Below are 113,728 nucleotides of genomic sequence, written 5' to 3' on the forward strand. Positions count from 1 at the left end.
CTGCGGGCCGGCGGCGCGAGCGCGGCGGGCCGGCGACGCGAGCACCGCGGGCCGACGGGGCCGAGCACCGCCCCGCTCAGCCCCGCTGCCCCCGCCGCCACGACAGCACCTGCCGCACCGTCACCTTCGACCCGTACTGCGCGACCGAGTGCCGGAACAGGTACTCGGCGAACCACAGCAGCAGCCCGGCGACGACGAACACCTCGACGATGCAGACCACCGACTCCGTCACGGTCAGGGCCCCGACGGCGTTCCGCACCATCGCGGTGATCGGCGTGAAGGTCGGGAAGTACGTGAAGAACTGCGCCACCGGCGACGTCGGCGTCGTCATCACGAAGAACGCCGCGTACAGGGGGATGATCAGCGCGAAGATCGCTGCCGACTGCAGGGCCGAGGCGTCCTTGATCGACGGCACCGCGGCCCCGACGGCGACGAACAGCCCCGATGCGAGCAGCACTCCGCCGACGAGCAACAGCGCCCCGGTCACCATCCGCCACGGGTCGATGGTCAGCCCGCCGAGCTGCGACGACAGCAGCGGCAGGGCGACGAGCAGTCCGACCAGTCCGGGCACGACGAACACGCTGACCTGCACGAAGCCGACGAGCAGCATCGCGATGACCTTGCCGCGGATCAGGTCGCCCGCGGTCACCGTGGTCAGGATCATCTCGGAGATCCGGTTCTCCTTCTCCTCGACCACGACGGTGACCATCCGGGCGGCGAGCAGGATGACGAGCCCGAAGAACGCGGCGACGAACAGGAACGGCGGCACGACGGACAACCAGCCCGGGGCGACCGTTCCGTCGGCGTAGGTGGTGACGTCGGTGGCGGGTGGGTTGCGGAGCAGCTGCACGGTCTCGGGGTCGTCGACCGATGCGGCGACGCTCTGCTCGAGCACCCGCTGGGCGAGCGACGAGTACACGCCGTTGGCGAAGAGCCCGCGGTCGGCGGCGTCGACCTGGATGGCCGTCGTGGACGGCGACGACGGGAACGCGATGAAGGCGTCGAGGTCGCCGGACTGCACGGCGGCGCGGTCTGCGGCGGCGCTGGTGGACGGTGTCCCGCCCCACTTCGCGGCGACGGACTCGGACACCAGGCCGGAATCGTCGACGTAGTGGAACGGTGTCTTCGTGGCCGACGACCCGGAAACCACCGAGTCCGTGCCGGCGGCCTGTCCGATGCCGACGAGCAGCGAGACCACCACGATGACGACCGGCAGCGCGAGGGTGCCGATCCAGAACGCGGGCTTCTTGACCGCACGGACGAACTCGAACCGGACGACCGTACCGAGGTTGCTCATGCCGCTGCCCCGTCGGTCGACGTCAAGGCCAGGGCGTCGTGCCCGTACACCTGCACGAAGATCTCGTCGAGCGGGATCCGGCGCATCTCGAACGCGGTGACGTGCACCCCGGCCGCGACGAGTTCCGCCAGGACGTCCGCACCGTCCGGGGCGGCGGCCTGCGTGGGGACGAGGTAGGCGACGTGCCCTTCGTGCCGGGCGAGCCGGTACAGCGGCGACTTCGGCACCGGGCCGTCGAGCCCGACGCGGGCGACCGCGCCGCCGAAGGCGTCCTGCACGTCGGGCACGGATCCGTAGGCGGCGGCCCGGCCGTCCTTGAGCAGCAGGATGCGGTCGCAGAGCCGCTCGACCTCGTCCATGTGGTGGGTCACGAGGACCACGGTCGCGCCGTCGGCCTTCCGTTCGTCGACCAGGTCGAGCAGGAGCCGCCGGTTCACCGGGTCGAGCCCCTTGGTCGGTTCGTCGAGGATGAGCAGCCGCGGCTGGTCCATGATCGTGATGCCGAGCTGCACCTTCTGCTGCTGCCCGCCGGACAGCTTGTCGACGCGCAGCTTCGCACGGTCGGCCAGCCCGACGCGCGCCAGGTAGTCCATGCTCCACGCGGTCGCTTCGGCGCCGCGCAGCCCGCGCAGACGCCCGAAGTAGGTCATCACGTCGATGACGGATTCCTTGCGGTACAGCCCGCGCTCTTCGGGCAGGTAGCCGATTCCGCCCGTGGCCGGCCGGTAGGGGCGACCGTCGATCGTCAGCGTCCCCGCCGTCGGCGTGGTGATGCCGAGCAGCGCACGGATCGTCGTGGTCTTGCCGGAGCCGTTGCTGCCGAGCAACCCGAACGTCTCACCGGGGGCGACGTCGAACGACAGCCCGTCGACCACGGTGCGGTCCCCGAACCGCATCACGAAGTCCTGCACGCCGATGCTCGCCCCGCTCATGCCGCGACCCTACCGGCAGCGGCTGACGTCTCGGATGCCGGTCGCGGCCCGAGATGGTGACCCCACGGCGGACGGGAGGCACGGTGCCTGCCTGCACCGCGCCTCCCGTCCGCCACCTGGTTCCGTCAGGAACGCAACCAGGCCGTCCCCACGCCCGACAGGGCGCCGTCGACCACCGGGGCCGAGGCGAGCAGCAGTTCCCCGGCCGGCAGCGCGAAGGGCTCGTCGCCGAAGACCGTCACGCTCGTCCATCCGTTCGGCCGACGGAACGCGAGCACGTCGTCGCGGCCGGTCTCGATCCACTCGAGCTGTTCCTCGGACTGCAGCTGGCCGCGCAGGCCGAGCGCCTTCCGGTACAGGTGCAGGGTGGAGTCGGGGTCGGCGTCCTCGGCCTCGACGCTGGAGTCGGCGAACCACGCCGGCTGTGGCAGGTGCGAGCCGCCCGGACCGAAGCCGAACGACGAGCCGGTGCGCGTCCACGGGATCGGCACGCGGCAGCCGTCACGGCCGACGTCGACGCCCGGGTTGCGGAAGAACGCCGGGTCCTGGCGGTCGGCGTCCGGGATGTCGCCGACCTCGTGCAGGCCGAGCTCCTCGCCCTGGTACAGGTAGGCGGAGCCGGGCAGGGCGAGTTCGAGCAGTGTGGCGGCCTGTGCGCGGCGCAGGCCGAGCGACCGGTCGAGCGCGTCCTGCGAGCCGCCGGCGAGCAGCCAGGCGCTGCCCTGCTTGTCGGTGCCGCCGGCGCGCGGCGGCAGGGCGTAGCGGGTGGCGTGCCGGACGACGTCGTGGTTGGAGAACACCCACGTGGTCGACGAGCCGGACTGCTCGGCGAGGCCGAGGTTGAACTCGATGATCGTGCGGAACTGGCCGGCGTCGAAGTCGGCCTCGAGCAGGTCGAAGTTGAACGCCTGACCGAGCCCCTCGGCGCTGGCGTAGCGGGCACGGCGGTGGGCGGGGACCCAGGCCTCGGCGACCGCGGTGCGGGCCGGCGTGTACTCGTTGAAGACCGTCCGCCACTCGGCGTAGATCTCGTGCACGTCGTCGCGGTCCCAGAGCGGGTGCGTGCCGTCCTTCGGCATCTCGGCGAGCTCGGCCCAGGTGGGCAGGGTCTCGCCCAGGTCCTTCGCCAGGCCGTGGGCCACGTCGATGCGGAACCCGTCGACGCCGCGGTCGGACCAGAAACGCAGGGTGTGCAGGAAGTCGTCGCGGACCTCGCGGTTCGCCCAGTTCAGGTCGGGCTGCTCCTTCGCGAAGCTGTGCAGGTACCACTGGCCGTCGCCGACGGCGGTCCAGGCCGGCCCGCCGAAGATCGAGATCCAGTCGGCGGGGGCGTCCTCGGCGGACGGTCCACTGCCGTCGCGGAACACGTAGCGGTCGCGGGCGGGGGAGCCCTTCGGCGCTGCGAGCGCCTCGCGGAACCACTCGTGCCGGTCGCTCGTGTGGTTCGGGACGACGTCGACGATCACCCGGATGCCCGCGGCGTGCAGTGCCTCGACCATCCGGTCGAAGTCGTCGAGGGTGCCGAGGCGCGGGTCGACGTCGCGGTAGTCGTCGACGTCGTAGCCGCCGTCGGCCAGGGCGGACGGGTAGAAGGGGCTGAGCCAGACGGCCTCGACGCCGAGTGAGGCCAGGTACGGCACCCGCTCGGTGATGCCGGGCAGGTCGCCGATGCCGTCGCCGTTCGCGTCGGCGAACGAGCGGGGGTAGATCTGGTAGACGCTGGCCTGGCGCCACCAGGTCTCGTCGTTCGTGGTGGCGGCGGGCTGGGCGAGGGTGTCGGTCACGTCGGGCCTTTCGTGGGTCGAGGGGTTCGTCGGGTTCGTGGGGTGTGTGTCGGTCACTTGATGGCGCCCTGCGTCACGCCCGCCATCACCCACCGCTGGGTGACGAGGTAGACGATGATCGCCGGGGCCATGGCCATCAGGTACGAGGCGAACGACACGTTGTAGTTGTTGCTGAACTGCGTCTGGAACATCTGCTGCAGCACCGGCAGGGTCTGCAAGCCCGGGTCGGAGGTGATCAAAGACGGCATCACGAAGTCGTTCCAGGACGCGAGGAACGCGAAGATGCCGACGGTGGCGCTCATCGGTGCCAGCAGCGGGAACACGAGTCGCCAGAACACCTGTCCCGTGCTCGCACCGTCGATGCGTGCACTCTCCTCCAGTTCCGCCGGGATCGAACGCAGGAAGGCCGTGAAGAGCAGCACGCTGAAGGACAGTTGGAACATGACGTGCAGGATCGCGACGCCGAGCGGGTTGTCCAGGTGCGCGAGCCCGGTGAGCTTCACCTGCGACAGCGCGAGCACCGGGAACGGCAGGAACATCGCGGCGAGCAGGTAGAAGAACGACCAGCGGAACAGCCGGCGGTCCCAGTTCCGGGCGATCGCGTAGGCCGTGAACGAGGCGAGCAGGATCGTGCCGACGACGGTGATCGCGGCGACGAACACCGAGACCCCGAACGCCCGGGGGAAGTCGGTCAGCTGCCACGCCTGCACGAAGCCGTCGACGCTGAACGGCGCCGGCAGCGAGAACGCGTTGCCGTCGACCGCCTGGCCGGTGGTCTTGAACGCCATCGTCAGGGTGACGTAGAGCGGCACGAGGACGGTCAGTGCGCAGAGGACGAGGACGACGGTGACGGGCCAGTTGGCGGTGCCGCCGCGCCGACCGGCGGATCGTCCGCCGGCGGATCGGTCGGCGTCGACGGACCGGATGCTGCCGGTCGCGGTGGTCCCCGGTCGCAGGGGTGCTTGCAGGGACATCAGAGCGCTGCCTTCCCGCGGGTCGCCCGCAGCTGGATCACGGCGATGACGACCGCGATGACGAAGAAGATCGTGGCGTTCGCCATCTGGTAGGCGTAGTCGCCGCCGTTGAAGCCCTTGAAGATCGACATCGCGACACTGGTGGTCGAGGTGCCGGGGCCGCCGTCGGTCAAGCCGACGATGATGTCGTACGAGTTCAGGAAGTTCTTGAACCCGATGACCAGGTTGATCAGGATGTAGCCCGCGGTCAGCGGTGCGGTGATCGAGACGAGTTGGCGCCAGGCACTGGCACCGTCGAGGGCCGCCGCCTCGTACACCTCGCCGGGGATCGAGAGCACCCCCGCGATGTAGATGAGGAGCGTCGAGGGGATCGCCTGCCACGCGGTGACGACCACGATCGCCAGCCAGGCCAGGTCGGGGTCCGCCAGGATGCTCTGCTCGAGCGGGCCGAACCCGATCGCCGTGGCGAAGGCCGGCAAGCTGTTCGCGAACAGGAACGAGAACACGTACGCGATGACGATGCCCGAGATCACCATGGGCAGCACGAAGACCGCGCGCAGGGCGATCTTGCCGCGGATCTTCGACGTCAGCGCGATGGCGAGCAGGAACGCGATCACGTTGACGACGATCACGGTGACGAGCGAGAACCCGAGCGTGAACAGGTACGCCTGCAGGATCGCCGGGTCGGAGAACACCGCGATGTAGTTGGTGAGCCCGGTGAAGCGGAACTCGCCGAAGCCGACGGAGTTCGTGAAGCTCAGCACGATGCCCATCACGGCCGGCAGCGTGATGGCGAGCGTGAAGAGCACCAGCGTGGGCAGCAGGAACGCCAGGAACAGTGGGTCGACGCGGGGCTTCCGGCGTCCGTCCCGCAGTCCCTTCCGTCGTCCGGCCTGGAGGCCCGGGGCGGCCCCGCCACGGCGGCGGCGGTCCGCCGTCGTGATCGATTCGGTGGTCGTGGTTGCCATTCGGACGTCTCCTTACGCGGCCGTGCGGAGCGCGAGACGCGCCCAGTCGGCGTCGAGGGTGCGGAGCTGGCGCTGCGGGTCGCCGCCGAAGGCGATCGACTGCGCGGAGTTCGCGACCGGGATCTCGGCGGGGATGAGCTGCGAGGCACCGAGGTAGAAGGCTGCGTCGTCGTAGTACGACTGCATGCCGCGCAGGGCGGGGTTCGACGCCGGGGGAGCGTCCTTGCGCACGCCGAAGCCGTTGTTGTCCGCGTTGTACTGGTCGTTGACCTTCGACTGCATCAGGAAGGTCAGGAACTCGCGGGCGGCCTCCTGCTTGCGCGACGCCTCCGGGATCCAGAGGGCCAGGTCGACGTTCACGCGCACCTTCCGGTCGGCCGGGTCGTCGGTGACGGGCAGCGGGAAGGTGCCGAGGTCCATGTCCTTGTTCGTCTTGGCGATCTCACCGAGCGCCCACGGTCCCTGCAGGTACATGCCCGCCTTGCCCTGGGCGAAGGCGAGGTTGCCGTCGCCGTACCCACGGCTCGCGGCGCCGTCCTGGTGCCAGGCGCGGAGTCGCACCATGCGCTCCATCGGCTCCCGCAGGTCGCGCTCGAACGAGACGGCCGATCCCGTGCCGACGTTCGTGCCCTCGCGCCGCAGGGCCTCGAAGGTCGCCGGGGTGTCGATCATGCCGCCGATCGAGTAGTCGAACATGCCCTGGGCGATCGTCCAGTTGTCCTTGAACGTGCCGTAGATCGGCGCGATGCCGGCCTTCGTCAGGCGCTCGCACACGTCGGCGAACTCGCTCCACGTCGTCGGGACCTCTATCCCCTGCTCCGCGAACAGTGCCTTGTTGTAGATCACCGACGCCGCGGTCACCGAGTAGGGCAGGGCGCTCTTCCGGCCGGGGTAGTCGGCGGTCTGCTCCATGAGCGGCCACAGGTCGGGGTTGATGGTGTCGGCCTGCGGCAGGTCGGACAGGTCCGTCAGCGCACCGTGCTCGACGAACGGCACGACCGAGAAGTTGTAGTTCCAGCAGCCGAGGTCCGGCGGTCGGTTCCGGACGAAGTTCGCGGACATGCTCGAGGTCGAGTCGCGGACGACCCGGATCTTCGACTGGGTCTGGTGGAACCGTGCGATGAGCTCGTCGAAGTAGCCGATGACCTCGGGCTTCGACACGTAGAACGTGATGGTCTCCGGCCTGGCGCTCGAGGACCCGATCGGGGCGCACCCGGCGAGCGCGAGGCCCGCCCCGATGCCGCCCGCTCCCAGCAGGAACCCGCGTCGGCTGACCGAGGCTGCGTTCCTGGCGGTGGCGTGTGCTTGCACGTCGTCTCCGTCCGGCCGGACCCGGCGTCCCTGCCGTTCCGTCCCGCGAGCGGCTCCGATGCTGCCCGCGTAACTAAATCTAGCGAGAAAATCTAATTCCGCAAGGAACTCGTCGCACGATAGGGTCACGGCATGCCGCCGCCCCGTGGAACGAGCGCAGAGACGCTGCTCGCGTACGCCTTCGACTCCGCGGCGTTCACCGCGACCGAGGCGATCGACGCCACCGGGCTGACCCGGTCGACCGTCCTGGGTGCGGCCGAGGAACTCGTCCGGCTCGGCTGGCTCCGCGAGCTCGACGACGCCCGTGCCGCGGGGGAGTACCGGATGGGACGCCCCGCCCGGCGCTACGAACTCGACACCGTCGCCGGGGTCGTCGTCGGCGTGGACGCCGGCCAGCACCGGGTCACCACCTTCGTCGCCGACCTGCGCGGCACCGTCCTGGGCCGTGCCGAGGGGGCGCTCGGTGCATCTGGCCTCGACGTGCCCGTGCGGCTCCGGGTCATCGCCGACACCGTGGCCGCTGCGCTCGCTTCGGCAGGCGTCGACCGCACCCGGGTCCTGGTCACCGTCGTGGGTGTCCCCGCACCGGTCGACGCCGCCGGTGCCTCGCCCGACGACGGCGGCTTCTGGGTCCGGATGAACCCGGGGTTCGACGGCACCGTGCCGGGCGGGCGGGTGCTCGTCGAGAACGATGCGAACCTCGCCGCGCTCGCCGAACGGCCGTCCTCGGGTGACGCGTCCTTCGCGGCGCTGCTGTCCGGCGAACGCTACGGCGCTGGCCTCGTCGTCGACGGGGTCCTGCTGCGCGGCGCCCACGGCGGAGCGGGGGAGATGCGGGTGCTCGAGCTCGTCGAGGGCGTCGGTTCGTCCGCCGGCATCGGCGCCGTCGCCCGAACCTTCGTGGCCGACGCCGTCGCCGCGGGGCGCATCCCCGCGGACGCCGCGCTCGCCGCGGACGCCGCACTGGTGTTCGCGGCCGCACGGAGCGGTGATCCGGTCGCGCGCACCATCGTCGACCGCCTGGGCGACCGCCTGGCCCGGGTCTGCGTCCTGCTCGCGAGCCTGCTCGACATCGACCGCGTGGTGGTCGCCGGCGCCATCGCCCAACCGGCGGTCGCCGTCATCGACCGCGCGCGCGACCTGCTCGCCGAGGGGCACTTCGACCCGGTGCCCGAACTCGTCGCGTCGTCGCTCGGCGCCGACGTCGTCGTGATCGGGGCCGTGGCCCACGCGGTCGACGCGGTGCGGGCCGACCCGCTGTCCTTTCCGCTGCTCAGCCGGGCAGCGGCACCTCGTGGTCCCGGTCCCACGGTTCCGTCCAACCGAGTCGGTCGAACAGTGCATCCAGCAGCATCGCGGTGAAGCCCCACACCAGGTGTTCGTCGCCGTCGGCCTCGATGGTGAACGCTGCTCCGCGCCACTCCTGACCACCGCGGCGGATCACTGTCACGCCGCGGTTCGCCGGGTCGAGCAGATCGGCAACCGGTACCCGGAACACCGCGGCCGACTCGTGCTCGTCGACGACGTGGATCGGTGACGGGTCCCGCCACCAGCCGATGACCGGCTGGACCAGGTGGTTCGAGAACGCCAGCGGTACGGCGGGCAGGGGGCCGAGCACCTCGACGCCAGCGGGATCGAGGCCCGTCTCCTCCTGCGCCTCGCGCAGTGCGGCGGCGACGGCGTCCACGTCGCCCGGGTCGATGCGCCCGCCGGGGAACGCGACCTCGCCGGCGTGGGCGCGCAGGGTCGTGGCCCGGGCGAGGAGCAGGACGTCGAGGTCGCGCGGGACCCCGGGTGCCGTCGCGGGTCGGTCGCTCGGGATGCGATCGAGGACGCCGAAGAGCATCAGGACGGCCGCCCGTCGCGGGGTGGACGTCCCGCCGGGTTCGCCGATCGGCCCGGCGTCGCCCCAGCCGTCCGCAGCGACCGCGGCGAGTGCTGCCCGTGCTGATCCGTCGTGCGTCACCCGTTCACCATAGATGCGGCCACCGGGAGCTCCGGTGGCGCTGGCGCGCCGGACCCTTCACTGGGGATTGTTCGGGCGTCTCCTGGGAGCGGGGCAGGTGGGAACTGTGGGAACCGGAAGCGCCTCGGTGCCCCGTTCGCAGCGGGCCACCGCCACGATGGCAACGTCCGCCGGGAGGCCCCATGTTCCACGATCTGCTCCGACCCCTGTTCCACATCGCCGTCGTCGCACCGTCCGTGCTCGTCCCGGTCGACGTCATCGCGGTGCTCCTCACCGTCGCCGCGCTCCTGCCCGCGTTCGGTCGTCGCTCCCGGCACCCGGTCCGGGGCCTGGTCTGGCGGCTCGGCGCCATGGCCGTCGGAGCCGTGCTCGGCTTGGTCGCGGTGTGGTGGTTCGGCGACGTGCAGGACCTGTACGGGGTGTCGTTCACGCCGGTCACCCGGATGTGGGTGGCCCTGGCCTTCGGCGGTGTCGGCCTGCTCGTCGTGGTCGTCGTCCAGGGCGGCTGGCTGCGCCGCGTCCTCGGCCTGCTCGCGGCGGTGGCGGTGGCGCTGGCCGCCGTCCTCGGCGTCAACGTCGACTTCGGCGCGTACCGCACGATCGAGCAGGCCGTGACGACGGATCCGTACCCATCCGGTCCGCTGGGACACGAGACGGGGGTGGGGCGCGCCTCCAGTCCGGTGGTGGACCCGGCCACCTGGCGGGCACCCGCCGGCATGCCGCGGCGTGGGAAGGTGCTCTCCGTCGACATCCCGTCGACCGTCTCCCACTTCCACGCACGGCCGGCGGTCGTGTACCTGCCGCCCGCAGCACTGACCGAACGACCGCCGACCCTGCCCGTCCTGATCAGCCTCGCCGGGCAACCCGGCCAGCCGAGCGACATGTTCCAGGCCGGCCGGCTCGGCGCGGTGATGGACGCCTTCGCTGCGGCACACCACGGGCTCGCCCCGATCGTCGTCGCACCCGACCAGCTCGGAGCGCCGGACCGCAACCCGATGTGCGTCGACTCGTCCCTCGGCCGCTCCGCGACGTACATCATGACCGACACCACGAACTGGATCCGGCAGCACCTGCGCGTCGGAGCGTCCCCCTCCGCCTGGGGCATCGTCGGGTTCTCGCAGGGCGCGACGTGCGCCATGCAGTTCTCCACCGCACACCCCGGCGTGTTCGGCACGACCTTCGCCATCTCGAGCGAGCTCGCACCCCTGAACGGCTCCGTCCAGCACAGCATCCAGTACGGGTTCGGCGGCTCGGCCTCGCGGTACGCCGCAGCGGCACCGCGGGCGATCATGCGTGCGCACGGTCCCTACCCCGGGCACCTGACGGTGTTCGCCTACGGCAGCGACGACGCCCCCTACGTCGCGTCGACCAGGGCACTCCGCGCCGCCGCGAACGCCGCCGGCATGCAGACCCGGCTGTTCGTGTCCGAGGGCTCCGCCCATGACTGGAACACCGTCCGCTACGCCCTGCGCGTCGGGATGCCCGGCGTCATCGCGCACCTGGGCCTCCGGTGAACGCGATGGCCGCGGCCTTCGCGTGGGCGAGACCGAAGCGTCTCGTGCCGGTGGCCCGTCGGTACCCGCTGACGAGCGTCGTCTCGGCCCTGACGGTCGTCGCCGGCATCGCCGCCGTGGTGCTCCGCTGCATCGGTGCGCACGACGGCCGGACGCCCGACTCCCTGGGCGGGACGATGGGTCCGCTCGGCGTGGTCGCGGTGACGAGCAGCGTCGTCGGGTTCCTCGTCACCTTCGTCGCCGTCGTGGTGTGCACCGGGGCGTCCGAACGGCTGCTCGGCTGGCGGCGCACCCTGCTCGCGATGGTCGTCACGACCGTCGTGGGGACCGGCCTCGGCGCCGTGCTGCAGCTGTTCGACGGCGCCCCGGCGAACCGCGGTTTCCTCGTGCACCTGGGGCACGTCGGACCCTGGACGTGGATCGTCGGCACCATCGTCACCGCGAGCGCGTTCGCCGGCGCCCTGTGGCGACGCCGGATCCGGGTCGTGTCGATCGCCGTCGTCGCGGCACTGCTGCTCTACGCCGGACACGCGTCCGACCTGCACACGGCGCTCGCCCTGGTCGTCGGCCTGGTGCTCGGTCGCGTGCTGCGACGGTCCCCGGTGCGGAGCGGCTGGACGCGGAGCTCCTCACGCGAGACCCGGGTGCTGCTGGTGGCCGCGGTGACGGTGTCGGCGGTCGGACCCGTGCTCGCGCTCGTCACCGGCGCACAGTTCGGACTGCTCGCCCCGCTCGCCGTGGTGCTCGACACCGGGCCGACCGGGAGGATGCCGCACTGCTCGGTGACCGGGGTGACCGCCAGCTGTGTCCGGGCGCTCGCCGCGGTGCACCCGCACGGCCCGTTCCAGTCACTGCTGGCCGTGATGCCGCTCGTGGTCCTGGCGGTCGGCGCCGTGGGACTCCGGCGTGGCAGCCGGTTCGCGCTGTGGCTCGTGGTGACCGTCGACCTGATCACCGGCATCGCGACCGCCGTGTCGTACGGGGTGCTGCCCGAGCGGCACCACGCCGTCGTGCAGCGTCTGGCATCGGACCACCTCGCGGTCTCGCTCTCGCTCGTCGCATCGGTGTTGGTGCCGATCGCCACCGCCGTGGTGCTCGTCCTGCGCCGCGCCGACTTCCCGGTCCGGACCGACCGGCGACGACTGCTGACCTTCGCGATCACGGTCGCCGGCTCGGCCCTGGTGCTCGCGGTCGTCGTCGTCGGCGTCGCCGTTGCCTCGGGCGACAGCGTGCGGGAGCCCCTGCACCTGGCGCTCGCCGTGCTCGGCCCGATCGCCCCCGTGACCCTGCCCACACACCTGGCACTGGCCGAGCCGGCGCTGCGGTTCGTCGTGGGCATCTCGGGCCCACTCCTGTGGCTCGCGGTGGCGATCGCCGCGGTCCGGCCGACCGGTGCCGGACGCTCGGACAGTGACCTCGACGGGCAGGACGCCGACCGGGTGGCCGCTCGTGCCCTGCTGGTCGCGGGCGGTGGCGACACCTTCGGGTGGATGACGACCTGGCCCGGCAACGAGTACTGGTTCACCGAGGACGGCCGCGCCGGGGTCGCGTACCACCGCACCGGCAGCGTCGCCGTGACGACCGGCGGCCCCTTCGGCCACGAGGACGCCCGGCTCGCAGCACTCGAGGGCTTCGCACGGGCTGCGGACGACCACGGTTGGACGCCCGTCTTCTACGGCATCGACGCCACCCTCGGTGCTGCACTCGCACGACTGGGCTGGACGACCCTTCCCGTGGCCGAGGACGCCGACCTCGACCCGCGCACCTGGACGACCACGGGCAAGCGCAAGCAAGACGTCCGCACGGCCGTCAACAAAGCCGCACGCTCCGGCACCACCGCGCTCTGGTCGGACTGGGCCTCGCTGCCCGGCTCGGTCACCCGCCAGATCGAGGCGATCTCGGAGGAGTGGGTCGCAGAGCGCGAACTGCCCGAGATGGGGTTCACCCTGGGCGGGATCGACGAGATGCGCGACCCCGCCGTCCGCACGCTCGTCGCACTGGGCGAGGACGGCACCGTGCTCGCCGTCACCAGCTGGCTGCCCGCCCACCGCGCCGGCCAGGTGGTCGGCTGGACGCTCGACGTGATGCGCCGCGCCCCGGACGCCCCGAACGGCGTCATGGAGTTCCTGGTCGCGAGTGCGGTCGACCGGATGCGCGCCGACGGGGCCGAGCGGCTCAGCCTGTCCGCGGCACCGCTCGCGTCCTCGGCGGAACCGCAGACCGGCGGCCGGAGCGGCGTCGAATCGGTCCTCGACGTCGTCGGCGGAGCCCTCGAACCGGTCTACGGGTTCCGCTCCCTGCTGCGCTTCAAGGCGAAGTTCGGCCCCGACCTGCACCCACTGGTGATGGCGTACCCGGACCCGGTGGCGCTGCCCACGATCGGCGTCGCCATCGTCCGCACCTACCTGCCGGGGCTGTCGCTCCGCCAGGCGGTGGCGATCATGCGCGAACGGCGTCCGGCGCCCGCAGCCCGGGCCGAGCAGCCAGCCGCGCGCGTCGGCTGAACCGGACGGCTCCCCAGCGCCGTCGGTACGTTCGGTGCATGGGAACCGAACGCGCCGACGGACCGGCGGTGGACGAGCACGATCCGTACGAACGTCGCCCCGGCTACGTCACGAGCGTCGACGGCCGGACCGACCGGATGACCACGGACATGTTCGCGGGCGTCGTGGTCGGGTTCGTCCTGCTGCTCGTCTTCGGGTTCTTCCAGCTCGTCGAGTGGATCGCGATCGGAGCGGCCGTCGTCATCGGTGCGGCGGTGTGGTTGGTCCTGCGCAGCCGTCGACGGCGTGCAGATCGTCGCGCGGGTCGGTCCCCCGACGCCGTCCCACGTGCACGTGACCGCGCCATCGCCGAGGCGAACGGTGGCCGCCACTTCTTCGTCGCCCAGAACCCGGTCGTCGTCATCGTGATGGGCGCGATCTTCATCGCTGTTGCGGTCGCCCCACTGCTGTTCGGCGGGTTCTCCGTCGGCCGGATCGTGACCGGGGTCATCGTCGTCGCGAGCGGCGTCCTGTGCATCGTGCAGGGGATCGGCACGCTGCGGGTGCGCCGCCGGGAGCGCAGCGGCGGCTGAACCGCGGTCGGCGGCCCGCCCGAAGTGGGCGCATCGGCGTGGCCCGAAGGCCAATAAGCTCACTTCCGTGACTGCAGTGCAGACCGGTCGACGCTTCGGCGCGACCCGAGGCGAATTCGCGCTCCTGATGACCGTGACCGTCGTCCTCGGACTCGTGTTCCCGGCAGGCGGGCTGCTCGCCGCCTTCGGCTCGCTGCTGACCGGCGTCCGCGACGACCGTCGCCGCGTCCGCGCCCTGTTCATCGTCGGCCTGGGCATGTTGGTGCTACAGGTGGCGTTCGTCGCCGTCGCACTCTGGGGCCCGGTGCAGGTGTGCAACTCGACGAACGGCAGCCCCGAGACCTGCCAGACGTACTGGCCCTGGGAAGGCTGACGCGTCTTCGACGCGACCACAGGGCGGCCGGGAGGCCCGGTGCCAGCTGGCACCGTCCCTCCAGGCACGGCCGTCGCCCCGCTGGCGCGGTGCGCCGGTACCGGCGGGTGGGGCCCACCTCCCGGCACGGCCGTCGCCCCGCTGGCGCGGTGCGCCGGTACCGGCTGACCCGGCCGACACCGTGTCAGGATCGGCCGTCGCACGACATCTCTCAGTGAGCGACCCTGCTCCCACCGAAGGTGAGAACCGATGAACACACGAACCCGCTTCAGCGTCACCGCGGTGGCTGCCTGCGTCGTGGTCGCCGCCCTCAGCGGTTGTGCTGCGAGCACCCCGACTCCGGCGCCGTCCGCCACCACGGCGATGACCGGGGACAAGACCCCGCTCCCGTCCCCGTCCCCGACCGCGACGGACGCCGCGACCACGGACGACCAGACTCCGTCGACGTCCCCGTCGAAGGAGCCCGGGACGTCGGCGCTCGCGCAGCACATCTACGACGAGTGCAGCAAGGGGGCCGCGGACGCGGGCGTCACCCTGACCTTCACGGACGACCCGTCGGGGTACCCGGGCAGCGACGGGACCTACCAGCTCGTCTACCCCTTCACCTTCGACGACGGGCACACCGATCCGTACGCCGTCTACAACTGCACGCTCACCGACGACACGGTGGACTCCTCGTACGTCAGCAGCGGGATGACCGACAGCCACTGACCTGCCAGGGTGCATACGTTGCCGGACCGTGGCCCGGTGGGGCGTTTCGGTGGGTCATGCTCGTCCTGTGCAGAAGCGCCTCGTCATCACCGCCGTCGGACTCGTGCTGGTCGTGCTTCCGCTCCTGTCGGGGTGCAGCCGGCAGCCGGCGGATCCCATCGCGTCGGCCAGAACCCTCGCCGACGCACCGGACTGGGTCAGCACGCCGACCGGCACAGATCGCGGCGAAGTGGAGCTCGAGACCGACGGCGCGCTCCCGGCCGAGAGTCTGCAGTGCCTGACGGACGCGAGCGGAGCCGGCGACGTGGCGTCACTCGCCTGGGTACGGCGGACGACCGAGGGCGATCCGACCCCGTACTTCGTCCAGACGGACGGGGCAGGGGCGACGATCGCGTCGACGGCGGCCTACGACACCTACGGCCAGGGCGGGTGGCACGAGTACGGGTGCCCGGACATCGCAGCGTTGCCGGGCTGCTCGGACGAGGCAGATCGGTAGCTGATCGGCTGCCCGGACAACGCCCGCTGGCCTGCCCGTCGAGTGCGCCGAGACGGTGCCCGCACAGTGGGTCCGACGAGCGGAGCGATCTGAACACCGTGTGAACGACCAAACCGGTCACCACGGTGGCCCCGAACGACTCCACGGTGGCCGAAGTCCGGCCGCCGACAGTCGACGAGGAGCTTCCCGTGAAGAAGAACACCCGCATCCTGAGCACCGCGACCATCGCCGTGGCGCTGACGCTCGGCGGTCTCGCAACGAACGCGACCGCTGCGAACGCCGCCGAGGACACCTCCACGAACGCGACGTCCCCGGCACTCATCCAGGGCCCCCTCGTCCAGGGCCCGCTCATCGACATCGGCGGGATCCTCGACTCGCTCCGCATCGGTCAGTTCCAGTAGCGCCCAGAGGAACCGGAACCAGCGGAACCGCGATCCGGCCCGGTAGCGGCCGCGTCCCGACAGGAAGAGTCTCTCTGTGACGAGCAAGCACCACCATGGCGACCGGGACGAGCAGGAGGCCGGCATCCGCGTCCCGTTGACCTCCGCGCAACGAGGCATCTGGTACGCCCAGCAGCTGGACCCGTCGAACGCGACGTACCAGATCGGGCAGTACCTCGACCTCCGGGGCGCGCTCGACCAGCGGCTCGTCCGGATCGCGCTGAACACGGTGGTCGCCGACCTCGACGCGCTGTCCATGCGCGTCCGGTCGGACGCGGACGGTCCCTACGGGGTCATCGTCCGTCCGCGTCCGACCGACGACGTCGTGCAGGTCGTCGATCTGCGTCACCTCGATCCGGAGGCGGCGCTCTCCGAGGCGATGGCGTCCATGGACCGGGCGATGGAGACCCCGCGCGATCTGCAGGGTGACGACCTGTTCGGCGCGGTCCTGTTCCAGATCACGGACACCCGGTCGCTGCTCTTCCAACGGGTGCACCACCTGCTGCTCGACGGCTACTCGGCGGTCATCGCGCTGCGGTACATGGCCGAGGTGTACACGCGTCTTTCTCAGCCCGCACCGTCGAGCCGGGGCCTCGACGTCGCTGCCGAGCCCCGCGCACACCTCGCCGCCCGGCAGCCGTCGGTGCTTCCCGGGTTGGACGACCTCCACCGTGACATCGCCGAGTACGAAGCATCCGCGCAGCGTGACGCCGACGAGGCCTACTGGCGCAGCGCACTGGACGACGACGCAACGGTCGCCGGCCTCGAGGGCACCGCGAGGTCGGCAGCGAGCTCCATCGTGCGGGTCGCCGTGCCCCTCGACGACGCGCGTGCTGCACGCCTCACGGCACTCGGCCGGGACCTCCCCAAGACCGTCGTCGCCATCGTCGCCCTGTACATGGCGAAGATCACGGGGGAGGAGCGTGTCGCGCTCGGCCTCCCGGTCACCGCCCGACGGGGAAGAGTGGCGAAGAGCACCCCGTCCATGCTCTCGAACATCCTGCCGCTGCGGATCGACGTCCCCGCGAACGCCGAGATCTCGGACGTCATCGCCCATGCTGGCGACGTCGTCCGGAGCGCGGTCGGACACCAGCGTTTCCGCGTCGAGTCCCTCGCCGGGGCACCTCGGCATGCTGGGCCTTCGGTGAACCTGTTGCCCGTCATCGACGAGATCCGCTTCGGCGACGCCGTCGGCGCGGTGAACATCCTCTCGACGGGTCCGGTCCACGACCTCTCCATCGTCCTGTCGGGGCTGTCGAGCGACGCTGCCACCGCAACCCTGCAGCTCGAAGGCGACGCCGAGCTCCACACGACGGCGAGTCTCGCCGAGCACGCGGACCGGTTTCTCGCGTTCGTCGACCGTGTGGTCGGCTGCCCCGAGGGTCTCACCGTCACGGGCGCGACGATCCTCGACGAGGACGAGGTCCCGCTCCTCCTCGGCCAAGGCGCCGGGGAGACCGTCACCCTCGACCCGGAACCGGTCATGGAGGCGTTCGCCGACGTCGCCCGTCGACGCCCGGACGACCTCGCCGTCGTCGCCGAGGACGGTACGACGACGTTCGCGGCGCTCGACGCCGACGCGACACGACTCGCGCACCACCTGATCCGCGAAGGCGTGGTTCCCGGGAGCCGGGTGGCCGTCCGCATCGAGCGCAGTGCTCTCCTGCCGATGCTCGTCCTCGCCGTGCTGCGCGCCGGCGCGGTCTACGTCCCGCTCGACCCGGAGTACCCGACCGACCGGGTCGCCGGGATGATCGAGGACGCGAGTCCGACGCTGGTCCTCACGAGCAGCGCGCAGCTCGTCCGTGACCGGGCCGCCGGCGCCTCCTGGCAGGTTCCCTCGCTCCCTGTCGACGCCGACACCACGGTGTGGCGACGCCGGACGGACGACCCGAGTGCTCTGCCAGCGATCGCCCCGGACGCGCTCGCCTACATCGTCTTCACCTCCGGGAGCACCGGGCGCCCGAAGGGCGTCGGCGTGAACCGGGCCGCCCTGCGGAACCTGTTCCAGCACCACCGGGCCGAGATGTTCGACCCGGCCGAAGCGCGGCTCGGCCGGCCGCTCCGCGTCGCGCACACCGCTGGCCTGTCGTTCGACGCGGCGTGGGATCCGCTGCTCTGGCTCTTCGCCGGACATGAGCTGCACGTCGTCGCCGACGACGTGCGTCGTGACCCCGAGCGACTCGTCGAGTACTTCGTCCGCCACCGGATCGACGCCATCGAGACCACCCCGTCCTTCGCGGAGGCACTGCTCGCCGCGGGCATGCTCGACGCCGATGTCCACCCCACGGAGATCGCCGTCGGCGGCGAAGCGGTCGGCCCGGCCCTGTGGGACGCACTGGCCCACCGCGACGACGTGCACGCCATCAACCTCTACGGCCCCACCGAGGCCACGGTGGACAGTCTCACCGCAGTGCTGGAACCGGGACGCCCGCCGCACATCGGCTCGTCAGTGCGGAACACGCGGCACTACATCCTCGACGCTGCCCTCACACCGGTACCCGACCGCGCCGTCGGCGAGCTCTACCTCGCCGGGGCGAACGTGGCAGAGGGCTACGTGGGACAGCCCGGGCTCAGCGCCGAGCGGTTCGTGGCTGATCCGTTCTCCGCCGACGGTTCCCGCATGTACCGCACGGGAGACGTGGTCCGTCGTCGCCGTGACGGGTCCCTGCGGTTCGTGGGACGCATCGACGACCAGGTCAAGATCCGTGGCTACCGCGTGGAGCTCGCCGAGGTCGAGGCCGCGATGATCCGCCACCCCGGGGTGGACCTCGCAGCGGCCGTCGTGCTGGGCGAGGGTCCTGCCAGTCGCATCGTCGGCTACGTCACCTCCGACGGCGACCTCGGGAACCTTCCGGCGGCGGTCCGGGAGGGCATGCGCTCCGACGTCCCCGACTACATGGTCCCCTCGGTCGTCGTCGCCCTCCGCGAGATGCCCGTGACGCCGAACGGCAAGCTCGATCGTCGCGCGCTGCCAGCGCCCGAGCTGTCGGGTTCCGGCACGGTGCTGCCGCCACGGAACGACGACGAGCGCGTCGCCGCTGCGGTGTTCGCCGAGGTCCTCGGGGTCTCCGCGGTCGGGATCGACGACGACTTCTTCGCAGCGGGCGGCCACTCCCTGCTGGCAACCCGGCTCGCCGCGCGTCTGTCGGAACAGTTCGACCGGACGATCACCGTGCGGGACGTGTTCGAACGGCCGACCGTGGCTGCTCTCGTCGGAGCACTCGACACGGGCACGCCGACCGATCGCGCAGCCCGCCTGGCACGGAGGACGCGCCCGGACACGATGCCGTTGTCGCTCACGCAGCGGCGACTGTGGTTCCTGAACCGCCTCGAACCGGACTCCGCCGCCTACAACATCCCCGTCGTGCTCCGCCTCGACGGTCCCTTGTCCGCCGAGGCCCTGCGCGCAGCGTTCGTGGACGTCGCGATGCGGCACGAGCCGCTCCGGACGATCGTCCCGTTCGTGGGCGACGGGCCGGTGCAGCAGGTCCTCGAGGGTGCTGCCGCCGAACCGCCGTTCCTGACGGTCACGGTCCCCGAGCACCGCATCGACGACGTCGTCCGCGCCGAGGCGACGCGTGGGTTCGACGTCACGAGCGAGACGCCACTCCGCGCGGTGCTGCTCCGCATCGACGACGACCACCACGTGCTCGTCGCGACGATGCACCACATCGCGTCGGACGGGTGGTCGCTCGCACCCTTCGCCCGCGACCTCGGGACCGCGTACGCGGCCCGTGTCGCCGGGACCGAACCAGCGTGGCTGCCGCTGCCGGTCGACTACGCCGACTTCACACTGTGGCAGCGGGAACAGCTCGGCGACGCCGAGGACCCCTCGAGCGAACTCGCCCAGCAGCTGGCGTTCTGGCGGATGGCACTCGCGGGCGCGCCGGACGAGATCACCCTGCCCCGGAACCGCGCACGTTCCGTCGACGACGGAACCGTTCGACAGACCGTCGGTGCGGTGGAGCTGACCCTCGACCCCGCGCGGCACGCCGAGCTCCGCCGCTTCGCCGGGGACCACCGCACCAGTCTGTTCATCGTGCTGCACGCAGCCGTCGCCGCCGTGCTCCAGCAGCACGGCGCGGGTGAGGACGTCGTCATCGGGACCCCGGTCGCCGGACGGACGGACGCGCAGCTCGACGACCTGGTCGGCTTCTTCGTCAACACCGTCGCGCTCCGCACCTCGCTCGACGGTGATCCGAGCGTCGAGGACCTGCTCGAACGGATCCGATCGGGCAACTCCGCGGCGTACGCCCACCAGGACGTCCCGTTCGATGCTGTCGTCGACGCCGTCCGGCCACCCCGGTCGGTCGGTCGTCACCCGGTGTTCCAGGTGATGCTGACACTGCAGAACACCCGGCCGGCGGCCCTCGATCTCGGCGACGTCGCGGTGACGGTTCCCGCCCAGTCCACCAGTGCCGGGGTGAAGACGGACCTGCTCCTCGACGTGACGACCCCCGGTGGTGACGACGGTGGACTCGTCGTCACGTTCGGGTACGACGCGACACTGTTCGACGAGACGACCGTCACGCGGCTCCGCGACGCGCTCGACCGCGTGCTCACCGCCTTCGTCGAGGGTCCGCACCGTCGCCTGTCCGACATCCCGAACGTGGACGCTGAGACCGCCCTCGAACTCGACCACCAGTCGCGTGGCCGGACGTTCGTCGTGACGGGGACCGTGCTCGACCGCCTCGACACCACGGTTGCGAGCTCGCCCGACGCAGACGCACTCGTCGACACCGCCGGGACGGTGTCCTTCGCCGACCTGGCAGCACAGACGACCGCGGTCGCGACCAATCTGGCGCGCCTCGGCGTGCGTCGGGGTGACCGCGTCGCCGTCGCGCTCCGGCGCAGTTCCGACGCGATCGCGGTGGTGCTCGGCGTCCTCCGGGCCGGTGCGGTGGCGGTGCCGATCGACGTCGCCTACCCGGACGCGCGCATCGGTCAGATCCTCGCCGGGGCGGAACCGACCGTCGTGGTCGCCCACGACGCGGAGGGCACCTGGTCGGTCGCCGACGAGGCAGGGGTGCCCGTGCAGGTCGTCGCGCCCTCGGCGCTCAACCGTGACGTCGGCGACGCCGCAGCTCCGGTCGCCCCTGCACCGGAGGACGTCGCCTACCTGGTCTACACGTCGGGGACCACCGGGACGCCGAAGGGCGTGCAGGTGTCCCACGCGGCACTCGCCAACGTGCTCGCGCAGCACGAGGACGCGATGATCCGTCCGGTCCGCGACCGCGTCGGTGGTCGAGCCCCGCGGATGCTGCACCTGTCCGGGCTCGGCTTCGACGCGGCGTGGGACCCGATCGTCTGGCTCGTCGCCGGCACGACGCTCGAGGTGGCCGACGACGCCACCCGGACGAACGCGGAGACGGTCGTTCGAGACGTGGTCGAGCACGGCATCGACGTGATCGAGACCACGCCGTCGTACGCCCGTCAGCTGGCCGCGGTCGGACTCTTCGACGCCGTCGCGGAGCACGACGGTCACCTGACCGTCGCGGTGGGCGGAGAAGCCGTCCCCGCGGACTTCTGGAACGAGGTCGCCGCAGCCGACCACATCGACGGTTGGAACCTCTACGGACCGAGCGAGAGCACGGTCGACGCCGTCGTCGCGCGGATCGAGCCCGGCGCCGTCACCATCGGACGGCCGATCGCGAACGTGACGGCCCGCGTCCTGGACGACTTCCTGCAGCCGGTGCCGCCCGGAGTCGAGGGAGAGCTCTACCTGTCGGGCAGCTCCCTCGCGCACGGCTACCGCGGACGGTCCGCCGAGACCGCCAGCCGCTTCGTCGCCGACCCCCAGGGAGACGGCACCCGTATGTACCGCACCGGCGACGTCGTGCGTCGCCGCGTCACCGGGGAACTCGACTTCCTCCGCCGTGACGACGACCAGGTCAAGCTCCGCGGGTACCGGATCGAGCTGGCCGACGTCACCCAGGCCCTCGAACGGATCGACGGCGTCGAGGCTGCCGTTGCTCGTGTCGTCGTGCCCGGCGGACCGGACACCGCACGGCTCGTCGCGTGGGTCGTCGGGACCGTCGACGAACAGGGTGTCCGCCGATCCGTCGCCGCCGATCTCCCCGACTACATGGTCCCCTCGGCCATCGCCGTCGTCGACGCGATCCCGCTGACCCCCAACGGCAAGGTGGACACCGCCGCGCTGCCCGAACCGACCTCGACCGGCGGCGACGGCCAGCCCGTGAGCGACGACGAGCGGACGATGTCGCGGGTGTTCGGCGAAGTGCTCGGTGTGCGCGACGTCGGCATGCACGACGACTTCTTCGCGCTCGGTGGACACTCGCTGCTCGCGGTCGGGCTGATCGGGCGCGTCCGGGACGAACTCGGTGCCACGCTGCCCCTCCGCAGCATCTTCGACGCCCCCACCCCGGCAGGTCTCCTCGCCGCGGTCGGATCCGCGGGAGCCGCCACCCAGCAGGGCGACCGGCAGACCGACCCGGCGCTCCGCGCGTGGGCCGCGCAGCACCCGCGACGGGAAGGCGAGCAGCTGCCGCTGTCGCCGAACCAGGCGCGGCTGTGGTTCCTCAACCGGCTCGACCCCACCTCCACCGACTACTCCGTGCTGTTGCAGGCGACGTTCCGCGGCGATCTCGACACGGACGCGTTCGCCGACGCCGTCGACGACGTGGTCGTCCGGCACGAGATCCTCCGGACGACGTACCCGGAAGTCGACGGTCAGCCGGTCCAGCGCATCCACGACGTGGTGCCGGGCATCGTCACCAGCGCCGCGGTCGACACCTCAGCGGGCTTCGATCTCACGGTGGACCTGCCTGTCCGGGCCGGGCTCGTGGCGACGGGAGACCAGCAGTGGCGTCTCGACCTGTTGATCCACCACATCGCCACGGACGGGGCCTCGCTCGGCCCGCTGGCGCGCGACATCGCCACCGCGTACGCCGCGCGGACCGGGAGCACGGCGCGTGCGCAGCGTCCGCTCGAGGTGCAGTACGCCGACTTCGCGCGGATGCAGCGCGCCCTCCTGGAATCCGACGGTGGACGGCACGACGCGTCGTTGTCGGCGTGGGTCGAGCAGCTCGCCGGCATCCCGGACGAGCTCGCCCTGCCTGCTGACGGACGTCGGCCGGAGTCGGCGACCCGAGCTGCCCGGCAACTGCGTTTCACACTGCCCGAGGACGTCGTCTCCGCGGTGCACGCCGCTGCCGGACAGGCGCAGGCCAGCAGCTTCCACGCGTGGCTCGCCGGGCTCGCCGGCTACCTGCACCGCATCGGTGCCGGTGACGACGTGGTGATCGGATCACCGTCCGCCGGGCGGTCCGACCCGGACACCGCTGACCTCGTGGGCTTCTTCGTGAACACGTTGCCGCTGCGCATCGGGATGACCGACGCACCGGACCTGGTCGCGACCATCGAACGGGCCCGAGCCGCAACACTCCACGCCATCGAGCACGAGTCGGTGCCGTTCGAGCGCATCGTCGAGGCGATGGCCCCCGAACGTCGACTCGGACGACACCCGCTCTTCCAGACCATGCTCTCGGTGGAGGAGGACAGCGGGGTCTCGATCTCGCTGCCCGGCGTGACGACCGACCGACTCGAGCCCGACAGCACCGGAGCAGCCAAGGTCGACCTGTCGTTCGTCCTGCGCCCGCGTTCCTCGGGAGAGGTCGACGGCGTCCTGGAGTACGACGCGTCGATGTTCAGCGATCGCGCGGCGCGAGGGTTCGTCGAACGGTGGACGGCGTTCCTGGCAGCAGCGGCCACCGCCCCCCGGCGGCCGCTCCTCGACGTCCCCGTGCAGGCCGGCACCGGGCGCCTCGATGCCTGGCCGGCCGCGACCGACCACCGGCAGCAGTCGATCCTCGAGGCGTTCGCCGACTCCGTCGCCGCCCGCCCGACCGCACCCGCCGTCGTGGCCGGAGGCGTCTCGCTCACCACGGCGGAACTCGACGCTCGCGTCGACGGGATCGCGGCCCGGATGATCGCCGCCGGGCTCCGACGCGGCGACGTCGTCGCGCTGCCCCTGGGCCGTGGCGTCGACACCGTCGCCGCGCTCCTCGCGGCGTGGCGCGCCGGCGCGGTCGCCGCTCCGATCGACGTCGAGCTGCCCCGCGACCGGATCGCCACGATGCTGCGGAGCGCCGACGTGCGTCTGGTGCTGCACCACGGCGTCGGCGGCGGGACGACGGACACCACACCTGCGGACGTGGCGACCCTCGCAGCGTCCGACGCGGGCGTGCCGTCGGACCGGCTGCTCCGGATCGACGACGATGCGGCATCGGGGCCCGCCGTGCCGGCGCGCGTCGAGCCGCCGCGGCTCGACGACCCCGCCTACCTGGTGTTCACGTCCGGTACGACGGGCGAGCCGAAGGCCGTGCAGGTGCCGCACCGCGCGCTGGCCGCGCTGTTGTCGAGCCACCGTGCGACGCTGCTGCCCGACCCCGAGGAACGACGCGTCCGCGTCGCGCACACCACCGGCGTCGGGTTCGACGCGGCGATGGACCCCGTGGTCTGGCTCGCGGCAGGCCACGAGGTGCACGTCGTCGACGACTCCACCCGGCGCGACCCCCAGGCCCTCGTCGCGCTCCTCGCCGAGCGTCGGATCAGCGCGTGGGAGACCACGCCGAGCTACGTCACCGCCCTCGCCGGCCAGACGGAGCTCGAAGCGCTGTTCGATGACCGCGACGAGGCCGACCCGTTCGTGCTCCTGCTCGGTGGCGAACCGCTCGACGCAGGTCTCTGGTCGTGGCTGCGCGACCGGCCGGCCGTCGCAGCGTGGAACCTGTACGGTCCGACCGAGGTCGGCGTCGACTCCATGGTGGCGAGGGTGGCCGACAGCCCCGCCCCGGTACTCGGCGCGACGACGGTCGACACCGTCGGGTACGTCCTCGACTCCCGCCTGCGCCCGACCCCGGTCGGCAGCGTCGGTGAGCTGTGGCTGGCGGGCGAGCAGCTGGCGCACGGCTACCGCGGCCGGCCCGGCTCGAGCGCCGAGCGGTTCGTGGCCGACCCCTTCGCCTCGGACGGATCGCGGATGTACCGGACCGGTGACCTCGTCGTCCGACGAGACGCCGACGGGGACGAGCGTCCCGGCGTCGTCTCCCTGGGCCGCAGTGACGGGCAGGTGAAGATCCGTGGACACCGTGTCGAACCCGGCGAGGTCGAGGCGGTCCTGCGCGGTGCCGGCGGCGTCACGCACGCCGTGGTCCGTCCGGTCGACACCGCACGCGGCACGGAACTCGGCGCCTGGGTCGTGACGGACGGAGTCGCCTCCGATGCGTTCCTCACCGCACTGTCCGACCGTCTCCGCTCCCGTGTACCCGACTACATGGTGCCCGCCGGGATCGCGGCGATCGACGCCGTCCCACTGACGCCGAACGGGAAGGTCGACGTGCGGGCACTCCCCGAGCTCCGGATCGGTGGCGGTGCAGGGGCGGCTCCGAGCGGACCCGCGGAACTCGCGATCGCCGCGGCGTTCGCCGCGACACTCGGTGTCGACGGCGTCCGCGCCGACGATTCCTTCTTCGCGCTGGGCGGTCACTCGTTCGTCGCGCAGCCGACGATCCAGGCGGTCAACGAAGCCCTCGACGCGGACCTGCCCGTGCAGGCGCTCTTCCAAGCGCCGACCGTGGCCGGACTCGCCGCCTTGGTCGAGTCCGGCGGTGCGGACGTGGCGGAGTCGCTCCGGACGATCCTGCCCCTCCGGCCCACCGGGCAGGGTGCCCCCGTGTTCGCGGTGCACCCTGCGAGCGGCGTCGCGTGGAAGTTCTCCACGTTCGTCGCTCGTCTGGCCACGACCCGACCGATCCTCGGCGTCCAGATGCCCGGGATCGCGCCGGACCGTCCGGAACCCGCGACGGCCGGATCGTTGGACGAGCTGCTCACCGAGTACGTCACCGCCATCCGCGGCGAGCAACCCCACGGCCCCTACCTGCTCACCGGGTACTCGTTCGGCGGCCGGCTTGCGCACCACATCGCGGCGCGGCTGCAGGCCGAGGGCGAAGAGGTGGCGCTCCTCGCGGTGCTCGACGCGTACCCGACGGAAGCATCAGCGTTCGACGGTGTGGCCGACACCGATGACATGTGGCGCGGTTTCCTCGACGCGAACGGTGTGACGCCTCCTGCTGGCCACCTCGACGGCGAACGGGTGCTCTCCCTCCTCGCTGAGGCTGGCAACCCGCTGGCCGACGTTCCGGGGCACGTCGTCGACCGCATGGTGCGGCGGTTCCGCCGGCTCGGGGAGCTCCTCGACGACGCTCCGGTCCCCGTCGTCCACGGTGATCTCCACGTGTTCGCCGCGACCGAGGACGTCCCCGCGAACCGTCCGGCGCCCGCGGTGTGGGAGCAGTTCGTCACCGGGACGGTGACGTCGAGTTCCGTGGGAGCCCGTCACCAGGACATGCTCACCGACCGGGCACTCGACGACGTCGCACCGGTGCTCGACCACCTCCTCGAGAACGTCCGACACACCGACGCACGCAGAGCGAACCGACTCGGCGCCGGCTCCGAAGACCCAGGTAGGAACACCCCTGCAGCTGACCCAGAGGAGCATCGACCGTGACGAACCCGTTCGACGATCAGGACGGCACCTTCCGGGTGCTCGTGAACGAAGCCGGACAGCACTCGCTCTGGCCCGAGTTCGCCGACGTTCCCCGAGGGTGGGTCGCCGTGTTCGGTCCCGCCGTCAAGACGGCGTGCACCGACTACGTGTCGGAGCACTGGCACGACATCACACCGTCCTTCGAGAGCACCCGCGTCGCGTCGTGATCTCCGTACGAGGGATCACGAAGCGGTTCGGGACCCACCAGGCGCTCGACGGCGTCGAACTCGAGGTGCCCGAGGGCACGGTGCAAGGGCTCCTCGGGCCCAACGGCGCCGGCAAGACGACGACCGTGCGCGTCCTCACGACGCTGCTGCAGCCCGACTCCGGCGACGCCTTCGTCGCCGGACGATCGGTGTTGACCGAAGGCCACGCCGTGCGACAACGTCTCGGCGTGTCCGGCCAGTACGCAGCGGTCGACGAGAAGCTCACCGGTTTCGAGAACCTGACGATGGTCGGCGAGCTGTACGGCATGCGTCGGAAGGACGCGAAGGCTCGAGCACGTGAGCTCCTCCGGGAGTTCCGCCTCGACGACGTCCCCGACGACAAACGTGCGGGCACGTACTCGGGGGGGATGCGCCGCCGGCTCGACCTGGCCGGGGCGATCGTCGCCCGGCCCCCGGTCGTCATCCTCGACGAACCGACCACCGGGCTGGACCCCCGCGGTCGTCGCGACACCTGGGACGCGATCGAGTCGCTGGCATCAGGTGGGACCACCGTGCTCCTCACCACCCAGTACCTCGAGGAAGCCGACCAGCTCGCTGACTCCATCGCGGTGATCGACGGAGGACGCATCATCGCAGAGGGCACGGCCGCGCAACTCAAGGCCCAGACCGGCGGAGCACGGCTCGACATCGTGCTCGCCCCCGGCAGCGACGTCGACCTTGCCGTGGACGCTGTCCGTCGGGTGGGTCACGAACCCGCCGTCGACAGGCGAGTGGGTCGCCTCACCGTCGGTGCCGGCGGAGGCAGCAGTGATCTCCTCGACGTCGTCGGCGCACTCCGAGCCGTCGGGCTCGAGACGTCCGAAGCGGCACTCCGGCAGCCGACGCTCGACGAGGTCTTCCTGCAGCTGACCGGGACGCCAGCTGATCCGGACGCGCCCGTCGCAGCGGTGGGGGCGAGGTCCTCCGAGCCCGACCCGGTGATCGCCGGGGGACCGACGGAGGCGAGCCGATGAGCATCGGGAGCGTCCTCCGCGACGGCCGGGTCATCGCCCGACGGAACATGCTCGGCGTCCGCCGAACGCCCGGGGCGCTGGTGACCGGTGTCGCGCAGCCCATCATCTTCGTGCTCATCCTCGGGTTCGTGTTCGCCGACGCACTCGGCGGAGACGACTACCGCGAGTTCCTCATCGGCGGTGTCCTCGCGCAGACGCTGACCTTCAACTCGTCCTTCACCGCCGTGTACCTGGCGAAGGACCTGCAGACGGGCCTCATCGACCGGTTCCGGGCCCTGCCGATGTCGCGGGTCGGGGTCATCCTCGGGCGCACGACCTCGGACCTCATGACGAACGCCATCTCGATCGTCGTCGTGATCGCGTGCGGCCTGGTGATCGGCTGGCGTGTGCACTCCGACATCGGGTCCGTGGTGCTGACGTTCGGGCTGCTGCTGCTCTTCGCGTTCGCGACGTCCTGGATCGGGGCGTTCATCGCGCTGACCGCTCGCAGCGTCGAGGTCGCACAGTCCCTCGGCCTGCTCTGGCTGTTCCCCGTGTGCTTCGTCTCCGGAGCGTTCGTGTCCGCCGACATGCTCCCCGGTCCGCTCCGGGTGGTCGCCGAGTGGAACCCCGTCACCGCCGTCGCCACCGCGGTGCGGCGGGGCTTCGGGAACGAACCGCCGTCCGGGTTCGCCGTCGGGCACGGATGGCCGGCCGACAACGCGCTGCTCTACGCGTCCTTGTGCTGCGTCGCCATCATCGCTGTCTTCGCACCCATCGCCGTCGTGCAGTACCGACGCATCAGCAAGCGGTGATCCATCTCCTGCTGACCACCGTCGACGACGTCCTCGCCACCGGGGATCGCCTGCTCGGATCGACGGGCGGCGCGGGTGCTGCCTCGCTCGTCAGCGCAGCCGATCGTGCCGCTGCCGACAGCAGGCGAGCAGACCTGGATCGACGGCGGACCCTCGCCGGGCGACTCGCGCTCCGGTTCCTGGCCTGCGCCGTGCAGGGCCGTTCGTGGTCCGACGCCGCGTCCGTCCCGGTGGACCGGACCTGCGAGCACTGCAGCGCCCCGCACGGTCGCCCTCGTCTCGCGGGGTCCTCCGCGTCCACCTCGACCTCTGGACGACTGGTGCTCGTCGCTGTCGGCGATGACGCGGCTCGGCTCGGGGTCGACGTCGAGGAGTACCCCGAGACCCTGTGGGACGGGTTCGACGACTACGCGCTGCACCCGTCAGAGCGGGCGGCGATGCCGACCGGACGCGATGGCCTCGTCCACCGGGTCCAGGTGTGGACCGACAAGGAGGCACTCCTCAAGTCAGTCGGTGTCGGCTTGCGCGGCGAACCGTCAGGGCTCCGCGTCGCCGCGGCATCGGCCGGCGTCACGACGGCAGCTCCCCTCCTCGGATGGCGCCCCGTGGCGCAGTCAGCCGACCCGCGGCTCGCGACGGCGTGGACCGTCACCATCAACGCCGGTCGCCGGGCGGCTGCCTCGATCGCGGCGGCGCACCCGACCCCGATCCGCCCCTGGAGGATGGACCGACAGGGGGCCGAACCGGTGCAGCCGGACGTCCGCCGCGACACGGCAGCCAGCGTCCCTGCAGCGACAGCGTGAGCAGCCGGGCCTGGAGGGACGGTGCAAGCTGGCACCGGTCCTCCCGTCCGCCTCCTGGCGCACTCCACGACGGCAGCCCGCGCGCTCGTCACGTCGAGAGCACGGAATGCAGTTGCGGCTCGACCGCTGCGGCGAGGGCGGCGTGGCCGTGGTCGTTCGGGTGCACGCCATCGGAGCAGAGCAGCGCGGGGCTGCGGTTGATCGCCGTGGCGAGCCCGGGAACGAGCGAGAGACCCACTCGTCGGGTCTCCTCGTCCAGGATCCTCCTGACCGCCCGCCACCCCGGCGGGTAGTCCGTCCCGTACGGCGAGTACAGGTCCAGAACCGCGAGCCGACCGCTGGGGAATCGCCCGTGGAGAGCTTCCAGGTCCCGGGCGATCGCCGCGCGCACGTCGTCCTCCCGACCGAGAACGATCACCGAGTCGTTCACGCCGAGCGCGACGACACACGCGTCCGCGCCGGAGGCCAGGACATCGGAGAGCAGCCCGAGCGTCGCTCCGTCGTCCGATCGGTCGATCCCGCGACGTCGCACGAAGCCGACACCGTCGATCGCGAAGTGCAGCGCACCCCACCCGAGACGCTTCGCGACGATCGTCGACCACCGGTTCTCCGTCCTGCTGATCCCGCGCCACCCCGTGACGATGGAGTCTCCGTAGAACGCGACTGTCGGCACGACTGCAGCGTAGAGCGCAGCGTCGACGCCACGCGGAAACGTGACACCGATGCAGGCCCGGACGTCCACCGAGGGTCGTGCGTGCCCTGCGCGAATAGCCCCCTGGTCGTCCTCTCATGGCGCGGGGCGTCGTACCGACCTACCGTCTACTTGTCAGACGATCGTCTGTCGAATAGGCCCTCTGGAAGGAACCTGCTCCATGCGTCACGCTCCTCGCCTCCGCCGGACCAACGCGCTGCTGATCACCAGCGGTGTCCTCACGGCGGCAGCGCTCGCTGTCGGGGCAGCCGGGCCCGTCTCCGCGGCCAACGCCGACGGCACGGCGCCCACCCAGTCCGTGGCCGCCGCCAGCGGTGGGAACTACGTGGCCCTCGGCGACTCGTACGCGGGCGGCTTCGGCGTCGCCCCCTACAGCTCGGGTCCGGCGGCCGGCTGCTTCCAGTCCACCACCGACTACCCGCACCAGGTCGCAGCATCGCTGGGACTCCAGCTCGACGACCGCGCCTGCGCCGGTGCCACCACCGGCAACATCTCCCGGGTCGCGCAGAAGACCGGAGCCGGAAGCGCCACTGCGCCCGTCCAGGCCGATGCGCTGTCCAAGAACACGGACGTCGTCACGGTGTCGATCGGCGGGAACGACCTGGGGTTCGCCGGAGTCATCGCGAACTGCGTCGCGCTGGACAAGGCTGGCCCGGTGTTCGCGGAGATCCACGGGAAGACCTACAACCACTGCAAGGACTACTACGCACCGGTCGTGCACGGGGTCGAGCGGGACCGTCTCGCAGCGCGCGTCCGCACCGTCGTGGCACCTCGGCTCGCGCAGACGTTCCGCGTGATCGCGCAGCGCGCGCCGCAGGCGAAGGTGTTCGTCGTCGGCTACCCGATGCTCGCGCCCGGCACGGCGCAGGCCCCGAAGGGATGCTTCTCGAGCCTCCTCGGTGACTCCGGACTCGAGCCGCCGTTCCCGCAGAACGCGTTCCCCTTCACCCCGACCGACACCGCTTACTTCCACCGCACCCAGAACGCGCTCGACGGAGCGGTCAAGGCTGCGGCGAAGGCTCGTGGGTTCACCTACGTCTCGACGCTCCAGGGCTCTGCTGCGCACACCCCCTGCGCTGCGTCGGGCTCGGCATGGATGTCGGGACTCACCCTGACCGATCGCGGTACCGCTGCGGACAGCACCCCGCTGGCCGGGACGAAGTACTCCATCCTGTTCGGCGCACTCCACCCGAACGCTGCCGGCATCGCGTACCTGCGTGACCAGACCAAGGCCGCGATCGTCGGATCGCGCTGACACTCCGACGGCGGATCTGGTCGCGTCGCTGACGCGACCACGAGACGGACGGGAGGAACGGTGCCAGCTGGCACCGGGCCTCCCGTCCGTCTGCTGGATGCAGCTTCCGTGCCCTCCTGACCGTCAGCACGGGTGGCGGTCGGTCTTCAGGCCGCCCGCGTGGCAGCGATCAGTCGGTGCGCTCGAAGAGCGCTCAGGCCGTCGCGGACACGGGTCTTGGCCGTCCCGACGGTGATGCCGAGCTGACTGGCGACTTCTGCGGTGCTCCGTTCGCCGAAGTACCGCAACACCACAGCGTCCCGCTGTTTGTCCGAGAGGTCAGCCAGAGCGATGCGCAGGGTGGGGCGGAGGAACAACGCGTCGCGCTGGTCGTCGTCGCGGTCGACGCTGTGGTGGTCACGAGTGCCGATGCGGAGCTCGCGTTTCCGCAGGGCTTCGAGACTGCGGATCCGGTCGATCGCCCGACGATGCGCCACGGTGCGCAACCACGACTGCAGATCGGCTCGGTCCGGATCGTACCGATCCGGGTGCTGCCAGAACTCGAGGAACGCTTCGTGCACGACGTCCTCCGCGAGGTGTCGGTCGACGATGACCGTCCCCACGAACCGTCGCAGTCCCGGAGCGTGCTGCTGGTACGCAGCGATGAAGGCGGCGGGTTCGGACTGATCGGCACTGTGTGTTCGACACATGTTGCCCCCTTGCGTTGCTTCAACGTAGATCGTTCTGGACGGATCCGTCTCCCCCCTTTCGGGGCGTGCGAGCAGGCGACGAAGCGCCGTGGGTGATCTGATCGTGGGGCGCGGGGGCGCGGGGGCGCGGGGGCGCGGGGGCGCGGGGGTGACGGCCGAGACGGGAGGCACGGTGCCAGCTGGCACCGTGCCTCCCGTCAGGTTCCGTGTGGACTTCCGGGCCTCGGACTGCCCGCGCTCAGGCGGACTGGCCGAGGAGGCCTCCGGTGAACTCGCGCAGGGCCCGGGTCGCACGCTGCGACAGGGTTGCCTCCGGCATCATGCTGGTCGACCCGTGGAACGCTCCCGGCCACACGTGCAGTTCCGCCTGGACACCAGCGGCCCAGAGCGCGCTGGCGTAGGCGACGGTCTCGTCGCGGAACACCTCGGTGCTGCCGCAGTCGACGTACGCGGGCGGGAGCCCGGCGAGGTCCCTCGCGCGGCCGGGGGCGGCGTAGATCGACACGTCCTCGCCACCCCGCCGGTCACCGAGGTAGGCGTCCCAGCCGAACCGTGTCATCTCCCGGTCGGCGACCCCGACACCGTCGAACTGCCGAGCCGACAGGGTCGCGTCGCGGTCGTCGAGCATGGGACTCACGAGCACCTGGCCGATCACGGTCGGCCCCTGTCGGTCGCGGGCGAGGAGGGCCGTGCCTGCGGTGAGACCGGCACCGGCGCTCTGCCCGACGAGGACGATGCGCTCCGGGTCGATGCCGAGTTCGTCGGCGTGCTCGGCAGCCCAGACGAGTCCGGCGTAGCAGTCCTCGACCGGGTAGGGGTCCGGGTGCTCCGGAGCCAGGCGGTAGTCGGGGCTGACCAGGACGACGTCGTGCACGAGCAGCCACTCGTCGTAGGAGTCGAGGTTGCCGAGGTGGTGGCCGAACATCATGCCGCCGCCGTGGATCGCGTAGGCCAGGGCGGCCGTGCCGGTGCGGCCGGTGCGCTGGATCACGGCGAGGTCGATCGGGTCGCCGCGGTGCCCCGGGACCGTGACGCTGCGGCGCTCGAGGCCGCGAGCACGCAGTCCTTCGTCGAGCTGCGCCTCGGTCATGTCCAGCTGTCGCATCTGCGGCAGCATCTGGGTCGTCAGGTGGAAGCGGCCGCGCGCGTCCATGGTGGTGAGGAAGGGGACGAACTCAGGATCGAACGGCGGGCGGGGGAGGGGGATGGTGTCAGACACGGGAGGGCTCCTCGGTGATGGTGGTCTGGTCGGTGTGTGCGGGGGTGGGGCCGGCAGGGTCGGCGCGGATCGTGCCTTCCCGGACGTCGCTCGTCCGGGCTCGGAGCATGCCGGCCACGACGAGCAGGGCTGCGATCACGGCGAGGCCGAGACCGGCGATGGTGAGAGCGTCCTGGAACCCCTCGAGCCGGGCGGCGGTCCAGGTGGTCGTGGTGATGCTCCCGGCGACGAAGGCTGCGACGATCGTCCCCGCCGTGGCGACCGCAACACCGCTCGCGAGCTCGCTCGAGGTGTCGACGAGCGCGGCCCCGACCGAGGTGCGGTCCGCGGGGAGACCGGTGAGGACGGAGGCGCCGGCGACGACGCCCACCACGCGCATGCCAGCAGCGACGAGCACGAGCGCGACGAGCACCCACGGGTACCCGTACCGGCTCAGGGTGCCGAAGACCACGAGCCCTGCGACGACCGAGACGGCGCTCGTCCAGGCGGCGCGGCCCAGGCCGACCCGCTGCACGAACGGTCCGACGAAGCGGCCTCCGACGAGCAGCACGACCACCTGCGGCAGCGTTCCGAGCGCGGCCAGGGCCGGCGGCCAGCCCCAGGCGAACTGCAGCTGCAGGGTCACGAGGTACGACAGCCCCGCGACGGCGAGACCCGACGCGGCCTTGAACGCCAGTCCGCTCGAGACCAGTGGACGAGCGAGCAGGTGCAGGTCGATCAGCGGGTGCCGGGCGGTCCGCTCCCGGACGACGAACCCCACCGCGCAGGCGACGGTCAGGGCGAGGGCGGCCCACCCCGACCAGTCCGCTGTTCCGGACTCGACCAGGATCGTCGGTGTCACGAGCGCCCCTGCGGTCGTCGCGGTGCCGAGCAGTGCCCCGATCACGTCGACCGGGTCGCGGCGGAGTCCTGCAGCCTCGTCGCGGACGACACCGGACCGGATGCCGACGAGCGCGAGGACCGCGATCGGCACGTCGGCCAGCAGCAGCACCTGCCACGGTGCGACGGCGAGCACGAACCCGCCGACGGTCGGCCCGATGGCAAGTCCCACGAGCCCGGCCGTCGAGATGACGGTGAGCGCCCGGACCCGGAGCCCTTCGTCGTCGAAGAGCCGGAACGCCAGCGCCATCGACCCGGGTGTCGTCATCGCCGCAGCGATGCCCATCGCGACCCGCACGGCGATCAGTTGCTCGGTCGACGTGACCACCGCCGTGGCGAGGCTCGCCAGGGCCAGCAGGACGAGCCCGGCGAGCATGACCCGGCGGCGACCGATGCGGTCGGCGACGGCGCCGAACAGGAGCATCAGCCCGCCGAAGGCGACCGAGTAGGCACCCGAGACCCACTGCAGGCCCGTCGTCGACGAGCCCAGGTCGCGACCGATCGTGGGCAGGGCGACGTTGAGCACGGAGTTGTCGAGCATCTCGAACAGGAACACCGCCGACAGTCCGGCGAGGGCGATCCATGCGTCGCGCAGACGAGGAGACCGGCCACCGGCGGGCACGTGCCCGGGGCTGCGAGGGGAACTGGGGGACACGATGGCGCACTCCTTCGAGGGAAGAAGTGGCGACTCGTTCGATGCCGCGTGCTGGTGCGTCGCAGATCGCGGCGCCTTTTACCTCAGTGATCCAGACCATACACGGACCGACCGGTCGACGGAAGTCCGCGCGCGGGAGCGGTCGCCGCAGGACCTACCCTGGACGGATGCTCTCCCGCCGCGAAGCCGCCGTCCGGCTCGACATCCCCCTCGAGATGGCGACCCGCCACGGCATCCCGTCGCGCCTGAGCGAAGCGGAGCTCGACGCGATCGAGCAGGACCCGCCCGCCTGGCTCGTGCAGTCCCGCGCCAACCGCACCGGCACCAAGAAGGTCTGGGCCCGTCTGGAGTGCGTGGTCTGCGGCTTCGACGAAGAGGCACGTCCGAAGAAGTGGTGGCCCGAGTGGGACTACCTGATGTGCGACTACCACGCCCCGTACCAGGCACCCGAGCCCACCGCCGGGCTGACGCGGCGCGAGGTCGAGGGCATCGGCAGCCGCTTCATCGCCCTCGTCGACGAGAAGCCCTAGCCCACAGGCCCCGCCGGGCGCGCTGCGGCAAGCAGACGCGACCACGCAGACGGACGGGAGGCCCGGTGCCAGCTGGCACCGGGCCTCCCGTCCGTCGTGGTGCGGCCTGCGGACGCTACTCGGTCGTCGAGACCCAGTCGATGAGCAGGTTGCCCTGCTCGCCCCAGTTGCCGACCTGGAACATGAAGCGGTGCGGGGTGGTCGGCACGTCGTCCGTGACGGTGTCGAGGACCGTGCCGTCGACGCTGTAGGTCACGGATTCACCGGGCACCCAGTCGACCTTGTACGTGTGCCACTCGCGCCACGAGACACCGGTGCCGACCTGGACCCGGTCGGACTCCTTGCCCGGGGTCATCGAGTGGTGGAACGCCGAGGGGCTGTCCTCGAAGTTGCCCTCGGGGAAGTCGATCTCGCCGTCGGACCACACGTTCGACGTCGGCCACAGCATGAAGGCCGCGCCGTTGCCGTCGCCGCCGGTCGCCTTCGCGCGCACCGAGAACGAGCCGCCGACGTGGTCCCAGGCGCCGTCGGAGGAACCGAAGGTGCCGGCCGCTCCGGCACCGGTGCCGAGGGCGACGTCCATCACGCCGTCGTGGACCGAGACGGTCTTGCTCGGCGCGTAGATGCCCGAGGTGCCGTCGGGGTACGGGTGCCACGACTGCGGGTAGAGCGACTGGACCAGGCCGGTGACGGCGTTCGTGGTGAAGTCCTCGACGAACGGGGCGTCGGGCGCGAGTGCGGACAGATCTGCGGGGGAGGCATCGGCGTCCGGGGCAGCGTCCACTCCGGGTTCCGCATCGGGCGCGGGCGCGGGCGCGGGTTCGGGTTCGACGACGGGCGCGGTGTCCTCGACCGGCGCGGAGTCCTGCGTGGGCTCCGCCTCCGGGGTCCACTCGTCGGTGGGGGCCGTGGGCTCCGTCTCGTCCGGGACCGGTGTCGGGGTGGGGTCCACCGGGGCGTGGTGCCGGTGGCGCTCCCCGTCCCAGCCCCACCAGGTGCGGGCGGAAGCGGCGGTCGGGACGCCGAGGACCAGGGCGCCGGCGGTCGCGGCCGCCAGGATCGCGCGGTGGCGGATCATCGGGTGCGCCCGTCGGTGGGCGCAGAGGCGGTCGTGGACCTGGGAGTGGACGGGTGTCGTGGGGTCGTGCCGCGCGGCGGCGTGCACGTGCTTCGGGTCGAGATGTCGGGCTCCTCGTGGATGCTCGGGCGCAGGATGCGGGGAGGGACGGACGCAGCAGCCGGCCGGGTGCCGAGGGTTTCGTTGACGCGTCCACGCACATCTTGCATCATCTGTGACCCGTTCGGGGGGTGTCACGGAAATCGACCGACGAACATCCGGTGGCCGCAGTCGAACGCGCGATCAGGCCCGGGGGATCGGCTGCAGGCGCTGCAGCTGCGTCACGTGTCCCGGCTCGAGCTCGTCGAGCGAGGCCACCCCGAGCAGCCGCATGGTCCGCTCGATCTGCTCGGACAGGATCTGGATCATCCGGTCCACCCCGGCCTCGCCGCCGGCCATCAGCCCGTACAGGTAGGCACGGCCGACCATCGTGAACGTCGCGCCGAGGGCCACGGCGGCGACGATGTCGGCGCCGGACATGATGCCCGTGTCGAGGTGCACCTCGGTGTCGTTGCCGACCTCCTTGACCACGGAGGGCAGCAGGTGGAACGGCACCGGTGCCCGGTCGAGCTGCCGACCGCCGTGGTTCGACAGCGTGATCCCGTCGACCCCCAGGTCGGCGAGGCGCTTCGCGTCCGCCAGGGACTGCACGCCCTTGACGACGACCTTGCCCTGCCACTGGTCGCGGATCCAGGCGAGGTCCTCGTAGGTGACCGTCGGGTCGAACATGTGGTCGAGCAGCTCCCCGACGGTGCCGGACCAGCGGTCGAGCGACGCGAACGCCAGCGGCTCGGTGGTCAGGAAGTCGAACCACCACCACGGCCGCGGGATGGCGTTCACCACGGTCCGAGCGCTCAACTGCGGCGGGATCGAGAACCCGTTCCGCTTGTCCCGCAGCCGCGCACCCGCGACGGGGACGTCCACGGTGACCAGGAGCGTGTCGAACCCGGCCTGCTGGGCGCGGGAGACCAGCGCCATCGACTTCTCGCGGTCCTTCCACATGTACAGCTGGAACCAGTTGCGGCCGTGCGGGTTGGCGTCGCGGACGTCCTCGATCGCGGTGGTGCCCATCGTGGACAGCGAGAACGGGATGCCCGCTCGCCCGGCCGCCCGGGCTCCGGCCCGCTCGCCCTCGGTCTGCATCATCCGCGTGAAGCCCGTCGGCGCGATGCCGAACGGGTACGACACCGGCGCCCCGAGCACCTGACGCGAGGTGTCCACCTTCGACACGTCCCGCAGGATCGCCGGGGTGAACTCGATGTCCTCGAACGCCTGCCGCGCACGGGCGAGCGAGATCTCCGCCTCGGCCGCGCCCTCGGTGTAGTCGAACGCGGCCTTCGGGGTACGGCGGGCGGCGATGTCCCGCAGGTCCCAGATCGTCAAGGCCTGTTCGAGGCGCTGACGCCGACCCGGCAGCGACGGCTTCTTGAACTGCATGAGCGGCGCGAGGTCCCGCACCGTCGGCAGCTGCCGCTTGACCCGCGTGCGAGCGGTGGACGCGGAGCCGGTCGCGGGGTCGATCCGGTGCTGGTCGTCCGTCGAGGTCATGCAGACATCCTACGTCTCCGGAGCGATCGAGGGCCGGGACGATCTGCCGTGGCCGCCGCACCGGACTGACGGGGGCCGTGGCTACCGTGGACGCATGCAGCCGCCAGCAGCCGGGACACTCCGCATCCTCCACCTCTCCGACACCCACCTGACCGGCGACGGCGCCCTGCACCAGGGGGCGGTCGACACCACGGTCGCGCTCGAACGGCTGCTCGCCCACGTCGACGACGTCCCCGGCATCGGGCTGGTGGTGGTCTCCGGCGACGTCTCCGAGGACGGCAGCCCCGAGTCCTACGCCACCGTGCGGGACCGCGTCGGCGGCTGGGCGCAACGGCACGGTGCAGCCCTCGTCGCGGTGCCCGGCAACCACGACCTGCGCGAGGGCTTCCGTCAGGTTCTGACCAACGGGCACGTCCTGGGCGAGGGCGGCGCGGCGCTCGTGCACACCATGGAGTACCTGCCGCCGACGGTCCCGGTCTCCGGGCAGTCGGTCGTGGCCGGTTGCCGGATCGTGACCGTCGACACGAGCGTGCCGGGTGCCGGGTACGGCGAGCTCAGCGACACGGCGCTCGAGCACCTGCGCACGGCCCTCGCCGACGCGGACGGCGCAACCGACGCCCCGCACGGCACCGTCGTCGTGCTGCACCACCCACCGCTGCCCGCCCCGACCGAGCTGCACGAGGCACTCCGCCTGCAGAACCCCGAGGCGCTCGCCGACGTCATCCGCGGTTCCGACGTCCGCGTCGTCCTCGGCGGCCACTACCACCACCACTTCGCCGGGTCGCTCGCCGGCGTCCCGGTCCTCGTCGCCCCCGGCGTCGCGAACGACACCGACGTCGTCGGCCCCTACGACGAAGAGTCCGCCGTCGTCGACAGCGGCGCACTCGTCGTCGACGTCGCCGCGGACGGCTCGGTCTGGTCCACACCGGTCCGCGTGCCGCGCGGCGCCGCCGACCCGCGGGCCTTCCACCTCGACGCCGAGACGGTGCGGTCCGTCATCGCGGCCGCCGGCAAGCACTGATCCGAGCGCCAGCGGGCGTCGCGCCCGGCCGTTGCGTGCGGTGCACGCGCGTCAGGACGGACGGGAGGCTCGTGGCGGGGCCGCCACGGGCCTCCCGTCCGTCGTCTGGTCGCGTCCACAGCCGCGGTACCCCGCGTCTTCGGGTTGCATGCGGGAACACCGAGTAGCACGGACGCACACCTGAGCGAAGGAGCACCCATGCGAGTCGGCAGTGCAGTGCAGTACGACCGGTACGGAGACTTCGACGTCGTCGAGCTCGTCCCCCAGGAGAAGCCCACGGCAGGTCCGGGCGAGATCGTCGTCGAGATCGTGGCCGCGGGCCTGAACCACATCGAGCGGTTCCTGCGCGAGGGGAAGCTCCGCGACCACGTCGACCTCGAGTTCCCCGCGCACCAGGGTGTCGACTTCGCCGGCATCGTCCGCGCGCGTGGCGACGGCGTGAAGGACCTGCGCATCGGCGACGAGGTGATGGGACACGCGCCGACCGGCGGCGCCCACGCCACCTGGATCGCGGTGCCGCGCGGCGCAGTCATCAAGAAGCCGGAGCACGTCGGGTGGGAGGTCGCCGGCGGCCTGTACCTGGCGGGCTGCACGGCGGTGTCGATCGTCCGGTCGCTGCGGCTCGGACCGAAGGACACCGTCGTCATCTCGGCCGCGGCGGGTGGTGTCGGGCACATCGAGTGCCAGTTGGCGCACGACGCCGGCGCGACCGTGATCGCCCTGGGCAGCCCGCGCAACCACGACTACCTGCGACAGATCGGGACGCTGCCCGTCGCGTACGGCGAGGGCGAGGAGGACCGCATCCGCGACATCGCCGACGGACGGCCCATCACCGCGTTCATCGACAACCACGGCGAGAGCAACGCCGAGCTGCTGGCCGAGCGCCTCGGCGTCGGGCAGGAGCGGTTCGTGTCGTCCGAGGAACGCCGGGACATCGAGGTCCGGTTCCTCCGCGCGCCCGCCGAGGACGAGGAGACCCGCGAGCTGCTGACCCTGCTGGCGAAGGCCGTGCAGGACCGTCGCGTGCAGGTCCTGATCTCGGGCTTCTACCCGTTCGAGTACATCGTCGAGGCGTACGAGGACCTGGCCGAGATGAAGTCCCGCGGCAAGGTCGTCATCGGGATGCAGACCGTGGAGACCGGGGCGCGGCTCGACTGGTACCGCTCCGAGAAGGCGCGTGACCTGCGCGACCGGTACGCCGACGCGCGGGGGACCGACACGGAGACGATGACCGGCGGATCGGCCTCGCCCGCGAGCTGAGCGAGCTGAGCGTTGCCGGGGCCCGGCACCTTCGTGCCGGGCCCCGTCCGCGTCAGCTCAGGATGTCCTTCGAGGCGAACCGGCTGTAGGCCAGCGCTCCGAACACCACGACGTACCCGAGCTGCAGCACCGCGTTCGATCCGAACGAGTCGAACGAGATCGGGTCGCGCAGCAGGTCGCCGAAGCCGAGCCACTGGTGCGAGAACAGGTACGGGTGCAGCCAGTCGAGCTGGGGGAGCTGGTCGAGCACCTGCGACGCCCCGGCGAGCACGACCGTCGCCGCCATCGCCCCGACCGGCACGTTCGTCAGGGTCGAGGCGAACATGCCGATCGCCACGAGCCCGAGCATCGACATCGCGACGTACAGCGCGAGCAGCAGGGCCCGGCCGGCGTACGACCAGCCGTCGACCTGCGTGCCGGACAGCAGCGTGACCGGCCCGATCGGGAACAGCACGGCACCGATCGCGGCGCCGACCAGCACGACCAGCAGCGTGGCGGCCAGGCAGAACGCGACGGCGCCGACGAACTTCACCAGGACGAACCGCACCCGGCCGGTCGGTGCGACGAGCAGGTACCGGATCGTGCCGTGGCTGGCCTCGCCCGCGACGGTGTCCCCGGCCACCACACCCACGGTGAGCGGCAGGAACAGCGGGATCGACACGGTCAGCGCGGTGAACGCCACGAACAGCCCGTTGTTGGTGATGTCGCCGAGGAACGCCGGCCCGCCGTCGTCGCCGTCGGTGGTCAGCCGCACGGCGACCGCGATCAGGATCGGCACGAGCGCCAGCGCTCCGAGCATCGCCCAGGTGCGGCGTCGCCGGAACACCAGCGCGAGCTCCGAACCGAGCAGTGCGAACGTGCGCTGCCGACGGCGGACGGGCACCTCGCGCACGGCCACGTCAGGCTGCGACATCGAATCCCTCTCCGGTGAGTGCGACGAACAGGTCCTCGAGGGTGCCACCGCCGACGTCCAGGCCACGGACCCGGACGTCGGCGCGCACGAGTTCGGCGGTGATGGTCTCGGGCAGCAGCTCGTTCGGCAGGTCGGCCACGAGCACGTCGGCCCCGCCGTCGTGCCGAGGAGTCAGCCCGAGCCGCGTGAGGACGGTGCCGGCCTGGCCGACGTCGGGCGTCCGCACGGTCACGGTCCGGGCGCCGGCTGCGCGCAGCTCGTCGAGGGGGCCCTGCGCGACGATCTTGCCCGTCCGCATGACGGCCGCGTGCGTGCAGACCTGTTCGATCTCGGCCAGCAGGTGGCTCGACACGAACACCGTCGTGCCGTCGTCGGCCAGGGACCGGATCAGGTTGCGGACCTCGCGCGTGCCCTGCGGGTCGAGGCCGTTGGTCGGCTCGTCGAGCACCAGCAGGTCACGCGGGGACAGCAGGGCGTTCGCCAGGCCGAGCCGCTGCTTCATACCGAGGGAGTACGCGTGCGCCTTCTTGTCGGCGGCGTGGGTCAGCCCGACGCGGTCGAGGGCACGGGCGACGCGGGCCTTGCGCGTTCGCGGGTCGGACGTGGGGTCGGCCGCATCGAAGCGCTGCAGGTTCGCCCGACCCGACAGGTACGGGTAGAAGGCCGGCCCCTCGACGAGCGCGCCGACGCGGGGCAGGACGTCGTGCAGCGCCTTCGGCATCGGTTCACCGAGCAGTTCGATGGTGCCGCCGCTCGCGCTCGACAGACCGAGCAGCATCCGGATGGTGGTGGTCTTGCCGGAACCGTTCGGCCCGAGGAACCCGAACACCGCGCCGCGCGGCACCGCCAGGTCGATGCCGTCGACCGCGCGCTGCTTGCGGAACACCTTCTGGAGGCCCGTGGTGCGGATCGCCAGGTCGGGCGCCGGCCCGGCCGTGCTCACCTGGTGGTCGGCCGTGCTCACTTCGCGGCGTCGACCAGGGAAGCCACCGGCACGGCGCCCGCGAAGACGCGGCCGTCGTCGGTCAGGTAGACCGACACGAGCGACGTCTGCACCGCGCGGCCGCCGTCGACGGGCTTCGTCAGCTGGTCGAGCAGGCCCGAGGCGTCTCCGTCGAGCCCGGACTGGTCGGCGGTGCCCGTGGGGAGCTCGGCGATGGTGCCCCAGCCCGTGCCCGTGAAGGTCGGCTCGTCACCGCTCGGGGTGCCACGGCGGTCGCCGTGCTCGCCCTTCGTGTGGGTGCCGGCGTCGGACAGGTCCTTCTCCGTCACCTTCGCGTTCGACGGCGGGGTGAAGTCGAAGAGCCGGGCTGCCGGGGCGCCGTAGTCGAGGCTGGTGAACCCGACCTGCACCGCGGGCTCGTCCGCGCCGGCGGCCTGGACGCTCGCACGGAGCGGGAGCCCGGTCTGCTGGTCGACGGCCAACCGGACGGCTCCGACGAGGGTGTCGGACGACTTCGGGGTCAGGGTGATCTGCCAGGCGTCGTGGCCGGCGACGCTGACCTGGGTCGGCTTCGACACGGTGGTGGTCGGGGTGATGGCGTCGATGGCCTGCTCCGCGATGTCGGCCGGGGTCGTCGTGCCGTCCTGCGGGTCCTTCGCGGTGTCGCTCGGCAGCGTCACGTGCGTGGCGGTGCGCTCCTTCGAGTCCCAGGTCCAGACGTCGGAGCCGTTGTGGACGACGTCCTGCTCGGCGAGCTGCTGCGTCAGCTGGACGCGCTGCTTGTCGGGGCCGTCGACGTAGACACGGGCGGTGTGCGACGCGGTGAGGAGTCCGAGCACGTCGGAGGCGTCGCCTTCCACCGAGGAGCCGCCGGACCCGGTGGGCAGTTCGGGGAGCCCGAGCGCGCTCGTCTGCGAGAGCTTGCCCGAGTACTGGGCATCCGACGACTTCGCGATGCTGGCGATGACGGCCGCCGCAGTGGGGTTCGTCCCCGCGATCGGGTCGTTCGCGGCGTTCGCGATCATCGGCGCGGCCACGGCGCCGGCGACGACGACCGGTGCGATGACGGCTGGCAGCCAGGCTGACTTCTTCATCGGGTTCCCCTCGTGGAGCATTCGAGTCGTGGGTACCGTACGTCCGGCCCCCGACAGGCAGCTGGGCGTCGCTCGTAGACTCGTGGGGCGACCGGCGGCGGTCGTGTGGCGGCGAAGGAGGCGGCATGCGCGCGGTGCTCGGTCTGGACATCGGGACGTCGAGCACGAAGGCCTTGCTGGCCCGGTTCGACGGCACCGTGCTCGCCGAGGTGAGCCGTCGCCACGAGGTCGACCGCCCCGAACAGGGCCTGGTCGAGATGGACTCCGACGTCTGGTGGGAGGAGTTCACGTCGCTCACCCGCTCCCTGCTCGACCGTGTGCCCGACGTCGAGGTGCAGGCGGTCGGCGTGAGCGGCATCGGACCGTGCGCGCTGCTGACCGACGTCGACGGTGCGCCGCTCGGTCCGGCGATCCTGTACGGCATCGACACCCGGACGGCGACGCTGCTCGACGACGTCACGGCGGAGCTCGGCGGCGAGGGCGCGATCCGCGCCCGCTGCGGGTCCGCCCTGAGCACGCAGGCCGCCGGCGTGAAGCTCGCCTGGCTCGCGCGGCACGAACCCGACGTCTGGGCGCGGGCCGTACGGTTCACGATGCCGTCGTCCCGCGTGGTCGAACGGCTGACGGGGGAGTACGTCCTCGACCACCACTCGGCCAGTCAGACGACACCCCTCTACGACGTGCACGCGAACGCCTGGATCCCGGAGTGGTGCGACCGACTGGCACCCGGTCTCGCGATGCCTCGCCTGCTGTGGTCCGGCGACCAGGCGGGCGTCGTGACGCCCGAGGCGGCCGCGGCCACGGGCCTCCCGGCCGGCATCCCCGTGACGGCCGGGACCATCGACGCCTGGGCCGAGGGCGTGAGCGTCGGCGAGTCCGTGCCGGGCCGGATGTTCCTGCAGTACGGCACCACGATGTTCATGATCGTGCCGACGGCCGAACCCACGTCGGTGCCGGGCATGTGGACGACCGTCGGCACGCACCCGGGGCAGCCGAGCGTGTCCGGTGGGATGGCGACCTCCGGGGCGATCACGGACTGGCTGCGACGGCTGGTCGACGGCGAGTGGTCGACCATGCTCGAGGAAGCGCGGTGCTCCGGCATCGGGGCGAACGGGCTGCTGATGCTGCCGTACTTCGCGGGGGAACGGACGCCGATCGCCGACCCGGACGCTCGCGGCGTGCTCGCGGGGTTGACAGTCCGGCACACGCGCGGCGACATCTACCGGGCGACGCTCGAGGCGACGGCGTACGCGGTACGGCACCACCTCGAGGCCCTCGGCGACGCGGGGGTCGAGGTCCGCGAACTCGTCGGGGCTGGCGGCGGGCTGCTCGGACGGCTGTGGCCCACGATCGTGTCGGACGTCACCGGGCTGCGGCAGACGGTGCCGAGCGTGACGATCGGTGCGTGCTTCGGCTCGGCGTTCCTGGCGGCCGAACTCGTCGCGGGGCCGGGCGACACCGTGGACATCGGTGCGTGGAACCCGCCGGCGACGGTGATCGAGCCGGACCCCGAGGCGACGGCGGCGTACGAGGCGGGGTACCGCGACTACCGCGACCTGTACGAGGCGACGAAGGCCGTCGTGCACCGCTTGGCCGCGCGGGGCTGATCGGCGGCGGTGCCGCTCCGCGGAACACCGGTGTTCGCGTGCCGAACACCCGAATGGGCGTGTTCAGTGCGCGAACACCGGTGTCGTGCGGAACCCTGCCTACGCCTGCGCGTCGACCCCGGCGGGGGCGCTGCCGTCGTACTCGCAGATCGCCTGCACCTTCGAAGCGCTGGCACTGGAACGGTCGAACTCGTAGCCGAGCCACTCCTTCGCCAGCCGACGGGCGAGCTCGACGCCGACGACGCGCTGCCCCATGCAGAGCACCTGGGCGTCGTTCGACAGGATCGAGCGCTCCACGCTGTACGAATCGTGCGCGGTGACGGCACGGATGCCCGGCACCTTGTTGGCGCTGATCGCCACACCGAGGCCGGTGCCGCAGATCAGGATCGCCCGGTCGGCCTCGCCGTTCGCCACCAGGCGCGCAGCGTCCACGGCCACGTGCGGGTAGGCGGTGTGGCCGTCCGCGTCGACGCCGACGTCGGTGACGTCCGACACCCGGTCGTCGGCGAGCAGGTCGGCCTTGATGATCTCCTTGTAGTCGAACCCGGCGTCGTCGGACCCGATCACGAGACGGTACGTCATGCGTGTGTTCCTTCCTTGTCAGCACGGGCGGCGAGGACCTCGCCGACCCGCGTGAGGATCATCCCCATCGAGGTGGCACCCGCGTCGGGTGTCCCCAGGCTCTTCTCGGCCAGCGGCCTGGCCCGTCCGACCTTCGGCGTGAGGTCGGCGGTCTTGTCGGCCTCGTCCCGAGCGACTTCCGCTGCAGCTTGCCACGCTCCGGCGAGTGGCTGACCAGCTTCGACCGAGGAACGCAACTGCTCCACGAACGGCAGCAGTGCGTCGAGCAGTGTCTTGTCACCGCGCGACGCCCCGCCCAGGTGGACGATCGAGTCGGCGAAGGCCTGTGCCGCGTCGACGACGTCGGCTGCCTGGTACGACTCGCGGTCGTCGCCGAGGGAGCGGCCGAACGCCTCGAGTGCGGCGCCCCACAGGACACCGGAGGTGCCGCCCGCGAACGCGGCCCACGCATCACCGGCGCGTCCGAGGACGAAGGCGACCCCGGCCTCCGGGCCGAGCCCGTCGACCGCCTTGCGCGCCGCACCGATCCCCTTGACCATGCCGCGGCCGTGGTCGCCGTCCCCGGCGACCGCGTCGATGCGGCCGAGCGTCTCCTCGTGCTCGCGCAGGAGCGCGTCCATCGCCTCGACGGCGGCTCGCGCCGTCTGCGCGGCCTGCCGGGAGGCATCGGTCGCCTCCGGCACGACCGTCGCCTCGTCCTCGGCGGCGTCCACCGCATCGGCCGGCACGAGCGCCGCGACCGGTGCCGCCACCTTGCGGTACGCGGGCGTGTAGGCGTCGGCGCGCCAGAGCCGTTCGAGTTCGTCGTCGAGCCACTGCAGCGTCAGCGAGCAGCCGCCCATGTCGAGGCTCGTGACGAGTTCGCCGACCTCGGGGTCGACGACCTCGAGCCCGGCGTCCTGCAGCCGCGGCAGCACCCGGCCCCAGAGCAGGAAGAGCTCCTCGTACTTGGTGTCACCGAGCCCGTTGAGGATCGGGGCGACCCGGGTGCCGGCCGTCGCGGGGCGGTCGGCGAGCAGTCGTTCGGCGAGCAGCGACGCCAGGTCCGTCGCACGGAGCAGCGGGACGTCCTGGATGCCCGGCTCGCCGTGGATGCCGAGCCCCAGGCCGAGGTGGCCGTCGGGGACGGTGAACAGCGGTTCGGTCGCACCGGGCATGGTGCAGCCGGAGAACGCGACGCCGATGGTGCGGGTGGCGGCGTTCGACGCCCGGCCGATCCGTTCGACCTCGTCGAGGTCGGCGCCCTCGGCAGCGGCGGCGCCCATCGCCTTGAAGACGGAGAAGTCACCGGCGATGCCGCGGCGCTTCGTCTCGTCGTCGGCACTGGCGATGTCGTCGGTGACCACGACGATGCGGGTGTCGATGCCCTCGGCACGCAGCCGCTCGGCCGCGAGCCCGAAGTTCATGGTGTCACCGGCGTAGTTGCCGAACGACAGCACGACACCGCGGCCCTGGTCGGCGGCCTTGGCGACCGAGTAGACCTGCGCGGTCGACGGCGAGGTGAAGACGTTGCCGACGACGGCGCCGGTGGCGAAGCCCGGGCCGACGACGCCGCAGAACGCGGGGTAGTGGCCGGAGCCGCCCCCGACGACGACGGCGACCTGCGGTGCGGCCCCCTCGGTGGGCAGGGTCACGACGCCGCCGTGGACGCCGCGGACCCGGTCGGCGTAGAGCGCGAGCCAGCCGCTCAGTTGGTCTTCGGCGAACTCGTCCGGGTCGTCGTGGATCGTGGTCATGGTGCGGGTCCTCCGGAGGTGGTGGTGGGGTGGTGCACCGGGCGACGACGGGACGACCGTCGTCGCCCGGGTCTCAGTGTCCTCGGTCGCCCTGCGGGACCTTGAGGAAGTGGATCATCACGAACGCGCAGGCGTACAGGCCGACGAACGTCCACGTGGCGGCCTGGCCACCGCCGCCCAGGGCGAAGACCGCGGCGACGACACCGGTGCCGAGGAACGCGGCACCGCCGGCGGCCGTGGTGTACATCGCCATGGCGGCGCCCTTGTGCTCGGGGGCCAGCGCCGGCATGATCGCGCCCATCGGCACGAACCCGGCGAGCAGGCAGCCGAACACGCAGCCGGCGACGACGGAGAGCACGTAGCCCCAGTCCGAACCGGCGGGGACGAGCTGCGGCACGTACCACCAGGCGATGAGCCCGAGGGCGGAGCCGACGATGCCGAACCACTTGACGGTGCGCTGCCAGCCGATCTTGTCGCCGACCCAGCCGAACAGGGCGTTGACCAGGATGTTCGTGGCGTAGACGCAGACGGTCATGAGCAGCCAGCGGCTCTGGCCCCAGCCGCGCTCGTTCGCGATCACGGCGGGCAGGACGACGAACATGCCGAACTCGGGTGCGGTGTTGATCAGACGGACGAGGAAGCCCATCAGGATCTTCGGTCGCGTGACCGTCAGGCGGATGCCGCTCGTCAGCACCTGCCAGGCGCTCTCACCGGCGGGGGCGATGCGCGTGAACCCGTTCGGCAGCCGGACGCCGAACAGCATGATGAGGAAGCCGATCACGACGAGGGCGATCGAGGCGACCATCGCCCCGGTCTCGCCGACGGTACCGCCGCCGAACACCGGGATCGCACCGATCGCGAACAGCGAGCCGAGGGTCGGCAGACCACCCGTGAAGGCGACGTAGAACCAGCCGACCGCGGAGCCGTTCCGTTCGACCGGGGTGGTGATGTTCACCCAGACCAGGAACGCGAAGGCGAACAGCGGGTACCCGAAGCCACGCAACGCGTACGTGACGGCGGCGAACGGGACGCTGCCGGCGCCGAGTGCCAGCAGGAACAGGACCTCGAACACGACCCAGACGGCGAAGCCGAGGATCATCACCCGGCGTGGCCCGACCAGGTCGGACAGGGCGCCCGAGACGTAGCTGCCGATCAGTGCGGCCAGGCTGTAGAACGTGACGATCGTCGCCACGGTGGCCTCGGGGCTGCCGAGCACGGCCACCATGTGCGGCGTGATGAAGTTCGACTCGACGCCGTTCCCGGTCATGAAGACCAGGACGGCGACGAACCCGAGGGCGAGCGGACGGGGGATGCCCATCCGGTCCAGGCGGCCCTCGGCGCGGGGGGTGGTCGTGCGGGCGCCGGTGGCGCGTGATGTCGTCGCTGACATGCTCGTTCTCTCCCTGCTGGTGGAGTCGGTCAGGCCTGCGGCGCGGCCGTGGTGGGGGCGGTCAGGGACGGGATGATCGACACCTTGACGCTGGCACCGGCTGAGTCGCCGACCAGGTCGAGCGCCTCCTGGAACTGCTCGAGCGGGAACTGGTGCGTGCAGATCTCCGACATCGGCAGGGTCTCGGCCTCGAGCAGCTTGATCGCCGCCGGCCAGGTGTGCGGGCCGAGGTGGGCGCCGCGGACGTCGAGCTCCTTGTCGTCGGAGATGATCGACCAGTCCACGGACACGTCGTCCTTGAACACCGAGTACTCGACGAAGGTCCCGAGCTTGCGGAGCAGGTTCAGTCCCTGCGGCACCGCGGACGGGTGCCCGGTCGCCTCGATGTAGACGTCGGCCCCGTAGCCGTCGGTGAGCTCCTTGACCCGGGCGACCGCGTCCTCCTGGGCGATGTTGATCGTCAGGTCGGCACCGACCTTGCGGGCCAGCTCGAGCTTCGCCTCGACCACGTCGAGCGCGATGATCCGGAGCGGGTTCTTCTGCCGCGCACCGGCGATGGCGGAGAGGCCGATCGGGCCGGCGCCGGCGATCACCACGGTGTCGCCGAACTTGATGTCACCGCGCTCGACGGCGTGGAAGGCGCACGACAGCGGCTCGGAGAACGCGGCGACCTGGCCGGGCAGGGCCTTCGACACCGGGTGGGTCAGTGCCTTGGCGGGCACGAGGACGTACTCGGCCATCGCGCCGTCGTAGCCCTTGAAGCCGAACATGTCGTGCACGTTGCACATCCAGTACGCGCCCTCGAGGCAGTAGCGGCACTCCCAGCACGGCACGATCTGCTCGCAGGCGATCCGGTCGCCCAGGTCGACGCCGCGCTTGGCCAGGGCGGCGTCGTCGCCGGCGACGATCGTGCCGACGAACTCGTGCCCGGGGATGCGGTCGCGCTCGGCCCAGGCCGCACGGTTCTCGTCGCCCCAGAACTTCGCGGCGCCGTGGTAGCACTTCAGGTCGCTCGCACAGATGCCGACGGCGTCGGTGCGGAGCAGGAGTTCCCCGGGGCCGGGCGTCGGCACCGGACGCTCCTCGAGCCGGTAGTCACCGGGGCCGTGGACGACGACGGCGCGCATCGTCGTGGGGATCGTGGTGGGGGCGGTCGTGGCCGCGTTCTCGGTCGTCGTCGACATGAGCTGTTCCTCCGTTGGGTGGCTTCGGCGATGACTGTACACCTTCGAGAACGTTTGTCCAGAACACAATTTCTGGTACGTTCGGCACCGAACGCAAGGGAGCGAACATGACGACGGACTTCGCCGCGGCCCTCCGACCGGGCCCCGACACGATCGACCTGACCAACGACTTCAGCGGCCGCACGGCGGTGGTCACCGGCGGGGCGTCCGGCATCGGCAACGCGATCGCCCGGGCCCTGGCGGCCCGGGGCGCCCGCGTCGCCATCGTCGACGTCCGGGCCGACGGTGCCACGTCGGCCGCGGCCGACCTGCCCACGTCCGCCGTGCCGTCGACGGCCGCACCGGACACCGCCGCCGACGGGGCGGACGCGGCCACGAGCCTCCACGCCGGGTTCGCCTGCGACGTGACCGACGCCGACTCGGTGACCCGCACCGTGGCGGACGTCGTCCGGCACTTCGGCGGCGTCGACGTGCTGGTGAACTGCGCCGGCATCGCCGCCCTCGCCCCGGCCGAAGACCTGGCAGCCGACACCTGGGCGAAGACCATCGACGTCAACCTGACCGGCACGTTCCGCGTGGCGCAGGCCGTCGGCCGGCACATGCTCGACGCCGGGTACGGGCGGATCGTGAACATCGCGTCGCAGGCGGCCCACGTCGGCATCGACGGGCACGCCGCCTACTGCGCGTCGAAGGCCGGCGTCATCGGCCTGACGACGGTGCTCGCGCTCGAGTGGGGCGGACGCGGCGTCACCGTGAACACCGTGTCGCCGACCGTCGTCCTGACCGACCTCGGCCGTGCTGCCTGGGCGAACGAGAACGGCATCCGGCACCAGGACGAGATCCCCACCGGCCGCTTCGCGACGCCCGACGAGATCGCCGCGGCCGTGCTCTTCCTGGCGGGGGAGTCGAGCGCGATGGTGAACGGCGCGGACCTCCGTGTGGACGGCGGGTTCACGATCCGCTGAGCCGTGCTCGGACTACGATCGCGGTGTCCGATCGAGTCGAAGGGTCCCGCTCCATGTCGTCCGAGAGCACTGCCGGCCCCGGCCCCGACTCGTCGCGGACCCGGTTCCCGCTGGACACCGTCTACCAGGCGGCGCGGATGTACTACCTCGAGGACGCCACCCAGGTCGAGATCGCCTCGCGCCTCGGGGTCTCGCGCCCGACCGTCTCGCGGCTCGTGGCCGAGGCCCGCAAGGCCGGACTCGTCCGCATCGAGGTCGTCGACCCGTTCCAGGACGAGACCGTGGCGCTCGCCGAACGCCTGCAGGTCGTGCTCGGGCTCCGCGCGGTACACCTCGCCGCGGTCACCCACGCCGCGACGCTCGGCGCCGACCTGTCCGCACCGCTGGCCGCCGCGGTCGAGGGCATGGGACTCGTCCCCGGCGACGCCGTCCTGATGTCGTCCGGTCGCACCGTGTACGACGTCGCACGATCGGGCATGCCGACCATGCCCGGCGTCCAGCTCGTCCCGACCGTGGGTGGGCAGGCCGACCCGATGCCGTGGTTCCAGACGAACGAGATCACCCGGACGGCCGCGGAGCACTCCGGCGCGATCCCGGCGTTCCTGTTCGCCCAGGCGCTGCCGTCCCCGGCGATGCGGTCCACCCTCGACGAGGACCCGGCGTTCCAGCACGTCGTCGGACTCTGGAGCCGGGCGAAGGGCGCGATACTCGGCATCGGTGCGCCGACCCACACCCGCGACGCGCTGGCCCGGGGCATCCCGGTCGAGGACGCCGCGTTCGACCGGGCCGCCGGTGACGTCTGCCTGAACTTCTACGCTGCCGACGGCTCGGCGATCGAGTTCCCCGGCAGCGACCGGATGGTGCGGACGTCGCGCGAGGTCCTGTCGACCGTGCCGCACGCCGTCGGGGTGGCCGTGGGCAGCGCGAAGGTCACGAGCATCGTCGCCGCGGTGCGGGGCGGCCTGGTCAACGAGCTGGTGACGGATGCCGCGACGGCACGTGCGGTGCTCGACGCACTCGCCTGAGCGACCGTTCCTTCCCATCACGCGCGCGATGGATGGTGCTTCCGGGCATCCCTGGTCGTTTGTTCGTGGCAGGTACGCCCGGTTCCGGCAGGGACGCCCGGTTCCGGGGGCGACCGCCTGCGGCCGGGAGGCGCGGGGCGGGGCCGCACCGCGCCTCCCGACCGGTGGTCCCCACGTCTAGCGCGTGCCGCGCACGTCCCACAGGTGGTGCACCGGGTCGTGCGCGTAGTAGGTGGCGAGCGTCGCGACGGTGAAGGCGCTGCCGTCGGACCGGAGCCCGGTGCGCTCGAGCACCTCGTCGGGGACGGCGGCGAAAGCCCGGGCCGCGCGGTCCGCCGACTCCCGCAGCTGCCGGGCGACGACCGCGGGGTCCTGCTCGCCGTAGCGGTCCTCGACGGCGGTGGCGTCCTGGTCCCAGTTCGCGAAGGCGGGGGCGTCCTCGGCGAGCATCAGGTCCAGGCGTTCGGCCATCTTCCGGTGCACGTCCCGCACGTGGGCGCCGTACTCGAGCGGTGACCACGTGTGGTCGTCCGGGCGGTCCCGGACGTCGTCGTGTCCGAGGACCTCGGGCCACCCTGCGGTGTTGTCGTCGATGATGCCCGGCACGTCGCGGATCGTCACGGCGCTGCCGTCGTAGCCGCACTCGGGGCACGCGGTCTCGATGACCCACGTCCAGCTCTTCGTCTCGGGTTCGATCGCCACGGGCCCGATGTTACGGCGTCGTTACACAGTTCCGTCCTTCCGCGAGCTGGTGCGGATCGGGCGTGACCCCCGTCCGGGTGACACGCCGGTTCCTGAGAATCACCGGCCAATGACATTTCGGTTGCTCGGTAACGTCGCTCGCTGTTCTGGGCCGGTACCCGACGGCCCACCGATCTTCTCGAGGAGCAAGGCATGGGTTCCGACCCCAGCAGTACCAACACCCGACCACACCGACGGCTGCGTGAGAGCGACGTCACCGTGGTCGACAAGAGCATGATGCGACGAGCCGTCAGCGGCATGGTCGTCGGCAACACCATGGAGTGGTACGACGTCGGCGTGTACGGCTACCTGGCCGTCACGATGGGGAAGGTCTTCCTGCCGACGGCCGAACCCTCGGTGCAGATCCTGTTCAGCCTCGGTGTCTTCGCGGCGACGTACATCGCACGCCCCCTGGGCGGCATCGTGTTCGGACGCCTCGGCGACAAGATCGGCCGCCAGAAGGTGCTCGCGACGACGCTGATCATGATGGCGGCGTCGACGTTCCTGATCGGTGCGCTGCCCGCGTACGCCACCATCGGCGTCTTCGGTCCGATCCTGCTCGTCGTGCTGAAGCTCGCGCAGGGCTTCTCGACCGGTGGCGAGTACGCCGGGGCCACGACCTTCGTCACCGAGTACGCCCCGGACCGCCGTCGCGGCTTCTTCGCGAGCATCCTGGACTTCGGTAGCTACCTGGGCTTCGCGCTCGGTGCAACCGTCGTGTCGGTGCTGCAGATCACCCTGGGCGACGAGGCGATGACCGCCTACGGCTGGCGTTTCCCGTTCCTGGCGGCCGGTGTGATCGGTGTCGTGGCCATCTACTTCCGTCTGCGCATCGAGGAGTCGCCGGTGTTCCAGGCGACCCAGGCCGCGCAGGAGGCCGCGAGCGAGTCCCGTGCGTCCTTCGACGGTGAGCGTCCGGCCAACGTCGTCGCGATGGTCCGCCAGCACTGGCGCCCGATCGTCATCGCGATCATGCTCGTCGCCGCGTCGAACACCGTGGGCTACGCCCTGACCTCGTACATGCCGACGTACCTGACCGACTCGCTCGGCTACTCCGCCATCGACGGCACCCTGCTGACGATCCCGGTGCTCCTGCTGCTCGCGGTGATGCTCCCGCTGACCGGCAAGCTCTCCGACCGCCTCGGCCGTCGCGTCGTGATGTGGATCGGTGCCGCCACCACGGTCGTGCTCGTCGTGCCGGCGTTCATGCTGATCGGGCACGGGGCGCAGTGGTCGACGCTCGCCGGCCTCGGGCTGCTCGCGCTGATGACCGCGCTGTGGGTGTCGAACCAGGCCGCGTCGCTGCCGGCGCTGTTCCCGACGTCGACGCGGTACGGCGGCATGGGCTTCGCCTACAACATCGCGATCGCGGTGTTCGGCGGGACCACGCCCCTGATCGTGCAGGCGCTGCTCACCGCGACGGGTGACGAGCTCGCCCCGGCGTACTTCCTGATGGCGATGAGCGTCGTCGGCGCGATCGGCGTCTTCTGCATGAAGGAGTCCTCGCAGCGCCCGCTGCCCGGCTCGATGCCGGCCGTGGAGACCGAGGACGAGGCGAAGGAGCTCGTGCTCACGCAGGACACGAACCCGCACCTGGACCTCGGCGACCTGCCGTTCGCCGCGCAGGACGCCGCGGCTGCCGCTGCGCGCGAGGCCGCTGCGCGTGAGGCGTCACCGGCGCGTTGACGCTGCGGCTCTCGACGTGACCACGGACGGGAGGCGCGGTGTGGGTCCGACCCGCACCGCGCCTCCCGTCCGTGCGTGCGTGCGTGCGTGCGCACACTGCGACGATGCACGCGACGATCGACTCGTGCTCTGTCGCAACCTGCGCACGCAGCGGATGTGTGCGCATGAGACGACGATGCACGAGTCGATCGACTCGTGCTCTGTCGCGAGACGTGTGCGTACCCACGCGCGTCCTCACTCGTGCCGGTGCTCCGACGCCGGGTCCACCGCGGGCCACTCCGGGAACGGGTCCGCCCAGCTGCGCCACACGTCCGGCCCGGCGAGCAGCTCCGACGGCGTGAGCAGCGCCCCGTCGAGGGCCCGCTCGATCGCCCGGACGTCGAGCTGCTCGCCGACGAACCACAGCGCCTGCCCGATCGGGGCATCGGCGTCCCACGACGGGTTCGCGGTGGGGTCGAGCGCGAGCATCGACCCGAAGCTCGACCACGAGCCGACGTGGTCCGGCCGCGATGCCAGGCGGAAGAACCCCCGCGACCGCAGCACGCGGCCGTTCACCCCGGCGGACAGGTCCTCGGCGATGACGGACGACAGTCGCCCGGGGTGGAACGGCAGCGGCTCCCGGTAGCGCATCGAGACCAGGGCGTCGCGGGCGTCGCGCCCGGTGTCCGCGCCGCTCGACAGTGCGCGCATCCAGCCGGCGCCGGTGGCGAGCACCCGTGCCGCGCCGCCGTTCGAGGCCGGCAGGTCGGCGGCGCTCCGGATCGCGGGCAGGGCGACGATCACGGCCTGGGGCGCCATCCGGTGCAGCAGGGACACGAGCGCCCGACGCCGACGGCCGGACAGCGGCTCGACGCGGTCGAGGGCGATCACCGTCGCGTACTCGACGAGTGCCGCCATCCGGTCCGCGGCCACGAAGGCGTCGTCGACGTCCGACCAGAGCAGGTGTGCGACGTCGTCGGCCCGCAGCACGCCGACGACGTGCCTGAGTACCCGGTCGTCGCCGGTCTCGGACCGTGCCGCGTTGGCGAGCAGCATGCCGACGGCGCGGGCATCGGCCCCCGGGTGCAGGGTGACGACGAGCCCGTGGTCGGCCTCGGGCCCGCAGAGCCGGTCGAGCTGGTCGGCGCGGTCCGCCACGGCACGGGCGGTGGCGAAGGCGCTCCCGGCGACGTGCATCCGGTGCCCGTCGGAGATCCGGGCGGCGACGCGGTCGGCGTCGACCTGGTGCAGGGCGGTGACGAGGGTGATGGCAGCAGCACGCATGTGGGCTACTGTAACTGAAAACCGTTATCAACAAGGAGGCTCGTCGTGAAGGTCCGCAACTCCCTCAAGGCGCTCAAGAAGATCCCCGGCTCCCAGGTCGTCCGGCGCCGCGGCCGCGTCTACGTCATCAACAAGAAGAACCCCCGCTGGAACACCCGGCAGGGCTGACGTCAGCGGCGGTCCGTAGGGTGGCGGCATGCGACTGCTGCTCATCCGCCACGGCCAGACCCCCGCGAACGTGCACGGCATCCTCGATGCCGTGGTGCCCGGACCAGGACTGACCGAGCTCGGGCAGCAGCAGGCCGACGCCCTGCCCGCAGCGCTCGCCGACCGCGGGATCGAGCGGTTGTTCGTGTCGTCGATGGTCCGCACGCAGGTCACGGCGGCACCCCTGGCGGCCTCGCTCGGCCTCGAGCCCGTGGTGCTGCCGGGCCTCCACGAGATCGAGGCGGGCGACACCCAGGGCAAGAGCGACACGGTGTCCGTGCAGACCTACATCTCCACCGTGCACGGCTGGTCCGGCGGTGACCGCACGACCCGGATGCCCGGCGCCGAGAGCGGCGTCGAGTTCTTCGAGCGCTACGACGATGCCGTCCGCCAGATCGAGGCCACCGGGGTGGCGGTGGCCGCCGCCGTCAGTCACGGTGCCGCGATCCGCACGTGGGCGAGTGCGGCTGCGCAGAACACCCCCGACCACTTCGGCACGAAGCGTCACCTGGAGAACACCGGCATCGTCGAACTCGAGGGCTCGTTCGCCGACGGCTGGCGCCTGGTCGACTGGGAAGGCGAGCCCGTCGGCGGCGACCAGCTCATCGACCGCACGGCGCTCGACCCCACCGGCGAGCGGTTCTGACGCGACCAGCGGGCCGCCAACGCGACCCCCAGATGGACGGGAGGCCCGGTACCAGCTGGTACCGGGCCTCCCGTCCGTCCGTCGGGGCGTCGACTACGCGAGCTGCGACGTCGGCGCCGAAGCGGACGTCAGCGGCACGATCACGCCGTGCGACTCGCGCAGGACGTCGAGCGTGCGCTGGACCTCGTCCGCGCGCTCCTCGGTCGTCCAGCCGAGCGCACCGGCGAGCACGTCGGCCAGCTCGTCGAGCAGGTCGATCGTGACCCCACCGACGAACGCCAGGTTCGTGCGGCGCAGGACGACGTCCACCAGGTGGACGGCCTGCTCGTGGCGGGCGAAGTAGGCGACCTCGGCGCGGGTGAGCGACGGGTCGGACTCGAGCGGCTCGACCGGGCCGTCGGTCAGGACGTCCACGACCTCGGCGGCACGGGTGCCGTAGCGCTCGAGCAGCCCCTCGACCAGGGACTCGTCCAGGCCGTCGCGGTGCGACTTGATCCACAGGGCGCGCTGGGCGTCGGTGGTCGGGAACTCCTTGCCACCGCCGATCGGCATGCCGGTGGTGTCGACCTTGCGGCTCATGCCGAGCTTGGTCGTCGCCTCGGTGGACAGGTGTGCAGCGAGTGCGCGGAACGTCGTCCACTTGCCGCCGACGAGCGACAGCACGGTCGACTTCGGCAGGCCGGCGATCTGGGTGTCCACGATCCGGTAGTCACGCGACACGAAGCCGGGGGCGGTGTCCTCGTGGCGGGGGAGCGGGCGGATGCCGGAGTAGCTGTAGACGATGTGGTCGCGGGTGACCTCGATCTGCGGGAACACGTGCTTGACGAGCCCGAAGAAGTAGTCGATCTCCTCGTCGGTCGTCGTGACCGGCTTCGCGGGGTCGGCATCGATGTCGGTCGTGCCGATGAGCACCCGGCCCTTGAGCGGGTAGATGAGGACGATGCGGCCGTCGTCGTTCTCGAAGAACAGCTCGCGGCCCTTGGTGGCCTCGAGCAGCTCGTCGTTGTGGACGACGATGTGCGATCCCTTCGTGCCGCCCATGAACTTCGTCTCGCCGCCGAACGCCTCGTTCGTCAGGTCGGTCCAGGGGCCGGAAGCGTTGATCACGACGTCGGCCGTGAAGACGAACTCGTCGCCGGTCTCGCGGTCGCGCAGCAGGACGCCGCCGTCGCGGGTGCCGGCTGCCTCGACGTAGTTGACGGCGCGGGCCTTGTCGGATCCCGCGGCCAGGCCGTCCTTCAGGACGTCGAGGGCCAGGCGCTCGGGCTCGTGCACGCTCGCGTCGTAGTAGGTGCCCGTGTACTTCAGGTCCTTGTTGAGGGCCGGCATGTCCTCGAGCGCGGCCTTCTTGGTGCGGAAGACGTGCTTCGGGACGGAGCCGCCGTCGCGCGAGAAGGAGTCGTAGATCGTCATGCCGATCTTGATGAGCATCGCGCCGCGCTCCTTGGTGGAGCGCTGCTTGTGCGTCAGCATGCGCAGCGGGGCGTTCATGATGCCGGAGAACGTCGAGAAGATCGGCATGGTCGTCTGCAGCGGCTTGACGTAGTGCGGGGCGATGCGGATCAGGCCGTTGCGCTCCTGCACGCTCTCGCGCACCAGGCGGAACTCGCCGTTCTCGAGGTAGCGGATGCCGCCGTGGATCATGTGGCTCGAGGCCGCGGAGGCGCCGGAGGCGTAGTCGCCACGCTCGACCAGGGCGACGTCGACGCCCTGGAGTGCGAGGTCACGGAACGTCGCGATGCCGTTGATGCCGCCGCCGACGACGAGGACCTGCGCGTTCGGGCGCTCGGTGAGGGCGGTCACCGTGTTCCGGGGCTGTGTCTTCTTCGACATGGTTCGTCGCTTCCTTCGTCTGTTCGTGGGGTCAGGATCGATCGTGCGCTCGTTCGACAGGGCGGGCAACTCGCGTGCACGAACGTGCAGCACACGTGTCGTCCAGGCCCGACGCGGCGGTCTGGAGGCGCGGCCGGGGTTGCAGAGGCCCTGCACGTCCGTGCATGGTTGCGTTCGACAGATCGGAGCACCATGAGTGACGCGGCTCAGCCCATGCGCACGCAGCAGGCGCTGCGCGCCGCCCACCTGTACTACCTGCAGGACCTGACGATGGACGCGATCGCCGACGAACTCAGCACCTCGCGCTCGTCGGTGTCGCGGCTGCTGAAGTACGCCAGGGACACCGGGCTCGTCGACATCCAGATCCGGTCGCCCCTGGACCAGGCCGCCGCGCTGAGCCGGAGCATCCGATCCCGCTTCGGGGTGCACGCGCACGTCGTCCCGGTGCCGGACCACACGAGCGACGTCGACCGGCTCGAGCGGGTCGCACTGTCCGCCGCCCGGATCCTGACGCAGTACGTCGAGTCGAACATGGTGATCGGGATCTCGTGGGGTTCGACCGTGAGCGCGGTCAGCCGGTACCTGGTGCCGAAGACCACCCACGGCTCGACGATCGTGCAGATCAACGGCGCCGCGAACACCCGCACCACCGGCATCGTCTACGCGTCCGAGATCCTGCGGCGGTTCGGTGAGGCGTACGGGGCGTTCGTGCAGCAGTTCCCGGTGCCGGCGTTCTTCGACGACCCCGCGACGAAGGAGGCGCTGTTCCGCGAGCGCTCGATCCGCCGCGTGCTCGACCTGCACGAGCGGATGGACCTCGTCGTGTTCGGTGTCGGCGCCCCGCAGGCCCCGGTGCCCTCGCACGTCTACTCCGGCGGGTACCTGGACCCCGAGGACCGCGATGAGCTCACGCAGGCCGGGGTCGTCGGGGACGTCTCGACGGTGTTCTACCGGTCCGACGGCTCGTGGAAGGACATCGGCGTGAACGCACGGGCCGGCGCTCCCGACCTCGACACGATCAAGCGCGCGCCCCGGCGGGTCTGCGTCGTCGCCGGGCGGTCGAAGGCGGCGTCGCTGCGGGGTGCGCTGGCCGCCGGGCTGATCACGGACCTGATCCTCGACGAGAGCGTGGGGCAGGCGATCCTGCAGCCCTGAGTCGGGATCTGACGCAGTTTGTCGGTGGTCCGTCCTACGTTCTGGTGCATGGTGCTTTCTCTCGAACGGCCCGGGCCGCGGTACTTCCGGCGGATGGTCGGCAGTGACGTCGACCAGGCCCTCGCGTTCTTCACAGGCGACTACGACTTCCGTGCTCCCGTCGTCCGGCGCACCCACGAGAACGCCCACTGGGACTTCGCGGGCGTCGGTGACGAGCGGATGTCCCTGCGCTCGTCGCGGTTCATGGTCGACCTGCGCAGCGAGAGCCAGGTCGACGACGAGTTCCTGGTCGCGTGGCTGCGCAGCGGTTCGAGCCGGATCACCACGGGCGGCGAGACGTTCGAGCTCCAGGCCGGGGTGCCGGTCGTGCTGCCGTTCGCCGAGCCGTACGCCCTGCACCACCACGACATCGCCCTGAACCTGGTGCAGCTCGACCGCGACTTCGTCCGTGCCGTCGCCGGTGACGATGACTTCGCGTTCGAACCGATGCGCCGCCCGACCGCCGACGGCATCGCGCTGTGGCGATCGGTCGTGCGGAAGTACTCGGCCGTCTGGCTCGACGTCGAACAGGCCATGAGCCCGATGGTCCAGCACGACATCGCCGAGGCGTTCGCGACCGCGGCGATCCGTGCGTTCCCGCGGCGCAACAAGTGGCGTGCGTCGGTGTCCGGCAGCGGCCCCGAGCACGACCGCCTGCGCCGGGCGCTCGAGTTCGTGCACGAGCACGCGCGCGAAGCGATCGGCACGCCGGACATCGCGGCGGCGGCCGGCCTCAGCCCCCGCGGGTTGCAGCAGTCGCTCCGCCGGCACCTCGACCAGACGCCGGGGGAACTCCTGCGCGGCGTGCGGCTCGACGGCGCCCGGACGGACCTGGTCGGCGGTGCGCTGGACGAGACGACCGTGGCCGAGATCGCGCGGACGTGGGGCTTCGGGCACCTCGGTCGCTTCTCGGCGACCTACCGCAGCCGCTTCGGTGAGCTGCCGAGCGAGTCGCTGCGCGGGCACTGACCGACTGCTGCTGCGGACGGTTCCGCCGAATCTCGTGACACGGATCGCGATGCCGCTGTCCGGATGTTCGGCTCAGCGCTGCTGTGGGCGAATCCGGTGCTGAATGGACGGGACGAACGCACCGCCCACGAAGGAGTCCGCATGCGCATCGGCGTCCCCACCGAGATCAAGAACAACGAGTACCGCGTCGCGGCCACCCCCGCCGGTGTCGCCGAGCTCGCATCGCACGGCCACCAGGTCCTGGTGCAGGCCGGCGCCGGGTCCGGTTCGGCGTTCACCGACGACGAGTACCGCACCGCCGGCGCCACGATCGTCGACACCGCGGCCGAGGTGTGGGAACGCGCCGAGCTGATCCTCAAGGTGAAGGAGCCGGTCGCGTCGGAGTACCCGATGATCCGCCCGGGGCAGGTGCTCTTCACCTACCTGCACCTCGCCGCAGACCGCCCCCTGACCGACGCCCTCATCGACTCGGGCGCGACGGCCATCGCCTACGAGACCGTGCAGCTGCCGGACCGCTCGCTGCCCCTGCTGTCGCCGATGTCCGAGGTCGCCGGGCGGCTGTCCGCCCAGGTCGGCGCGTTCCACCTGATGCGGACGAACGGCGGACGCGGACTGCTGCTCGGCGGGGTCCCCGGCACGCCGAAGGGCCGCGTGGTCGTCATCGGCGGCGGCGTCGCGGGGGAGCACGCCGCGACGATGGCGCTCGGCATGGGGGCCGACGTCACCGTGTTCGACATCAGCCTGCCGCGGCTCCGGGCCCTGGACGCCCGGTTCGACGGGCGTGTCACGACCCTGCGGTCGTCGGCGCACGCCATCGCCGAGGCCCTGCGCGACGCGGACCTGGTCATCGGCTCGGTGCTGATCCCCGGGGCCTCGGCTCCCAAGCTCGTCACCGACGCCATGGTCGCCGACATGCGACCCGGCTCGGTGCTGGTCGACATCGCGATCGACCAGGGCGGCTGCTTCGAGGGCTCCCGCCCGACGACCCACGACGACCCCACGTTCGCCGTGCACGACGCCGTGTACTACTGCGTGGCGAACATGCCCGGCGCCGTCCCGCGCACGAGCACGATCTCGCTGACGAACGCCACGCTGCCCTACGCCGTCGCGATCGCCGACCGCGGGTGGGAAGCCGCGCTCGAGGCCGACCCCGCCCTCGCCGGAGGCCTGAACGTGCACGCCGGCCGGGTCACGAACGCCGCGGTCGCCGCCGCGCACGGCCTGGTGGCTTCCGCGCGCTGAGTCTTCGCGCTGAGCGACACCTCACGGCCCGATCGCTGCGTGAGGTGTCGCTCAGCCCGAAACGACGCGCAGGCAGTCGCGCGTCAGGCCGCCACCGGAGCCGCCGCCCGACCGGCACGGCCGCCGACCCAGCCGGCGCGGGCCCGCACCACCACGGTCACGACGACCACGGCCGCCGCAGCCACCACGGCCGCCACCGCCGTCGGGACGGAGACGAGCGGCCCGTCGAACCGGGCCACCGCGACCCACGCCAGACCCCACGCGACCGAGGCCATCGGTGCCAGGCGTCCCCGGCCCCACAGTGCGATGAGCACCCCGACGAGCCCGGCCACCGCGGCGACGACGACGCCCCACGGGTCCTGTCCGAGTCCGAAGCCACGGAAGCCCGCCGCCGTCAGCACCGCAGCGGTGTTGGCGGCCGTCGCGACGCACACCCACCCGAGGTACAGCCCGAACGTGCCGTCGGTCAGGATCGCCTCGACCACGCCCCGGGACGGGGTCCGGCGCAGGATCGTGAACGTCCAGATCAGCACGACGAGCAGCGCGACGATGATCGGTTCGCTCGCCCACAGGAACCCGAACTGCACCGACAGGATCCACGCGGCGTTGAGCAGCAGGGAGAGCACCGCCGGCACCACCAGCCGCTCGTGCCGTTCGTCGTTCGCGGTGCGGAAGAGCTGCAGCACCGCGTAGCCGATGAGCCCGGCGTAGACCACGCTCCAGATCGAGAAGGCCGGGCCGTCCGGGGCGATCGCGGTCGAGGACGCCGACAGGGCGCCACCGGCGGCGTCCTGGATGGGCGTGCCGCCGGCAGCGCCCGACCCCACGTACGCGCCGATGACGGCGACGACCGCGCTCACGGCCACCGCGATGCGCTTCCAGATCCTCTTCATGACAGTCCCTTTCGTCAGCATGCTGATGACCTGCACCGTAGGCGGCCGGTGGCGGCGGTCGTGCAGCGCGCGTTCAGGCAGGACGCGGGGCGTGTGGCGGGGCCGGCACGGGCCTCCAGGCCGGAGACCGGCCACCCTGCGTACGGTGGGCGCGTGAGCGTCGAACTGAACACCGTCTACATCGACCGGATCGCCCCGATCGCGAGTCCGTCCCTCGACGACACCTTCCGGATGCTCGACGAGCAGGGCGCCAGTGCGTGCATCGTCCTGCACCAGCCCGACGCCCAGGAACTCGGCGACGTCGCGGTCGCCCTCGGCCTGCACGAGCTCGCCGTCGAGGACTCCGCCGAGGGGCACCAGCGACCGAAGCTCGAGCGCTACGGATCGACGCTGTTCGTGGTGCTCAAGCCCGCGCTGTACAACGACCAGCAGGAAGAGGTGGCGTTCGGCGAGGTGCACGCCTTCGTCGGTGAGACGTTCTTCCTCGTCGTGGTGAAGGCCGACCCGCGGGGCAAGCAGACCGTTCCCCGGGCACTGCAGCGGATGAGCGGCAAGCCGGGTCTGGTGACGGTCGGGCCGCAGGCGCAGCTCTGGGCGCTCATGGACTCCATCGTGGACGGCTACGTGCCGGTGATCGACGGGCTCGAAGAGGACATCAACCAGATCGAGGACCAGCTGTTCTCCGGCGAGGCCGGGGTGTCCCGCCGCGTGTACGAGCTGTTCGGCGAGGTCGTCGACTTCCAGCGTGCAGCGCGTCCACTCGTCTACATCATCGAGAACCTGCACCGCGGTGCCGAGAAGTACCACCTGCCGGTGGAGATGCAGCGCCGGTTCCGCGACGTCCTCGACCACTCGATCCGGGTGGTGGAGCGGCTCGACACCTTCCGGCAGCTGCTGCAGAACGCCCTGACCGTCGACTCCACCCTGGCGGCCCAGAAGCAGAACGACGACACGAAGAAGATCTCCGGCTGGGCGGCGATCCTGTTCGCACCGACGCTCATCGCCGCGATCTACGGGATGAACTTCACGCACATGCCCGAACTCGGCTGGACGTGGGGGTACCCGCTGTCGATCGTCGCGATGGTCCTGTTCGCGGCGATCCTGTACGTGGTGTTCAAGGTGAAGCGCTGGTTCTGAGCCGCGCCGCAGCCGGATTTGCAGCGGACGGCCCCGGACCGGAAAGCTCTGACGTGCAACGACGCCGACTGGAGCCCGCATGCCGCACGAACTCGTCCACCTGAGCGCCGGTGGCGTCTCGCTCGTCCTCGACTGCCGTGACGACGCGCTCCCCGCCGTCGTGCACTGGGGAGCGGCGCTCGGCCCGCTCGACACCGCCGCGCTGACGGCCCTCGCCGACGCCGACGTCACCCCGGTGTCCCCGAACGAGATGGACGCCCCCGTCCGCCTGTCGGTGCTGCCCGAACCGCACCGGGGCTGGAGCGGCCGTCCGGGGCTCGCCGGGCACCGGGACGGTGCCGACTGGTCGCCGGCGTTCACGGTGACGGCCCTCGCGGTCACGGACACCACGGTCACCGCCGACGCCGCGGACACCACCGCCGGGCTCACGATCCGGGTGGTGGTCGAGATGCTCGGCTCCGGGCTCGTGCGGGCCCGGGCGAGCGTGACGAACACCGTCGACGGTGCCTACACCGTCGACGACCTGACGCTCGCGATGCCGATCCCGTCGGGGGCCCGCGAGATCCTGGACTTCGCCGGCCGCTGGGGCAAGGAACGGACCCCGCAGCGCCGGGAACTCGTCGTCGGCACCCACCAGCGCGAGGGACGGAAGGGCCGCACCGGCACCGACGCGGCGACCGTGCTGACGGTGGGGGAGCCGGGCTTCGGCTTCGCCCGCGGCCAGGTCTGGGGCGTCCACACCGCGTGGAGCGGGAACCACCGGCACCACGCCGAACGGCTCGCCACCGGCCGCCAGGTCATCGGCGGCGGCGAACTCCTGCTGCCCGGCGAGGTCCGGCTCGACACCGGTGCCACCTACGAGGGGCCGTGGGTGTACTTCGCGCACGGCGACGGACTCGACGACCAGGCCCGACGGTTCCACCGCTGGCTCCGCAGCCGCCCGCAGCACCCGACGACGCCGCGCCCGACGACGATCAACGTGTGGGAGGCCGTGTACTTCGACCACGACCTGGCCCGCCTCGTCGACCTCGCCGAGCGTGCTGCGGCCCTCGGCGTCGAACGCTACGTGCTCGACGACGGCTGGTTCCGCGGGCGCCGGGACGACCACGCCGGCCTCGGTGACTGGTACGTCGACGAGGACGTCTGGCCGGACGGGCTCGGACCCCTGGTCGACCGCGTCCGTGCACTCGGCATGGAGTTCGGCCTGTGGTTCGAACCCGAGATGGTGAACGAGGACAGCGACCTCGCCCGCGCCCACCCGGAGTGGATCCTGCAGGCCGACGGACGACTGCCCGCGCGCTCCCGCGACCAGCAGGTGCTCAACCTGGCGATCCCCGAGGCCTTCGCGTACGTGCTCGAGCGGATGACGGCGATCATCGGCGAGTACGGCATCGAGTACGTCAAGTGGGACCACAACCGCGACCTCGTCGAGGCGGGCTTCCCCGGTGGCGGTGCAGCGGTCCACGAGCAGACCCTCGCGGCGTACCGGTTGATGGCCACGCTCGGCGAGCGGTTCCCCGCGCTCGAGATCGAGTCGTGCTCGTCGGGTGGCGGCCGCGTCGACCTCGGTGTCATCGAGCACACCGCGCGGGTGTGGGTGTCCGACGACATCGACCCGCTCGAGCGTCAGCAGATGCACCGGTGGACGCAGCAGCTCCTGCCGCCGGAGCTGCTCGGCTCGCACATCGCCAGCGGCCGGAACCACACCACCGGTCGGGTCCACGACCTCGCCTTCCGCGCCGGTACCGCCCTGGTCGGGCACCTCGGCATCGAGTGGGACCTGGCCGGCGCGACCGCCGAGGAGTCCCGGGCGCTCACCGAGTGGATCGCGCTGTACCGGGAGCTCCGCCCGCTCCTGCACGGCGGCGACCTGGTGCGCTCGGACGAGGTCGACGACTCGCGGCTCGTGTACGGCACGGTCACGCCGGACCGGCAGCAGGCGGTCTTCTTCCTGGCGAGCATCGGGCGCTCCGAGGTGTCCGGCACCGGCCGGGTCACCTTCCGCGACCTCGACCCGGACACGTCGTACCGCGTCGACCCCGTGGTCATCGGGGCCGGTCATGACCTGGTTCGACCGGACTGGTGGTCCGGCCCGCGCGTCTTCAGCGGACGGGTGCTCGGCACCGTCGGCCTGCAGCCGCCGCTCATGCCGGCCGAGGGCGTGGTGCCGTTCCGGGTGACGGCCGTCTGACGGCGGGTGGTCGGGACACCCGGCCTGGAGGCCCGCCCCGCGTCCGGCGGGCCCGTCGCGGTCCGTCATCGGGTGCGTCCGGCCCGTTAGGCTTCCGGTCATGCCGCACTCCGGACACGCGACCCCGGTCTGGGCCCTCAAGCTCGCCGTCGTCACCGCCCTGGTGGGCGTCTCCGGCGGCATCGCCGGCATCGCGGTCTGGCTCGCGCTCCAGCTCATCCAGTTCGTCGCCTTCGGGTACGGGTTCGGTGGGCACCTCGAGGCGGCCGACGCCCCCTCCGGGCTGAACCGGTTCCTCGCGCTCACCGCCGCCGGGGTCCTGACCGGGTTCGCCTGGTGGGCGCTCCGTCGGTGGGGTCGTTCGATCGTCTCGGTCACCGCGGCCGTCGACGGCAAGCGGATGCCCGCCCTGGCGACGCTCGCGAACGCCGGCGTCCAGATCCTGGCCGTGGGGCTCGGGGCGTCCATCGGCAAGGAAGTCGCGCCGCGCGAGGTCGGGGCCTGGCTCGCCCAGCTCGTCACCCGTCGTGCGGGGCTGACGGCGCGCGAGACGAAGATCCTCGTGGCCTGCGGTGCCGCGGCCGGCCTCGCCGCCGTGTACGACGTGCCCCTCGGCGGTGCCCTGTTCGCGGTCGAGGTCCTGCTCGGCGAGATCAGCTTCGCGACCGCGCTGCCCGCCTTCGCCACGAGTGCCGTCGCCGCCATCACCGCCCGGCTCGTGATCCCGGACGAGGTGCTCTACCACGTGCCCGCGATGCACCTGTCGCCGTCGCTGCTGGTCTGGGCGATCGTCGTGGGGCCGGTGCTCGGGCTCGCCGGGGTCGGGTTCGTGAAGCTGACCAACCGGCTGCAGGGCATCGCGCCGAAGGGCTGGCACCTGCTCGTCGTGCTGCCGCTGGTGTTCGCGATGGTCGGGCTCATCGCGATCCCGTTCCCGGAGATCCTCGGCAACGGGCGGGCGCTCGGCCTCGTCGCGATGAACAGCGCCCTGGACGATTCGTCGTTCGCCGGTCTCTCGCCGGTCGTGTTCCTGCTGCTGCTCGGGGTCCTGCGGACCGTGACCACCTCGGCCACCATCGGCGCTGGTGCGGTCGGTGGCACGCTGACCCCCTCGATCGCGATCGGTTCGGCGATCGGCGGCGGACTGGGTGGCGCGTGGCTGCTGCTCTGGCCGGCGGACGGCCCGAGCCTGGCGGCCTTCGCGTTCGTCGGTGCCGCGGCCTTCCTCGCCACCACCATGCGCGCACCGTTCACCGCGCTCGTGCTCGTCGTCGAGTTCACGCAGCAGGGCACCGACATCCTCGTGCCCTCGTTGCTCGCGGTGTCCGGCGCGGTCGCCGTCGGGTACGTCCTCGCCCGTCGTCGCAGCGCCCAGATGGTGTGAAGACCCCGGACGTTCCGGTACGGACGGCGGCCCAGGGGCCTACTGTCGGCGCCAGGACGGAGCGACGGGCTCCGCACCGAGACGAGGAGCAGCCGATGGCGGGGTTCGACGACATCACGAAGAAGGCCCAGGAGTTCCTGAAGGACGGCAAGGTCCAGGACGCCCTGAAGAGCGAGAAGGCCGAGGACGTCAGCGACAAGGTGCTCGGCGGCGTGGCCGACGCGGTCAAGAAGGCCACGGGCGGCAAGTACGACGACAAGATCGACGGCGCCCGCGACGCAGCGGACGAGAAGATCGGCAACGAGTAACGAACGACGTGCGACGGCCCAGGACCCGGCGTGGTCCTGGGCCGTCACCGTGCCGACTGGACGCGGTCGGGAACAACGGACACCATGGACGGGTTGCTCCGGACAGCAGCACCAGGAGGACGAGACGTGACAGTCGTGGCGCCGAACCAGCCGCTCACCGAGACCGAGGTCGAGGCGATCAAGCAGGACTTCCCGATCCTCGCGCAGGACGTGAACGGGCAGCCGTTGGCGTACCTGGACTCCGGGGCGACGGCGGAACGCCCGCGTCAGGTCCTCGACGCCGAGCGACGTTTCCTCGAGCACGACAACGCCGCCGTCCACCGCGGTGCGCACACGCTCGCGGCGCTCAGCACCGACGCCTACGAGGACGCCCGTGCCACCGTCGCCGGGTTCATCGGCGCGGCTGCCCCGGCCGAGGTCGTCTGGACCGAGAACGCCACCGATGCCCTCAACCTCGTCGCCTACGGCATGGCCAACGCCAGCCGCGGTCGCGGGGGCGTCGACGCCGCACGCTTCCGGCTCGGCGCCGGCGACGAGATCCTGGTGACCGAGGCCGAGCACCACGCCAACCTCGTCCCGTGGCAGGAACTCGCAGCCCTGACCGGTGCGACGCTGCGCTGGATCCCGGTCGCCGACGACGGCACCTGGACCGCCGACGACGCCGCCGCGTTGATCACCGACCGCACGAGGGTCGTCGCGTTCTCGCACGTCTCGAACGTCACCGGGATGATCGCCCCCGTGGAGCAGGTCGTCGGCCTCGCCCACGCCCGCGGTGCCCTCGTGGTGCTCGACGCCTGCCAGTCCGCGCCGCACCGTCCCCTCGACGTGCAGCAGCTCGGTGTCGACTTCGCCGCGTTCTCCGGGCACAAGATGCTCGGCCCGAACGGCATCGGCGTGCTCTGGGGACGGAGCGAGCTGCTCAACGCCCTGCCGCCGTTCCGCACCGGCGGCTCGATGATCACCACCGTGACGATGGAGGGCTCCGAGTTCATGCCGGCGCCCGAGCGGTTCGAGGCCGGCACGCAGCCCGTGTCCCAGGCGGTCGCCCTGGCCGAGGCCGTGCGCTACCTGCAGGGCATCGGCATGGAACGGGTCCGCGCCCACGAGGAGCACCTCGCCCGCCGGATGCTCGTCGGCCTCGCTGCCGTGCCCGGCATCCGCCTGGTCGGCCCGCCCGCCGGTGTCCCGCGCTCCGGCCTGGTGTCCTTCGACGTCGACGGTGTGCACGCCCACGACGTCTCGCAGTACCTCGACGCGCAGGGCATCGCCGTGCGCTCCGGCCACCACTGCGCCCAGCCCCTGCACCGCCGGCTCGGCCTCGTCGCGACGAGCCGTGCCAGCACGTACGTGTACACGACCGAGCACGACGTCGACCGGTTCCTCGCAGCCGTCGCCGAGATCCGCGACTACTTCGGAGCGACCGCGTGAACGCCCTCGACAGCCTGTACCAGCAGGTCATCCTCGACCACGCGAAGGCGCGGCACGGCGACGGTGCGATGCCGGACGCGGACGCCTCGCACTTCGAGCGGAACCCCACGTGCGGCGACGAGATCACGGTCAGCCTGCGGCTCGAACCCGGCACCGACCGCATCGCCGGGCTCGCCTGGCAGGGTGACGGCTGCTCGATCTCGATGGCGTCGGCATCGGTCCTCACCGACATGGCGGTCGGCCGCACCGTGCCCGAGTTCCTCGCACTGACCGAGGAGTTCCGCACCATGATGCGCTCGCGTGGTGTCGGTGAGCCCGACGAGGACGTCCTCGAGGACCTCGTCGCCTTCCACGGCGTCTCGAAGTTCGTCATGCGCGTCAAGTGCGGCATGCTCGCCTGGGTCGCGGCGGAAGCAGCCGCGCGCGAGGCGACCGCGGCCCGCTGAGCCGGGTGCGGCCACGCAGGGAGCGCGATGATCTTCGAGACGGAGCGACCCGGCGCAGGCCGGGCCGACGCGGTCGTGCGGGCCTACCTGACCGAGGTCGCGTCGCGGTGGTACGGGCGGGCGGCGACGTCGGCCGAGGTCGACCGCGCGATGCTCGACGAGCCCTTCGACGACCTGCAGGGGGACTCCGGGGTGTTCGTCGTCGCGAGTGAAGGGGAAGCCGCTGTCGCCTGCGCCGGCGTGCGCTTCGTCGGTGCCGTCGGCGAGCTGACGAAGGTGTTCACACTGCCGGAACACCGCGGCCGAGGCGTCGGTTCGGCGCTCCTGCGCCACGTCGAGGACGTCTGCCGGGCACGCGGGACCACGTCGCTGCGGCTGGACACGCGGGCCGAGCTCGCCGAGGCCTGTGCGCTCTACGAACGGCTCGGTTTCGTCCGGGTGTCGCCGTTCAACGATGATCCGTACTCGGACCGCTGGTACGCCAAGCGGATCAGCTGATGACGCCGATCTCACGCAGCGCGTCACCGACGCTGATGCGCTCGTTCCGATCCTGCGCCTGCGCCCAGCGGGCCTCCGCGCGCGCGATGGCCTGGTCGTCGAGACCGAGGAGCTCGTAGAGCCCGTCGAGCTCACGCGGTGCGAGGTGCATGAACCGCAGCGGGAACTTCCGTTCGGGGCTCGCGTAGCTCTGCTGGGCGAGCTGGTCGAGGACACCCGGATCGGTCTCTCGCTGTTCCATGAGCAGGACGACGGTTCGTGACCTCGTCGCTGTGAGGAAGGCCGACCGCACGTTCTCGTCCGGATCGGTCGCCAGTGCGATCTCGACGGCGAGGGGGAGGTCCTCTTCGCACGCGAGTTCCCACCGCTGCGAGGTGTCGCCGTGGATCGCCGTGAGCATGTCCGGATGGACGCCGAGGCCGCGCTCGCCGCGATCCGGTCGCAGCGAGGTCGGGCGGGGGCCGTCCCCGACGCGGGCTGTGGGGAAGCCGACGCCCGTGTACACGGTATGGGCGATCGGCAGGAACTGGAGCGCCTCGTGCAGTGCGGTCGCAGCGTCCTGCACCGCGGAGGCGGTCACGTCTCCGTCGGCGACCTGGAGCGCCGTGGCGTAGGCGGACAGTGCCGCGTGCTGCTGGTCGATGGCCCGGGCGAACATCTTCTTGCCCCTGGCGGCGTCGCCGAGGAGCCGCGGGTCCAGGTGCAGCGTGGCGGCGCTCGGGTCCTGCAGGTGTCCCCGTGGCGTGCCACCGCCCGACATCGTGAAGCTGAAGGTCTCGTCGTCGGGCACGTCGGCATCGGTCATGCTGCCGACGCTATCGGCTCAGGGGAGCGTGACGACGAGCTTCCGGGCGGAGACACCGGCGCGGAGCCCGGCCAGGGCGTCGGGGATCGCGGCGAGTCCCGATCCGACGACGGAGGCGGTCGGGGTGGCACGGTAACGACCTGTGCGGAGCGCTTCGGGCAGGAAGTCGCGGTAGATCGCCGGGCCGACCTCGGACTCCGTCGGGCGGCCACCCCAGATCGCGGTGATGTGCACCCCGTGTCGGCGCTCGAGCCGTGCACGGATCGTCGTCACCGGCGTCGGGTACGCCGACGCGAGCCGACCGGAGCCGGTGGCCGTCCGGACGATCGGGAGCGTGCGGGTCAACGAACCCTGACCGAAGGCGAGGGTGCCGGCGAGCTCCCGGTCGGCGAGTGCGTCGAGGATGCGGCGTGCGGCACCGTCGTCGCGGTAGTCGAACACGGCCTCGGCCCCGAGGCCCTGCACGAACCCGTGGTTCTTCGGCGATGCGGTGCCGATCACGGCGTACCCGGCGGCGCGGGCGAGCTGGACGGCGTTGGCGCCGACGCTCGTGGACGCACCCCACACCAGGACGACCCCGTCGCGCTCGACCGTGTCTGCCGTCGGGAGCGACAGCGCGAGCTGGTCCGGCTCGAAGAGACCTGCCGCGGCGGTCGAGACGGCGAGTGGCAGGACCGCTGCCTGCTCGGCGGGCAGGGCATCCGGAACCGGGGTCGTCACACGGTCGAGCAGCAGGACCAGGTGCTGGAAGGCCCCCTCGGCAGCACTGTTCCGGTGCTGCTCCTGCCCCGCGGCGTGCCCGACGACCCGGTCGCCCACGCGGAAGCGCTCGACGTCCGGGCCGATCGCGACGACCGTGCCGGCGACGTCCGAGCCGAGGACCGCGGGGAACCGCAGCTTCGGGAACACCAGGTGCCGGAAGAGCCCGCCGACGGCGTCGACCGGGTTGACGGCGACCGCCTCGGCGCGGACGACGAGTTCGCCGGGGCCGGGCTGGGGGACCGGTGCGGGTCCGACGGCGAACCGTCCGGTCGACGTGGTCCACAGTGCTGCGTTGCCGGATGACGACATGGTGTCCCGATCTCTTGCTCGAAGTGAGTCATGACACGACGTGTCATCGCCCAGTCAACCATGACACGCCGTGTCATCGCCACTACTGTGAACACATGCGTTGGTCTCCGGATGCCCGAGGGCGACTCGAACGAGCGGCGTTCGAGTTGTTCGCCGAGCAGGGCTACGAGGCGACGACCGTGCCGCAGATCACCGCACGGGCCGGACTCACGACCCGCACCTTCTTCCGGCACTTCGCCGACAAGCGCGAGGTGATCTTCGCCGGCGACGAGATCCCCGACCTCGCCCGGGCCGCCATCCAGGGCGCGCCGGCCGGGGTCGACCCGCTCGACATCGTCGTGCGCGGCCTCCGCACCGTCGCCGACCAGCGGTTCGAGGGTCGGCACGGCGAGGTCGGTTCGGTGCGGCGGCTGGTGCTGTCCGAGCCGTCGCTCCGGGAGCGCGACGCACGGAAGCGTGCCGACCTGACGGACGCCGTGCGCGAGGCCTTCGTCGGCCGCGGGCTCGACCCGTCCGAGGCGGCGGTCATCGCCGAGACGACCGTGATGCTGTTCCACCTGGCGCTCGAGGCCTGGCTCACCGGACCGGCCGAGCGCCGGATGGCCGACATCGTCGACGAGCAGCTCAGTGCACTCCGTGGGGTGCTCGATCGGCGGCCCGCAGCGTCATGAACACGTCGACACCGTCGTCGGTGTCGAGCACGAAGCCGTGTCGTTCGTACAGTCGGCGGGCAGGGCTGCCCACCAGCACGTTGAGCCGAGTCGAGCCGTCGTGGGGCTCGTCGAGGACGGCGCGCAGTACGGTCGACCCGACCCCACGGCCCTGGACGTCGGGCGCGAGGTAGAAGTGCTCGACCCAGCGGACGCCGTCCTCGTTGCGCACGGTGATCGAGCCCACGTCGCGGCCGTCGACCACGACGATGCGGGTCAGCTGTGGCTGGAACGCGTCGCGGAGGCGCTGTCGCACACGCGTCTCGTCGAACACCTCGAGTCGTGTCAGGTCGTCGCGCAGCACCACGGCCCGGAGCTCGACGAGCCACTCGAGGTCTTCAGTGGTGCTGTCCCGCAGTGCGACGTCCATCCGCTCAGCCTACGAACCCCGGCGCCCGGTCATCGACCTCGTACGCTTGCCCGATGGACCGCGACGGCGTCATCGACCTTGTCGCGTCCCGCCGCGCCTCGGCGCGTGCACCGATCGTCGTCGGTGTCTCCGGGTACTGCGGATCCGGCAAGTCCACGCTGACGCGCACGCTCGTCGAGGGGCTCCCCGGCGCGGTCCGCATCCGCGGCGACGACTTCCTCGACCCCGTTCGGTCCCATCAGCGGTCCTCCGACTGGGACGGCGTCGATCGTCCCCGTCTGGTCTCGTCGGTCCTCGAACCGCACCGGGCCGGTCGGGTGAGCGCGTTCCAGCGGTTCGACTGGTCGGCTCGAGCCCTCGGCCCGGCTGAGCCACTGCCGCGGACGGACGTCTTGATCGTCGACCTGATCGGACTCTTCCATCCCGAGGCGCTCCCGTACCTCGACGTCACGGTCTGGTGTGATGTGGATCTCGAAACTGCGGCTCGTCGGGGCATGGCTCGTGACCGCGCGCTCGGGCGTCGACACGATGCGCTCTGGCGGGACGTGTGGATCCCCAACGAGCGTGACTTCGAGGAGCGGTACGCACCGAAGGACACCGCGTCCGTGCGCTACGTGGCCTGACCGCGGAGTGAAGCGACCATGCTCCGCAGGATCTGACGGGCCTCGGTCTGCTGGTCCGCGGTCAGGTCGGCGAGCATCCGCTGCTCGACCCCGCGGATCGCCGCACTCGCCTGCGCCAGGCTCCGTCGTCCGCTGTCGGTCAGCTGCGTGGGGAGCGCCTTGCCGACCGACGGCTCGGTGGCACGGGTGACGAAGCCGTCCCGCTCCAGGGTCTGCAGCAGCACGTTCATCGACTGCCGGGTGACGAACGTGCCGCGCGCGAGCTCGGAGTTCGACAGGCCGGGTCGCTGCGCCAGCAGTTCGAGGCAGGAGTAGTGCGTCACCGTCATGCCGAGTGGGCGCAGCACGGCTTCCATCGAGGCACGGAGGGCACTCGCGGTCTCCTTGAGCAGGTAGCCGATCGACGTCTCGAGGTGGATGCCGGTGTCGCCTTGACGCATGTCAGTAGTCTGACATAGCTTGTTCCATGTCAGAAGACTGACACGAACCTGAGGAGCACCACATGCCCGTCACCGGCCCCGACTTCATCTCCCTGCAGACCCGCGACCTCGATGCCTCGCAGGCGTTCTACGAGCGGTACCTCGGTCTCGTCCGTTCCCAGGCCGGCCCGCCGCACGCCGTCGTGTTCGAGACGACGCCGATCGCCTTCGCCCTGCGTGACATCGTCCCCGGCACGGACCTCGACGCGGTGGCACAGCCCGGCATCGGCGCCGCGATCTGGCTGCACGCGACCGACGTCCAGGCGATCCACGACGCGCTGGTCGCCGACGGGCACCGGATCGTCTCGGCGCCGATCGACGGCCCGTTCGGCCGGACGTTCACGTTCGCCGACCCCGACGGCTACCACGTGACGCTCCACGACCGCGCCTGAGCCCCGGAGCCGGCCATGCGTCGGGCGCGGGCGGTGCGCCGGACGCGGGGCGGGCCTCCAGTCCGTCGCCGGAGCCGACCGTCACGCTTCGTCACGATCCGTGACGGTCCGAGGTGTCCGACGTAGCGTCTCGACCCGTGACCACCAGCAGCGAGCACCGGCAGATCCGCTTCAACGCGTTCGACATGAACTGCGTCGCGCACCAGTCCTCCGGACTGTGGCGGCACCCCCGCGACCGGTCGCGGGACTACCGCGACCTGACCTACTGGACCGACCTGGCGAAGACGCTCGAGGGCGGGGCGTTCGACGGCATCTTCATCGCCGACGTCCTGGGCACCTACGACGTGTACGGCGGCTCGAACGAGGCCGCGCTCCGCACCGGGTCGCAGGTGCCCGTGAACGACCCGATCCTGCTCGTGTCGGCGATGGCGTCGGTGACCGAGCACCTGGGCTTCGGCATCACGGCCGGCACCGCGTACGAGCACCCGTACCCGTTCGCCCGACGCATGTCGACGCTCGACCACCTGACGAAGGGCCGGGTCGGCTGGAACGTCGTCACCGGGTACCTGCCGAGCGCCGCACGCAACATGGGCCAGACGGACCAGCTGTCGCACGACGACCGGTACGACGTGGCGGACGAGTACCTCGATGTCCTCTACAAGCTGTGGGAGGGCTCGTGGGAGGACGACGCCGTCGTCGCCGACCGCGAAGCCGGGGTCTTCACGGACCCGGCGAAGGTGCACCCGATCGAGCACCACGGTGCGCACTTCGACGTGCCCGGCATCCACCTGTCCGAGCCGTCCGTGCAGCGCACGCCCGTCATCTACCAGGCGGGCGCGTCACCGCGCGGCATCCGCTTCGCCGCGGAGAACGCGGAGGCGGTCTTCGTGGGGGCGCCGACGGTCGAGCAGCTCGCGTCGACCGTCGCGAAGGTCCGGGACGCCCTGGAGGCAGCTGGTCGCGACCGGTACGCCGCCCGCGTCTATACGCTGCTCACCGTGATCACGGACGCCACCGACGAGCTGGCCCAGGCGAAGTACGAGGACTACCTGTCGTACGCGTCGGAGCTCGGTGCGCTGGTGCTCAACTCCGGCTGGATGGGCGTCGACCTGTCGCAGTGGGACCCGGACCAGCCCCTGGGCGACGTCGAGTCGAACGCGATCCAGTCGGCGGCGGCGAACATCGCGGCAGCGACCGGCGAGGACGGGTCGAAGTGGACGATCCGCGACCTGGCGCGGCAGACGGCGATCGGCGGGCTCGGCCCGGTGGCGGTCGGTGGGGGAGCGACCATCGCCGACCGGCTGCAGGAGATCCAGGAGCTGACCGACGTCGACGGCTTCAACCTGGCGTACGCGGTCACGCCGGGCACGTGGGAGGACGTCATCGAGTTCGTGATCCCGGAACTCCGTGCCCGCGGGGCCTACCCGGAGGCGTACGAGCCGGGTTCGCTCCGGCAGAAGCTGCACGGCCGCGGGGACCGGCTGCCCGACGAGCACCGTGGGGCGTCGTTCAGGATCGGGAGCCGGGCGGTCGTAGGCTGATCGGGTGATCGAGTCGTCCGTGGTCGTGCGTCCTGCGACCCCTGAGGAGACCGACACCTGCATCGACCTGTGGGCCGCGGCCGTGGCGGCCCGTGACGGCGCCCCCGAGGACCCGGCAGTCCGGGAGCGAGCCCGGCAGAAGTTCGCCGCTGACCACGTCGCCTGGCTGGTGGTGCCCGGACCCGACGGCGCGGTGGACGGCTTCGTGCTGGTCACGGCGCCCGGCACCGGACGGTCGACGGACCCGGCGGACGCCGCCTACCTGTCGTTGCTCGCGGTGCGTCCCGGCGTGCAGGCCCGCGGGGTCGGACGGTCGCTGCTGTCCGAGGCCGTGCACGATGCCCGGGCCGCCGGCCACCCGCGCGTGGTGCTGCACGTGCTCGGCGACAACGACCGTGCGGTGCGGCTGTACGAGGCGGGTGGCTTCGTGGCGACGGGTGACGAGTTCGCGCACGCGCTGAGCGGGGTCACCACCCGCGTGTACGTCGCGGGCTGACGCTGGCTACGCGTCCCGACCGTGCACCGGCGTCCACGTCGGGTAGGTCGCCGAACGCCCGTCGCCCGACGACGTGCGGGTGATCCGGCGCTGCAGCCACGGCAGGACGTACTCGCGGTAGTAGCGGAGCTCTTCTCCCAGGCGGGCCCGGGTGGCGCCGGCGTCCGCGGGCTCGAGCGGCGCGGGGCCGTCGAGGACCGCGTGCAGCGCCAGGTCCGCGACGCGCTGGTGCCCGGTGGCGTTCATGTGCAGCCGGTCGTCCGACCAGAACTCGGCGCGGCCGAGGTGCGGGTCGCGGGAGACGTCGACGAACGGCAGTCCGCGGCGCCGGGCGAGGGTGCCGAGCGCCTCGGCCCAGGCGTCACCGCGGCGGTTGATCAGGGAACCGAGGGGCAGGCGGGCGCTCGGGTCGGCCGGGCTGAGGAGCGCCAGGCGTGCGCCGGTGGCCTCGACGCGGTCGGCGGCGGCCTCGACCTGCCCGATCAGCGCGTCCACCTCGAAGCGCGGGCGCAGCAGGTCGTTGCCGCCGGCGCAGAAGGTGATCAGGGTCGGCGCCGGGTCGAGCGCGAGGGCGGCCTCGAGCTGACCGCCGAGGACCCCGGCGAGCAGTCGGCCGCGCACCGCGAGGTTGGCGTACGAGACGTGGGCGTCCGAGGCGCCCGCCATCGCGCTCGCGAGTCGTCCGGTCCAGCCGGGGAACGGAGCGGCCCCGGCGTCGCCGATGCCCTCCGAGAAGCTGTCGCCGATCGCGACGTAGCGGATGGTGTCGTGCATGCGCCCATCATCGTGCACATGCCTGTGCAGGTTCCCGGCACGACAGTCGTACCGGGAACCCGCATCAGCGAACCCTCACAGCACCGACTTCGGGACCCGGTGCAGGGTGACTGCGCCGACGGCGGCGAAGGGGTGCAACGGGTCCGGCGCGGTGGAGCCGGTCGGCCCGCCGAGCTTCGAGTCACCGACCGCGCTGAGCACCGCGTAGGCGTCCTCGGCGGTCCAGCCGTGCTCGTCGACGAGGAACGCGAAGGCGTCCTCGTACCCGCGCCGGACGCTCTCCTGCACGGGGTCGCCGAGACCGACGAACAGCCAGTCGTCAGCGGTCTCGATGCGGGGTGCGCGGAGCACGGGGCCGCCCTTGACCAGGTCGACGGAGACGATCGCGGTGCCCTGGGCCTCGATGGCGACGAACGACGACTCGCCCTCGGCCATGAGCGCGTGGATGTCGCCGATCGACAGCAGTGCGCCGGGGACCCGGACGGGCAGGGACACGGTCGAGCCGGGGCGGGCCTCGGTGACGTCCATGTTGCCGCCCTCCGGGTAGGCCGGCATGATCGTCGAGTTCTCACCCTCGGCCGGGGCCGTCCCGATGCACCCGATCATCGGCCGCACGGGGAACCGGTGCCGGTCGGACACCTGCACCGTGCCGTCCGAGATCGGGCATCGGCGGGCGAAGACCCGGTCGCCCATCACGTGCTGCAGGGCCCCGGAGCCGGGCAGGGACAGCGACCACCCGTGCGTGGTCAGCTCGATGGCGTGGATGGTCACCACGAGGGTGTCGCCGGGTTCTGCCCCCTCGACGAACACCGGGCCGGTCACCGGGTTGATCGGTGCCTGCAGCTGCGCCATGTCGTGGTGCTGGTCGAGTTCGGCGTAGACGGCGTCGGTGGTCTCGAAGCCGATGGTCTCGCCGGTGCCGGGGCGGACCCGCAGCACGGGCTCCCGGTCTGCGGAGAACCCGGGGCGGCCGAGGGTGTTCGGCAGGAAGTGGTCCGGGGTCATCGTGCGTCCTCCGTCGTCGGTTCTGCTTCCGAGCCGACCTCGGTGGAACGGCCGGTGCGTCGGTAGTACAGGAACACGGCCGCGCCGACGATCAGCCAGACGATGCCGCCGACCTTCGCCTCGACCGCGGCGTTCAGCAGGACGTACCCGATGATCAGGAACCCGATCAGCGGCACGACCAGGTGCAGCAGCCAGTTGCGCGACTTCCCCTTGACGACGTGGTGCACGAAGACGGACACGTGCAGGAGCATGAAGCCGAACAGCGCGCCGAAGTTCACGAGCGACGAGATCGTGTCGATCTGCCCGACGAAGAACAGCACCAGGATCGCGGACAGCACCGAGACGACGATGATCGCGTTCTGCGGCACCTGGCGACCGTTGAGCTTGTGCAGGAACGCGGGCAGCTGACGGTCGCGGCTCATCGAGAAGAGGAGGCGGCTCGTCGCGGCCTGCGCGGCCATGGCGTTCGCGATGCCGACGGCGAGCACGTTGACGGCGAAGAACGCGGTGGCCCACCCGCTCGACGACGCCTGCTCGACGATGGTGAAGAAGGCATTTCCGGCCTCACCCTTCGGGAACGCGTCACGACCCCCGGCGAGGGCGCTGGCGAGCCAGGTCTGCAGGATGAACAGGAACGCCACGATGACGAGCGCCAGGATCATCGCCGTGCCGGCTCCGCCACGACGGCCGGTGGACTCCTCGGACAGGGTGGAGATGCCGTCGAAGCCCAGGAAGCTCAACACCGCGATCGACAGCGCCGACGCGATGAGCGGGGCCGACACCTTGGCCGGGTCCCAGATCTGCGCGGTGCTGAAGGACGCGTCCGGAATCGTGCCGCCGGTCAGCGCGACGATCGCGATGACGACGAAGATCGCGACGAAGACGAGCTCGATGAGCAGGAAGATGCGGTTCGCGAGCTTGAGCGAGGACACCCCGGCCAGGTTGATGACGGTGTTGATCGCGACGAACACGAGCGCCCACAGCCAGCGGGGCGTGCCCGGGAAGATGCCGACCATGCTCTCGGCGGCGAACACGTAGAGCAGCGTCGGGACGAGCAGGTAGTCGAGCAGGATCGCCCAGCCGGCGAAGAACCCGGCGGTGGGGTGGATGCCGCGGCCGACGTACGAGAACACGCTGCCGGCGAGGGGGATCGACTTCGCCATCTGCGCGTAGGCCAGAGCGGTGAAGATCATCGCGACGAGGCCGACCAGGTACACCAGCGGCACCATGCCGCTGGAGGCGTTGTAGACGGTCCCGAAGATCGCCCACGGGGCGATCGGGACCATGAAGACCAGCCCGTAGATGAGCAGGTCGGTGGTGCTGACGGAGCGCTTGAGCTCCTGCTTGTAGCCGTAGGCCTCGAGCTGCTGCTGTGCGGAGAGCTCGCTGTGCTGCTGCGACATGTCGGGTTCCGTTTCGGGTGGAGGGACGGGTGCGGCTGGGGGGGGGGGGGGGGACTTCCGGTCTGGGGGCGCGGGGCGGGCCCGCCCCGCGCCTCCAGGGATGGTCGTGGCCGGGTCAGGCGTCGTCGTGCGCGGCCAGGAAGGCCCCGACGACCCGGCGGAACTCCGCCGGCTGCTCCAGGTGCGAGCAGTGGCTCGCGCCGGGGAAGACGTGCTGTCGGACGTCGGCGATCCGCTCGACGAACGGGGCCCACGTGGCGGGGGTGGCCTCGTCGTGCTCGCCGGCGACGACGAGCGTCGGCACGGCGACGCGGTCGAGCCGGTCGACGATGGTCCAGTCGCGCATCGTGCCGACGACGTGGAACTCGTTCGGGCCGTTCATCGTGTGGTAGACCGTCGGCTCGCGCTCCATCTGCTCCTCGGAGTCGACGAAGTCCGGATGGCTCGGGACCACGCGGCAGACGTGCCGCTCGTAGAAGACCTGCGTCGCCGCAAGGTACTCGGGGTCGTCGACGGTGCCGGCCGTCTCGTGCCGGGTCAGGGCGTCCTGCACGTCGGCGGGCAGCTGCGCGCGGAGCTCGGCGGCGCCGTCGACCCAGAGCTGCATCGACGCGGGGGAGTTGCAGATCGCCAGCGAGCGGAGGCCCGCGGGCTGCTGCACTGCGATCTCTGCGCCGAGCATGCCGCCCCACGACTGCCCGAGCACGTGGTGGTCGCCGAGCCCGAGGTGCTCGACCAGGGCGGCGTACTCGTCGACGAACAGCTGCGGCTGCCAGGTGTCCGCCGGGGCGTCCGGGCGGTGGGTGCTCCGGCCGCAGCCGAACTGGTCGTGGTGGACGACGGTCCGGCCGGTCTCGTCGGCCAGGGCCGCGAGGTTCCGGAGGTAGTCGTGGGCCATGCCGGGCCCGCCGTGCAGGACGACGAGGGGCAGCGCGCCGGCGACCGGGGTGTCGGGCGTGGTGACCCGGTACCAGGTCTCGCCGTCGCGGAACGGCATCGTGGATTCGGTGATGCTGGACATGGGGGTCAGCATGGAGCGGAAAAAGGTCCCACGCAATACCTTTTCTGCTGCCTTAACGTGGTCGTAACACCGTGAAGGGGGTCCGTGTGTCCGATCGTGCGACCGAGACGCGCGTCGACGAGGTCGAGGACCGCCTCGTGACCGCCGTCGCCGTGGGCGAGTACCTGCCCGGCGCGAACCTGCCGCCGGAACGCGAACTGGCCGGCCTGCTCGGCGTCGCCCGGGTCACCGTTCGCAGTGCGATCGCCCGGCTCGTCGAACGGGGGCTGCTCGAGACCCGTCGAGGCCGGGGCGGTGGCACGTTCGTCCGCACCGAGTGGCCGGACAGCTCGTCGGACGCCGTCGGGCGGGTGCTGCTCGCCCGGTGGGAGGCGATCCAGGACACCGCCGACGCCATCGCGCTGCTGCACGGGGCGCTCGCCACGGCCGCCGCGGAACGGGTGACCCCGGAGGACGCCGCCCTGATCCGGGCACGGCTCGAGGTGTTCCGCGACGCCACCTCGGGCCTCGAGAAGCAGCAGGCCGACGCCGTGCTGCACCGGACGATCATCGACGCCGCGCGGAACGACGCCCTGCGGACGGCGCTCGCCGGGTTGGAGGCGCAGATCTCCATCGCCGCTCCGGCGCACCTGTGGGGCACGGCCGAGGGCATGGCGGAGATGGAGACCCGTGCGCTCCACGAGCACGAACGGCTGGTGGACGCGGTGTGTTCTGGCCGCGCACCCGAGGCGGGCGTGATCGCCCGGCAGCACGTCGGGATCGACGTCGAACTGCTCGAACGGGCCGTGCGGCGGACGGGGCAGGTGCCCCGGCACTGAGGGGCGGCCTGCTGGTCGGTGTGTTGCTTCTTGGTTGGTCGGTCGGTGCGGCGGTTGCTCGTCAGTGCACGGCTGGTGCCGGCACCGGGTAGACGTCGTCCGGCATCGGCCACGGCGCCCACTTCGGCCGCGGCGCGTACACCAGGTACGGCTGCGGCGTCGGGTAGCTGACGAGCTCGAGCGTCGACCCCCACGGCGTGCGGGTGTACACGAACCGGTTGCCGGGCCCCGCCTCGTCACCACGCAGGTCGCGCGGGTCGGAGTTCCGGGTGCCGCCGGCCGCCTCGACCCGGGCGAGCGTCTCGTCCAGGTCGTCGGCGTAGATCGCCAGGTGCTGCCACCCCAGGTCGGACGGGTGTGCGGCGTACCGCTGCTCGGGTCCCAGGTACTCGAACAGCTCGAGCCCCGGGCCTTCGGGCAGCGCGAGCATCCGCATGGCCCCCTGCGCCATGGTGCTCGGGATCCCGAGGTACCCGTGGGCCTCGGAACTGCTGTTCGGCATCTCGTCACGACGGCGCATGTCGTACAGGACGACGGCGTCGAACGCCGCCTCGAAGAACTCCGTGGCTGCGTCGATGTCCGGCACCGTGACGCCCACGTGATCGATCCTGATTCCCCTGCTCATGGTCGATTCGTACCACCGGTAGTCGCCGCCGCTCGGGCTCGTGCGGGGTCCGTGCGGGGTGCGTGCCCATCGATGCGGCAAGCCGCAGTGCGGGTCTCCTGCGACCTTCCGGAACGGTCGTTCCAGGACGGGGGCCGGGACACACGACCGTTACACGAGGGAAACGGCGGGGGCGAAGTCGCTCCGTAGCTTCGTGCTCAAGCACGCACCGCCCCGCTTCCCACTCCCTCGGAGGACGCCATGGCTACCGACATCGCGACACCAGTCGCCGCGCCCCACGCCCCCACCACGACCGCCGCTCCCGCCCCGGCGGGTGCCGGCGTCGTCAAGCCCGGGTACGACCCGGCGCTCACGAACGAGGACCTCGCCCCGCTCCGCGAGCAACGCTGGACGAGCTACAACTTCTTCGCCTTCTGGATGTCGGACGTGCACTCGGTCGGCGGCTACGTCACCGCCGGGTCGCTCTTCGCCCTCGGCATCGCGAGCTGGCAGGTGCTCATCGCCCTGGTGGTCGGCATCCTGATCGTGCAGGTCTTCGCGAACCTGGTCGCCAAGCCGTCGCAACGCACGGGAGTGCCGTACCCCGTGATCAACCGCGCGGTGTTCGGAGTGCTCGGCGCGAACGTCCCCGCCATCATCCGCGGTCTCATCGCGATGGCCTGGTACGGCGTGCAGACCTTCCTGGCGGCACAGTCGCTGAACATCATCTTCCTCAAGTTCATCCCGGCGTCGGCGGGGCTGCTCGACCACTCGTTCCTCGGGCTGTCGGCCCTGGGGTGGATCTCGTACGCGATCCTCTGGGTGGCGCAGGGGGCGCTGTTCTGGATGGGCATGGAGGCCATCAAGCGGTTCATCGACTGGGCCGGACCGGCGGTCTACGTGGTGATGATCGTGCTCGCGGTCTACCTGGTCAGCCAGGCGGGCATCGGCAACATCTCGTTCACCCTGTCGGCGGGCGAGCCGCTGTCGTTCGGGGCGTCGATCCCGGTGATGCTGTCCGCGGTCGCCCTGGTGGTCAGCTACTTCTCCGGCCCGATGCTGAACTTCGGTGACTTCTCGCGCTACGGCCGGTCGTTCCGGGCGGTCAAGCGCGGCAACTTCTGGGGACTGCCGATCAACTTCCTGTTCTTCTCGGTCCTGACGGTGCTCTGCGCGAGTGCGACGATGCCGGTGTTCGGCAAGCTCATCACCGACCCGATCGAGACCGTGCAGGCCATCGGAGCACCCTTCGCGATCCTGCTCGGTGGCCTGACGTTCGTCACCGCGACCGTCGGCATCAACATCGTCGCGAACTTCATCAGCCCCGCGTTCGACTTCTCGAACGTGGCGCCCCGGAAGATCTCGTGGCGTGCCGGCGGCATGATCGCCGCCGTCGGCTCGGTGCTCCTCACCCCGTGGAACTGGTACGGCAACGACCAGGCGATCCTGTACACGCTCGGTGTGCTCGGTGCGCTGATCGGCCCGCTGTTCGGCATCCTCATCGCGGGCTACTACATCGTCGGCAAGCAGCGCATCGCGATCGACGACATGTACTCCACCAGCCGCACTGCCCGGTACTGGTACCGCGGCGGCTTCAACCCGAACGCCATCTGGACCCTCGTGGTCACCGGCGCGGTCTCGGTCGCGAGCGCGGTCCTGCCCCCGGCGCTGGGCGTGCTGCCGTGGCTGTCGAGCTACAGCTGGTTCATCGGCTGCGGCCTGGGCCTCGTCGTCTTCTGGGCACTCGAGCGCGCCCGGCCGAGCATGCCCGTGCTCGACGCGGACGACCCGACGGTCGACGACGGCGCGGCCGTCGGTCGCGCCTGACCGTCGGCGTCGCGGCCCGTCCTCCACAGGGCGGGTCGCGACGCTCGCTCGTCCACGGATCCACACCACGGCCGGGAGGTCCGCCCCGGCCCCGCCACGATGGTCACCACCCAGCACCACCGGTTCCACCGCTCCACTCGTTCCACCCGCTCCACCGGAAGGACCCCGATGCGCATCCGCGTCGTCAACCCCAACACCACCGCGTCGATGACGCGTTCGATCGGCGTCGCAGCCCAGGCCGTCGCCGCGCCCGGCACCCTGATCGAAGCGGTCGAGCCCACGATGGGGCCGGCCTCGATCGAGAGCCACTACGAAGAGGCCCTGGCCGTCCCCGGGTTGCTCGAGCAGATCGCCCGCGGTGAGCAGGACGGGGTGGACGCCTTCGTCGTCGCCTGCTTCGGGGACCCGGGGGTCGACGCCGCGCGGGAACTCGCGACGGTGCCGGTGATCGGGATCGCCGAGGCCGGGTTCCACGCCGCCGCGATGCTCGGCCGCCGATTCGGCGTCGTCACCACCCTGGCGCGGACGACCGGCCGCGCCCACGAGCTCGCCCAGCGCTACGGGTTCGCACCGCTCGTCACCGAGATCCGTGCGTGCGAGGTCCCGGTGCTCGAGCTCGACGACCCCGCGTCCGGTGCGCGGGCGCTCGTGACCCAGGAGTGCCGAGCCGCCATCGACGGGGGAGCCGATGCCGTCGTGCTCGGGTGTGCGGGCATGGCCGACTTCTGCGCCGAGATCTCGCTCGCGATCGGGGCGCCGGTCGTCGACGGTGTCGCGGCTGCCACGGTCCTGGCCGAGTCGCTCGTCCGCCTCGGGGTGTCCACGGGCAAGCGTGGTGAGTACGCCCTGCCGCCGACGAAGGCGATGTCGGGGCTGCTGGCCGGCTTCGAACGCCACCCGGTGGCGGTCGCGACGGCCGGGGCGGGCGCGTGACGGGCCTCCCGGCGGCGGCCGCCACCGCCGACCTCGTCGTCCGCGCGCACCGAGCCTGGGTCGACGGCACGTTCCGTCCGGCCGCGGTCGTCGTCCACGACGGACGGGTCACCGACGTCCTGCCGGTCGATGCGGTCGTCGACACCGTGCAGGACCACACCGTGCCGGACGGGCAGGTACTGCTCCCCGGGCTCGTCGACACCCACGTGCACGTCAACGAGCCCGGCCGCACCGAGTGGGAGGGCTTCGCATCCGCGACCCGGGCCGCTGCGATGGGCGGTGTCACCACGATCGTGGACATGCCGCTCAACTCGATCCCCGCGACGACCACGGTCGAGGCGCTCGCCGTCAAGCGGGCGAGCGCCGAGGGCCGGGTGGCGGTCGACGTCGGGTTCTGGGGCGGTGCGGTCCCCGCGAGCCTCGGGACGCTCGACGCCCTGCACGACGCCGGCGTCTTCGGCTTCAAGTGCTTCACGGCGCCGAGCGGTGTGGACGAGTTCCCGCACCTCGACCCCGAGCAGCTCCGCGCCGCGATCGCCGAGGTCGCGCGGATCGACGCCCTGCTGATCGTGCACGCCGAGGACCCGGAACACCTCGTGCCGCACCAGGCGCTCGGTGGCCGGTACGCGGACTTCCTGGCCACCCGGCCCGTCGCCGCCGAACGGTCCGCGATCGCGCAGGTCATCGACGGCGCACGGGCCACCGGGGCACGGGTGCACGTGCTGCACCTGTCCGACGCGGGCGCGCTGCCGATGCTCCGCGCGGCGAAGGACGACGGCGTGCGCATCACGGTCGAGACGTGTCCGCACTACCTGTCGTTCGAGGCGGGCACGATCCCGGACGGCGCGACCGCCTACAAGTGCTGTCCGCCGATCCGTGACGACGCCAACCGCGACGCGCTGTGGGCGGGCGTGCTCGACGGCACGATCGACCTCGTGGTGTCGGACCACTCGCCCTCCACCGCGGACCTGAAGACCGACGACTGGGGCCTGGCCTGGGGTGGGGTCGCCGGGCTGCAGGTCGGGTTCCGGGCGGTGTGGACCGAGGCCGAGCGTCGCGGAGTCCCGCTCCAGGCACTGCTGCCGCTGTTCACGACCGGTCCCGCCGCCCTGGTCGGGCTGCACGACCGCGGCGTGATCGCGCCCGGTGCGCTGGCCCACTTCGCCGTGTTCGACCCGGCTGCCCGGTCCGTGGTCGACGTCGCCGGGCTCGAGCACCGCAACCCGGTCTCGGCGTTCGACGGGCTCCGTGTGCGCGGCAGCGTCACCGAGACCTGGCTCCGTGGCCACCGCATCGCCACGGCCGACGGCGGCGTGGTGCGGGTCGAGGGTCAGCTGGCCAGTCGTCCCGTGCTCGCGTCGGAAACACCCCTGTAACGATCGTTCCGGTATCGTCGGATCAGGAACGGAAGGAACCACCATGCTCCCAGTGAACCCACCTGCCCGTCTCCTCATGGGCCCGGGGCCGATCGACGCCGACCCGCGCGTGCTCCGGGCGCTGTCGACGCCGCTCGTCGGCCAGTACGACCCGTGGATGACCGCGACGATGAACGAGACGCAGGCGCTCTACCGCCGCGTGTTCGGCACGCAGAACGACGCCACGCTGCTCGTCGACGGCACCTCGCGCGCGGGCATCGAAGCGGTGCTCGTGTCCCTGCTCGCCCCGGGGGACCGCGTGCTCGTGCCGGTGTTCGGCCGGTTCGGACACCTGCTCGCTGAGATCGCCGGCCGTGCCGGTGCCGAAGTCCACACCATCCAGACCGAGTGGGGCCAGGTCTTCACGCCGTCCGCGATCGAGTCGGCGATCGCCCGCGTCCGGCCGAAGGTGCTGGCGGTCGTGCAGGGCGACACCTCGACCACGATGAACCAGCCCCTCGACGAGCTCGGTGTGATCTGCGAGCGGTACGGGGTCCTGCTCTACACCGACGCGACCGCGACCGTGGGCGGCAACCCGCTCGAGGTCGACGCCTGGGGGATCGACGCCGTGAGCGCCGGGCTGCAGAAGTGCCTCGGCGGCCCGTCCGGCAGTGCTCCCGTCACGCTGTCGCCGAAGGCCGTGGCGGTGCTCGACGAGCGGCGGAGCGTCGAGGCCGGCATCCGCGAACCCGGCGACGTCGTCGCCGACGAACCGATCCGCTCGAACTACCTCGACCTCGCGATGATCCTCGACTACTGGGGTCCGCGCCGACTGAACCACCACACCGAGGCCGCGTCGATGCTCTACGCCGCCCACGAGTGCGCCCGCATCCTGCTCGAAGAAGGCCGCGACGCCGTCGTCACCCGCCACGAGACCGCCGGGCGCGCGATGCTCGACGGCGTGCAGGCCCTCGGCCTCCGGGTCTTCGGCGACGTCGCCCACAAGATGCACAACGTCGTCGCCGTCGAGATCCCGTCCGACGTGGTCGGCGACCAGGTCCGCGCCGCGATGCTCGACGACCACGGCATCGAGATCGGCACGTCGTTCGGGCCGCTGCACGGGCGGGTCTGGCGCCTCGGCACCATGGGCTACAACGCGCGGAAGGACACCGTCGTCACGACCCTGGCCGCGCTCGAGCACGCCCTGCGTCGGGCAGGGCACGCGGTGCCGCACGGCGGCGGGGTCGACGCGGCCCTCGACGTCTTCCGCGACACCACCGCCACCGCCACCGCACGCGCCCAGGGCGAGGTGCTCGCGTGAGCGCCGTGCCCGTCCTGAACGCGACCGCCGTGGGCACCGCCGACGCCGAACTCGTCGCCGGCTGGTGCGACGAGCTCGCCGCCCTCAGCGCCGAACCGGGCCGGATCACCCGCGTCTACCTGTCGCCGGAGCACGCTCGGGCCAACGCCCTCGTCGCGGGCTGGATGCAGGACGCCGGACTGTCCACGTGGCAGGACGCCGCCGGCAACCTGCACGGTCGGGCCGCGGGCGCGACGCCCGACGCCCCCGTGCTGCTGCTCGGCTCCCACCTGGACACCGTGGTGGACGCCGGCCGGTACGACGGCATCGTCGGGGTGCTCATGGCGATCCGCACCGCCGCCCGGCTCACCGCCGACGGCCCGCTGCCCGTCGCACTCCAGGTCATCGCGTTCTCCGACGAAGAAGGCACCCGCTTCGGCAAGGCACTGCTCGGGTCGTCCGCCGTGGCCGGGGTCTGGGACGACGCCTGGTGGGACCTTGCCGACGATGACGGCACGACCCTGCGGCAGGCCTTCACCGACTTCGGCCTCGACCCGGAGCGTGTCGGTGACGCTGCGGTCGACCCGGCCTCCGTGGTCGGCTACCTCGAAGCGCACATCGAGCAGGGGCCGCACCTGGAGCAGGCCGGCCAGGCCCTCGGGGTCGTCACGAGCATCGCGAGTGCCCGGCGGTTCTCGGTCGAGGCCGTGGGTGAAGCCCGGCACGCCGGCGGCACCCCCTACGAACGACGGCACGACGCCCTGCTCGCCGCTGCCGAAGCGGCGTTGGCGGTGGAACGGATCTGCCGGGCGTCGCACCAGGTCGGCACGGTCGGCACGATGACCGTCGAACCCGGAGCCGTCAACGTGGTCCCCGGACTCGCACGGTTCTCCGTCGACCTGCGGGGCGAGTTCGACGACGAGCGCGACGAGGTCTGGGACGAACTCACCAAGGCCTTCACGCTCATCGGTGAACGGCGCGGGGTGAGCGTCACCCCGACCGAGGTGCACCGTGCGCCCGCGGTGTTCTGCTCGCCCCGGCTGATGGACGCCGTCCGCGCCGGGATCGTGTCGACGGGCGAAGCCGCACCGATGGAGCTGTTCTCACGAGCCGGCCACGACGCGATGTCGCTCGGGCTCATCACCGACGTCGCGATGCTGTTCCTCCGCAACCCCGACGGCATCAGCCACCACCCGGACGAGTTCGTGTCGACGCCGGACATCGCCCTCGGCCTCGACGCCCTGGCCGTCGCCGTCGATCGGGTGGCACGCGCATGAGCACCGCCGGCCCCGACGTCCGCGCCCGGATCGACTCCGTCTGGGAACAGCTCTCGCCCGCGGAACGACGAGTCGCCGCCATGGTGCGGCACGATCCGGAACTCCTGCTCGTCGGCACCTCCGCTGAACTCGCGGCCGAGTCCGGCACCTCGAAGGCCACGGTCTCGCGACTCGTGCGGTCCCTGGGGTTCCAGGACGCCGCCGAGGTCCGGCAGAACCTGATGTCGGCGCGGGGCTCGGGCCTGCCGTGGGTCGCCGAGGACGCTGCCCACGTCGACCAGCGTGCGGTGGAGGCACGGAACCTCGACGCAGCCTTCGCGTCCCTCGGCCGAGCGGACCGGCCGCGGCTGGCCCGTCGGATCGTCCGTGCCCGCCGGGTGCTCGTCCTCGGCGAACGCGGGGCCTACCCGATCGCGCTGCAACTGCGGTCACAACTGGCGCAGGTGCGGTCCGACGTCCGGGTCGGTCCGTCGCCCGGGCAGCGGCTCGGCGAAGAGGTCGCCGACCTCGACCGGCACGACCTCGTCGTCCTGGTGACCGTGCGCCGGCACACCGCCGGGGTCGAACGGATCGTCCGGCACTGCGTCGACTCCGGCGCGGACGTCGTCGTGCTCGGCGACCCGACGGCCGCGGTCATCGCCGCTCCCGCCACCACCGCGATCCTCTGCCCGGTCGACTCACCGTCGGCGTTCGACTCGATGGCCGCGCTGTTCGCCGTCGTCGCGGCGATCACGAACGACGTCTACGACGCCTCGGGTCCCGGTGGCCGGGTGCGGGTCGACGCCGTCGCGACCGCCTACGACGCCCTGGGGGAACTCGCAGCGCCCTGATCGCCGTCCGTCCCGCCGCCGAGCTCGGCACGCAGCTCAGCGGTGAGCGAGGCGTTGCGGTCGGCGATGAGCTTCGGCATGTACCGGGCCAACGCGAGCACCTCGGCCAGGCGGCCCAGCGGACCGAGCGGAGCGCGGAACGTGATGGTGTCGACCATGCGCGTCCCGCCGGCCGACGGCTCGAACCGGTGCTCGTGGTGGAAGCGGGCGAACGGCCCACGCACCTGTTCGTCGACGAACCGGTGGGGAGCCTCCAGGGCGGTGACGCCGCTCGTCATCTTCCAGACGATCCCGAAGTGCCGCGCCCGCCAGGTGACGGTCTCGCCCAGGCCGATCGTGCCGGTCGTCGTGCCGGCGACGGCGCGTTCGTCGGTCGCTGCCATCGAGCGCTCGTGCGCGCCGATGTCCAGCGACAGTGCGAAGGCGCGCTCCGGCGGCACCGGCAGTTCCGTCACGACACGGAACGAGACGGTCACGACGTCGGCCAGACCGTCGGAGCGGACCGATCGTCGTCGGCATCGCTGATCTCGGGGACCGAGAGCACCAGGCGCTCGGTGCGGAGGGTGACGGGCTGCACAGAACGAGCCTAGCCACGACGGCGCGGGCGGTAGCGTCGGGGGATGACGTTCGACGCGCTCCCGTTCCCGGTCATCGACGGCCACAACGACCTGCCCTGGGAGCGCCGTGACAGCCACGACTCCGGCGTCGAGGGCATCGACACCGAGACCGACTCGCTGCACACCGACATCCCGAAGCTCCGTGCCGGCGGCGTGGTCGGGCAGTTCTGGTCGGTGTTCGTGCCCGCGGACGACCCGGACCCCGTGACGACGACGCTGCAGCAGGTCGATCTCGCACACCGGATCATCGAGCGTTACCCCGACGACCTCGCGCTTGCCCGCACCGCCGCCGAGGTCCGTGCGGCGGTCGACTCCGGCCGGATCGCGTCCCTGCTCGGCGCCGAGGGCGGGCACTCGATCGGCGACGACCTGGCCGTCCTCCGCACCCTCGCGCGGCTCGGCGTCCGGTACATGACGCTCACACACAACGACGACACCCCCTGGGCCGACTCCGCGACCGGGGAACGGGCGCACGGCGGCCTGACCGACCGCGGGCGACAGGTCGTCGCCGAGATGGAGCGGATCGGCATGCTCGTCGACCTGTCCCACACCGCCCCGGCCACCATGCGGGACACCCTCGACATCGCGACCCAGCCCGTCGTGTTCAGCCACTCGTCGACCGTCGCGATCGACGACCACCCGCGGAACGTGCCCGACGACGTGCTCGCCCGGCTCGCCGACAACGGTGGCGTCGTGATGATCACCTTCGTGCCGAAGTTCGTGTCGCGGGTGTGGGCCGACTGGGAGGAGTCGGGCATGGCCGGCGAACCGCCCCTGGTCACGGTGTCGGACGTCGCCGACCACGTCGAGCACGCCCGCGACGCCGCCGGTGTGGCGCACCTGGGCCTCGGCGGCGACTACGACGGCACCCCGGTGCTGCCGCCGGACCTGCGCGACGTGTCGCGGTACCCGGTGCTCGCGGCGGAGCTGGTCCGCCGCGGCTGGGGCGAGTCGGACCTGCGTGCGCTGGCCGGCGGCAACGTGCTGCGGGTGCTCGAGGCGACCGACGAGCGGTTCGCCCGGACGGCGTTCGTGCGCTGACGCGGTCGATCGCGCCACGAAAGCGACTCTCCTCGGCGCTGGTCGTGCTCACTCCCGCGAAAGCGACAGAACCGTGCGAACCTTCCGCGGACACCTGTCGCTTTCGCAGGCCGGGGCAGCAACCGGCCCGGATGCGCGAATCGGGTCCGGCGCGCACGCGCCGTCACGGACAGGACCACCTGGGGTCCGGTGGCTAGGATCGGGCGCACACCGCGCCTCCAGGAAGAGCGATGCGCGACCTGAGCTGCGAAGGACGGACCGGATGAGCGGCACCATCTACGAGAACATCTCCCAGGCGTTCGGCAACACCCCCCTCGTCAAGTTGAACCGCCTGCCGAAGGCGGGCGGCGCCGAGGTGCTCGCGAAGCTCGAGTTCTACAACCCGGGCGCCAGCGTCAAGGACCGCTTGGGCGTCGCGATCATCGACGCCGCCGAGGCCTCCGGAGCGCTGCAGGCCGGCGGCACCATCGTCGAGGGCTCGTCCGGCAACACCGGGATCGCCCTGGCCCTGGTCGGCGCCGCCCGCGGGTACCGGGTCGTCATCACGATGCCCGAGACGATGAGCGTCGAACGCCGTGCGGTGATCCGTGCGTACGGGGCCGAGATCGTCCTGACCCCCGGGCCCGAGGGCATGAAGGGCGCGGTCGCCAAGGCCGAGTCGATCGTCGCGGAGACCCCCGGCGCCATCCTCGCCCACCAGTTCGAGACGGCCGCGAACGCCGAGATCCACCGGAAGACCACGGCGGAGGAGATCCTCCGCGACACCGAGGAGCACGTCGACGTGTTCGTCGCGGGTGTCGGCACCGGCGGCACGATCACCGGGGTCGGGCAGGTGCTCAAGGAGCGCGTGCCCGGCGTGCAGATCGTCGCCGTCGAGCCGAAGGACTCGCCCCTGCTCACCGAGGGCAAGGCTGGTCCGCACAAGATCCAGGGCATCGGCGCGAACTTCATCCCCGAGGTCCTCGACCAGAGCGTCATCGACGAGGTGTTCGACGTCGAGCTCGACGACGCACTCCGTGTCGCCCGCGCCCTGGCGACCGAGGAGGGCATCCTGTCGGGCATCTCGTCCGGCGCGATCATCCACGCGGCCCTCGAGATCGCCGCCCGCCCCGAGAACGCCGGCAAGCGGATCGTCGCCATCGTGTGCGACACCGGAGAGCGCTACCTGTCGACGGTGCTCTTCGAGGGACTCACTGCGTGAGTCGTCCCGTCCGACGAGGCGTGCTGCGGACCATCCGCGAGGACCTGGCCGCAGCACGCCGCGGTGACCCTGCTGCGCGCGGCGACCTGGAGAACGCGATCGTCTACTCCGGGTTGCACGCCATCTGGACGTACCGGGTGACCCACCGGCTCTGGAACGCACAGGGGCTGCCCGGGTCGCGGTTCGCGGCGCGGCTGCTCGGGCAGGTCGCGCGGTCGGTCACCGGGATCGAGATCCACCCGGGGGCGCGCATCGGCCGCCGGTTCTTCATCGACCACGGCATGGGTGTCGTCATCGGGGAGACCGCGGTCATCGGGGATGACGTGCTCGTGTTCCACGGTGTGACCCTGGGTGGACGCGGTGGCGACCACGGCCCGAGCGCCCGACGGCATCCGGTGGTGGGGGACCGCGTGGTGCTCGGCGCGGGGTCGTCGCTCATCGGGGCGATCACGATCGGTCCGGACTCCGTCGTCGGCGCCAACACCGTGGTCACGAAGGACGTACCGGCGGGGTCGGTGGTCACCGGGGTGGCCGGGACGCCTCGTCCCCGGTCCGGGCACGAGGGCGTCCCGTCGCTCTGAGCGCGTCGCACCGCGCCTGGCACGCAAAACACCGGTGTTCACGCATTGCACCCCGGCGTGCGGGTGTTCAGGACGCGAACACCGGTGTCTTGCCGGTGTCACCGAGCGAGCGGGAGCGTCAGCTCTTCTCGCAGGCGATGCCGTCCTTGTCGCGGTCGAGCTTGGTGTTCGCCCGGTACAGCGCGTCGTCCTTCTTCACCGTGCCCTTGAGCGCGCGGTAGGTGGCCTTGCCACCGGAGACGACCTTGTTCTTCTTGACGGACTTCTTCGCGATGCCGCCGGAGTAGACCTTGTGCACCGCGGTGCAGTTGGCGTAGGACCTCGGTGCTGCCTGGGCGGTCGAGGTCCCGCCGACGACGACGGTGGTCGCGAGGACGGCGGTGGCGGCGGCGATGCCGAGGGTACGGATGATGCGCACGGGTTCCCCCTGGAACTGGTGGTGATCGCGCGAGCGATCGCCGCGTCGGGTACGCGGCGTGGTGATCCTACGACGTGATCGACGCTCACGACCTGCCCCCGAACGGGGTGCGCTGTCGGCGGCCTCGGGCATCCTGGTCAGATGGACGGCGAGCAGTTGCACGAGATCGCGAGCCGCACGGCCCTGGCGCTGCCGGCGGCCGTCGAGACGCAGCCGTTCGGCGAGGGCTCCGTCGTCTACAAGGTCGTCGGCAAGATGTTCGTGATGGTCACCGAGGTACGCGGGACACCGATCGTCAACCTGAAGTGCGCGCCGCCGCACGGGGCGGCGCTGGTGCGCGACCACGACGAGATCACGCCGGGGTGGCACATGAACAAGCGGCACTGGATCACGCTGGCGCCGGGTGGCGGCATCGACGAGACCCTGGTCGAGGACCTCGTGGCGAACGCCTACGACCTGGTGGTCGCGGGACTGCCCGTGGCGAAGCGCCCGATCGACCCGTCGCGGGGCGCGCTGCCGGGCCGACCGGACGCAAGGAGCTGACCGGACGCAAGGAGCTGACCGGACGCAAGGAGCTGACCGGACGCACGGAGCGGCGCGGACGCACGCGGCTCGACGGGCTCAGGCCCGCGCGGCGACCTTCGACAGGTCCTGCACGACCTTCGGCGCCAGCCGTTCCCCCGACTCGAGCACGGCCCGTGCACGTCCGGGCGACAGGTCGCTGAAGATCTCGCCGATGGTCACCCCGTGCTCGGGCCGGTACGTCACCGCGATGGGGTCGCCCGCTGTCACCGATCCGGACTTGACCACGCGGAAGTACGCGCCGGGTCGGCCCTCGTCGGCGAACCGCTTCACCCACTTGTCGATCCCCATGCGCCTGGCGAAGGTGCCGCACGGGATCCGGGGGATCGTGACCTCGAGTTCCAGGGTGTCGCCGATCCGCCAGCGCTCCCCGGTCACGGCACCGGTGACGTCGATGCCGCTGGTGCGCAGGTTCTCGCCGAACAGGCCGGGCGTGATCTCGCGGTCGAGCAGCTCGGCGAAGTACGCGGCGTCCTCGTCGGCGTAGGCGTACACGGCCTGGTCCAGACCGCCGTGGTACTTGCGGTTCGCCTGCACGTCGGCACGCAGGCCGAGGGGCCGGACGCGGACGCTGCCGGCGACCGGGCGTTTGTCGATCGCGGTGACGCCGATGATGCCGGAGTCCGGCAGCAGGCGGTCGACGCGGCAGACGGCGGTGACGAGCGGCATGGAGCCACTCTGGCGCACGCAGGGCCCGTGCGCCAAGCCGCGCTCGCACCGGCCTGACACGTTGGTGCTAGCGGGTGAGCCTCCCTCGGAACTACGGTGAACGAGTTCCGGCCTCCCGCCGACGTGGAGGCAGCGGCCAGCCCGCGTCACGAGTGGAACAGACAACCAGGGAGGCACGAGATGGCGTTCGTCACCACGAGCGATGGGGCAGAGATCTTCTACAAGGACTGGGGGTCGCGCGACGCGCAGCCGATCGTCTTCCACCACGGCTGGCCCCTGTCTTCGGACGACTGGGACGCCCAGATGCTGTTCTTCCTCGGCAAGGGCTACCGCGTGATCGCGCACGACCGTCGCGGGCACGGGCGGTCGTCGCAGATCGGCACCGGACACGACATGGACCACTACGCGAGCGACACGGATGCGCTCGTGCAGCACCTGGACCTGCGGAACGCGGTCCACATCGGCCACTCGACCGGCGGTGGCCAGGTCGCGCGGTACGTCGCACAGTACGGCGAGCCCCAGGGCCGGGTCGCCAAGGCGGTCCTGGTGTCCTCGGTGCCGCCGATCATGGTGCAGAGCGACTCGAACCCGGAAGGCACGCCCATCTCGGTGTTCGACGGGTTCCGGAGCGCGCTCGCCGCGAACCGCGCGGAGTTCTTCCAGGCCGTCGCCGAGGGGCCGTTCTACGGCTTCAACCGGCCGGGGGCAGAGGTGTCCGCCCCGGTGGTCGCCAACTGGTGGCGCCAGGGGATGACGGGCAGCGCCCTGGCCCACTACGAGGGCATCAAGGCGTTCTCCGAGACCGACCAGACCGAGGACCTCAAGGCGATCTCGGTCCCGGTCCTCGTGACCCAGGGCGACGACGACCAGGTCGTGCCCTACAAGGCCGCAGCCATCAAGCAGGCGGAGCTGCTGCCCAACGCGACGCTCAAGATCTACGAGGGCTACCCGCACGGGATGCTGACGACCCACGCGGACGTCATCAACCCCGACCTGCTCGCCTTCATCCAGCAGTAGGACCGCCCAGCAGACGAAGCGGCCCGGTCAGGGGCGCACACCGGCACCGTCCGGGTGCGTCCCTGACGTCGTGTGTGACGAAACGGGTCCGGCGTCCGTCTCATCGGTGACCACACCACGAGGAGCCGACGTGACCCGCACCGCTGCAGTCCCCAGGAACGCCCCCGCGCACGTGCTCGCCCTGGCGCGTGTCCGCTCGCTGGCCGCCCGACCGGTCGGACCGTTCACGGTCGTGCCGGCGCATCCGCGCACCCAGCCGTTCACCATCCACCACCAGTAGAAGGAACGCGTGCACCACCAGTCCCTCGCCGAGCTCGACGACGCGGTCCTCGCCGGCCGGTCGTCCGACGGCGACGTCCGGGCCTTCGAGGTCCTGATCCGTCGCCACACCCCGCTGCTCCGTGCCTACGCCCGTCGGACCCTCGGTTCCACCGACGAACTCGACGACGTCGTGCAGGAGACCTTCATCACCGCGTGGGACCGCCTCGACTCCCTCGACGACCTCGCCCGCGTGAAGTCGTGGTTGATGCGCATCCTCAGCCGGAAGTGCCTCGACCGCATCCGTGCGCGTCGCATCCACGACGACGTCACCGAGCTCGAGGTCGCCGCACCCGCGGGCGACGCACCTGACCGGGTCGCTGAAGCGCGTTCCCGCGAGGACGCGGTGGAACGTGCACTGGCCGAACTGCCCGAAGCCCAACGACGGTGCTGGATCATGAAGGAGGTGCTCGAGTACCGGTACGAGGAGATCGCCGCCGAACTCGACCTGCCACCATCGACGGTCCGGGGACTGCTGTCCCGAGCGAGGAAGAACATGATCCGACTCATGGAGGGATGGCGATGACCGACCACGACGGCATCCGTCCGGACCTGCCCGACAGCTCCGAGGCGCTCGACGCCCTGGAGCCCGGCGACCTCGACGGTCACTCGATCGACGAGCTCACCGACTACCTCGACGCGGGGATGCAGCCGGCCGACCCGAGCATCGACGACTCACCCGCGTGCCAGAACGCCCTCGCGGCGATCATCCGGGTCCGTCACGCGTCGCTCCGATCACTCGAGGTGGCGGCGCGTGAGGAAGCCCCGGCCGACGAGTCCTGGATCAGTGGCGTCCTGGCGAACATCTCGATCGAGGCCCGATCCGGTCGCGACGTGCCGCTCCGCCCCCTGTCCGAGACGGAGCGCCCGGTGATGACCGAGGGCGCCATCCGTTCCCTGATCCGGCGGACCGGCGACGCCGTCACCGGCGTGCTCGTCGCCCGCTGTCAGCTGGAGGGCGACGTCACCGAGCTCGCGTCACCGGTGCGCGTGGTGGTCGAGATCGCGATCGCCCCGGGCCTGTCTATCCCGACGGCTGCCGACCTGGTCCGGACCGCGGTGGGCGAGGCGCTGGCGGAGCAGACCGACCTGCTCGTCGAGGCGATCGACGTGGTCGTCCGCGATCTGCTGCCGGAGCACGACGACGCGACCGGCACCGACCCGGAGGAGGCACGATGACGACCACCGACGAGGCCCTCGCGGCGATCGAGACCGCGGTGACCGAGGTCTCCGGGGTCACCGACCTCTACCGCTCCCGCCCGCTGGTCGCGAGCGCCGTGCAGGCGGTCCGGAGCATCGCCACGAACGCCGGCCCGCTCAGGATCGTCGTCGATGACGAAGGGGTCCTGCGCGTCGTCATCGGCACCGACGGCTTCCGCCCGGCCCCGGAGGTCGCCCGCGCCGTCCACGACGTCGCCCTGGCGACCGCCGCGGCCCACGACCTGGCGCTCAGCCGCGTCGACGTGCGCGTCGCGCGGGTGGGCTGACCGCGACCACACGACGAACGGGAGGCCCGTGGCGGATCCGCCACGGGCCTCCCGTTCGTCTGCCGGTCGCCGTCGCGACCCGCGCCGATCAGTAGAAGTTGCTCGCCTGCGAGTGCGCCCACGCCGCGCACGGGGTGCCGTACGCCGAGCTGATGTACCGCAGACCCCACGTGATCTGGGTGGTGGCGTTGGTGCGCCAGTCCGATCCGACCGTGGCCATCTTCGATCCGGGGAGCGCCTGCGGGATGCCGGTGGCACCGCCGTTGGCGTTGACGGCCTGGTAGTTCCAGCCGGACTCCTTGGTCCACAGGTTGTCCAGGCACTGGAACTGGTCGGCGCCCCAGCCGTACTCGGACGACGCGAGCGAGGTCGCCGTGGCCTTGGCTCCCGCGACGGTGTTGCCGGCGGCGAGCTTCCGGGCGGCCTCGGCTGCCTCGGCGGCGGCCTGCCGGTCGGCGGCGGCCTTGGCGGCGGCGGCTGCCTTCGCGTCGACGTCCCGCTTGTCCTGCGTCGCACTCGCCTCGGCGACGTGCGTGGCTGACGCGACGGTCGTCGAGATCCGGTTCGTCAGCGCCGCACCGGACAGTTCCGGGTAGTCGCTCAGGGCGTCGACCCGCTGCTCGAGCGACGAGGTGTCGACCTTGGCGTTCGCGGTCTGCATGACGGTCTTCGCCGTGGTGATCGTGGCGGCGGCCTGGGCGCGGTCGAGTGCGGTGCCGTGCAGCGCGGGCTGGGCGGTCGCCGAGGCACTCGGGGTGCCGGTCGGCATGCCGAGGGCTTCGCCGATCGCGGGCTGCGTGCCGATGGTCAACGCGCCACCGGCGACGGCGAGGACCGCGGCGCCGCCGGCGATCATCGTCGCCCGGTGTCGCAGGGCACGGCGCATCCGGCGGCTGGGGGTGTTCAGCGCCTCACGTCGGGTCGAGGCGGTGGGGGTGGGGAGCTCAGGGGTGTGTCGCATCGGTTCCGCAGGTCGGCGGCTCGGTGGGGACGGACTCCTGCTCGCACAACGGGTCGTGCGGGCGTGCCGGATGCTGGCGGTGTCGGTGACACCGTCGGCGACGACGGAGGAGTCCTCGAGCCGGTGAGGACCGGACGGTGGTGTGGGGCCCGTCCGTCCGCCGGGTACGCGGCCGTGGGGTGGCCGCGGTCAGGCGGAGCGGTCACTGTGACCGGTCCGACTGGGCAGCGCGTCCAGGAACGCTGGCAGAACGGTCCGTCCACCGCTTGGTAACGGTTCGGTAACGGTCCTGCGCGGGGCTAGAAGGTGTGAGGTTCCTGGGCGTGCTCGCCCTGGGCCACACGCTCGAGTGCGGCCAGGGCTCCGGCGATCGCCTCGACGTCCGGTTCGTCGAGCTCGGCGATGAGCTCGGCCACGATCCCGGTGCGGTTCGCGCGGGCCTGCTCGACCGCCTCGATGCCCTCCGGCGTCGCCGTGACCATGAACGCCCGACCGTCGCGCGGGTCGGCTTCGCGCTGGATGAACCCGCGCTGCTCGAGTTCGGTCAGGATGCGGGTCATCGTGGGCTTCGTGACCACCTCGATCCGCGACAGGTCGCCGGGGCGCAGCGGTCCGTGCCGCTGGATCGACGCGAGCGCGGAGACGATGCCGTACCCGAGCGAGGCCGAGTCGGTGCGGGCCCGTCGGTTGATCCGACCGACCGCTGCGGCCAGGCGTGCGGCGACCTCGGTACGGTCCGTCGGGCGGGGGTTCATGTGCTGCTCCGGGTGCCTGGTTCAGGTGGTCGCCAGCGATGCTATCGGTCCGTGCGGCCCCGGGACTGGGAGTGCCGGGCGCGTGGCCGGCGCTCCGGCCGGGAGGCCCGTGGAGCGCCGAGCGCCCGCCTCGCGTCCGCGAGACGGGCGGTTCCTGTACGCGGATACAGGTGGACTCAGCGCTTCTCGCCCGGCAGCTGGTGGATCGCCTCGGTCGCGAGCTCGGCCGCGACGTTGTCGCCCGACTCGGTGGCCGCGCGCAGGCGTCGGAAGTCCTCGGTCATCCGGTCCCAGTCGACCAGTTCGTCGAGGTTCGGCAGCCGCAACCGGAACGCCAAGCCGTCCATCGTGTCGCGGCAGACGCGCTGCAGGTTCTCGTTGCCGCACTCGGCGACGTACAGGGCGAAGACGTCGAGGGCGTCGTGGTTGACGGCGGCGACCTCGTGCGCCTCGAGCTCGGTGATCGTCTTGTCGAGCTGGGCCAGGATCTTCTTCCGGCTCGCTGTGCCGAGGCGCGGGACCGCGAGCCGGACCACACCGCCGAACAGCACGCCGAGGGTCTGCATCGCCTCGATGACCTCGGCGGGGTCCGGCGTGGTGACGCGGGTGTACCGGTTCGGGGCCATCTCGATCAGGCCGGCGCGGGACAGCTGGCTCAGGGCCTCACGGATGGGCGTGCGGGAGACGCCGAGCCACGAGATGAGCTCGTCGTCGTTCAGTCGTTCCCCGGGGAGCAGGGTGCCGTCCATGATCGCGTCGTGGATCTTGTGTCGGACGGTGTCACGGAGCAGCTGGTGCTCGGTCGGGGCGCTGCGGGGGACCGGCATGCGTTCTCCTTCGGGGGTGGCGGCGTCGGGGCGCCGGGCGAACGGGCACGGTCGACATCGCACGTGCTCGCATCACCGTACCTGATATGACAACGGCGTTGCGATCGGTTCAGCGCGTGTCAGTACCGGGGTGTCAGGTGCCGGTTCGGGCGGGTCCTCGATCGACGAGCAGGCAGATCGTGGCCGGGTCCTCGGCAGCGTCGTACCAGCGGTCCAGCACGGCGACGAACGGGCCCGGGTCGGCGGCGATCCGGGCGAAGAGCGTCATCGACGACCGGAGCTTCACCTCGACGACTTGCGGCCGCGGTGGAGCTCGTCGAGTGCGACGTCGCGCACCCCTGCTGGGCGCGGACGAAGCGGTCGAGGTCGAACGGGTCGTCGGTCACCGGACGACCCCGCCCCAGCCGTACCGGACCGTCGTGCCGTCGACCACGAGCAGGGAGTCCGGCGCCCGGTCGAACAGCCCGGGCATCCCGACCGCGTCGGGCAGGTCGCCCTCGAGCCGGTCGAGCGTGGCCGCACGGGTGGTGAGCACCGGGTGCTGCCGCTGCCAGAACAACGTCTGCGCCAGGTACCGCGCGTGGATCCCGGCCCGGGTCGTGAGCTCCGCGGCCAGCGGCGTGTCGACGACCTCGCCCACGGTCACCCGCACCGACGCCGCGTGCTTCGGCTTGGCCGCCCCCGTCGGGCGTTCCTGCCGGAGCGACCGCGCCCACCGCACCGGGTGCAGTGCGCGGGTCGGGTGCCGGACGGAGCGGTGCGCGATCGCGTCACCCCGGCGCCGGGAGCGTGCGTGCGCGAACGTGTACGGCACGCCGAGCAGCGCGTGCGCCGCCACGATGGCGGGCACGTTCGCGGTGTCGACCGTGCGGTAGGTCACCCCGCGCCGCCCCTGGTCGTCGACCGTCAGGACCTCGATCGTGACCTCGGTCATGGTGCCGAGCCGCCCGGCGGACGGGAACGGCGGGACCCGGGTCTCACGGAACACGTACGCCGACAGTCCCACCCAGGCGCTGCCGTCGACGACGTCCGGGCGGGTGCCACGCGGCACGAGCCGCCGCAGCGACGCCGGGTCGTGCCGCCAGTGCGCGAAGACGATGTCCTCCCACGCGTGCTGGGTGACCGGGCGGTGCAGCAACGGCACCGCCGCGCGGGTCCACGACGGCTGGGTCACGGCTTCGGCGCGTGCCGACCGACCCGGATGCTCCAGAGGACCAGCGGCAGCTGCAGGGGGAGCCGCAGGACCCCGACCAGCCGCATCGCCCGGCTCGAGGTGGGGTGCTCGAGCAGGTCGTTCGCCATCTTCAGGTTCGCCGGGAACACCGCCGCGAACAGTGCCGCCGCAGCCCAGCCCGAAGCGCGGCGGGTCGCGGGGAACGCGAGCCCCGCGGCGATCCCGAGCTCGGCCACGCCGGAGGCCAGCGTGGTCAGCCGCGGCGGCAGGGCCTCCGGCACGATCCGGTCGAAGTGGGTGGGGCGCAGGAAGTGCATGGCACCCGCCCCGCCGAGGGCCACTGCCAGGATGGCGGCAGTGCGGTTGGCACGTCGGATCCGCTCACGTCGTCGCATGTGCCCATCGTGCCCGCTCGTCCTCGGAAGCAGCCGGAGGCGCGGCTCAGTTCAGTGCGGACGCACGGCAGCGCGTGTTCACGTCAGTGCGGTCGCGACGAGGTCGAGGACCGCCGTCGCCACCTCGGCCTTCGTGCCGGAGGTCTCGCGGACGACCTGGCCACCGGGGACCAGGACCTCGATCGCGTTCTCCTCGCGTTCGAAGCCGGCCGACCAGCCGACGTGGTTCACGACGAGCAGGTCCGCGGGCTTCCGGCCGATCTTGGCGCGCCCGAGTTCGACCCGGGCGTCGCGGTCGGGTTCGGTCTCGGCGGCGAACCCGACGATGACCTGCCCGGTCCGCCGTGCTGCGACGAGGTCGGCGAGCACGTCCGGGTTCCGCACCAGCTCGAGCGTCATGCGCTCGCCCTGCGCGTCCTTCTTGAGCTTCTCGGAGTGCACCTCGGCCGGTCGGTAGTCGGCGACCGCTGCGGTCATCACGACGACGTCGGCCTCGGCGGCGGCCGCGTGCACGGCGTCGGCGAGTTCGAGCGCGGACCCCACGGGCACCACGGTCGCGTCCAGTCCGGCGGTCAGCGAGCCGTCCACGTTCGCGGCGACGAGGGTCACGGACGCGCCACGACGGACGGCGTCGGCGGCGATCGCGATGCCCTGGCGGCCGCTGGAGCGGTTGCCGACGAACCGCACCGGGTCGAAGGGCTCGCGGGTGCCGCCGGCGCTGACGACGACGCGGACACCGGCCAGGTCCCCCTGTTCACCGCGGGCCCCGGTTCCCGCGCCCGTGCTGGTCCCCCCACCGCGGCGGCCGGCCGGGGCGGGGTGCTCGTCGAGCACCGCGAGTGCCGCGACGACGATGTCCTCGGGCTCCGCCATCCGTCCGATGCCCGCGTCGTCGCCGGTGAGCGCGCCGACGACCGGTCCGACCAGGTGGACGCCGCGGTCACGCAGCGTGGCGACGTTCGCCCGGGTCGCGGGGTGCTCCCACATCTGCGGGTGCATCGCGGGGGCGACGACGACGGGTGCCTCGGTCGCGAGCAGCGTCGTACCGAGCAGGTCGCTCGCCAGGCCGTGCGCCATCCGGGCCAGCGAGTCCGCGGTGGCGGGGGCGATGACGACCAGGTCCGCCCGGCGACCGAGCGCGACGTGGCGCACCTCGGCGACGTCGTCCCACACGCTCGTGGTGACGGGGTTGCGGCTGAGGGCCTCGAGCGTGGGCAGACCGACGAAGCGCAGTGCGCCCTCGGTCGGGACGACGTGCACGTCGTGGCCACGCTTGACCAGGTCGCGGACGACCCCCACGGCCTTGTAAGCGGCGATGCCCCCGGTGATCCCCACGATGACGGTCAGGGCGCGCTCTGCTGCTGCGTTCACCTGGCTCAGGCTACCGGGGCCACGTGCGAGGATCGACGGCATGTGCACCGTCGTCGTCCGCGTCGACCCCGGGTCCGCGTGGCCCGTCACCGTCCTGGCCCTGCGGGACGAGTCGCCCGAACGCCCGTGGGACCCGCCCGCCGCGTGGTGGCCGGACCGCGACCCCGAGGTCCGCGGTGTCCGTGACCGTTCCGCCGGTGGAGCCTGGCTCGCTGCGTCCGACCGTGCCGGACTGGCCGTGGTGCTCAACCGCGCCGAACCCGTCGCGAGCGCCGACGGGACGTGGACGACCCGCGGGGTGGTGCCGGTGGACGCCGTCGCCGACGACCTGCTGCCCGGACACGATGGCACGCTGCCGACCACCCGGGCCTTCAACCTGGTGCGCGCCACGGCCGAGGGCGCCTCGGTGCTGACCTGGGACGGCGATCGGGTCCGCACCACCGAGCTCGGTCCCGGCGTCCACATGGTCACCCACGGTGCGGCGGACGACCCCGCGGCACCGCGCATCGGTCGGTGGCTCGAGGCCTTCCGCTCGGTCGACGCGCCGACCGGCCCGCCGGTGCTCGGCCCCTTCGACGAACTCCGAACCGTAGACGCCGGTGCCGACGCCGGGGACGGGTGGGGTGGTTGGTTCGGCGTGCTTGCGGAGTCCGCAGCGCTGCCGAGCGACCACCCCGACGCGATCCTCCGCGACGTGCACGAGACCGAGGGGCACATGACGACGCTGTCGATCGTCGCGGCAGCGATAGCTCCGGGCCGCACCGTCCTGCAGCACGCCCGGCTGACCGAACCCGGTCGGCTGGACGGGTCGGTGGAGCTGCACCGCGCCTGACGCGCTCGACGTGCCGGACCCGACCCGGGCCTCCCGGCTGCGCCCCACGCCCGTTGCGAGACGCCGGTGTGCCTGGCAGGCGCCGCCAGGTCCACGAGACGCCTCCGGATTCGGCGGCGTCTCGTGGAGCTGGAGGCGTCCTGGGGAGACGACGGCGTCTCGGCTAGAGCGGCGGGCGCGTCCCGGTGAGGTCCTCGGCGACCGCCCAGAGCGATCGGGCGAGGTCGGCGCTCCGCGCAGAGCCCGGGATCGACACGGTGGTGGTCGGACCGGTCATGCCCAACGGACCGGAGGGGCCGTAGTACGCGCCACCAACGGCGTTCGGGCCGACCGCCGCGTAGAGCAGCGGTTCGGTGCCCTGCTCGACGGCCTGGGTGAAGGGCAGCGCGCGGTTGCTCGACCGCACCGGCTTCGACCGACCGAGCGAGCGCCCGGCGGCCTGCAGGTTCGTCCGGGTGTAGCCGGGGTGGGCGGCGGTGCTGACCAGGGGCACGTCGGCCTCGACCGTCAGGCGGTGCAGGTGCAGCGCGAGGAGCAGGTCGGCGAGCTTCGACTGCGCGTAGGCACGCCAGCCGTTGTAGCCGCGCTCCCACTGCAGGTCGGCGAAGCGGATCCGGCCGGGGATCGCGGCGAGGCTCGACATCGTCACGACACGGGGTGCCTCGGCCAGGGGTGCACCGGTCCGGGCTGTCCCGGCGCGGAGCAGCGACGGCAGCAGCAGGTTCGTCAGGGCGAACGGGCCGAGGAAGTTCGTGCCGAACTGCAGCTCGAAACCGTCGACGGTCTCGAAGCGCTCCGGCGGGGCCATCACGCCGGCGTTGTTGACCAGGACGTCGATCGGACGTTCCTCGTCCACGATGCCGCTCGCGAAGCGGCGGACGCTGGCCAGGTCGGCGAGGTCGAGTTCGCGGACCTCCACGTCGGCGCCGGGGTGGGCGGCGCGGATGCCGGAGGCGGCGGACTCGCCCTTCTCGGTGCTGCGGACGGCGAGCACGACGCTGGCGCCGGCTCCGGCGAGGCGCAGGGCGGCCTCTCGTCCGGTGCCGCTGTTGGATCCGGTGACGACGATGCGGCGTCCGGTCTGGTCGGGGAGGTTCGGCATGCGGGTGACCGTACTCGTCCGGGCTGGCCGACCCCGGCCGGGCCTGTGCCGGACCGGTCGCCGACCCCGGCCTGGGCCGTGCCGGACCGGTCGCCCACCCCGTGCGCGCTGGGGCGCATCGTGCTACATTGATGCAAACGCATGGAAATGCGATCAGGAGGACACCATGAGCAACGCATTCGGCACCGACCGTCCGTCGGACGTCCCGCCGCCCGCACCCGATCGGGTCGGGCCCCTGCAGCTCGGCCTCGACACCTTCGGCGACGTCACCGAACGCGCCGACGGCAGCCTGCAGTCCGACGCGCAGAGCATCCGCGACGTCGTCGACCAGGCCGTCCTCGCCGACCAGGTCGGCGTCGACTTCATCGGCGTCGGGGAGCACCACCGCGCCGACTTCGTCGTGAGCGCGCCCGAGGTCGTCCTCGCCGCCATCGCCGCCCGCACCGAGCGCATCCGCATCGGCTCGGCCGTCACAGTGCTCTCCTCCGACGACCCCGTCCGTGTCTACGAGCGCTTCGCCACCGTGGACGCGCTGTCGAACGGCCGCGCCGAGGTCATCCTGGGCCGCGGCTCCTTCACCGAGTCGTTCCCCCTGTTCGGCTACGAGCTGAGCGACTACGAGGTCCTGTTCGAGGAGAAGCTCCAGCTCTGGGCGGCCCTGCGCGGCGGCGACGCCGTCACCTGGTCCGGCACCAAGCGTGCGGGCCTGGTCGACCAGGACGTCTTCCCGAAGCTCGAGCACGGCGCCATCCCGACCTGGATCGGTGTCGGCGGGTCCCCGCAGTCGGTCATCCGTGCCGCGTCCTACGGGATGCCGCTCTTCCTCGCCATCATCGGCGGGCAGCCGGCACAGTTCGCCCCCTTCTCGCGCCTGTACCGCCAGGCCCTCGCGCAGCTCGACCTGCCGCAGCAGCCCATCGCGATGCACTCGCCGGGCTTCGTGGCGGCCACCGACGAAGAGGCCGCCGAGCGCTACTGGCCGTACCACAAGGCCGTCACCGACCAGCTCGGCCGGGAGCGCGGCTGGCCGCCCCTCGACGTCGCCGGGTACCGCGCGAGCCTCTCCGCCGGCGGGTCGCTCTACGTCGGCTCGCCGGAGACCGTCGCCCGCAAGGTCGCACGCAACATGCGGATCCTCGGTGCCTCGCGCTTCGACATGCGGTACGCGACGGGTCGCCTGCCGCACGCCGACATGATGCGGTCGATCGAGCTCTACGGCTCCGAGGTCGCGCCCCGCGTCCGCGAGCTGCTGGCGCAGCCCGTCCCCGTCGCCTGACGGACGCCGTCCCGGTCCCGGTCCGGGTCCGCAAAACACCGGTGTTCGCACTCCGCACCACCCTTCGCGGGTGTTCGGAGCGTGAGCACCGGTGTCTTGCGGGCAGGTTCCGGCGGGCAGCGCGGCGCGCGGGCGACGGCCGGGAGGTCCGGGGCGGCCACCGAGATCGGCTCACGGGGGCCGCGGGTACGGTCCAGGGCATGTCGTCACACCCCGACCACGCCTCCGGTCCCGTTCCTGGTCACGCCTCCGACTCCGTCGTCGAGCGCCGGTTCCGCGGGCGGATCATGGGCGTCGGCACGACCTCGGGCGTCCGCATCGTCGTCGGCATGTGGGACCGCTCACCGTTCGGGCCGTTCACGGACGTGTTCCTCGAGCTTCCCGACGGCACCAGCGTGCTGCTCGCCCCGGACGAGATCGTCGCCGCGTACGTCTCCGGCACCTACCGCTTCGACACGGTGTCGGTCGTGGACGTCCACGCCCGCCGCACCGCCCGCGGCCTCGAACTGAGCGCCGGTGCGCTGCAGGCCTCGATCGACGTCGGCGGGATCTCGCCGCTCGGCCGGATCCTGCGCATCGTGCCGAAGCCGATCGCCCGAGACCCGCGCTGGCTCGCTGCGATCGACCCCGTGGCGCGCCTGCTCGCGCCGGGCTCCGGCACCGCGGGCTCGGCGGGCAACGGCCGCCGCGAGTACTACGGCGTGACCGGGGCGCACGACGTCACCGGTGTGCGCGGCACCTGGGCGGGGGAGTCCCTGGGGGACCTTGCGCCGCTCGACCCGCCCGTGGCGTTCGGCTTCGCCTCGATGCCGAAGATCCCGCAGGTCGTCGACGTCGAGACCACCATCCGCGAACCCGTCTGAGCCTGCTTCGTCGCCACACGCTCGTGGTGCGTGTGCATGTTCCGACGATGCACGCGTCGAACGACTCGTGTCCGATCGCTTGATGCACACGCATCCGGTGCGTGTGCATGCAACGACGTTCCACCTGTCGATCGACGCGTGTGGTGTCGCATCCTGCACACGCATGTGCGGCCCGACGGCCGGGATCTGCCGGGGCGGGGGCGGCGAGGCGGAGGTGCGCCGGGCCTCCAGGCCGACCTCGACCGGACCACCTCGACGCGCGGGGCTGACGCGTCCAGCGCCGGAGGGGCACACTGGTCGGAACGGTACGGCCCCGTGAACCGACGGTCGCACGTCGGGCGGATCGGGGCGCATGACGCAAAGGAGCACCATGACCGACACACAGACGGAGCAGCGCGCCGCGATCTCGGACATCGTCCACGGCGCCCACACGGCACTGCTCACCACGGTGAGCGAGGACGGGAACCTGCACGCCAGGCCCCTCGCGGTGCAGGACAAGACGTTCCACGGGACCCTGCGGTTCCTGGTGCAGGACGGCAGCGAGAAGGTCGAGGACATCGCGCGGAACCCGCACGTCAACGTCTCGATCGAGTCGCAGGGCGGGTACCTGTCCATCGCCGGGACCGCGACCGTGACCCAGGACGACTCCGTCGTCGACGAGCTGTGGTCGCCGTTCGCCGAAGCGTGGTTCCCGGAGGGGCGTCAGGACCCGACGATCCGGCTCCTGACGGTCGAGGGGGTCTCGGTCGAGTACTGGACCCAGGACACCGGGCCGGTCGGCAGCCTGGTGCAGATGTTCAAGGCGGCACTCGGCAAGCAGAGCCAGCCGGACACGGGCGACCACGGGACGCTCGAGCTCTGAGGCTCTGACGGCGTGGTGGGCCCGGCCCGGCCCGGTGCTGTGCTGTGCTGTGGCGCCGGCTTGGTGCGCTGACGCCGTCGTGTTGCTGTGGCGCCGCCTCGCGCGCATGACGCCGCCGAATTCGGGGGCGTCATGCGCACGTGGCGGCGTCGTGACAAGACGCCGGCGTCCTGCCGCGACGAGACGCCGGCGTCCTGCGAAGACCAGCCCGGTCTGCGCGTCAGCTGCTCACGGCGGGCCGAGCAACCAGAGCACCGCGACCAGCACCGGCTGCCCCGCCAACGCCGCAGACACGAGCGTCCACCGCATCCAGGGCTTCGCGACCAGCTCGGGCGACCCGAACAGCGGCGCGAGCGGCATGAGCAGCCGCGGGGTCGAGGCCATCGGCAACGACACCGCGAAGACGTACAGCGCGTACCCGGCCGAGTACAGCACCGTCGTGGGTCCGAGCCGGCGCGTCGACTTCCGGAGCAGCCAGATCGGGTACGCGACGAGCAGGAACACCACGATCAGGATCCCGCCCACGCCGAGCCAGCGGCCCGCGATGAGGAACCACGGCGTCAGCGGCACGAAGTCCACCCGGCCGATGAAGTTCACCCACCAGGACATCTCCGTCTCCAGGTACGCGTTCGGCGTCCCGGTGACGTGCGAGGCGATCACCGGCCAGGCGAGTCCGGCGGCGACCATGGTCAGGCCGGCGGCGACGACCCCGACCTGCTCGCGGAGCGGGAAGCCCTCGAACACGCGGCCGGTCTCCCGCCGCGCCCGGACCCACCGGACGAGCGCGACGACGCCGAGCACGAGCGGGATCGCCAGGGCGCCCGGGCGGGTGAACGCCGCGGCGACCCCGAGTGCGGTCAGGAGGGCGTACCGCCGACGTTCCAGCGCGAGCAGCGCCCCGAACGACAACACGAGGAACATGCTCTCCGCGTACCCGACCTGCAGCAGGAACGACAACGGACCGCAGCTGAAGAAGAAGACCGCCCACATCGCCGCTGCGTGCCCCGCCCGGTCCCGCACCAGCCGGTGCAGCAAGAAGGTGGCGAGCAGGCCGGCGACGATCGCGACCAGCGGTGCGCCGAGGTCGAAGGGCACCCCGGTCGAGGCCGTCAGCGCCCGGATGGTGAAGGGGAACGCCGGCAGGAAGGCCCAGGCGTTCTGGGCGACGTTGCCGGCAGCGTCGAGGGGCAGGGCATCCGGGTAGCCGTGCAGCGAGATCTGCTCGTAGTACTGCCCGTCCCAGGCGACCAGGAACGCGCCGAACCCGTGTTCGTTGCCCCAGATCGCGTTGTCCGGCAGGGCACGACCGATGAGCGGGTACGCGAGCGCGAGCCACAGTGTGGACAGCACCCGGCCGCCGGTCCAGACGAGCAGGACCGCCGCCCACGCCGGCAGCGACGTCACGGTGTCGAGGGCACGCCGTCGGCCGGCGGACCACCGTCCGGCGAGCACGCCGGCACTGTCGGTGCGGCTCACGCGCGAGTTCCTCGGCGTTCGGGTGGTCGGGTCGGCACCCGGCCAGGGTAGTCGGCCCGAGCGTGAGGATCGCCCCGAACCGCGCCTGGAGGTCCGACCTGCGTCGTGCATCCCACCTCGCGCCCGGTGGACGGCCGGTGCCGAGTGCGGTGGGTGGCTCGTTCCACGCGCCGTCCAGACGCCTGGTTCCGCGTGGGGACGGGTGACGTCGTGACGACAGGGACGTCCGCGGGCATAGTCTCGATGGGCGATGACGACGACGGCGACGACACCCAGACGACGGACGGGCAGCACTGCGGTCGCCGTGCTGGTGGCCGGGGCCTACTTCATGGAGCTGCTGGACGGCACCATCCTGGCGACCGCCGCGCCGGCGATGGGGCGTGACCTCGGAGTCGACTCCGCCGCGGTCGGTGTCGCGATCACCGCCTACCTCGTCACCCTCGCGGTGTTCATCCCGGTGTCCGGCTGGCTCACCGACCGGATCGGTTCGCGGACCGTCTTCGCCGGGGCCATCGCGCTGTTCACGATCGCGTCCGCACTGTGCGCGCTGTCGACCGGGCTGGTGGAGCTGACGCTGTGGCGCATCCTGCAGGGCCTCGGCGGAGCGCTCATGGTGCCCGTCGGCCGGCTCGTCGTGCTCCGGAGCGCCGGGCGCGAACAACTCGTCACCGCCATCGCCATCCTGACCTGGCCGGCCCTCGCCGCCCCGATCATCGCGCCGTTCATCGGCGGCGTGCTCGTCGAGACGCTGTCGTGGCACTGGATCTTCCTCATCAACATCCCGCTCGGCGTCATCGCGTTCGTCGCCGCCCTGGTGCTCGTCCCGCAGGAGCGTGCGGCGCAGCGGGTGCCGTTCGACTGGTTCGGGTCGCTGCTCGCCTGCGTCGGGCTCGGCTCGCTCGTCGTGATGGCGTCCCTGCTCGCACTCGACGTCATCCCGGTCCTGGCCGTCGTCGTGTCCGGTGTCGTCGGAGCCGTCTGCTGCTGGTTCGCGATCCGGCACTTCCGTCGGGCGCCGCACCCGATCATGGGGCTCGACGCGTTCCGGCTCGAGACGTTCCGGGTGTCGCACGCCGGCGGCAGCCTGTTCCGTCTGGCGGTGTCCGCGGTGCCGTTCGTGCTCCCGCTGCTGTTCCAGGACGCCTGGGGCTGGAGCGCCGTGCTCGCCGGGTCAGCGGTGCTCTGGGTGTTCGTCGGCAACCTCGGCATCAAGCCGATGACGACCCCGTTCCTGCGCTGGTGGGGCTACCGCCCGGTGATCATCGTGTCGTCGGCCATCGCCGCGCTGACCGTGGTCGCGATGGCGTTCATGACCGAGGACACCCCGTTCTGGCTGCTCGCCGTGCTGCTCGTCGTCAGCGGTGCTGCTCGCTCCGTCGGCTTCACGGCCTACAACACCATCGCCTTCGCCGACGTCGAGCAAGCAGACATGACCCCGGCGAACACGCTGTCGTCGACCCTGCAGCAGACCGCCGCGGGCTTCGGGGTCGCCGTCGCCGCGGTGGTCATCCGCGCGGCCTCGGGGCTCGGGGGCGACGGACCGTACACGGTGGCCTTCTGGGTCATCGCCGCCCTGCTCGTGGTCGCCTGCGTCGAGGGCATCCTGATGAGTCGCTCAGCGGGCGACACCGTCCGTCCGGTCCGCCGTGTCCGCGTCTGATCCCGCCGCTGTCCGTTTCCGTCACGGTCACACGGACGAAACCCGGCAGGCGTTACAGTCTCAGCAACCGTCCGCGGTACCCGAGTACGGTGACCGCGGCAGGGTGACCGGAACACCCGGACAGGAAGGCAGCATGGCCGCGCCAGAGCAGCAGAGCACGATCGCATCGGACCAGACCGTGCAGCCCACGCAGCTCCGTGTCGTCAGCTACAACCTCCGCGAGCACACCGCCAACGGCGAGCTCGCCGCACTGGCCGAGGCATCCGACGCCGACGTCCTGTGCGTGCAGGAGTGCGACAGCAACGACCTCGCTCCGTCGATCGGCGGCCTGTCGCTCGCCGCGTCGACCCGCACCAACCGACTCGGGCTCGCGATCTACAAGCGCGACGACCGCTTCGAGGTGCAGGACTTCAGCATCCACTCGCTGCAGAAGTCGCTGCACGACCGGGTCCTCGCACCCGCGCACGAACGGCTCATCGCGATGCACCTGCGCGACACCGAGGCCGACGCCGAGGTCGTCGTCGCGTCGTTCCACGCCTCACCGTTGACCGCGACGAACTCCCTGCGCCGCAAGCAGATCGAGGCGGCGCACCAGTTCCTGCGCGAGCTCGCGAAGGACGTCCCCGCGGTCATGGTCGGCGACTTCAACTACCCGTGGTTCCAGACGAACCTGCGTCGCAAGATCGAGCAGGGCGGGTTCGCACTGTCGCTGTCCGACCAGCCGACGTACCTGCGCTACCGAAAGTTCACGGGCCACTTCGACTTCGCGACGAGCGTCGGGCTGCACATCGCCGGCGTCGAGACCCTGCCGGCGGGCATCTCCGACCACCGTCCGATCCTGGTGCGAGCACACTACGAGCACCCCGGCGAGACCGGCGCCGTCACCACCGTCGAGGCTCCCGCCGCCTGACGGGTGCCCTCGGGCGCTGGCGGCTGGCGGCTGGCTGCCGTGGTCGTGCGACGTGCCGCGGGTGTGCCGCCGGCTGGTCACGAAGTGTCGGTTGGCGGCCCGGCGGGCGACGGTTCGCGACCAGCCGGCGGACGTGAGCGGGGAGTCGTGACCGCTCGGCGGACGACGCTGGGCGCGCCCGTTCAGCCCGCAACGCACTGGAGGCCCGGCGCCGGTCTCGTGGACCGGCACCGGGCCTCCAGGCGGTCGCCCGCAGAGCCCGCGACCGCGGGTCAGCGGCGCAGGGTCGCCCGCGCCAAGCGATTGCCGATGAACTGGCCGAGCTGCACGATGACGACGATCGCCGCCACCGAGACGTAGACCACCCACCAGTCGTAGCGCTGCGAGCCGTAGGTGATCGCGTACTCGCCGAGGCCGCCGCCACCGATCAACGCACCCTGCGCCGTCATGTCGACGATGCCGATGTAGATGAACGTGTAGCCGAGGATCAGGGGGCCGAGACCCTCGGGGATGAGCACGGTCAGCAGGATCGAGACGGGGTGCGCGCCCGAGGCCCGAGCCGCCTCGACGACGCCCGGGTCGACCGACAGCAGGTTCTGCTCGACGATCCGGGACACGGCGAAGGCCGCGGCCAGCGAGATCGCGAAGGTCACCGCGGGGACGCCGATCGTGGTCTGCACGACGACCCGCGACAACGGGGCGATCGCGGCGAGGAAGATCACGAACGGGATCGGGCGGATCAGGTTCACGAACACGTTGAGCACCGTGTATGCGGTGCGGTTGCCGAGCACGTTGCCCGGCCGGGTCGCGTAGAGCAGCAGGCCGAGCGCGAGGCCGATGACCCCGGCGATGACCAGCGAGATCAGCGACATCACGATGGTGTCGCGGATGGCCGCCAGGAAGACGTCGAACGTGTCGATCACGCTCTGGAACGAGTTGTTGTTCACGCGGCGGCCTCCTCGTCGGTCGTGACGCCGTCGGCGCGGAGCGCGGCGATCGCCCGGTCGATGGCGTCGGAATCGCCGGTCACCCCGGGCCCGCCGGACGCGCCGCCCGCTGCGCTCAGCTCGTAGGTGAGCGAGCCGATCCGACGCTCCCGGATCTCGCCGACCCCGCCGTAGACCAGCTCTGCGGTGACCCCGGCGGCGCGGAACGCGGCGTCGATGCGGTTCTGCAGCCCGGCCTCGTCGGTGATCTGCACCGTGACGAGCCGACCCGGGTGCCGGTCCCGGAGACGCCGGAGCGTCTCGGGCGAGGGCCGGTCGTGCAGCGCGGTGCGGACGAAGCGCTGCGCGGCACCGGTCTTCGGGGCGGAGAACACGTCGTAGACATCCCCGACCTCGACGACCCGGCCCTGCTCCATCACGGCGACCCGGTCGGCGATCTGCCGGACGGCGTCCATCTCGTGCGTGATGACGATGATCGTGACGCCGAGCTCCCGGTTCACCCGGCGCAGCAGCGCGAGCACCTCGGACGTGGTGTCCGGGTCGAGGGCGCTGGTGGCCTCGTCGGCGAGCAGCAGGTCGGGCGATGCCGCCAGGGCGCGGGCGATGCCGACGCGCTGCTTCTGGCCGCCGGACAGCTGCTCCGGGTAGGCGTGGGCACGCTCGAGCAAGCCGACGAAGTCGAGCAGCTCGGCGACACGGCGGTCCCGCTCGACCTTCGGCACACCGGCGACCTTGAGCGGGTACGCGACGTTGCCGGCGATCGTGCGGGACCGGAACAGGTTGAACTGCTGGAAGATCATCCCGATGTTCCGACGTGCCAGACGGCGGTCCCGCTCGGGGATCGCCGTCAGCTCGCGGCCCGCGACGGTGACCGTGCCGGAACTCGGCAGCTCGAGTGCGTTGACCAGGCGGACCAGGGTGGACTTGCCGGCACCGGAGTACCCGATGACGCCGAGGACCTCTCCCTGGTGCACGTCCAGGGAGACGTCCTCGACGGCCACCACGGTCTCGCCGGTGTCGGCGCGGCGGTAGTGCTTCGAGACGCCGCGGAGTTCGACGAGGACCGGCACTACTGCTTGGCCGCCTTCGCGTCCTGCTCGACCTGGGCGAGCTCGTCCTGCAGCTTCGAGGCGCTCTCGTCGCGGGCGACGGCCTCGGGCAGGTCCTTCGCGA

At 71.7% G+C, this 113,728-nt stretch carries 108 protein-coding genes (1 of these 108 cut by a window edge); 60 read left to right on the forward strand and 48 right to left on the reverse strand.

Annotation, left to right across the window (positions count from 1 at the left end; genetic code table 11):
• Nucleotides 1–76: 76 nt before the first annotated feature.
• From QRN30_RS09395 to QRN30_RS09420, 6 genes are all read right to left on the reverse strand, one after another.
• The gene (locus QRN30_RS09395) at nt 77–1,297 is read right to left on the reverse strand and encodes an ABC transporter permease (protein ID WP_259494041.1); all 1,221 of its coding nucleotides are present in this window, start codon (nt 1,295–1,297) and stop codon (nt 77–79) included.
• On the reverse strand, nt 1,294–2,229 hold the full coding sequence (locus QRN30_RS09400) for an ABC transporter ATP-binding protein (protein ID WP_017888417.1): 936 nt from the start codon (nt 2,227–2,229) through the stop codon (nt 1,294–1,296). Before QRN30_RS09400 ends, QRN30_RS09395 begins: the two co-directional genes overlap by 4 nt.
• Before the next feature lie 125 nt (nt 2,230–2,354).
• Complete coding sequence (locus QRN30_RS09405; RefSeq protein WP_284760963.1) at nt 2,355–4,013, reverse strand: glycoside hydrolase family 13 protein; 1,659 nt, start codon at nt 4,011–4,013, stop codon at nt 2,355–2,357.
• A 53-nt stretch (nt 4,014–4,066) separates the two neighbouring features.
• Nucleotides 4,067–4,987, reverse strand: coding sequence for a carbohydrate ABC transporter permease (locus tag QRN30_RS09410; RefSeq protein WP_017888419.1), 921 nt, complete (start codon nt 4,985–4,987; stop codon nt 4,067–4,069).
• On the reverse strand, nt 4,987–5,955 hold the full coding sequence (locus QRN30_RS09415) for a carbohydrate ABC transporter permease (RefSeq protein ID WP_042538224.1): 969 nt from the start codon (nt 5,953–5,955) through the stop codon (nt 4,987–4,989). Before QRN30_RS09415 ends, QRN30_RS09410 begins: the two co-directional genes overlap by 1 nt.
• Before the next feature lie 12 nt (nt 5,956–5,967).
• Nucleotides 5,968–7,266 carry an ABC transporter substrate-binding protein gene (locus QRN30_RS09420; RefSeq protein WP_042538221.1) on the reverse strand — a complete coding sequence of 433 codons (1,299 nt, stop codon included), beginning with the start codon at nt 7,264–7,266 and terminating at the stop codon, nt 5,968–5,970.
• A 132-nt stretch (nt 7,267–7,398) separates the two neighbouring features.
• On the opposite strand from QRN30_RS09420, the gene QRN30_RS09425 reads away from it, so the two are divergent.
• On the forward strand, nt 7,399–8,628 hold the full coding sequence (locus QRN30_RS09425; protein ID WP_082046856.1) for an ROK family protein: 1,230 nt from the start codon (nt 7,399–7,401) through the stop codon (nt 8,626–8,628).
• Here QRN30_RS09425 and QRN30_RS09430 read toward each other — a convergent pair.
• A complete protein-coding gene (locus tag QRN30_RS09430) occupies nt 8,540–9,232 on the reverse strand; it encodes an NUDIX hydrolase (protein WP_502869533.1) in 693 nt (230 codons plus the stop codon). The genes QRN30_RS09425 and QRN30_RS09430 overlap by 89 nt on opposite strands.
• A 182-nt stretch (nt 9,233–9,414) precedes the next feature.
• Between QRN30_RS09430 and QRN30_RS09435 the strand changes: the two genes are divergently transcribed.
• The 12 genes from QRN30_RS09435 to QRN30_RS09490 all read left to right on the forward strand — a co-directional run bounded on the left by QRN30_RS09435 (nt 9,415) and on the right by QRN30_RS09490 (nt 29,189).
• Nucleotides 9,415–10,746 carry an alpha/beta hydrolase gene (locus QRN30_RS09435; protein ID WP_017888425.1) on the forward strand — a complete coding sequence of 444 codons (1,332 nt, stop codon included), beginning with the start codon at nt 9,415–9,417 and terminating at the stop codon, nt 10,744–10,746.
• A gap of 5 nt (nt 10,747–10,751) precedes the next feature.
• Nucleotides 10,752–13,250: a bifunctional lysylphosphatidylglycerol flippase/synthetase MprF gene (locus tag QRN30_RS09440; protein WP_284760967.1), complete on the forward strand. Its 2,499-nt coding sequence runs from the start codon at nt 10,752–10,754 to the stop codon at nt 13,248–13,250.
• A gap of 38 nt (nt 13,251–13,288) precedes the next feature.
• Nucleotides 13,289–13,822 (forward strand): hypothetical protein, encoded by a 534-nt coding sequence (locus QRN30_RS09445; protein ID WP_017888427.1) that lies wholly within the window; start codon nt 13,289–13,291, stop codon nt 13,820–13,822.
• 67 nt (nt 13,823–13,889) lie between these two features.
• On the forward strand, nt 13,890–14,195 hold the full coding sequence (locus QRN30_RS09450; protein ID WP_284760968.1) for a hypothetical protein: 306 nt from the start codon (nt 13,890–13,892) through the stop codon (nt 14,193–14,195).
• A 249-nt stretch (nt 14,196–14,444) separates the two neighbouring features.
• Nucleotides 14,445–14,906, forward strand: a complete 462-nt coding sequence (locus QRN30_RS09455) for a hypothetical protein (protein ID WP_017888429.1) — start codon at nt 14,445–14,447, stop codon at nt 14,904–14,906.
• Between the two features lie 67 nt (nt 14,907–14,973).
• Nucleotides 14,974–15,402 (forward strand): hypothetical protein, encoded by a 429-nt coding sequence (locus tag QRN30_RS09460; RefSeq protein WP_284760969.1) that lies wholly within the window; start codon nt 14,974–14,976, stop codon nt 15,400–15,402.
• A 188-nt stretch (nt 15,403–15,590) separates the two neighbouring features.
• Entirely contained in the window at nt 15,591–15,803 is a 213-nt protein-coding gene (locus QRN30_RS09465; protein ID WP_139179817.1) for a hypothetical protein, read from the forward strand.
• A gap of 76 nt (nt 15,804–15,879) precedes the next feature.
• The gene (locus QRN30_RS09470; protein ID WP_284760970.1) at nt 15,880–26,373 is read left to right on the forward strand and encodes a non-ribosomal peptide synthetase; all 10,494 of its coding nucleotides are present in this window, start codon (nt 15,880–15,882) and stop codon (nt 26,371–26,373) included.
• Nucleotides 26,370–26,579, forward strand: coding sequence for an MbtH family protein (locus QRN30_RS09475; protein ID WP_017888435.1), 210 nt, complete (start codon nt 26,370–26,372; stop codon nt 26,577–26,579). The genes QRN30_RS09470 and QRN30_RS09475 overlap by 4 nt, the downstream gene beginning before the upstream one ends.
• On the forward strand, nt 26,576–27,592 hold the full coding sequence (locus QRN30_RS09480) for an ATP-binding cassette domain-containing protein (protein ID WP_071251982.1): 1,017 nt from the start codon (nt 26,576–26,578) through the stop codon (nt 27,590–27,592). The genes QRN30_RS09475 and QRN30_RS09480 overlap by 4 nt, the downstream gene beginning before the upstream one ends.
• A complete protein-coding gene (locus QRN30_RS09485) occupies nt 27,589–28,386 on the forward strand; it encodes an ABC transporter permease (protein ID WP_071251983.1) in 798 nt (265 codons plus the stop codon). The genes QRN30_RS09480 and QRN30_RS09485 overlap by 4 nt, the downstream gene beginning before the upstream one ends.
• Nucleotides 28,383–29,189: a 4'-phosphopantetheinyl transferase family protein gene (locus QRN30_RS09490; RefSeq protein ID WP_214532247.1), complete on the forward strand. Its 807-nt coding sequence runs from the start codon at nt 28,383–28,385 to the stop codon at nt 29,187–29,189. Before QRN30_RS09485 ends, QRN30_RS09490 begins: the two co-directional genes overlap by 4 nt.
• An 88-nt stretch (nt 29,190–29,277) precedes the next feature.
• Here QRN30_RS09490 and QRN30_RS09495 read toward each other — a convergent pair whose 3' ends face one another.
• The gene (locus QRN30_RS09495) at nt 29,278–29,862 is read right to left on the reverse strand and encodes an SGNH/GDSL hydrolase family protein (RefSeq protein WP_162243012.1); all 585 of its coding nucleotides are present in this window, start codon (nt 29,860–29,862) and stop codon (nt 29,278–29,280) included.
• Nucleotides 29,863–30,061: 199 nt separating this feature from the next.
• On the opposite strand from QRN30_RS09495, the gene QRN30_RS09500 reads away from it, so the two are divergent.
• Nucleotides 30,062–31,156 carry an SGNH/GDSL hydrolase family protein gene (locus QRN30_RS09500; RefSeq protein ID WP_017888439.1) on the forward strand — a complete coding sequence of 365 codons (1,095 nt, stop codon included), beginning with the start codon at nt 30,062–30,064 and terminating at the stop codon, nt 31,154–31,156.
• 146 nt (nt 31,157–31,302) lie between these two features.
• Here the strand turns inward: QRN30_RS09500 and QRN30_RS17640 are convergent, their stop codons facing one another.
• The 3 genes from QRN30_RS17640 to QRN30_RS09515 all read right to left on the reverse strand — a co-directional run bounded on the left by QRN30_RS17640 (nt 31,303) and on the right by QRN30_RS09515 (nt 34,598).
• Complete coding sequence (locus tag QRN30_RS17640) at nt 31,303–31,845, reverse strand: sigma-70 family RNA polymerase sigma factor (RefSeq protein WP_052481708.1); 543 nt, start codon at nt 31,843–31,845, stop codon at nt 31,303–31,305.
• A 238-nt stretch (nt 31,846–32,083) separates the two neighbouring features.
• Nucleotides 32,084–33,064, reverse strand: a complete 981-nt coding sequence (locus QRN30_RS09510) for an alpha/beta hydrolase (protein WP_284760972.1) — start codon at nt 33,062–33,064, stop codon at nt 32,084–32,086.
• Nucleotides 33,057–34,598, reverse strand: coding sequence for an MFS transporter (locus tag QRN30_RS09515; RefSeq protein WP_350225050.1), 1,542 nt, complete (start codon nt 34,596–34,598; stop codon nt 33,057–33,059). The genes QRN30_RS09510 and QRN30_RS09515 overlap by 8 nt, the downstream gene beginning before the upstream one ends.
• Nucleotides 34,599–34,765: 167 nt before the next feature.
• On the opposite strand from QRN30_RS09515, the gene QRN30_RS09520 reads away from it, so the two are divergent.
• Nucleotides 34,766–35,128: a hypothetical protein gene (locus QRN30_RS09520; RefSeq protein ID WP_071251986.1), complete on the forward strand. Its 363-nt coding sequence runs from the start codon at nt 34,766–34,768 to the stop codon at nt 35,126–35,128.
• Between the two features lie 115 nt (nt 35,129–35,243).
• Here the strand turns inward: QRN30_RS09520 and QRN30_RS09525 are convergent, their stop codons facing one another.
• Nucleotides 35,244–36,206 (reverse strand): glycoside hydrolase family 16 protein, encoded by a 963-nt coding sequence (locus tag QRN30_RS09525; RefSeq protein ID WP_228499926.1) that lies wholly within the window; start codon nt 36,204–36,206, stop codon nt 35,244–35,246.
• A 282-nt stretch (nt 36,207–36,488) separates the two neighbouring features.
• Nucleotides 36,489–37,682: an alpha-hydroxy acid oxidase gene (locus QRN30_RS09530; protein ID WP_042538277.1), complete on the reverse strand. Its 1,194-nt coding sequence runs from the start codon at nt 37,680–37,682 to the stop codon at nt 36,489–36,491.
• A 205-nt stretch (nt 37,683–37,887) separates the two neighbouring features.
• On the opposite strand from QRN30_RS09530, the gene QRN30_RS09535 reads away from it, so the two are divergent.
• Together QRN30_RS09535 and QRN30_RS09540 are read left to right on the forward strand one after the other, a co-directional pair.
• A complete protein-coding gene (locus QRN30_RS09535; RefSeq protein WP_214532253.1) occupies nt 37,888–38,814 on the forward strand; it encodes a metallophosphoesterase in 927 nt (308 codons plus the stop codon).
• A gap of 198 nt (nt 38,815–39,012) precedes the next feature.
• Nucleotides 39,013–40,074, forward strand: coding sequence for an NADP-dependent oxidoreductase (locus tag QRN30_RS09540; RefSeq protein ID WP_284760976.1), 1,062 nt, complete (start codon nt 39,013–39,015; stop codon nt 40,072–40,074).
• Between the two features lie 52 nt (nt 40,075–40,126).
• Here QRN30_RS09540 and QRN30_RS09545 read toward each other — a convergent pair whose 3' ends face one another.
• From QRN30_RS09545 to QRN30_RS09555, 3 genes are read right to left on the reverse strand one after another with little or no spacing between them, the layout of a single operon-like run.
• Nucleotides 40,127–40,987 carry an ABC transporter permease gene (locus QRN30_RS09545; RefSeq protein WP_017888447.1) on the reverse strand — a complete coding sequence of 287 codons (861 nt, stop codon included), beginning with the start codon at nt 40,985–40,987 and terminating at the stop codon, nt 40,127–40,129.
• Nucleotides 40,974–41,951 (reverse strand): ABC transporter ATP-binding protein, encoded by a 978-nt coding sequence (locus tag QRN30_RS09550; protein ID WP_284760980.1) that lies wholly within the window; start codon nt 41,949–41,951, stop codon nt 40,974–40,976. Before QRN30_RS09550 ends, QRN30_RS09545 begins: the two co-directional genes overlap by 14 nt.
• Nucleotides 41,948–43,024: a LolA family protein gene (locus tag QRN30_RS09555; protein WP_042538274.1), complete on the reverse strand. Its 1,077-nt coding sequence runs from the start codon at nt 43,022–43,024 to the stop codon at nt 41,948–41,950. The genes QRN30_RS09550 and QRN30_RS09555 overlap by 4 nt, the downstream gene beginning before the upstream one ends.
• A 125-nt stretch (nt 43,025–43,149) precedes the next feature.
• Here QRN30_RS09555 and QRN30_RS09560 point away from each other — a divergent pair, with 125 nt between their 5' ends.
• Nucleotides 43,150–44,631, forward strand: coding sequence for an FGGY-family carbohydrate kinase (locus QRN30_RS09560; RefSeq protein WP_042538198.1), 1,482 nt, complete (start codon nt 43,150–43,152; stop codon nt 44,629–44,631).
• A gap of 99 nt (nt 44,632–44,730) precedes the next feature.
• Here the strand turns inward: QRN30_RS09560 and QRN30_RS09565 are convergent, their stop codons facing one another.
• From QRN30_RS09565 to QRN30_RS09580, 4 genes are all read right to left on the reverse strand, one after another.
• Nucleotides 44,731–45,213 carry a ribose-5-phosphate isomerase gene (locus QRN30_RS09565; protein WP_017888451.1) on the reverse strand — a complete coding sequence of 161 codons (483 nt, stop codon included), beginning with the start codon at nt 45,211–45,213 and terminating at the stop codon, nt 44,731–44,733.
• The gene (locus QRN30_RS09570) at nt 45,210–46,949 is read right to left on the reverse strand and encodes a dihydroxyacetone kinase family protein (protein WP_284760981.1); all 1,740 of its coding nucleotides are present in this window, start codon (nt 46,947–46,949) and stop codon (nt 45,210–45,212) included. Before QRN30_RS09570 ends, QRN30_RS09565 begins: the two co-directional genes overlap by 4 nt.
• 73 nt (nt 46,950–47,022) lie before the next feature.
• On the reverse strand, nt 47,023–48,339 hold the full coding sequence (locus tag QRN30_RS09575) for an MFS transporter (RefSeq protein WP_042538194.1): 1,317 nt from the start codon (nt 48,337–48,339) through the stop codon (nt 47,023–47,025).
• Between the two features lie 29 nt (nt 48,340–48,368).
• Nucleotides 48,369–49,523 carry an erythritol/L-threitol dehydrogenase gene (locus tag QRN30_RS09580; RefSeq protein ID WP_017888454.1) on the reverse strand — a complete coding sequence of 385 codons (1,155 nt, stop codon included), beginning with the start codon at nt 49,521–49,523 and terminating at the stop codon, nt 48,369–48,371.
• A gap of 107 nt (nt 49,524–49,630) precedes the next feature.
• On the opposite strand from QRN30_RS09580, the gene QRN30_RS09585 reads away from it, so the two are divergent.
• Nucleotides 49,631–50,488 (forward strand): GolD/DthD family dehydrogenase, encoded by an 858-nt coding sequence (locus QRN30_RS09585; RefSeq protein ID WP_056070448.1) that lies wholly within the window; start codon nt 49,631–49,633, stop codon nt 50,486–50,488.
• Nucleotides 50,489–50,541: 53 nt separating this feature from the next.
• A complete protein-coding gene (locus tag QRN30_RS09590; RefSeq protein ID WP_194590684.1) occupies nt 50,542–51,513 on the forward strand; it encodes a sugar-binding transcriptional regulator in 972 nt (323 codons plus the stop codon).
• Nucleotides 51,514–51,690: 177 nt separating this feature from the next.
• Here QRN30_RS09590 and QRN30_RS09595 read toward each other — a convergent pair whose 3' ends face one another.
• Nucleotides 51,691–52,215, reverse strand: a complete 525-nt coding sequence (locus tag QRN30_RS09595) for a DinB family protein (protein ID WP_284760986.1) — start codon at nt 52,213–52,215, stop codon at nt 51,691–51,693.
• A 192-nt stretch (nt 52,216–52,407) separates the two neighbouring features.
• On the opposite strand from QRN30_RS09595, the gene QRN30_RS09600 reads away from it, so the two are divergent.
• Nucleotides 52,408–53,940, forward strand: coding sequence for an MFS transporter (locus QRN30_RS09600; RefSeq protein ID WP_017888458.1), 1,533 nt, complete (start codon nt 52,408–52,410; stop codon nt 53,938–53,940).
• Between the two features lie 234 nt (nt 53,941–54,174).
• Here the strand turns inward: QRN30_RS09600 and QRN30_RS09605 are convergent, their stop codons facing one another.
• Nucleotides 54,175–55,203, reverse strand: a complete 1,029-nt coding sequence (locus QRN30_RS09605) for a CobW C-terminal domain-containing protein (RefSeq protein WP_284760988.1) — start codon at nt 55,201–55,203, stop codon at nt 54,175–54,177.
• A gap of 45 nt (nt 55,204–55,248) precedes the next feature.
• On the opposite strand from QRN30_RS09605, the gene ykgO reads away from it, so the two are divergent.
• Both ykgO and QRN30_RS09615 read left to right on the forward strand, forming a co-directional pair.
• Nucleotides 55,249–55,371, forward strand: coding sequence for a type B 50S ribosomal protein L36 (gene ykgO, locus QRN30_RS09610; RefSeq protein WP_017888460.1), 123 nt, complete (start codon nt 55,249–55,251; stop codon nt 55,369–55,371).
• Between the two features lie 28 nt (nt 55,372–55,399).
• Nucleotides 55,400–56,056 (forward strand): histidine phosphatase family protein, encoded by a 657-nt coding sequence (locus QRN30_RS09615; RefSeq protein ID WP_284760989.1) that lies wholly within the window; start codon nt 55,400–55,402, stop codon nt 56,054–56,056.
• Between the two features lie 93 nt (nt 56,057–56,149).
• On the opposite strand, the gene QRN30_RS09620 is transcribed toward QRN30_RS09615, so the two are convergent.
• Nucleotides 56,150–57,889: a glycerol-3-phosphate dehydrogenase/oxidase gene (locus QRN30_RS09620; RefSeq protein WP_284760991.1), complete on the reverse strand. Its 1,740-nt coding sequence runs from the start codon at nt 57,887–57,889 to the stop codon at nt 56,150–56,152.
• A 192-nt stretch (nt 57,890–58,081) separates the two neighbouring features.
• Between QRN30_RS09620 and QRN30_RS09625 the strand changes: the two genes are divergently transcribed.
• The 3 genes from QRN30_RS09625 to ald all read left to right on the forward strand — a co-directional run bounded on the left by QRN30_RS09625 (nt 58,082) and on the right by ald (nt 61,294).
• Nucleotides 58,082–59,044, forward strand: coding sequence for a sugar-binding transcriptional regulator (locus tag QRN30_RS09625; protein ID WP_031260420.1), 963 nt, complete (start codon nt 58,082–58,084; stop codon nt 59,042–59,044).
• A gap of 48 nt (nt 59,045–59,092) precedes the next feature.
• Nucleotides 59,093–60,052: a helix-turn-helix transcriptional regulator gene (locus QRN30_RS09630; RefSeq protein WP_083389395.1), complete on the forward strand. Its 960-nt coding sequence runs from the start codon at nt 59,093–59,095 to the stop codon at nt 60,050–60,052.
• A 141-nt stretch (nt 60,053–60,193) separates the two neighbouring features.
• Entirely contained in the window at nt 60,194–61,294 is a 1,101-nt protein-coding gene (gene ald, locus QRN30_RS09635) for an alanine dehydrogenase (RefSeq protein WP_284760993.1), read from the forward strand.
• 83 nt (nt 61,295–61,377) lie between these two features.
• Here the strand turns inward: ald and QRN30_RS09640 are convergent, their stop codons facing one another.
• Entirely contained in the window at nt 61,378–62,187 is an 810-nt protein-coding gene (locus QRN30_RS09640) for a TspO-related membrane protein (RefSeq protein ID WP_140449041.1), read from the reverse strand.
• A 153-nt stretch (nt 62,188–62,340) separates the two neighbouring features.
• On the opposite strand from QRN30_RS09640, the gene QRN30_RS09645 reads away from it, so the two are divergent.
• The 7 genes from QRN30_RS09645 to QRN30_RS09675 all read left to right on the forward strand — a co-directional run bounded on the left by QRN30_RS09645 (nt 62,341) and on the right by QRN30_RS09675 (nt 69,579).
• Complete coding sequence (locus QRN30_RS09645; RefSeq protein ID WP_017888467.1) at nt 62,341–63,324, forward strand: magnesium and cobalt transport protein CorA; 984 nt, start codon at nt 62,341–62,343, stop codon at nt 63,322–63,324.
• Between the two features lie 79 nt (nt 63,325–63,403).
• On the forward strand, nt 63,404–65,515 hold the full coding sequence (locus tag QRN30_RS09650; RefSeq protein ID WP_071251995.1) for an alpha-galactosidase: 2,112 nt from the start codon (nt 63,404–63,406) through the stop codon (nt 65,513–65,515).
• A gap of 100 nt (nt 65,516–65,615) precedes the next feature.
• Complete coding sequence (locus QRN30_RS09655; protein WP_017888469.1) at nt 65,616–66,899, forward strand: chloride channel protein; 1,284 nt, start codon at nt 65,616–65,618, stop codon at nt 66,897–66,899.
• A 95-nt stretch (nt 66,900–66,994) separates the two neighbouring features.
• Complete coding sequence (locus tag QRN30_RS09660) at nt 66,995–67,207, forward strand: antitoxin (protein ID WP_017888470.1); 213 nt, start codon at nt 66,995–66,997, stop codon at nt 67,205–67,207.
• A gap of 135 nt (nt 67,208–67,342) precedes the next feature.
• Nucleotides 67,343–68,635, forward strand: coding sequence for an aminotransferase class V-fold PLP-dependent enzyme (locus QRN30_RS09665; RefSeq protein ID WP_017888471.1), 1,293 nt, complete (start codon nt 67,343–67,345; stop codon nt 68,633–68,635).
• Nucleotides 68,632–69,081 (forward strand): Fe-S cluster assembly sulfur transfer protein SufU, encoded by a 450-nt coding sequence (gene sufU, locus QRN30_RS09670; RefSeq protein ID WP_111022150.1) that lies wholly within the window; start codon nt 68,632–68,634, stop codon nt 69,079–69,081. The genes QRN30_RS09665 and sufU overlap by 4 nt, the downstream gene beginning before the upstream one ends.
• Before the next feature lie 27 nt (nt 69,082–69,108).
• Nucleotides 69,109–69,579, forward strand: coding sequence for a GNAT family N-acetyltransferase (locus QRN30_RS09675; RefSeq protein WP_284760996.1), 471 nt, complete (start codon nt 69,109–69,111; stop codon nt 69,577–69,579).
• Here the strand turns inward: QRN30_RS09675 and QRN30_RS09680 are convergent.
• Together QRN30_RS09680 and QRN30_RS09685 are read right to left on the reverse strand one after the other, a co-directional pair.
• Nucleotides 69,572–70,384, reverse strand: coding sequence for a hypothetical protein (locus tag QRN30_RS09680; RefSeq protein ID WP_284760997.1), 813 nt, complete (start codon nt 70,382–70,384; stop codon nt 69,572–69,574). The two genes, QRN30_RS09675 and QRN30_RS09680, sit on opposite strands and share 8 nt — an antisense overlap.
• A gap of 18 nt (nt 70,385–70,402) precedes the next feature.
• On the reverse strand, nt 70,403–71,455 hold the full coding sequence (locus tag QRN30_RS09685; RefSeq protein ID WP_284760998.1) for a zinc-binding alcohol dehydrogenase family protein: 1,053 nt from the start codon (nt 71,453–71,455) through the stop codon (nt 70,403–70,405).
• A gap of 95 nt (nt 71,456–71,550) precedes the next feature.
• Here QRN30_RS09685 and QRN30_RS09690 point away from each other — a divergent pair, with 95 nt between their 5' ends.
• Nucleotides 71,551–72,126: a TetR/AcrR family transcriptional regulator gene (locus tag QRN30_RS09690; RefSeq protein WP_284761000.1), complete on the forward strand. Its 576-nt coding sequence runs from the start codon at nt 71,551–71,553 to the stop codon at nt 72,124–72,126.
• Here QRN30_RS09690 and QRN30_RS09695 read toward each other — a convergent pair.
• The gene (locus QRN30_RS09695) at nt 72,080–72,535 is read right to left on the reverse strand and encodes a GNAT family N-acetyltransferase (protein WP_284761001.1); all 456 of its coding nucleotides are present in this window, start codon (nt 72,533–72,535) and stop codon (nt 72,080–72,082) included. The genes QRN30_RS09690 and QRN30_RS09695 overlap by 47 nt on opposite strands.
• 53 nt (nt 72,536–72,588) lie before the next feature.
• On the opposite strand from QRN30_RS09695, the gene QRN30_RS09700 reads away from it, so the two are divergent.
• Complete coding sequence (locus QRN30_RS09700; protein WP_042538166.1) at nt 72,589–73,158, forward strand: uridine kinase family protein; 570 nt, start codon at nt 72,589–72,591, stop codon at nt 73,156–73,158.
• Here QRN30_RS09700 and QRN30_RS09705 read toward each other — a convergent pair.
• Nucleotides 73,146–73,598: a MarR family winged helix-turn-helix transcriptional regulator gene (locus QRN30_RS09705; protein ID WP_284761002.1), complete on the reverse strand. Its 453-nt coding sequence runs from the start codon at nt 73,596–73,598 to the stop codon at nt 73,146–73,148. The two genes, QRN30_RS09700 and QRN30_RS09705, sit on opposite strands and share 13 nt — an antisense overlap.
• A 62-nt stretch (nt 73,599–73,660) precedes the next feature.
• On the opposite strand from QRN30_RS09705, the gene QRN30_RS09710 reads away from it, so the two are divergent.
• The 3 genes from QRN30_RS09710 to QRN30_RS09720 all read left to right on the forward strand — a co-directional run bounded on the left by QRN30_RS09710 (nt 73,661) and on the right by QRN30_RS09720 (nt 76,066).
• Nucleotides 73,661–74,029 (forward strand): VOC family protein, encoded by a 369-nt coding sequence (locus QRN30_RS09710; protein ID WP_017888480.1) that lies wholly within the window; start codon nt 73,661–73,663, stop codon nt 74,027–74,029.
• 137 nt (nt 74,030–74,166) lie between these two features.
• Nucleotides 74,167–75,570: an LLM class flavin-dependent oxidoreductase gene (locus tag QRN30_RS09715; protein ID WP_284761003.1), complete on the forward strand. Its 1,404-nt coding sequence runs from the start codon at nt 74,167–74,169 to the stop codon at nt 75,568–75,570.
• A 4-nt stretch (nt 75,571–75,574) separates the two neighbouring features.
• Complete coding sequence (locus QRN30_RS09720; RefSeq protein WP_284761004.1) at nt 75,575–76,066, forward strand: GNAT family N-acetyltransferase; 492 nt, start codon at nt 75,575–75,577, stop codon at nt 76,064–76,066.
• A gap of 6 nt (nt 76,067–76,072) precedes the next feature.
• On the opposite strand, the gene QRN30_RS09725 is transcribed toward QRN30_RS09720, so the two are convergent.
• From QRN30_RS09725 to QRN30_RS09740, 4 genes are all read right to left on the reverse strand, one after another.
• Nucleotides 76,073–76,840, reverse strand: a complete 768-nt coding sequence (locus tag QRN30_RS09725) for an SGNH/GDSL hydrolase family protein (RefSeq protein ID WP_235517588.1) — start codon at nt 76,838–76,840, stop codon at nt 76,073–76,075.
• Between the two features lie 75 nt (nt 76,841–76,915).
• Entirely contained in the window at nt 76,916–77,845 is a 930-nt protein-coding gene (locus tag QRN30_RS09730; protein WP_284761006.1) for an acetamidase/formamidase family protein, read from the reverse strand.
• Nucleotides 77,842–79,248: an APC family permease gene (locus QRN30_RS09735; RefSeq protein WP_017888485.1), complete on the reverse strand. Its 1,407-nt coding sequence runs from the start codon at nt 79,246–79,248 to the stop codon at nt 77,842–77,844. Before QRN30_RS09735 ends, QRN30_RS09730 begins: the two co-directional genes overlap by 4 nt.
• 115 nt (nt 79,249–79,363) lie before the next feature.
• Entirely contained in the window at nt 79,364–80,269 is a 906-nt protein-coding gene (locus QRN30_RS09740; protein WP_284761008.1) for a proline iminopeptidase-family hydrolase, read from the reverse strand.
• An 86-nt stretch (nt 80,270–80,355) separates the two neighbouring features.
• On the opposite strand from QRN30_RS09740, the gene QRN30_RS09745 reads away from it, so the two are divergent.
• Nucleotides 80,356–81,087, forward strand: a complete 732-nt coding sequence (locus QRN30_RS09745; protein WP_017888487.1) for a FadR/GntR family transcriptional regulator — start codon at nt 80,356–80,358, stop codon at nt 81,085–81,087.
• Nucleotides 81,088–81,148: 61 nt separating this feature from the next.
• Here QRN30_RS09745 and QRN30_RS09750 read toward each other — a convergent pair whose 3' ends face one another.
• On the reverse strand, nt 81,149–81,712 hold the full coding sequence (locus QRN30_RS09750) for a VOC family protein (RefSeq protein WP_284761010.1): 564 nt from the start codon (nt 81,710–81,712) through the stop codon (nt 81,149–81,151).
• Between the two features lie 240 nt (nt 81,713–81,952).
• Here QRN30_RS09750 and QRN30_RS09755 point away from each other — a divergent pair, with 240 nt between their 5' ends.
• The 6 genes from QRN30_RS09755 (at nt 81,953) to QRN30_RS09780 (ending at nt 89,213) form a co-directional block, all read left to right on the forward strand.
• A complete protein-coding gene (locus QRN30_RS09755) occupies nt 81,953–83,518 on the forward strand; it encodes an NCS1 family nucleobase:cation symporter-1 (RefSeq protein WP_042538149.1) in 1,566 nt (521 codons plus the stop codon).
• Nucleotides 83,519–83,686: 168 nt separating this feature from the next.
• Nucleotides 83,687–84,451: an aspartate/glutamate racemase family protein gene (locus QRN30_RS09760; RefSeq protein ID WP_284761011.1), complete on the forward strand. Its 765-nt coding sequence runs from the start codon at nt 83,687–83,689 to the stop codon at nt 84,449–84,451.
• On the forward strand, nt 84,448–85,827 hold the full coding sequence (gene allB, locus QRN30_RS09765) for an allantoinase AllB (RefSeq protein ID WP_284761012.1): 1,380 nt from the start codon (nt 84,448–84,450) through the stop codon (nt 85,825–85,827). The genes QRN30_RS09760 and allB overlap by 4 nt, the downstream gene beginning before the upstream one ends.
• A gap of 43 nt (nt 85,828–85,870) precedes the next feature.
• Nucleotides 85,871–87,127, forward strand: a complete 1,257-nt coding sequence (locus tag QRN30_RS09770; protein ID WP_284761013.1) for a pyridoxal-phosphate-dependent aminotransferase family protein — start codon at nt 85,871–85,873, stop codon at nt 87,125–87,127.
• Complete coding sequence (locus QRN30_RS09775) at nt 87,124–88,383, forward strand: allantoate amidohydrolase (protein ID WP_194589807.1); 1,260 nt, start codon at nt 87,124–87,126, stop codon at nt 88,381–88,383. The genes QRN30_RS09770 and QRN30_RS09775 overlap by 4 nt, the downstream gene beginning before the upstream one ends.
• Nucleotides 88,380–89,213, forward strand: coding sequence for a MurR/RpiR family transcriptional regulator (locus QRN30_RS09780; RefSeq protein WP_017888494.1), 834 nt, complete (start codon nt 88,380–88,382; stop codon nt 89,211–89,213). Before QRN30_RS09775 ends, QRN30_RS09780 begins: the two co-directional genes overlap by 4 nt.
• Here the strand turns inward: QRN30_RS09780 and QRN30_RS09785 are convergent.
• Nucleotides 89,180–89,689, reverse strand: a complete 510-nt coding sequence (locus tag QRN30_RS09785) for an SRPBCC family protein (protein ID WP_262117834.1) — start codon at nt 89,687–89,689, stop codon at nt 89,180–89,182. The two genes, QRN30_RS09780 and QRN30_RS09785, sit on opposite strands and share 34 nt — an antisense overlap.
• A gap of 144 nt (nt 89,690–89,833) precedes the next feature.
• Between QRN30_RS09785 and QRN30_RS09790 the strand changes: the two genes are divergently transcribed.
• From QRN30_RS09790 to epsC, 3 genes are all read left to right on the forward strand, one after another.
• Complete coding sequence (locus tag QRN30_RS09790) at nt 89,834–90,871, forward strand: dipeptidase (protein WP_262117833.1); 1,038 nt, start codon at nt 89,834–89,836, stop codon at nt 90,869–90,871.
• A gap of 262 nt (nt 90,872–91,133) precedes the next feature.
• Nucleotides 91,134–92,072 (forward strand): cysteine synthase A, encoded by a 939-nt coding sequence (cysK, locus tag QRN30_RS09795; protein WP_017888498.1) that lies wholly within the window; start codon nt 91,134–91,136, stop codon nt 92,070–92,072.
• Nucleotides 92,069–92,653, forward strand: a complete 585-nt coding sequence (gene epsC, locus QRN30_RS09800; protein WP_235045701.1) for a serine O-acetyltransferase EpsC — start codon at nt 92,069–92,071, stop codon at nt 92,651–92,653. Before cysK ends, epsC begins: the two co-directional genes overlap by 4 nt.
• 118 nt (nt 92,654–92,771) lie before the next feature.
• Here epsC and QRN30_RS09805 read toward each other — a convergent pair whose 3' ends face one another.
• Nucleotides 92,772–93,071: an excalibur calcium-binding domain-containing protein gene (locus QRN30_RS09805; RefSeq protein WP_214584970.1), complete on the reverse strand. Its 300-nt coding sequence runs from the start codon at nt 93,069–93,071 to the stop codon at nt 92,772–92,774.
• Nucleotides 93,072–93,212: 141 nt separating this feature from the next.
• Between QRN30_RS09805 and QRN30_RS09810 the strand changes: the two genes are divergently transcribed.
• Nucleotides 93,213–93,614, forward strand: a complete 402-nt coding sequence (locus QRN30_RS09810) for an MmcQ/YjbR family DNA-binding protein (protein WP_017888501.1) — start codon at nt 93,213–93,215, stop codon at nt 93,612–93,614.
• A 78-nt stretch (nt 93,615–93,692) separates the two neighbouring features.
• Here QRN30_RS09810 and QRN30_RS09815 read toward each other — a convergent pair whose 3' ends face one another.
• Nucleotides 93,693–94,322, reverse strand: a complete 630-nt coding sequence (locus tag QRN30_RS09815) for an MOSC domain-containing protein (RefSeq protein ID WP_042538266.1) — start codon at nt 94,320–94,322, stop codon at nt 93,693–93,695.
• Nucleotides 94,323–94,502: 180 nt separating this feature from the next.
• Here QRN30_RS09815 and QRN30_RS09820 point away from each other — a divergent pair, with 180 nt between their 5' ends.
• The 5 genes from QRN30_RS09820 (at nt 94,503) to QRN30_RS09840 (ending at nt 97,144) form a co-directional block, all read left to right on the forward strand.
• Entirely contained in the window at nt 94,503–95,339 is an 837-nt protein-coding gene (locus tag QRN30_RS09820; RefSeq protein WP_159556824.1) for an alpha/beta fold hydrolase, read from the forward strand.
• 130 nt (nt 95,340–95,469) lie between these two features.
• Nucleotides 95,470–95,619 carry a hypothetical protein gene (locus QRN30_RS09825; RefSeq protein ID WP_156155306.1) on the forward strand — a complete coding sequence of 50 codons (150 nt, stop codon included), beginning with the start codon at nt 95,470–95,472 and terminating at the stop codon, nt 95,617–95,619.
• Between the two features lie 9 nt (nt 95,620–95,628).
• Nucleotides 95,629–96,183, forward strand: coding sequence for an RNA polymerase sigma factor (locus QRN30_RS09830; RefSeq protein WP_274006599.1), 555 nt, complete (start codon nt 95,629–95,631; stop codon nt 96,181–96,183).
• Entirely contained in the window at nt 96,180–96,836 is a 657-nt protein-coding gene (locus QRN30_RS09835) for an Asp23/Gls24 family envelope stress response protein (protein WP_139179820.1), read from the forward strand. Before QRN30_RS09830 ends, QRN30_RS09835 begins: the two co-directional genes overlap by 4 nt.
• A complete protein-coding gene (locus tag QRN30_RS09840; RefSeq protein ID WP_017888507.1) occupies nt 96,833–97,144 on the forward strand; it encodes a hypothetical protein in 312 nt (103 codons plus the stop codon). Before QRN30_RS09835 ends, QRN30_RS09840 begins: the two co-directional genes overlap by 4 nt.
• Nucleotides 97,145–97,232: 88 nt before the next feature.
• On the opposite strand, the gene QRN30_RS09845 is transcribed toward QRN30_RS09840, so the two are convergent.
• From QRN30_RS09845 to QRN30_RS09875, 7 genes are all read right to left on the reverse strand, one after another.
• A complete protein-coding gene (locus tag QRN30_RS09845; protein ID WP_284761015.1) occupies nt 97,233–98,105 on the reverse strand; it encodes an aggregation-promoting factor C-terminal-like domain-containing protein in 873 nt (290 codons plus the stop codon).
• A gap of 299 nt (nt 98,106–98,404) precedes the next feature.
• Nucleotides 98,405–98,860, reverse strand: coding sequence for a MarR family winged helix-turn-helix transcriptional regulator (locus tag QRN30_RS09850; protein WP_017888509.1), 456 nt, complete (start codon nt 98,858–98,860; stop codon nt 98,405–98,407).
• A 176-nt stretch (nt 98,861–99,036) separates the two neighbouring features.
• Nucleotides 99,037–99,687, reverse strand: a complete 651-nt coding sequence (locus QRN30_RS09855; protein ID WP_017888510.1) for a GntR family transcriptional regulator — start codon at nt 99,685–99,687, stop codon at nt 99,037–99,039.
• 133 nt (nt 99,688–99,820) lie between these two features.
• Nucleotides 99,821–99,973, reverse strand: a complete 153-nt coding sequence (locus tag QRN30_RS09860) for a DUF1810 family protein (RefSeq protein WP_231564050.1) — start codon at nt 99,971–99,973, stop codon at nt 99,821–99,823.
• A gap of 96 nt (nt 99,974–100,069) precedes the next feature.
• Entirely contained in the window at nt 100,070–100,861 is a 792-nt protein-coding gene (locus QRN30_RS09865; protein WP_052481703.1) for a YqjF family protein, read from the reverse strand.
• Nucleotides 100,858–101,256 (reverse strand): DoxX family protein, encoded by a 399-nt coding sequence (locus QRN30_RS09870; RefSeq protein ID WP_042538125.1) that lies wholly within the window; start codon nt 101,254–101,256, stop codon nt 100,858–100,860. The genes QRN30_RS09865 and QRN30_RS09870 overlap by 4 nt, the downstream gene beginning before the upstream one ends.
• A 78-nt stretch (nt 101,257–101,334) precedes the next feature.
• A complete protein-coding gene (locus QRN30_RS09875; protein ID WP_042538262.1) occupies nt 101,335–102,603 on the reverse strand; it encodes a bifunctional phosphopantothenoylcysteine decarboxylase/phosphopantothenate synthase in 1,269 nt (422 codons plus the stop codon).
• Between the two features lie 64 nt (nt 102,604–102,667).
• On the opposite strand from QRN30_RS09875, the gene QRN30_RS09880 reads away from it, so the two are divergent.
• Nucleotides 102,668–103,459 carry an NRDE family protein gene (locus QRN30_RS09880; RefSeq protein ID WP_042538123.1) on the forward strand — a complete coding sequence of 264 codons (792 nt, stop codon included), beginning with the start codon at nt 102,668–102,670 and terminating at the stop codon, nt 103,457–103,459.
• A 163-nt stretch (nt 103,460–103,622) separates the two neighbouring features.
• Here QRN30_RS09880 and QRN30_RS09885 read toward each other — a convergent pair whose 3' ends face one another.
• Nucleotides 103,623–104,561 carry an SDR family oxidoreductase gene (locus QRN30_RS09885; RefSeq protein WP_284761017.1) on the reverse strand — a complete coding sequence of 313 codons (939 nt, stop codon included), beginning with the start codon at nt 104,559–104,561 and terminating at the stop codon, nt 103,623–103,625.
• 166 nt (nt 104,562–104,727) lie between these two features.
• On the opposite strand from QRN30_RS09885, the gene QRN30_RS09890 reads away from it, so the two are divergent.
• From QRN30_RS09890 to QRN30_RS09900, 3 genes are all read left to right on the forward strand, one after another.
• Nucleotides 104,728–105,837 carry an LLM class flavin-dependent oxidoreductase gene (locus QRN30_RS09890; protein WP_017888518.1) on the forward strand — a complete coding sequence of 370 codons (1,110 nt, stop codon included), beginning with the start codon at nt 104,728–104,730 and terminating at the stop codon, nt 105,835–105,837.
• Between the two features lie 200 nt (nt 105,838–106,037).
• Nucleotides 106,038–106,700, forward strand: coding sequence for a hypothetical protein (locus QRN30_RS09895; protein ID WP_214532294.1), 663 nt, complete (start codon nt 106,038–106,040; stop codon nt 106,698–106,700).
• 370 nt (nt 106,701–107,070) lie between these two features.
• Nucleotides 107,071–107,562, forward strand: a complete 492-nt coding sequence (locus QRN30_RS09900; protein ID WP_017888520.1) for a pyridoxamine 5'-phosphate oxidase family protein — start codon at nt 107,071–107,073, stop codon at nt 107,560–107,562.
• A gap of 228 nt (nt 107,563–107,790) precedes the next feature.
• Here the strand turns inward: QRN30_RS09900 and QRN30_RS09905 are convergent, their stop codons facing one another.
• Entirely contained in the window at nt 107,791–109,038 is a 1,248-nt protein-coding gene (locus tag QRN30_RS09905; protein WP_052481701.1) for a putative hexosyltransferase, read from the reverse strand.
• Between the two features lie 250 nt (nt 109,039–109,288).
• On the opposite strand from QRN30_RS09905, the gene QRN30_RS09910 reads away from it, so the two are divergent.
• Nucleotides 109,289–110,698, forward strand: coding sequence for an MFS transporter (locus QRN30_RS09910; protein WP_274006589.1), 1,410 nt, complete (start codon nt 109,289–109,291; stop codon nt 110,696–110,698).
• A 133-nt stretch (nt 110,699–110,831) separates the two neighbouring features.
• Complete coding sequence (locus tag QRN30_RS09915) at nt 110,832–111,608, forward strand: endonuclease/exonuclease/phosphatase family protein (RefSeq protein WP_017888523.1); 777 nt, start codon at nt 110,832–110,834, stop codon at nt 111,606–111,608.
• A 272-nt stretch (nt 111,609–111,880) separates the two neighbouring features.
• On the opposite strand, the gene QRN30_RS09920 is transcribed toward QRN30_RS09915, so the two are convergent.
• The 3 genes in view from QRN30_RS09920 to QRN30_RS09930 are tightly spaced (each overlapping or abutting the next) and all read right to left on the reverse strand, a layout consistent with a single transcriptional unit that may run on beyond the window.
• The gene (locus QRN30_RS09920) at nt 111,881–112,555 is read right to left on the reverse strand and encodes a methionine ABC transporter permease (protein WP_017888525.1); all 675 of its coding nucleotides are present in this window, start codon (nt 112,553–112,555) and stop codon (nt 111,881–111,883) included.
• On the reverse strand, nt 112,552–113,625 hold the full coding sequence (locus QRN30_RS09925) for a methionine ABC transporter ATP-binding protein (protein ID WP_284761021.1): 1,074 nt from the start codon (nt 113,623–113,625) through the stop codon (nt 112,552–112,554). Before QRN30_RS09925 ends, QRN30_RS09920 begins: the two co-directional genes overlap by 4 nt.
• Nucleotides 113,625–113,728, reverse strand: partial view of a MetQ/NlpA family ABC transporter substrate-binding protein gene (locus QRN30_RS09930; RefSeq protein ID WP_017888527.1) — the final stretch only. 847 nt of this gene lie beyond the right edge of the window; only the last 104 of its 951 coding nucleotides appear in the window; its start codon lies beyond the right edge, outside the window — the gene reads right to left on this strand; the stop codon is at nt 113,625–113,627. Before QRN30_RS09930 ends, QRN30_RS09925 begins: the two co-directional genes overlap by 1 nt.

The organism is Curtobacterium sp. MEB011 (genome assembly GCF_030209655.1).
GTDB lineage: Bacteria > Actinomycetota > Actinomycetes > Actinomycetales > Microbacteriaceae > Curtobacterium > Curtobacterium poinsettiae.

Bases quoted from the DNA above. Each gene is read 5' to 3' on its own strand.
- QRN30_RS09535 (WP_214532253.1), top strand. From the start codon at position 37,888: ATGCAGCCGCCAGCAGCCGGGACACTCCGCATCCTCCACCTCTCCGAC.
- QRN30_RS09585 (WP_056070448.1), top strand. From the start codon at position 49,631: ATGACGACGGACTTCGCCGCGGCCCTCCGACCGGGCCCCGACACGATC.
- QRN30_RS09680 (WP_284760997.1), bottom strand. From the start codon at position 70,384: ATGACCGATGCCGACGTGCCCGACGACGAGACCTTCAGCTTCACGATG.
- QRN30_RS09815 (WP_042538266.1), bottom strand. From the start codon at position 94,322: ATGCCGCTCGTCACCGCCGTCTGCCGCGTCGACCGCCTGCTGCCGGAC.
- QRN30_RS09885 (WP_284761017.1), bottom strand. From the start codon at position 104,561: ATGCCGAACCTCCCCGACCAGACCGGACGCCGCATCGTCGTCACCGGA.
- QRN30_RS09650 (WP_071251995.1), top strand. From the start codon at position 63,404: ATGCCGCACGAACTCGTCCACCTGAGCGCCGGTGGCGTCTCGCTCGTC.
- QRN30_RS09565 (WP_017888451.1), bottom strand. From the start codon at position 45,213: ATGACGTACCGTCTCGTGATCGGGTCCGACGACGCCGGGTTCGACTAC.
- QRN30_RS09880 (WP_042538123.1), top strand. From the start codon at position 102,668: ATGTGCACCGTCGTCGTCCGCGTCGACCCCGGGTCCGCGTGGCCCGTC.
- QRN30_RS09835 (WP_139179820.1), top strand. From the start codon at position 96,180: ATGACCGACCACGACGGCATCCGTCCGGACCTGCCCGACAGCTCCGAG.
- QRN30_RS09620 (WP_284760991.1), bottom strand. From the start codon at position 57,889: ATGTCGAAGAAGACACAGCCCCGGAACACGGTGACCGCCCTCACCGAG.
- QRN30_RS09605 (WP_284760988.1), bottom strand. From the start codon at position 55,203: ATGCGTGCTGCTGCCATCACCCTCGTCACCGCCCTGCACCAGGTCGAC.
- ald (WP_284760993.1), top strand. From the start codon at position 60,194: ATGCGCATCGGCGTCCCCACCGAGATCAAGAACAACGAGTACCGCGTC.
- QRN30_RS09615 (WP_284760989.1), top strand. From the start codon at position 55,400: ATGCGACTGCTGCTCATCCGCCACGGCCAGACCCCCGCGAACGTGCAC.
- QRN30_RS09660 (WP_017888470.1), top strand. From the start codon at position 66,995: ATGGCGGGGTTCGACGACATCACGAAGAAGGCCCAGGAGTTCCTGAAG.
- QRN30_RS09580 (WP_017888454.1), bottom strand. From the start codon at position 49,523: ATGTCGACGACGACCGAGAACGCGGCCACGACCGCCCCCACCACGATC.
- QRN30_RS09600 (WP_017888458.1), top strand. From the start codon at position 52,408: ATGGGTTCCGACCCCAGCAGTACCAACACCCGACCACACCGACGGCTG.
- QRN30_RS09425 (WP_082046856.1), top strand. From the start codon at position 7,399: ATGCCGCCGCCCCGTGGAACGAGCGCAGAGACGCTGCTCGCGTACGCC.
- QRN30_RS09555 (WP_042538274.1), bottom strand. From the start codon at position 43,024: ATGAAGAAGTCAGCCTGGCTGCCAGCCGTCATCGCACCGGTCGTCGTC.
- QRN30_RS09400 (WP_017888417.1), bottom strand. From the start codon at position 2,229: ATGAGCGGGGCGAGCATCGGCGTGCAGGACTTCGTGATGCGGTTCGGG.
- QRN30_RS09395 (WP_259494041.1), bottom strand. From the start codon at position 1,297: ATGAGCAACCTCGGTACGGTCGTCCGGTTCGAGTTCGTCCGTGCGGTC.
- QRN30_RS09750 (WP_284761010.1), bottom strand. From the start codon at position 81,712: ATGAGCAGGGGAATCAGGATCGATCACGTGGGCGTCACGGTGCCGGAC.
- QRN30_RS09740 (WP_284761008.1), bottom strand. From the start codon at position 80,269: ATGTCCAGCATCACCGAATCCACGATGCCGTTCCGCGACGGCGAGACC.
- QRN30_RS09560 (WP_042538198.1), top strand. From the start codon at position 43,150: ATGCGCGCGGTGCTCGGTCTGGACATCGGGACGTCGAGCACGAAGGCC.
- QRN30_RS09435 (WP_017888425.1), top strand. From the start codon at position 9,415: ATGTTCCACGATCTGCTCCGACCCCTGTTCCACATCGCCGTCGTCGCA.
- QRN30_RS09850 (WP_017888509.1), bottom strand. From the start codon at position 98,860: ATGAACCCCCGCCCGACGGACCGTACCGAGGTCGCCGCACGCCTGGCC.
- cysK (WP_017888498.1), top strand. From the start codon at position 91,134: ATGAGCGGCACCATCTACGAGAACATCTCCCAGGCGTTCGGCAACACC.
- QRN30_RS09630 (WP_083389395.1), top strand. From the start codon at position 59,093: ATGGTGCTTTCTCTCGAACGGCCCGGGCCGCGGTACTTCCGGCGGATG.
- QRN30_RS09625 (WP_031260420.1), top strand. From the start codon at position 58,082: ATGAGTGACGCGGCTCAGCCCATGCGCACGCAGCAGGCGCTGCGCGCC.
- QRN30_RS09700 (WP_042538166.1), top strand. From the start codon at position 72,589: ATGGACCGCGACGGCGTCATCGACCTTGTCGCGTCCCGCCGCGCCTCG.
- QRN30_RS09820 (WP_159556824.1), top strand. From the start codon at position 94,503: ATGGCGTTCGTCACCACGAGCGATGGGGCAGAGATCTTCTACAAGGAC.
- QRN30_RS09870 (WP_042538125.1), bottom strand. From the start codon at position 101,256: ATGCGACGACGTGAGCGGATCCGACGTGCCAACCGCACTGCCGCCATC.
- QRN30_RS09500 (WP_017888439.1), top strand. From the start codon at position 30,062: ATGCGTCACGCTCCTCGCCTCCGCCGGACCAACGCGCTGCTGATCACC.
- QRN30_RS09530 (WP_042538277.1), bottom strand. From the start codon at position 37,682: ATGCAGTTCAAGAAGCCGTCGCTGCCGGGTCGGCGTCAGCGCCTCGAA.
- QRN30_RS09770 (WP_284761013.1), top strand. From the start codon at position 85,871: ATGCTCCCAGTGAACCCACCTGCCCGTCTCCTCATGGGCCCGGGGCCG.
- QRN30_RS09575 (WP_042538194.1), bottom strand. From the start codon at position 48,339: ATGTCAGCGACGACATCACGCGCCACCGGCGCCCGCACGACCACCCCC.
- QRN30_RS09540 (WP_284760976.1), top strand. From the start codon at position 39,013: ATGCGAGTCGGCAGTGCAGTGCAGTACGACCGGTACGGAGACTTCGAC.
- QRN30_RS09445 (WP_017888427.1), top strand. From the start codon at position 13,289: ATGGGAACCGAACGCGCCGACGGACCGGCGGTGGACGAGCACGATCCG.
- QRN30_RS09725 (WP_235517588.1), bottom strand. From the start codon at position 76,840: ATGCACGACACCATCCGCTACGTCGCGATCGGCGACAGCTTCTCGGAG.
- QRN30_RS09840 (WP_017888507.1), top strand. From the start codon at position 96,833: ATGACGACCACCGACGAGGCCCTCGCGGCGATCGAGACCGCGGTGACC.
- QRN30_RS09545 (WP_017888447.1), bottom strand. From the start codon at position 40,987: ATGTCGCAGCCTGACGTGGCCGTGCGCGAGGTGCCCGTCCGCCGTCGG.
- QRN30_RS09890 (WP_017888518.1), top strand. From the start codon at position 104,728: ATGAGCAACGCATTCGGCACCGACCGTCCGTCGGACGTCCCGCCGCCC.
- QRN30_RS09910 (WP_274006589.1), top strand. From the start codon at position 109,289: ATGACGACGACGGCGACGACACCCAGACGACGGACGGGCAGCACTGCG.
- QRN30_RS09690 (WP_284761000.1), top strand. From the start codon at position 71,551: ATGCGTTGGTCTCCGGATGCCCGAGGGCGACTCGAACGAGCGGCGTTC.
- QRN30_RS09710 (WP_017888480.1), top strand. From the start codon at position 73,661: ATGCCCGTCACCGGCCCCGACTTCATCTCCCTGCAGACCCGCGACCTC.
- QRN30_RS09895 (WP_214532294.1), top strand. From the start codon at position 106,038: ATGTCGTCACACCCCGACCACGCCTCCGGTCCCGTTCCTGGTCACGCC.
- QRN30_RS09780 (WP_017888494.1), top strand. From the start codon at position 88,380: ATGAGCACCGCCGGCCCCGACGTCCGCGCCCGGATCGACTCCGTCTGG.
- QRN30_RS09590 (WP_194590684.1), top strand. From the start codon at position 50,542: ATGTCGTCCGAGAGCACTGCCGGCCCCGGCCCCGACTCGTCGCGGACC.
- QRN30_RS09845 (WP_284761015.1), bottom strand. From the start codon at position 98,105: ATGCGACACACCCCTGAGCTCCCCACCCCCACCGCCTCGACCCGACGT.
- QRN30_RS09685 (WP_284760998.1), bottom strand. From the start codon at position 71,455: ATGTCGTCATCCGGCAACGCAGCACTGTGGACCACGTCGACCGGACGG.
- QRN30_RS09735 (WP_017888485.1), bottom strand. From the start codon at position 79,248: ATGTCGCAGCAGCACAGCGAGCTCTCCGCACAGCAGCAGCTCGAGGCC.
- QRN30_RS09640 (WP_140449041.1), bottom strand. From the start codon at position 62,187: ATGAAGAGGATCTGGAAGCGCATCGCGGTGGCCGTGAGCGCGGTCGTC.
- QRN30_RS09410 (WP_017888419.1), bottom strand. From the start codon at position 4,987: ATGTCCCTGCAAGCACCCCTGCGACCGGGGACCACCGCGACCGGCAGC.
- QRN30_RS09455 (WP_017888429.1), top strand. From the start codon at position 14,445: ATGAACACACGAACCCGCTTCAGCGTCACCGCGGTGGCTGCCTGCGTC.
- QRN30_RS09440 (WP_284760967.1), top strand. From the start codon at position 10,752: ATGGCCGCGGCCTTCGCGTGGGCGAGACCGAAGCGTCTCGTGCCGGTG.
- QRN30_RS09855 (WP_017888510.1), bottom strand. From the start codon at position 99,687: ATGCCGGTCCCCCGCAGCGCCCCGACCGAGCACCAGCTGCTCCGTGAC.
- QRN30_RS09755 (WP_042538149.1), top strand. From the start codon at position 81,953: ATGGCTACCGACATCGCGACACCAGTCGCCGCGCCCCACGCCCCCACC.
- QRN30_RS09570 (WP_284760981.1), bottom strand. From the start codon at position 46,949: ATGACCACGATCCACGACGACCCGGACGAGTTCGCCGAAGACCAACTG.
- QRN30_RS09675 (WP_284760996.1), top strand. From the start codon at position 69,109: ATGATCTTCGAGACGGAGCGACCCGGCGCAGGCCGGGCCGACGCGGTC.
- QRN30_RS09790 (WP_262117833.1), top strand. From the start codon at position 89,834: ATGACGTTCGACGCGCTCCCGTTCCCGGTCATCGACGGCCACAACGAC.
- QRN30_RS09485 (WP_071251983.1), top strand. From the start codon at position 27,589: ATGAGCATCGGGAGCGTCCTCCGCGACGGCCGGGTCATCGCCCGACGG.
- QRN30_RS09695 (WP_284761001.1), bottom strand. From the start codon at position 72,535: ATGGACGTCGCACTGCGGGACAGCACCACTGAAGACCTCGAGTGGCTC.
- QRN30_RS09705 (WP_284761002.1), bottom strand. From the start codon at position 73,598: ATGCGTCAAGGCGACACCGGCATCCACCTCGAGACGTCGATCGGCTAC.
- QRN30_RS09415 (WP_042538224.1), bottom strand. From the start codon at position 5,955: ATGGCAACCACGACCACCGAATCGATCACGACGGCGGACCGCCGCCGC.
- QRN30_RS09525 (WP_228499926.1), bottom strand. From the start codon at position 36,206: ATGATCCGCCACCGCGCGATCCTGGCGGCCGCGACCGCCGGCGCCCTG.
- QRN30_RS09760 (WP_284761011.1), top strand. From the start codon at position 83,687: ATGCGCATCCGCGTCGTCAACCCCAACACCACCGCGTCGATGACGCGT.
- QRN30_RS09900 (WP_017888520.1), top strand. From the start codon at position 107,071: ATGACCGACACACAGACGGAGCAGCGCGCCGCGATCTCGGACATCGTC.
- QRN30_RS09520 (WP_071251986.1), top strand. From the start codon at position 34,766: ATGCTCTCCCGCCGCGAAGCCGCCGTCCGGCTCGACATCCCCCTCGAG.
- QRN30_RS09810 (WP_017888501.1), top strand. From the start codon at position 93,213: ATGGACGGCGAGCAGTTGCACGAGATCGCGAGCCGCACGGCCCTGGCG.
- QRN30_RS17640 (WP_052481708.1), bottom strand. From the start codon at position 31,845: ATGTGTCGAACACACAGTGCCGATCAGTCCGAACCCGCCGCCTTCATC.
- QRN30_RS09915 (WP_017888523.1), top strand. From the start codon at position 110,832: ATGGCCGCGCCAGAGCAGCAGAGCACGATCGCATCGGACCAGACCGTG.
- QRN30_RS09730 (WP_284761006.1), bottom strand. From the start codon at position 77,845: ATGACCCCGGACCACTTCCTGCCGAACACCCTCGGCCGCCCCGGGTTC.
- QRN30_RS09655 (WP_017888469.1), top strand. From the start codon at position 65,616: ATGCCGCACTCCGGACACGCGACCCCGGTCTGGGCCCTCAAGCTCGCC.